The 115,343-nt window shown below is 62.7% G+C and carries 90 protein-coding genes (2 of these 90 cut by a window edge); 60 read left to right on the top strand and 30 right to left on the bottom strand.

Features of this window, described 5'->3' with window-relative positions; translation table 11 throughout:
* The 7 genes in view from ACZ445_RS03205 to ACZ445_RS03175 are tightly spaced (at most 10 nt apart) and all read left to right on the top strand, a layout consistent with a single transcriptional unit that may run on beyond the window.
* A protein-coding gene (locus ACZ445_RS03205; protein WP_464707985.1) for a type II and III secretion system protein family protein crosses the window boundary here: on the top strand, positions 1-34 show its end. 1,184 nt of this gene lie to the left of the window's left edge; the window shows 34 of its 1,218 coding nt (coding positions 1,185-1,218); its start codon lies off the left edge, out of view; the stop codon is at positions 32-34.
* The gene (locus ACZ445_RS03200; protein ID WP_058423606.1) at positions 31-1,224 is read left to right on the top strand and encodes a pilus assembly protein; all 1,194 of its coding nucleotides are present in this window, start codon (positions 31-33) and stop codon (positions 1,222-1,224) included. Before ACZ445_RS03205 ends, ACZ445_RS03200 begins: the two co-directional genes overlap by 4 nt.
* Positions 1,221-2,492 (top strand): CpaF family protein, encoded by a 1,272-nt coding sequence (locus tag ACZ445_RS03195; protein WP_058423605.1) that lies wholly within the window; start codon positions 1,221-1,223, stop codon positions 2,490-2,492. Before ACZ445_RS03200 ends, ACZ445_RS03195 begins: the two co-directional genes overlap by 4 nt.
* Before the next feature lie 10 nt (positions 2,493-2,502).
* Complete coding sequence (locus ACZ445_RS03190; protein ID WP_058423604.1) at positions 2,503-3,384, top strand: type II secretion system F family protein; 882 nt, start codon at positions 2,503-2,505, stop codon at positions 3,382-3,384.
* A gap of 1 nt (position 3,385) precedes the next feature.
* On the top strand, positions 3,386-4,273 hold the full coding sequence (locus ACZ445_RS03185) for a type II secretion system F family protein (protein WP_179029302.1): 888 nt from the start codon (positions 3,386-3,388) through the stop codon (positions 4,271-4,273).
* A gap of 10 nt (positions 4,274-4,283) precedes the next feature.
* Positions 4,284-4,994 (top strand): tetratricopeptide repeat protein, encoded by a 711-nt coding sequence (locus ACZ445_RS03180; RefSeq protein ID WP_058423602.1) that lies wholly within the window; start codon positions 4,284-4,286, stop codon positions 4,992-4,994.
* Positions 4,995-5,004: 10 nt separating this feature from the next.
* A complete protein-coding gene (locus ACZ445_RS03175) occupies positions 5,005-5,274 on the top strand; it encodes a DUF3613 domain-containing protein (RefSeq protein WP_058423601.1) in 270 nt (89 codons plus the stop codon).
* 3 nt (positions 5,275-5,277) lie between these two features.
* Here the strand turns inward: ACZ445_RS03175 and ACZ445_RS03170 are convergent, their stop codons facing one another.
* Together ACZ445_RS03170 and ACZ445_RS03165 are read right to left on the bottom strand one after the other, a co-directional pair.
* Positions 5,278-6,066: a response regulator transcription factor gene (locus ACZ445_RS03170; protein ID WP_310863279.1), complete on the bottom strand. Its 789-nt coding sequence runs from the start codon at positions 6,064-6,066 to the stop codon at positions 5,278-5,280.
* 125 nt (positions 6,067-6,191) lie between these two features.
* The gene (locus tag ACZ445_RS03165; protein WP_058423599.1) at positions 6,192-6,641 is read right to left on the bottom strand and encodes a prepilin peptidase; all 450 of its coding nucleotides are present in this window, start codon (positions 6,639-6,641) and stop codon (positions 6,192-6,194) included.
* A gap of 72 nt (positions 6,642-6,713) precedes the next feature.
* Here ACZ445_RS03165 and ACZ445_RS03160 point away from each other — a divergent pair, with 72 nt between their 5' ends.
* Together ACZ445_RS03160 and ACZ445_RS03155 are read left to right on the top strand one after the other, a co-directional pair.
* Complete coding sequence (locus ACZ445_RS03160; protein WP_310863278.1) at positions 6,714-7,157, top strand: TadE/TadG family type IV pilus assembly protein; 444 nt, start codon at positions 6,714-6,716, stop codon at positions 7,155-7,157.
* The gene (locus ACZ445_RS03155; protein WP_464704751.1) at positions 7,154-9,880 is read left to right on the top strand and encodes a PAS domain-containing sensor histidine kinase; all 2,727 of its coding nucleotides are present in this window, start codon (positions 7,154-7,156) and stop codon (positions 9,878-9,880) included. The genes ACZ445_RS03160 and ACZ445_RS03155 overlap by 4 nt, the downstream gene beginning before the upstream one ends.
* Here the strand turns inward: ACZ445_RS03155 and ACZ445_RS03150 are convergent.
* The 6 genes from ACZ445_RS03150 to pbpC form a co-directional block, all read right to left on the bottom strand.
* Positions 9,877-11,823, bottom strand: a complete 1,947-nt coding sequence (locus ACZ445_RS03150; protein WP_058423596.1) for a pilus assembly protein TadG-related protein — start codon at positions 11,821-11,823, stop codon at positions 9,877-9,879. The genes ACZ445_RS03155 and ACZ445_RS03150 overlap by 4 nt on opposite strands.
* A gap of 216 nt (positions 11,824-12,039) precedes the next feature.
* Positions 12,040-12,597, bottom strand: a complete 558-nt coding sequence (locus tag ACZ445_RS03145; protein WP_058423595.1) for a DUF4136 domain-containing protein — start codon at positions 12,595-12,597, stop codon at positions 12,040-12,042.
* A gap of 45 nt (positions 12,598-12,642) precedes the next feature.
* Positions 12,643-13,245 carry a DUF4136 domain-containing protein gene (locus ACZ445_RS03140; RefSeq protein ID WP_058423594.1) on the bottom strand — a complete coding sequence of 201 codons (603 nt, stop codon included), beginning with the start codon at positions 13,243-13,245 and terminating at the stop codon, positions 12,643-12,645.
* A 24-nt stretch (positions 13,246-13,269) separates the two neighbouring features.
* Entirely contained in the window at positions 13,270-14,019 is a 750-nt protein-coding gene (locus ACZ445_RS03135; protein WP_058423593.1) for a methyltransferase, read from the bottom strand.
* Entirely contained in the window at positions 14,012-14,320 is a 309-nt protein-coding gene (locus ACZ445_RS03130) for a MazG-like family protein (RefSeq protein ID WP_058423592.1), read from the bottom strand. Before ACZ445_RS03130 ends, ACZ445_RS03135 begins: the two co-directional genes overlap by 8 nt.
* A gap of 147 nt (positions 14,321-14,467) precedes the next feature.
* A complete protein-coding gene (gene pbpC / locus ACZ445_RS03125; RefSeq protein WP_058423591.1) occupies positions 14,468-16,798 on the bottom strand; it encodes a peptidoglycan glycosyltransferase PbpC in 2,331 nt (776 codons plus the stop codon).
* A 90-nt stretch (positions 16,799-16,888) separates the two neighbouring features.
* Between pbpC and ACZ445_RS03120 the strand changes: the two genes are divergently transcribed.
* Positions 16,889-17,182, top strand: coding sequence for a hypothetical protein (locus ACZ445_RS03120; protein WP_058423590.1), 294 nt, complete (start codon positions 16,889-16,891; stop codon positions 17,180-17,182).
* A gap of 76 nt (positions 17,183-17,258) precedes the next feature.
* Here ACZ445_RS03120 and ACZ445_RS03115 read toward each other — a convergent pair whose 3' ends face one another.
* The gene (locus tag ACZ445_RS03115; RefSeq protein WP_464707984.1) at positions 17,259-22,157 is read right to left on the bottom strand and encodes an alpha-2-macroglobulin family protein; all 4,899 of its coding nucleotides are present in this window, start codon (positions 22,155-22,157) and stop codon (positions 17,259-17,261) included.
* Positions 22,158-22,455: 298 nt separating this feature from the next.
* Here ACZ445_RS03115 and ACZ445_RS03110 point away from each other — a divergent pair, with 298 nt between their 5' ends.
* Positions 22,456-23,793, top strand: a complete 1,338-nt coding sequence (locus ACZ445_RS03110) for an MATE family efflux transporter (protein WP_058423588.1) — start codon at positions 22,456-22,458, stop codon at positions 23,791-23,793.
* Here the strand turns inward: ACZ445_RS03110 and ACZ445_RS03105 are convergent.
* From ACZ445_RS03105 to ACZ445_RS03085, 5 genes are all read right to left on the bottom strand, one after another.
* Positions 23,738-24,631 carry an alpha/beta hydrolase gene (locus tag ACZ445_RS03105; RefSeq protein WP_464707983.1) on the bottom strand — a complete coding sequence of 298 codons (894 nt, stop codon included), beginning with the start codon at positions 24,629-24,631 and terminating at the stop codon, positions 23,738-23,740. The two genes, ACZ445_RS03110 and ACZ445_RS03105, sit on opposite strands and share 56 nt — an antisense overlap.
* 135 nt (positions 24,632-24,766) lie before the next feature.
* Positions 24,767-26,680, bottom strand: coding sequence for an arginine decarboxylase (gene speA, locus ACZ445_RS03100; RefSeq protein ID WP_058423586.1), 1,914 nt, complete (start codon positions 26,678-26,680; stop codon positions 24,767-24,769).
* Positions 26,681-26,823: 143 nt separating this feature from the next.
* Positions 26,824-27,195: a translation initiation factor Sui1 gene (locus tag ACZ445_RS03095; RefSeq protein ID WP_017849660.1), complete on the bottom strand. Its 372-nt coding sequence runs from the start codon at positions 27,193-27,195 to the stop codon at positions 26,824-26,826.
* A 173-nt stretch (positions 27,196-27,368) separates the two neighbouring features.
* A complete protein-coding gene (locus ACZ445_RS03090) occupies positions 27,369-27,905 on the bottom strand; it encodes an NUDIX hydrolase (protein ID WP_464707982.1) in 537 nt (178 codons plus the stop codon).
* Positions 27,906-27,907: 2 nt separating this feature from the next.
* Positions 27,908-28,885, bottom strand: coding sequence for a DUF2333 family protein (locus tag ACZ445_RS03085; protein ID WP_371322043.1), 978 nt, complete (start codon positions 28,883-28,885; stop codon positions 27,908-27,910).
* Between the two features lie 388 nt (positions 28,886-29,273).
* Between ACZ445_RS03085 and ACZ445_RS03080 the strand changes: the two genes are divergently transcribed.
* The 13 genes from ACZ445_RS03080 (at position 29,274) to ACZ445_RS03020 (ending at position 46,281) form a co-directional block, all read left to right on the top strand.
* A complete protein-coding gene (locus ACZ445_RS03080) occupies positions 29,274-30,944 on the top strand; it encodes a response regulator (RefSeq protein ID WP_058423583.1) in 1,671 nt (556 codons plus the stop codon).
* 1,466 nt (positions 30,945-32,410) lie between these two features.
* A complete protein-coding gene (locus ACZ445_RS03075; protein WP_408003534.1) occupies positions 32,411-32,959 on the top strand; it encodes a methyl-accepting chemotaxis protein in 549 nt (182 codons plus the stop codon).
* 296 nt (positions 32,960-33,255) lie between these two features.
* The gene (gene aroQ / locus ACZ445_RS03070; RefSeq protein ID WP_017136743.1) at positions 33,256-33,711 is read left to right on the top strand and encodes a type II 3-dehydroquinate dehydratase; all 456 of its coding nucleotides are present in this window, start codon (positions 33,256-33,258) and stop codon (positions 33,709-33,711) included.
* Positions 33,712-33,735: 24 nt separating this feature from the next.
* Positions 33,736-34,194, top strand: coding sequence for an acetyl-CoA carboxylase biotin carboxyl carrier protein (gene accB, locus ACZ445_RS03065; protein WP_058423581.1), 459 nt, complete (start codon positions 33,736-33,738; stop codon positions 34,192-34,194).
* A gap of 17 nt (positions 34,195-34,211) precedes the next feature.
* Positions 34,212-35,573: an acetyl-CoA carboxylase biotin carboxylase subunit gene (accC, locus tag ACZ445_RS03060; protein WP_058423580.1), complete on the top strand. Its 1,362-nt coding sequence runs from the start codon at positions 34,212-34,214 to the stop codon at positions 35,571-35,573.
* Positions 35,574-35,840: 267 nt separating this feature from the next.
* Complete coding sequence (prmA, locus tag ACZ445_RS03055) at positions 35,841-36,719, top strand: 50S ribosomal protein L11 methyltransferase (RefSeq protein WP_058423579.1); 879 nt, start codon at positions 35,841-35,843, stop codon at positions 36,717-36,719.
* Between the two features lie 30 nt (positions 36,720-36,749).
* Positions 36,750-37,952, top strand: coding sequence for a DUF3426 domain-containing protein (locus ACZ445_RS03050; RefSeq protein WP_058423578.1), 1,203 nt, complete (start codon positions 36,750-36,752; stop codon positions 37,950-37,952).
* A 185-nt stretch (positions 37,953-38,137) separates the two neighbouring features.
* Positions 38,138-39,151, top strand: coding sequence for a tRNA dihydrouridine synthase DusB (dusB, locus tag ACZ445_RS03045; RefSeq protein WP_058423577.1), 1,014 nt, complete (start codon positions 38,138-38,140; stop codon positions 39,149-39,151).
* Positions 39,148-39,468: a DNA-binding transcriptional regulator Fis gene (fis, locus tag ACZ445_RS03040; RefSeq protein ID WP_002555375.1), complete on the top strand. Its 321-nt coding sequence runs from the start codon at positions 39,148-39,150 to the stop codon at positions 39,466-39,468. The genes dusB and fis overlap by 4 nt, the downstream gene beginning before the upstream one ends.
* Positions 39,469-39,549: 81 nt before the next feature.
* Positions 39,550-41,157 (top strand): bifunctional phosphoribosylaminoimidazolecarboxamide formyltransferase/IMP cyclohydrolase, encoded by a 1,608-nt coding sequence (gene purH / locus ACZ445_RS03035; protein ID WP_058423576.1) that lies wholly within the window; start codon positions 39,550-39,552, stop codon positions 41,155-41,157.
* Between the two features lie 226 nt (positions 41,158-41,383).
* Positions 41,384-42,676 (top strand): phosphoribosylamine--glycine ligase, encoded by a 1,293-nt coding sequence (gene purD / locus ACZ445_RS03030; RefSeq protein WP_179029842.1) that lies wholly within the window; start codon positions 41,384-41,386, stop codon positions 42,674-42,676.
* Between the two features lie 100 nt (positions 42,677-42,776).
* On the top strand, positions 42,777-45,548 hold the full coding sequence (locus ACZ445_RS03025; protein ID WP_058423574.1) for a hybrid sensor histidine kinase/response regulator: 2,772 nt from the start codon (positions 42,777-42,779) through the stop codon (positions 45,546-45,548).
* 136 nt (positions 45,549-45,684) lie between these two features.
* Complete coding sequence (locus ACZ445_RS03020) at positions 45,685-46,281, top strand: MarC family protein (protein ID WP_003171467.1); 597 nt, start codon at positions 45,685-45,687, stop codon at positions 46,279-46,281.
* Here the strand turns inward: ACZ445_RS03020 and ACZ445_RS03015 are convergent.
* The 5 genes from ACZ445_RS03015 to cobG all read right to left on the bottom strand — a co-directional run bounded on the left by ACZ445_RS03015 (position 46,278) and on the right by cobG (position 51,627).
* Positions 46,278-47,057 carry a hypothetical protein gene (locus ACZ445_RS03015; protein ID WP_058423573.1) on the bottom strand — a complete coding sequence of 260 codons (780 nt, stop codon included), beginning with the start codon at positions 47,055-47,057 and terminating at the stop codon, positions 46,278-46,280. The two genes, ACZ445_RS03020 and ACZ445_RS03015, sit on opposite strands and share 4 nt — an antisense overlap.
* A 236-nt stretch (positions 47,058-47,293) precedes the next feature.
* The gene (gene cobJ / locus ACZ445_RS03010) at positions 47,294-48,931 is read right to left on the bottom strand and encodes a precorrin-3B C(17)-methyltransferase (protein ID WP_058423572.1); all 1,638 of its coding nucleotides are present in this window, start codon (positions 48,929-48,931) and stop codon (positions 47,294-47,296) included.
* Complete coding sequence (locus ACZ445_RS03005) at positions 48,931-49,662, bottom strand: precorrin-2 C(20)-methyltransferase (RefSeq protein WP_058423571.1); 732 nt, start codon at positions 49,660-49,662, stop codon at positions 48,931-48,933. Before ACZ445_RS03005 ends, cobJ begins: the two co-directional genes overlap by 1 nt.
* Positions 49,662-50,288 (bottom strand): precorrin-8X methylmutase, encoded by a 627-nt coding sequence (locus tag ACZ445_RS03000; protein ID WP_058423570.1) that lies wholly within the window; start codon positions 50,286-50,288, stop codon positions 49,662-49,664. The genes ACZ445_RS03005 and ACZ445_RS03000 overlap by 1 nt, the downstream gene beginning before the upstream one ends.
* Positions 50,281-51,627, bottom strand: a complete 1,347-nt coding sequence (gene cobG, locus ACZ445_RS02995; RefSeq protein WP_464704744.1) for a precorrin-3B synthase — start codon at positions 51,625-51,627, stop codon at positions 50,281-50,283. Before cobG ends, ACZ445_RS03000 begins: the two co-directional genes overlap by 8 nt.
* A gap of 38 nt (positions 51,628-51,665) precedes the next feature.
* Here cobG and ACZ445_RS02990 point away from each other — a divergent pair, with 38 nt between their 5' ends.
* From ACZ445_RS02990 to ACZ445_RS02930, 13 genes are all read left to right on the top strand, one after another.
* Positions 51,666-52,871, top strand: a complete 1,206-nt coding sequence (locus ACZ445_RS02990) for a bifunctional cobalt-precorrin-7 (C(5))-methyltransferase/cobalt-precorrin-6B (C(15))-methyltransferase (RefSeq protein WP_058423568.1) — start codon at positions 51,666-51,668, stop codon at positions 52,869-52,871.
* Positions 52,868-53,593, top strand: a complete 726-nt coding sequence (locus ACZ445_RS02985; RefSeq protein WP_464707981.1) for a cobalt-precorrin-6A reductase — start codon at positions 52,868-52,870, stop codon at positions 53,591-53,593. Before ACZ445_RS02990 ends, ACZ445_RS02985 begins: the two co-directional genes overlap by 4 nt.
* Before the next feature lie 56 nt (positions 53,594-53,649).
* Positions 53,650-53,982, top strand: coding sequence for a type II toxin-antitoxin system RelE/ParE family toxin (locus tag ACZ445_RS02980; protein ID WP_058423566.1), 333 nt, complete (start codon positions 53,650-53,652; stop codon positions 53,980-53,982).
* Between the two features lie 5 nt (positions 53,983-53,987).
* The gene (locus ACZ445_RS02975; protein WP_025859536.1) at positions 53,988-54,311 is read left to right on the top strand and encodes a helix-turn-helix domain-containing transcriptional regulator; all 324 of its coding nucleotides are present in this window, start codon (positions 53,988-53,990) and stop codon (positions 54,309-54,311) included.
* Positions 54,312-54,660: 349 nt separating this feature from the next.
* Complete coding sequence (locus ACZ445_RS02970; protein ID WP_058423565.1) at positions 54,661-55,056, top strand: DUF2946 domain-containing protein; 396 nt, start codon at positions 54,661-54,663, stop codon at positions 55,054-55,056.
* Positions 55,057-55,103: 47 nt separating this feature from the next.
* Positions 55,104-55,586 carry a copper chaperone PCu(A)C gene (locus ACZ445_RS02965; RefSeq protein ID WP_058423564.1) on the top strand — a complete coding sequence of 161 codons (483 nt, stop codon included), beginning with the start codon at positions 55,104-55,106 and terminating at the stop codon, positions 55,584-55,586.
* A gap of 11 nt (positions 55,587-55,597) precedes the next feature.
* Entirely contained in the window at positions 55,598-55,999 is a 402-nt protein-coding gene (locus tag ACZ445_RS02960; protein WP_058423563.1) for a DUF2946 domain-containing protein, read from the top strand.
* A 93-nt stretch (positions 56,000-56,092) separates the two neighbouring features.
* Positions 56,093-58,162, top strand: coding sequence for a TonB-dependent copper receptor (locus ACZ445_RS02955; RefSeq protein ID WP_464707980.1), 2,070 nt, complete (start codon positions 56,093-56,095; stop codon positions 58,160-58,162).
* A 125-nt stretch (positions 58,163-58,287) separates the two neighbouring features.
* Positions 58,288-59,670, top strand: a complete 1,383-nt coding sequence (locus tag ACZ445_RS02950; RefSeq protein WP_058423561.1) for a PepSY-associated TM helix domain-containing protein — start codon at positions 58,288-58,290, stop codon at positions 59,668-59,670.
* A gap of 150 nt (positions 59,671-59,820) precedes the next feature.
* Entirely contained in the window at positions 59,821-61,929 is a 2,109-nt protein-coding gene (locus ACZ445_RS02945; RefSeq protein ID WP_464707979.1) for a TonB-dependent receptor, read from the top strand.
* 140 nt (positions 61,930-62,069) lie between these two features.
* The gene (locus tag ACZ445_RS02940) at positions 62,070-62,852 is read left to right on the top strand and encodes an ABC transporter ATP-binding protein (protein ID WP_179029839.1); all 783 of its coding nucleotides are present in this window, start codon (positions 62,070-62,072) and stop codon (positions 62,850-62,852) included.
* Positions 62,849-63,796 carry an ABC transporter substrate-binding protein gene (locus ACZ445_RS02935; protein ID WP_058423559.1) on the top strand — a complete coding sequence of 316 codons (948 nt, stop codon included), beginning with the start codon at positions 62,849-62,851 and terminating at the stop codon, positions 63,794-63,796. The genes ACZ445_RS02940 and ACZ445_RS02935 overlap by 4 nt, the downstream gene beginning before the upstream one ends.
* Positions 63,793-64,803 carry a FecCD family ABC transporter permease gene (locus ACZ445_RS02930; RefSeq protein WP_058423558.1) on the top strand — a complete coding sequence of 337 codons (1,011 nt, stop codon included), beginning with the start codon at positions 63,793-63,795 and terminating at the stop codon, positions 64,801-64,803. Before ACZ445_RS02935 ends, ACZ445_RS02930 begins: the two co-directional genes overlap by 4 nt.
* 5 nt (positions 64,804-64,808) lie before the next feature.
* Here ACZ445_RS02930 and ACZ445_RS02925 read toward each other — a convergent pair whose 3' ends face one another.
* On the bottom strand, positions 64,809-69,365 hold the full coding sequence (locus tag ACZ445_RS02925; protein ID WP_464707978.1) for a hypothetical protein: 4,557 nt from the start codon (positions 69,363-69,365) through the stop codon (positions 64,809-64,811).
* 262 nt (positions 69,366-69,627) lie between these two features.
* Between ACZ445_RS02925 and urtA the strand changes: the two genes are divergently transcribed.
* The 5 genes from urtA to urtE all read left to right on the top strand — a co-directional run bounded on the left by urtA (position 69,628) and on the right by urtE (position 75,182).
* Positions 69,628-70,893, top strand: a complete 1,266-nt coding sequence (gene urtA / locus ACZ445_RS02920) for an urea ABC transporter substrate-binding protein (protein ID WP_058423556.1) — start codon at positions 69,628-69,630, stop codon at positions 70,891-70,893.
* A gap of 145 nt (positions 70,894-71,038) precedes the next feature.
* Entirely contained in the window at positions 71,039-72,541 is a 1,503-nt protein-coding gene (gene urtB / locus ACZ445_RS02915) for an urea ABC transporter permease subunit UrtB (RefSeq protein ID WP_058423555.1), read from the top strand.
* The gene (gene urtC, locus ACZ445_RS02910) at positions 72,541-73,608 is read left to right on the top strand and encodes an urea ABC transporter permease subunit UrtC (RefSeq protein WP_058423554.1); all 1,068 of its coding nucleotides are present in this window, start codon (positions 72,541-72,543) and stop codon (positions 73,606-73,608) included. The genes urtB and urtC overlap by 1 nt, the downstream gene beginning before the upstream one ends.
* A complete protein-coding gene (gene urtD, locus ACZ445_RS02905; protein WP_179028625.1) occupies positions 73,605-74,438 on the top strand; it encodes an urea ABC transporter ATP-binding protein UrtD in 834 nt (277 codons plus the stop codon). Before urtC ends, urtD begins: the two co-directional genes overlap by 4 nt.
* A gap of 45 nt (positions 74,439-74,483) precedes the next feature.
* Positions 74,484-75,182 (top strand): urea ABC transporter ATP-binding subunit UrtE, encoded by a 699-nt coding sequence (gene urtE / locus ACZ445_RS02900; protein WP_058423552.1) that lies wholly within the window; start codon positions 74,484-74,486, stop codon positions 75,180-75,182.
* Here urtE and ACZ445_RS02895 read toward each other — a convergent pair.
* Positions 75,172-81,069: a hypothetical protein gene (locus ACZ445_RS02895; RefSeq protein ID WP_464707977.1), complete on the bottom strand. Its 5,898-nt coding sequence runs from the start codon at positions 81,067-81,069 to the stop codon at positions 75,172-75,174. The genes urtE and ACZ445_RS02895 overlap by 11 nt on opposite strands.
* 246 nt (positions 81,070-81,315) lie before the next feature.
* On the opposite strand from ACZ445_RS02895, the gene ACZ445_RS02890 reads away from it, so the two are divergent.
* The 6 genes from ACZ445_RS02890 to ureC all read left to right on the top strand — a co-directional run bounded on the left by ACZ445_RS02890 (position 81,316) and on the right by ureC (position 85,629).
* Complete coding sequence (locus tag ACZ445_RS02890; RefSeq protein WP_464707976.1) at positions 81,316-82,155, top strand: urease accessory protein UreD; 840 nt, start codon at positions 81,316-81,318, stop codon at positions 82,153-82,155.
* A 3-nt stretch (positions 82,156-82,158) separates the two neighbouring features.
* Positions 82,159-82,461, top strand: coding sequence for an urease subunit gamma (gene ureA / locus ACZ445_RS02885; protein ID WP_003171437.1), 303 nt, complete (start codon positions 82,159-82,161; stop codon positions 82,459-82,461).
* Between the two features lie 9 nt (positions 82,462-82,470).
* Positions 82,471-82,983 (top strand): GNAT family N-acetyltransferase, encoded by a 513-nt coding sequence (locus ACZ445_RS02880; RefSeq protein WP_058423549.1) that lies wholly within the window; start codon positions 82,471-82,473, stop codon positions 82,981-82,983.
* 5 nt (positions 82,984-82,988) lie between these two features.
* Positions 82,989-83,522, top strand: a complete 534-nt coding sequence (locus ACZ445_RS02875) for a GNAT family N-acetyltransferase (RefSeq protein WP_058423548.1) — start codon at positions 82,989-82,991, stop codon at positions 83,520-83,522.
* A complete protein-coding gene (locus ACZ445_RS02870) occupies positions 83,519-83,824 on the top strand; it encodes an urease subunit beta (RefSeq protein ID WP_058423547.1) in 306 nt (101 codons plus the stop codon). The genes ACZ445_RS02875 and ACZ445_RS02870 overlap by 4 nt, the downstream gene beginning before the upstream one ends.
* Before the next feature lie 104 nt (positions 83,825-83,928).
* Positions 83,929-85,629 (top strand): urease subunit alpha, encoded by a 1,701-nt coding sequence (gene ureC / locus ACZ445_RS02865; protein WP_058423546.1) that lies wholly within the window; start codon positions 83,929-83,931, stop codon positions 85,627-85,629.
* On the opposite strand, the gene ACZ445_RS02860 is transcribed toward ureC, so the two are convergent.
* Positions 85,626-90,722: a dermonecrotic toxin domain-containing protein gene (locus ACZ445_RS02860; protein ID WP_464707974.1), complete on the bottom strand. Its 5,097-nt coding sequence runs from the start codon at positions 90,720-90,722 to the stop codon at positions 85,626-85,628. The genes ureC and ACZ445_RS02860 overlap by 4 nt on opposite strands.
* 138 nt (positions 90,723-90,860) lie before the next feature.
* Between ACZ445_RS02860 and ACZ445_RS02855 the strand changes: the two genes are divergently transcribed.
* On the top strand, positions 90,861-97,802 hold the full coding sequence (locus ACZ445_RS02855; RefSeq protein ID WP_464707973.1) for an NEL-type E3 ubiquitin ligase domain-containing protein: 6,942 nt from the start codon (positions 90,861-90,863) through the stop codon (positions 97,800-97,802).
* A gap of 23 nt (positions 97,803-97,825) precedes the next feature.
* On the opposite strand, the gene ACZ445_RS02850 is transcribed toward ACZ445_RS02855, so the two are convergent.
* On the bottom strand, positions 97,826-98,764 hold the full coding sequence (locus tag ACZ445_RS02850) for a DnaJ C-terminal domain-containing protein (protein WP_058423543.1): 939 nt from the start codon (positions 98,762-98,764) through the stop codon (positions 97,826-97,828).
* 238 nt (positions 98,765-99,002) lie between these two features.
* Here ACZ445_RS02850 and ACZ445_RS02845 point away from each other — a divergent pair, with 238 nt between their 5' ends.
* Positions 99,003-100,271 carry an Hsp70 family protein gene (locus tag ACZ445_RS02845; RefSeq protein ID WP_058423542.1) on the top strand — a complete coding sequence of 423 codons (1,269 nt, stop codon included), beginning with the start codon at positions 99,003-99,005 and terminating at the stop codon, positions 100,269-100,271.
* Between the two features lie 125 nt (positions 100,272-100,396).
* Here ACZ445_RS02845 and ACZ445_RS02840 read toward each other — a convergent pair whose 3' ends face one another.
* The 3 genes from ACZ445_RS02840 to ACZ445_RS02830 all read right to left on the bottom strand — a co-directional run bounded on the left by ACZ445_RS02840 (position 100,397) and on the right by ACZ445_RS02830 (position 102,777).
* Complete coding sequence (locus ACZ445_RS02840; protein ID WP_027607720.1) at positions 100,397-101,410, bottom strand: AI-2E family transporter; 1,014 nt, start codon at positions 101,408-101,410, stop codon at positions 100,397-100,399.
* Between the two features lie 207 nt (positions 101,411-101,617).
* Positions 101,618-101,917, bottom strand: a complete 300-nt coding sequence (locus ACZ445_RS02835) for a PsiF family protein (protein ID WP_017849707.1) — start codon at positions 101,915-101,917, stop codon at positions 101,618-101,620.
* 71 nt (positions 101,918-101,988) lie between these two features.
* Positions 101,989-102,777, bottom strand: a complete 789-nt coding sequence (locus ACZ445_RS02830; protein ID WP_058423540.1) for an AraC family transcriptional regulator — start codon at positions 102,775-102,777, stop codon at positions 101,989-101,991.
* Positions 102,778-102,874: 97 nt separating this feature from the next.
* Here ACZ445_RS02830 and ACZ445_RS02825 point away from each other — a divergent pair, with 97 nt between their 5' ends.
* Positions 102,875-103,744: a DMT family transporter gene (locus ACZ445_RS02825; RefSeq protein ID WP_179040881.1), complete on the top strand. Its 870-nt coding sequence runs from the start codon at positions 102,875-102,877 to the stop codon at positions 103,742-103,744.
* Here the strand turns inward: ACZ445_RS02825 and ACZ445_RS02820 are convergent.
* Positions 103,741-104,631 (bottom strand): esterase/lipase family protein, encoded by an 891-nt coding sequence (locus tag ACZ445_RS02820; RefSeq protein WP_310863261.1) that lies wholly within the window; start codon positions 104,629-104,631, stop codon positions 103,741-103,743. The two genes, ACZ445_RS02825 and ACZ445_RS02820, sit on opposite strands and share 4 nt — an antisense overlap.
* 168 nt (positions 104,632-104,799) lie before the next feature.
* Here ACZ445_RS02820 and ACZ445_RS02815 point away from each other — a divergent pair, with 168 nt between their 5' ends.
* Positions 104,800-105,330, top strand: a complete 531-nt coding sequence (locus ACZ445_RS02815; RefSeq protein ID WP_010213553.1) for a ferritin-like domain-containing protein — start codon at positions 104,800-104,802, stop codon at positions 105,328-105,330.
* Positions 105,331-105,432: 102 nt separating this feature from the next.
* Here ACZ445_RS02815 and ACZ445_RS02810 read toward each other — a convergent pair whose 3' ends face one another.
* Positions 105,433-107,502: an AsmA family protein gene (locus tag ACZ445_RS02810; RefSeq protein ID WP_058423537.1), complete on the bottom strand. Its 2,070-nt coding sequence runs from the start codon at positions 107,500-107,502 to the stop codon at positions 105,433-105,435.
* Positions 107,503-107,862: 360 nt separating this feature from the next.
* Here ACZ445_RS02810 and ACZ445_RS02805 point away from each other — a divergent pair, with 360 nt between their 5' ends.
* Both ACZ445_RS02805 and ACZ445_RS02800 read left to right on the top strand, forming a co-directional pair.
* Positions 107,863-108,315, top strand: a complete 453-nt coding sequence (locus tag ACZ445_RS02805; RefSeq protein ID WP_058423536.1) for a hypothetical protein — start codon at positions 107,863-107,865, stop codon at positions 108,313-108,315.
* A 151-nt stretch (positions 108,316-108,466) separates the two neighbouring features.
* Positions 108,467-109,099 (top strand): TetR family transcriptional regulator, encoded by a 633-nt coding sequence (locus ACZ445_RS02800; RefSeq protein ID WP_058423535.1) that lies wholly within the window; start codon positions 108,467-108,469, stop codon positions 109,097-109,099.
* A gap of 5 nt (positions 109,100-109,104) precedes the next feature.
* Here the strand turns inward: ACZ445_RS02800 and ACZ445_RS02795 are convergent, their stop codons facing one another.
* A complete protein-coding gene (locus tag ACZ445_RS02795) occupies positions 109,105-109,602 on the bottom strand; it encodes a C40 family peptidase (protein ID WP_058423634.1) in 498 nt (165 codons plus the stop codon).
* 275 nt (positions 109,603-109,877) lie between these two features.
* Between ACZ445_RS02795 and ureE the strand changes: the two genes are divergently transcribed.
* The 5 genes from ureE (at position 109,878) to ACZ445_RS02770 (ending at position 113,529) form a co-directional block, all read left to right on the top strand.
* The gene (gene ureE, locus ACZ445_RS02790; protein ID WP_058423534.1) at positions 109,878-110,378 is read left to right on the top strand and encodes an urease accessory protein UreE; all 501 of its coding nucleotides are present in this window, start codon (positions 109,878-109,880) and stop codon (positions 110,376-110,378) included.
* On the top strand, positions 110,375-111,049 hold the full coding sequence (locus ACZ445_RS02785) for an urease accessory protein UreF (protein ID WP_058423533.1): 675 nt from the start codon (positions 110,375-110,377) through the stop codon (positions 111,047-111,049). Before ureE ends, ACZ445_RS02785 begins: the two co-directional genes overlap by 4 nt.
* A gap of 12 nt (positions 111,050-111,061) precedes the next feature.
* Positions 111,062-111,676: an urease accessory protein UreG gene (gene ureG / locus ACZ445_RS02780; RefSeq protein WP_071491647.1), complete on the top strand. Its 615-nt coding sequence runs from the start codon at positions 111,062-111,064 to the stop codon at positions 111,674-111,676.
* A gap of 22 nt (positions 111,677-111,698) precedes the next feature.
* Positions 111,699-112,271, top strand: coding sequence for a HupE/UreJ family protein (locus ACZ445_RS02775; RefSeq protein ID WP_058423531.1), 573 nt, complete (start codon positions 111,699-111,701; stop codon positions 112,269-112,271).
* 148 nt (positions 112,272-112,419) lie between these two features.
* Positions 112,420-113,529 (top strand): AGE family epimerase/isomerase, encoded by a 1,110-nt coding sequence (locus tag ACZ445_RS02770; protein ID WP_464693904.1) that lies wholly within the window; start codon positions 112,420-112,422, stop codon positions 113,527-113,529.
* A gap of 120 nt (positions 113,530-113,649) precedes the next feature.
* Here ACZ445_RS02770 and ACZ445_RS02765 read toward each other — a convergent pair whose 3' ends face one another.
* A complete protein-coding gene (locus tag ACZ445_RS02765; protein ID WP_179030499.1) occupies positions 113,650-114,555 on the bottom strand; it encodes a cation diffusion facilitator family transporter in 906 nt (301 codons plus the stop codon).
* Positions 114,556-114,823: 268 nt separating this feature from the next.
* Between ACZ445_RS02765 and ACZ445_RS02760 the strand changes: the two genes are divergently transcribed.
* Positions 114,824-115,343 carry the beginning of an integrase core domain-containing protein gene (locus tag ACZ445_RS02760; protein WP_464707972.1) on the top strand. 629 nt of this gene lie beyond the right edge of the window, so 520 of the gene's 1,149 nt are visible here — the first part of the coding sequence; the start codon lies at positions 114,824-114,826; its stop codon lies off the right edge, out of view.

The raw sequence follows: 115,343 nt of genomic DNA, 5'->3' as shown, positions 1-115,343 counted from the left end.
CAACTTCGACCGTCGCAGTGGACTTTCCCAATGAGCGATAGCCTGAGCCAGACCTTCCTCGCCATCACCCGCAACACCACCGACCTTGAGTGGCTGCAGGGAGCCCTTGCACCGCTTGGCCAAGTGGTAAGCGCCGGCACCGGCAGCCTGGACGAACTGCTGGCACTGGCCGACGTGACCTTCGCCAACCTGGTGTTCATCGGCCTGGACCGCGAAAACCTGGTGGCCCAGAGCGCACTGATCGAAGGGGCGCTGGAAGCCAAGCCGATGCTCGCCGTGGTTGCCCTCGGCGATGGCATGGACAACCAGCTTGTGCTGAATGCCATGCGTGCCGGCGCTCGGGATTTTGTCGCCTACGGCTCACGCTCCAGCGAAGTGGCCGGCCTGGTGCGGCGCCTGAGCAAGCGCCTGCCGACCGTGACATCCAACGCCCAACTGGGTGGCCTGACCGTACTGTTCGGCACCCAGAGCAACGCCGATGGAGCGATGCTGGCCACCCACCTGGCGCTGGTGGTGCAGAAGAGCGGGCAGCAGACCCTGCTGCTCGACCTGGGCCTGCCACGCAGCGACAGCCTGGCGCTGCTGGGCCTGGAGAGCACGTTCAATTTCGGCGATGCGCTGCGGCATCTGCGCCGCCTCGACACCACCATGATCAACAGCGCGTTCACCACCGCCCTGGATGGCCTGCGCATCCTGGCGTACGCCACCGGTGACGAACCGCTCAAACTCACCAGCGCCGCCGAGCTGTACATGTTGCTCAGCGCCTTGCGCCAACACTTCCAGCACATCGTCGTGAACATTACCGGTCAGCCCGACAGCGAAGCCCTGCGCACCTTTGTCGGCCATTGCGACAAACTGCTGTGGTGTACCGATCAGAACGTGCTGGACTGCCGCCGCAACCTGGCAGTGATCAACCGCTGGCGCGAGAAAGGCATGAAGCTCGATCACGCCAAGCTGGTGGTGGACCGCTATATCAAAGCCTGCGCGCCGGACACCGAAGCCCTGGAAAAGAGCTTCGGCCTCGAATGCGTCGCCGTGCTGCCGCTGAGCGCCGAATTGCGCCTGAATGTGAAAAACCAGGGTCAGACCCTGTTCGCCCTGGCGCCACGCGAACCCTTGACCCAGGCCGTACGTGCCTTGGGCGAGCGCCTGGCAAAACGCTCCGAGGGTTTGGCAAAGCCCTCGATGCGCTGGTTTGAACGCTTCCTGGGGTCCGGACGATGAGCGGCGAAAAACTGTTTGGCGGCCCCGCCCGCGCTGCCGGTGGCAACACCGATCACGATGGCCTGAAACTGGTGCTGCATCGCTACATCATCGACGCCATCGAGGAGTCGGGTAAGAACCTGCTCGAAGGCACGCGCCAGTCCCTGGCGCAATTCGTCGTCGACAAAGTCTCCGAGTACATCACGCGCATGCGCCTGGCGATCTCGCGCTATGAAACGGAGCGCCTGGCCGAAGAGATCGTCGACGAACTCACCGGTTTCGGCCCGCTGGAGGTGCTGCTGCGTGACACTTCGGTGACCGAGATCCTGGTCAACGGGCCGCATCGGGTATTCATCGAGCGTGATGGTTTGCTGCACCAGAGCGACCTGCGCTTCATCGACGACCACCACGTGGAGCGCGTGATGCAACGCATCCTCGCACCGCTGGGCCGGCGCCTGGACGAGTCTTCGCCGATGGTGGATGCGCGCCTGCCCGATGGCAGCCGGGTCAATGCGATCATCCCGCCGATCGCCCTGGACGGACCGTGCCTGTCGATTCGAAAATTCCGCAAGGACATGCTCAAGAGCAGCGATCTGGTCGCCATGCAGACCATCGACCAGAGCATTTTCGAGTTCTTCCAGGAGGCCGTGGGCAAGCGCTGCAATATCCTGATCAGCGGCGGTACCGGCACCGGCAAAACCACGCTGCTGAATATCCTCAGCCAGTTGATCAACCCCCACGAGCGCCTGGTGACCATCGAAGACGTCGCCGAATTGCAATTGGGCCACCCCCACGTGGTACGCCTGGAAACCCGGCCGCCCAACGCCGAGGGCCACGGCGAAGTCAAGTCCAGCGACCTGATCCGCAACGCCCTGCGGATGCGCCCGGACCGCATCATCCTTGGCGAGATCCGTGGTGTCGAAGTGCTCGACGTGATGACGGCGATGAACACCGGCCACGACGGTTCCATGAGCACCGTGCACGCCAACAACGCCCAGGATGCGTTGCTGCGCCTGGAAACCCTGGTGGGCCTGACCGGCCGGGCAATCGCCGAAAAAACCCTGCGCCAGATGATCTGCGCCGCACTGGACGTGATCATCCAACTGACGCGCATGCCCGATGGGCGTCGCTGCGTGAGCGAAGTGGTGGAAGTGGTCGGTGTGCGTGATGACGTGTACGTCACCAACACTCTGTTCCGCCTGGACCGGCGCACCGGCTTTGGCTTCCTGCGCGAAGCCCTCAACCCGGCCGGCGACAAACTGCGCCGAGAATCGGCGTTGCAGTCCTAGGGAGCGGGTGATGACAGGACCGGTATTGTTGCTTGTCTGCCTGCTGTTGATCGGCCTGTCGTTCTGGCAGTTTCAGCATGGCCTGCGCAAAGCCCAGACAGACCGCGTGCTGGAGCGCCTGGGTGACGGCCAGCCGCAAGCACAGGAACCGAACACCAAGTGGACCGCTCTTGAGCGCATGTTCCAGCGTGCCGGGCTGGGCAAACCCACCGACCGCCTGGGCCTGTGGCTGAGCGCCTGGGTGATCGGCGCGTTGTTCGGCTGGCTGCTGGCCGACGGGCTTGGGTTGATCGCAATGGTCGTGGCGCCGCCCCTGGTACTGCGCATGTACATCAGCTGGCGTTATCAACGGCGCGTGCAGCGCATGGTCGAGCAACTGCCGCAGTTGCTCGACCATAGCGTACGCAGCCTCAAGTCCGGCCGGACCCTGGCGGACGCGGTACTGGGCGGCGTCGAGGGCGTTGAAAACCCACTCAAGGACGCCATGGCCCGCGTGCAGCGCAACGTGCGCATGGGGGTCAGCCTGCCGGACTCGGTGAGCGACTTTGCCGAGTTCTACGAGCAGGACGAATTCCGCCTGTTCGCCCTCGGCCTGAAGGTCAACCACCGCTACGGCGGCAACGCCAGCGAACTGCTGGAAAACCTGATCAAGATGATTCGCGAGCGCGAACAAGGCGCGAGGCAACTCAAGGCCATGACCGGTGAAACGCGCATGACCGCCTATGTACTGGGCGGGCTGCCCATCCTGATCGTGGGCTACTTCATGATGGTCAACCCGCAATACTTGATGACCATGTGGAACGACGGCACCGGGCGCATCATGCTATTCGCCGCGCTGGGGATGGACCTGACGGGTACCTTCGTCATGTGGCGCATGTTGAGGAGTGTCTGAAATGGTGCTGCTGGCCTGCGCCCTGTTGTTGCTATCCGCCGCGGTACTGGTGGGAGGCCAGGTGCTTGAACATCGCCGGCGTGATCGACGGGTCGTCGAGCGCTTGCAAGGGCGGACGGCCAGCGACCACAAACTCGGTAGCTTCATGCGCCAACTGGGGGGAAGCGCCCTGGCCCAGCGCTCGGTCAGCCTGGACAACGAGACTCAGGTTCTCCTCAACCGGATCGGTTGGCGCAAGGCCAGCCAGCGCTCGCTGTTCGCCGCCTTCCAGGTCGGTACACCAATTGTGCTGCTGGGCCTCACCCTGCTCGGCCAGCAGCTATTGTTTCCGCACGCGGCCCCCGCATGGATTGCGCCGATGTTTGCCGTGGGCATCGGCTACCTGCTGCCCAAACGCGTACTCGCCGCTGCGGCCAAGTATCGCCAGCAGACCATCGCCAAGGAAATTTCAACCTTCATTCCACTGCTGCGCATCCTGTTCGAATCCGGCATGGCGATTGAACAGTCGCTGCGGGTAGTAGGCAACGAAGCGCAACGCCTGCTCCCCGCGTTGACGCATGAACTGCGCCTGATCCTGGCACGGGTCGATTCGGGGCTGGAGCTGGGCGAAGAACTGGGCAAGACCGCGCGCCTGCTTGAGGTGGATGAGTTCACCGACACCTGCATCATCCTCCAGCAATTGATCCAGCAGGGCGGCGGCGCGATGAAGTCCCTGCTGGCCCTCAAGCAACTGCTCGACGACCGACGCCTGACCCGTTTGCAGGAATACATCTCGAAGATGTCGGCAAAAATGTCGGTAGTGATGATGGTGTTTCTGTTCCCCGCTTTGTTGATCGTGCTCGGCGGCCCGGCCTTTATCGGCATCGCCCGCGCGTTGAGCCACTTTTGAGGAGACCTTGATGAAAGCACTGATTGCCGGCCTGACGCTGTTGATGCTCGGCGGCTGCGCCACCAACGGCCAATCGCCCTGGGCGGCACTGACCTCACCCGGCAGTTGCACCAAGCCGAGCGCGGACCAGGAGCTGGCGCTGAACCTGTCCGATGACCTGGCCAACGAAGGCAAGCTGCACGCCAGCCTGGCCAACCTGCAAAACCTGCCCGAGGCCCTGCCCCAGGTGCGCCAGCGCAAGGCCCGCACTTATCGCCTGCTCGGGCGCAGCGAAGCCGAGCCGTTGTACCGCAGCCTGCTCGGCACCTGCATGACGGCCGAAGGCGAGCACGGCCTCGGGCAATTGGCGGCCGCCAGGGGCGACAACGGCCTGGCCATGACCCACTTGCAACGCGCTGCGCAGCTGGCACCCACTGATGAAAAGATCCGCAATGACCTGGGTGTGGTGTACCTCAACCAACTACGGGTGGAAGACGCCCGCTTTGAATTCATGACCGCCATCGAACTCAAGCAAGGCGACCCGCTGGCGGCCGTCAACCTGGTCACGCTGTTGATCTACCAGAACGACTGGGGGCAAGCGGCCAAGGTCGTCAGCCAGTTGGGCCTGAGCCGCGAACAGTTCACCGAGGCCCAGGCCCGCGCGGAGAAACTCAAGGCCACCGGCGTGGCGACACGCAAAGTCGCGGCGGTCAGCGAGACCCTGCCGGTGACCCTCAAGTAAGGAGAGCAAGATGAAAGCACACTACTTCATCGCACTGGCGCTGCTACCACTGAGCGCACTGGCCATCGAACCTGGCCCATCGTCCCCCTACCAGGCGGAGACCGAAAACTGGATGGCCTTGCAGGTCGATGGGCGCGCAGCTTCCGCCACGCCACAACGGACCACGCCCGCAGAGCGGGAGCAGGCCTTGCAGCGTTGGCTGGACAGCAACAAGCATCCAATTCCGGAGTTCTTCGAGTCGCAATCCGGGGGGGCTTCCAAGGGCGGGAAAAGTCAGTAACCGTCAGTGCGCCGTCACCCTTTGCCGCAGCGCCGAATTACTCGGCGACAAGGCCAGTGCCAGTTGGGTGCGGTTATGCATATGGGTGAGGCGCAACACCTGGGACACGTAGAGCTTGACGGTGTTTTCGGTGATCCCCAGTTCACAGGCGATCTGGTAGTTGGTCTGGCCCTTGCCCACCAGGCGCGCAACATCGAGCTGACGCGGCGACAGCTGGTTGAAGATGGTCGGGATTTCGATCGGCCCGGTCTCTTCGGCAGCCAACTCGCCCTCATCGGCCAAGCCAGCGCCAGGGCTGCGCCGCACTTTGTCGAGGTCCTGGTACAAATCGTTGATGGATTCGGAGAGGTATTGCAGCTTCTGGTTCAGGTGCCCCAGGTGCAGCTCTTTTTGCCGCTCCTCCAGCGCCGCTTCCTGGCGTTGCAGGCCTTCGAGCAATTCATCGAGGTTGATCGGCTTCTGGTAGTAATCCGAGATCCCTGCGCGCAGGGCCTTGATCACATCCTGCTTGTCGGCACGCCCGGTGAGCATGATCGCCTCGAACGCACGCTGCTTGTCCGCCACTTTCTGCATGGCCTGCACCAGTTCGATGCCATCCATGTCCGGCATATGCAGGTCGCACAGCACCAGGCCGATCTCGGGGTCTTCGCTGAAGCGCTGCAAGGCGTGTCGGCTGGACTCACAGGGGACGCAGCGGTAACCGCTGGCTTCAAGAAATTCGCAGAGTTCTTCCACGATCAACGGCTGATCGTCGACCACGAGCACTTTTACCGCCGAGGTAAGCTTGTTCACGCGCTACTCCATGCCTGGCAAGCCAAAGGGCGACCCATCCATTTGGACAAAAAATAACTTACGGATACTTCATAAACGTAGACGCACTTTCCGACTATGTACATAGCGGCAGAGCGGTTGTTCGACTAATGGATCCAAAGCCAGTACAGCACAAATCCTGTCAAAACAAAGGGGGCAAAGGGCTGTTTGGTTGATACCTGCGCATCTGCCCTCCCTCGACGTGCCCTAAGCCTTTGACTCACAAGCACCCAGCACGCCTGAAGGAGCGCCGCACCGATCAACGACCACAGCAAATAGTCCAACGTACTGGCCAGGGCCAGGGCAGCCAGCAGCTTCACATCCCCCGCGCCAAAGCGGCCCAGCGCATAGCCGGGCAAGGTCAGCAGCAAGGCCAGAGCGAAGGCCCAGCCGCCCTCGCTGGCGGGCGCTCCGAGCCAGGTCGTGCCCGTCCATAACAAGAAGATCAGCGCCAGCAGTGCCGCCCCCAGGGTCAGGCCATTGGCAATTTGCCGCTGACGCATATCCTGCAACGCACACAGTCCCAGCCAGAGCAGAATCACCACGCCATGGATCATGTAAAAAACATCCCTTTTCGCTGAATGATTCTATGCTGATATCAAGTAGTAGCCGTCAGGGTAGACGCAGTCATGAAAACAGGCCTGCCTGGAAAGCAAAAAGGTGCGGCGGCGATTGAGTTCGCCTTGGTCTTCGCGATCTTTTTTGCCGTGTTCTACGGGTTGATCAGCTATAGCTTGCCGTTGCTGTTGATGCAGTCGTTCAACCAGGCGGCGGCGGAGGCCGTGCGCCAGGCCCTGTCGGTGGACCCGATAGCCGCCGGCACCGCTTACGGCACGCAGGTGACCGACCGCGCCAAAACCACCGTGATCGCCCAGTTGAGCTGGATCCCTTCCAGCTTCCAGTTCTCCCCCAGTTATATCAGCAGCACCTACAACGGCACCACGTTGACCGTGGCGATCAACTACCCCACTACCAACCTGTATTCCGTGTTCCCGGCACTGGTGCTGCCGGGGATTGGCACCGTCCCGAACCTGCCGGCCAACCTCTCCGCCAGTTCGAGTCTGCAGTTTTGACGTCGGGGGACAAACTCTTCGGGCGCCTGCTCGGTCGCGCCAGCGCGCCGCCCCTCGACATGCCGGGTGTGCCCCTGCCAGGGCTGCAGGTGCAATTGGATGCTCTAGGCCACGTGCTGAGCATCAGTGGCAGCCTGCGCCCACAGCTTGCGATGCACGCCATCGGCGAGCGCCGGCCACCACTGCATGAACTGCTGTGCGCCAGCAGCGCCTTGACTATCGAAGGCAGCCCCGCCGACTGGCAACACCAGAGCCTGGACCTGGACTTCCAGGCCGCAACCGGCCAGGTGCTGCATACCCGCGGCTGGATCGAACCCGACGGTGATGCCTGGAGCCTGCGCCTGCAGGACGTTGGCGATTTGCTCGCCGGCCGGCAACTGGCCCAGCACCGCGAACAGAACCATCAACTCGCCTGCCAGATGAGCGAGCAGCTGCGCGTGTGCAGCCTGGCCCGCTTGCCCGAGGTGTTCAACGAGCACCTGCGCAGCCTGGCCCAGCGCTGGCACATCCCCTGCGTTGCCCTGGCCTTGCTCGATGACGAAGACTACGGCTGGCGGATCTACAGCCAGTACGCCGCCCACGACGCCCCCGCCTTGTGGCAGGCCGGCCAACACCTGGGGATCAGCCTGGACAGCGTCAATGGCAACGCACCGTTGAGCCTGGCCCAGGAGCGCAGCGATAACCCGCGCCTGCACAGTATCTTCGGCGATGCCGACGGTTTCCTGGTGCCCTACCGCGACAGTCAGGGCCTCGCCGCCTGGTTGCTCTGTGGCCAGTACAACGGCCAGCAACACACCCGCGAACGCGACTGGCTCAACCTTACCGCCGCCCTCGCCGCGCCCCTGCTGAGCCGGCTGCGCGAGCAGCGCTATCACCAGCAGCTCGACCGTATGGAGGCGTTGCAGGGCCTGCTCGGCACCGGCTGGTGGGAGCTGCTGCCGGCCACCCAGGAAATCCAGCTGGCCCCGCAGTTGCTGCACAGCCTCAGCCTGGAAGACGGTCCTACCCGCCAACCCCTGAGCCAGTGGTTGGAACTGATCCACCCGGCCGATCGCCAGGCCCTCGACAGCCGTCTGCACGACCTGCAGGCCCTGGGCAAACCCTTGCTGACCAGCGTGCGCCTGCAACGCACCGACGCCGAGCACCACCCGCTCTGGTATCGCGTGCAGGGCCAGGTGCTGGGCGTGGGCGACAGCCGCCGCTGGATCGGTTTCATGCTCGATATCAGCGACATCAAAAACCAGCAACTGCAGGCCGCCGCCGCCCATGCGCGCCTGGACAACCTGATCGCCAGCTCACCGGCCGTGATCTATGTGCAGCGCTATGTCGACGGCGCCCTGCATCCGGCCTTTTTCAGCGACAGCCTGCTACCGCTGCTGGGCTGGACGTTGGCCGAGTGCAGCCACGACAGCCTGGCGTCCTTGATCCACCCCGAAGACCGCGAGCTGTACTTCGAGCGCAGCCGCCAATTACTACGTGACGGCAGCGTACGCAGTCGCTACCGCCTGCGCGACAAACAGGGCCACTACCACTGGTTGCTGGACGAAGCCAAGTTGCTGCGCGATGACCTCGGCCTGCCGGTGGAAGCCGTCGGCCTGTGGCTGGATGTCACCGAGGCAACCCTGGCCGCCGAGCAAATCAGGCAGAGCGAAGAACGCTACCGCATCCTGGTCGAAGACTCCCCGGCGATGATCTGCCGCTATCGCCCCGACCTGACCCTGACCTTCGGCAACACACCGCTGGCCAACTACCTGGAATGCCTGCCCGCGCAATTGCCGGGGCTGAACCTGGGGCGCTGGCTGTCGGACGAACAACGCCAGGCCTTTGTGCAACGCATCGAACAGTTAACCCCGGAATTCCCGGTCAGCACAGCCGAAATCAGCTTGGAATTGCCGGGACGCGAACATGCCTGGTGGGTCTGGTCGGACCGTGGTGTGTTCGATGAACAGGGCACGCTGGTGGAAGTGCAGGCGGTGGGCCGTGACAACACCGAAGTGCGCCGCTCCCAGCAGCAACTGACGCAAAGCGCCAAGATGGCCACCCTGGGTGAAATGGCCACCGGCCTGGCCCATGAAATCAACCAGCCGCTGAACGTGATGCGCATGGCCATCGTCAATGTGCTCAAGCGCCTGGGCAATGGCGATGCGCAGATCGACTACCTCATCGAAAAACTCCAGCGCATCGATGCCCAGGTGCAGCGCGCCACGCGGGTGGTGGACCATATGCGCGTGTTCGGCCGCCGCTCGGAAATCGAACAACTGCCCTTCGACCCGTCGCAGGCGTTGGACGGCACGCTGTCACTGCTCGGCGAGGGTCTGCGCGGCAAGGGGGTGGAGGTGCGGATCACCCCGGCGGACTTCCAGGTGCAGGTCAAAGGCTATGTCGACCAGCTTGAACAGGTGTTGATCAACCTGATGGTCAATGCCCGTGACGCGCTGTTGAGCAAGCGGGAAAAACACCCTGAATTTCGTCCCTGGATCGCGGTGCATTGCGAGCACGACAGCCGCCATGTACGGATCTGGGTGGAAGACAACGGCGGCGGGATTGACCCGCGGCTGCTGGAGCGGATTTTCGAACCATTCTTCACCACCAAGCCGATTGGCGTGGGCACCGGGCTGGGGTTGTCGGTGAGCTACGGGATTGTGGAAAACATGGGCGGACGCCTGAGCGTCGCCAATGGCGAGCACGGCGCGAAGTTTTGTGTGGAGTTGCCGATCAGCTAGATCACCAGGTAGGCGCGGCCCATGTGACAACTGAGGTTGGCGCCGACTTCGGCATTGCCGAGGTTGACACCCAGTGCTGCGAGCAGCGTGTTGACGATAGGGTCGAGGATCGGCGCCAGGACGTTCTGGACCAGGCTGACCACCGAGTTGACGATGGTCGCCAGTGCACTGGTGACTGTGCTGTTCGGCGCACCGGGCGTGCTTCCGGTAGGTGGGACATAGGTCACCTGCAAGCCGCTCAAGGTAGCGCCCAGGCTGTTAACGATATTGGCGGTGCCGGGTGGGCTTTTGTAGATCGTCGCCGCATTGATGTCATTCACCGGTGAAAACAACACCGTATTGGTTTGCGCCCCCACAGTGGACAACGCCCTCAGGTTCAAGCCACCGCCAACACCGGCGGTGCGTGTCCCGCACACCAGGGTCAGCAGGCAAAAGCGTTGGCCAAAGTCGATCAGCCGCACCGGCTGCACATTGACAGGCAAGGACGATGAAAACGCCGACACCGGGTCAACGTAGCCGACGCCCAAGGTTGCGAGTGAGGTGGTGGCCTGCACCGTCAACGACTTGGTGGCCGGGGTGGCGCAACTGAAGTCTGTCACGTGGCTCTCTGCACTGGCCGCCTCGATATAGATGGACAGGGTCGTGGTGATATCCACATCAGCCACATTGCACCCGACTATGCACACGACACCGGCCACCACATCGAGCAGGTTCAGGTTCAACAAACCGCCAACCACCTTCGACACAGGCGTCGCCAGCCCGGTCAGTATCGATGAAACCCCCGAGACCACCTTGATGATCGGCGCATCGATGGTGACCAACGTGCGTACCTGGGCCGTTCGTACAAAAATCTGATCTGTCGGGGGATTATTCAACAGCCCCGCCTTGGCCTTGGCCGGATTGCCAAACGCAGACAGTTGCGGCGGTTCGATGACTTTGGTCTGGACCGAGACGGTGCCAACCAGAGGAATATTCACCTGCGCTGCCGCACTGACCGCACTTTTGCTACTGGATAGCTGCGCCACGGTCTCCAGCAACTGAAACAACTGCACACTGGTATTCAAGGCCGCAGCCGGCGTTCCGGTGGCGACTTTCAGCAAGTCCCCCACCTTCAGAAGCTGGGTATTCGGCGCGATGGCTTTTAATGTAATCACGTCGTTGATCACCGCCGTGGCGACCGCGCCATTTTTTTGCAGGACCTTCACTGCCGCGTCGATCAACTGGCTGGCGGATACGGCGGTACTCAGCAACGCATCGTAGTCCCCCGCCTTGACGTTCAATTGGATCGCCAACTGGTCCAGGTAGCCGAGCAGGTTCACGTTCGTCGCCAACAAGCCATTCCAGCCCGCAGCGGTCAGGGACAGGCTACCGCCCAACAGATTGCCGATGACCATGTTCAATAGCGGGGAGTTGCCGGAGTTCACCGAGGCCAGGCTGCTGCGAATCGTCAGTTGCGCCACCGGCGGTGCATAGGCGGCCACGGCGGTGGCACTCAGCGTCATCTGGGTGGAGACCGGCGCGCCATTGAACATGCCCCACAGCCCACTGGCGACACTGGTCATCACGCTGCGCGTGGCAACCACGCGGACGGCATCGCTTTTGGTGGCGTCGGCAGTAAATACACGGACATTGCTGGCATTGGTGGTCAGTGTGCCGCAGGTGACGGCCAGGCCACGGCTGTTGTCGCCGGCGACCACGGTGAAGCCGTTGCGTGTGGCGTTCTGCACGGCGTAGTCATTGGCGGTGGTGGTGGGTGTGCACAGGCCGCCACGGCTGGCGGCTTCCAGCGCAGCGCTGTCGGCGACGGACTGCAGTTTGCGCTTTTCCAGGTAGAGGCGGCCGCTGTCTACCGCCAGCAGCAGGAACACCATGGCCATCGCCAGGGTAGCCGCCGCCATCAGGCCAATTGCACCATGCTGCCTGTAACCAAGTCGGGGAGACATCAGGCACTCCTTAGCGCTTACTCTCCGTAGATGGTTTTGAGTGTAGACAAGGGCTGGCCCGTTGCCATAAATCGGTTTTAGGGTTTTAGGGTTTTAGGGGGCTGCTTCGCAGCCCAACGCAGGGCAAGCCTGCTCGCCACAGCAAACCTGCTCGCCACAGCAAGCGTGCTGGCCAAAGCAAGCTTGCTCACCACGGCGAGCCTGCGCCTACAGAGGTTAGTGAGGGGGGTAGCTGGAGAGGACGCGGGTGACGGTGGTGCGGATGGCTTTGTCACGGTCCTGAGGGTTGGGCGAGGTGGCCATCATCTGTTCGTCACTGCCGCGCCAGACCAGTTTGCCATCCTTGCCATCGAGCAGGTCGATCTGGATGGTCGCGACTTTGTAGGTGATGTTGCGCGTTTCGTTGTACATCGGCGCGCCCCAATAGCCATTCCACGGGCCGCCCCAGGCGCCACCGTAGTTGGTGGTGACCTGTTGCTGGCGGTCTTCGACGATCAGGTAGGCCTGCACGTTCAGGTCAGCCCTGGTGCCCGGCGCCGCAGGGCGCAGGCCGCGTTGGTCGAGTTGTTCACCCACGGCCTGGCGGATGCGTTGCTCGGTGAGGTCGCTTTTGATGCGCGGGTCATCCGGGCGGTATTGCAGGGCCGGTTCTTTCCAGGCCCAGCTGCGGTAGGCGCCGAAATCCCGGCTGGCGTCAAAATCGTGGTTGACCTGGCTGGTCTGGCAACCGCCTAGCAGCACAACAAAAGCGAGCGTAGCGATACGACGAAACATGGTTGTTCTCCAAAGAGCGACCCGCGCCAAAGATGAGAATAGCGGTTAACTGGGAGGATACGCCGTCATTGCCTTCTGCACCGCCTGGCGCAAGGCATCTCCCCGTTGACTGAGGCTGCCCTGGCTGCCCGTCTCTGCGCTGGCACTCCACACCGGTTGGCCAGTGCGGGCATCGAACAGGTTGACGCGCACCACCACGACCTGCACTTCATAGGTGCGCACGATCGGCACCGAGTTGTACATGCCATACCCATTGCCATAGCGGTTGTAACCACCATAACCGTAGCCATAGTCATCCTGGACTTGCTTGAGACGCTTCTCCAGGCGCACATCGGCGCTGACGAAGAGGTCCGCCGGGCGATTGTCATGCAAGGGGCGCAGGCCGCGCTGGTCGAGGGCGCCGCTGACCGCTTCGGCGATCTGCGCCGAATCCGCCCAGGCCGTGCCCGCGGGAAGCTGACCGTTGCGCCAGGCCCAATTGCGGTAGGCACCGTAGTCGCGCACTGGCGCCGGGTAGGCACTGGCATCAAAGGTGCGGGCGGCCTGGGGCGGTGCCGGTGGGATCGGCGCGGACGCGGCAACATAAGGGTTGGGGCTGGAGCAGGCGCCCAACCCCAGGGACAACAGGATCAAACAGAGACGACGCATTTCGACCTCCGCAGACTGGGCCGCTTAAACCGGACGGCAGATCCAGTGCAAATAACGCCCAAGTCCGGCAAAGCTTGGGTGACGACGGTGAGCGAGTTCCATCTCTACAAGGTCCTGCAAATCGGCACGGGCCTGGAATTCCACCGGCATATAGTCGTGGAACACCCGCACGCCACTTTGGCTTTCGACCTGCCAAAGGCCTTCGAGTTGCGCCGCCAATTCTCGTGGGTCCAACGGTTGTTGCGGCGTGAGGCTCTGCTTTTCGCCGGCCATGTCATTCTTGCGCATTTTGCGGAAATGGCCTTTGAGCAGGTTGCGATAAATCAGCGCATCGCGGTTGTAGAACGCCAGGGACAACCACCCACCCGGCGCCGTGAGTTGGTGCAGCACCGGCAGGATTGCATGGGGCTCGGCCAGCCATTCCAGCACCGCATGGCACAGCACCAGGTCGTAGGGTTCGGTGAGCTGGCCGAGCAGGTCTTGCCAGGGCGCATGGATAAACGTCGCGGTCTGCCCCGCCTCGGCGAAACGTTGGCGGGCGCCTTCGAGCATCGGTTCGGCCGGTTCGGCCAGGGTCACTTGGTGGCCTTGTTCGGCCAGCCAAAGCGACATATGGCCCAGGCCCGCGCCGATATCCAGCACACGCAGCGGACGCTTTGGCAAAGCCTCGGTAAGGTCGGCCTGGAGCACTGCCAGGCGGATCGCGCCTTTGGCACCACCGTAGATTTTCTCGGCGAAGCGCGTGGCCAACTGGTCGAAATGACGGTCACTCATGGGCAAACCGCCGTTCGCTGTCGGCCAGTTTGGCGCGCACCACTTCGTTCATGTCCAGGCCCAGCTCACTGCACAGCAACAGCAGGTAAAGCACGATATCGCCGACTTCTTGCCCGGCATGGGCGAGTTTATCGGCCGGCAACTGGCGCGACTGGTCTTCGGTCAGCCATTGGAAGATTTCCACCAGTTCGGCCATTTCCACACTGGCGGCCATGGCCAGGTTTTTCGGGCTGTGGAACGGCTTCCAGTCGTTGGTATCGCGGATGCGGTGCAGGCGTTCGGTGAGGTGTTCGAGGTTCATGCGGCAGGCTCCTGAAGGTGGATAGCTTCGGGGGGAATGGCCTTGAAGGCAAGTGAACCTTCAGACCGTCTTCGGGGGCAGGCCCCCTCCCACCTTTGGCAGGTGAACACATCCGAGTGTGGGAGGGGGCTTGCCCCCGATAGCGATCTAATCAACGACGCTGAACTCGATGCGCGCCGTCTGCCCGGCTTCGTCGAGGACACTGAGTTGATAACGCCCAAGTTGTTCGAAACTGGCGTTGATAAAGTCCTGGTTGGCGCTGTCGCCCAGGGGCGCGCCGTTAAGGAACCACCAACGCCGGCCACTGCCGCCCAGGGCGGAGATTTTCAGGCGCAGCGCCTGTTGGCTGGCGGCGGGCAGGCGCAGTTGGTCGCCTTCACGCACGCCAACGATGGATAAAGGTGAGGACGCGGCCAGTGCCGGTGGCGGGCAACCAGGGTCGGCCGCGGGGATGCGTGCTTCGCGGCGTTCGGCCCTGGGCAGCCAAGGCTCCAGGGGCGCGGGCCACAGGGCGATACTCCTGGGCTCGGCGCCAGGGCAATGAGCGTCCACCCGCAAGCCCTTGGAATTGACCCACACACTTTCCATCAAGCCCACGCTCAACGGCTGGTCCAACGCCTGCAAAGTGGGTGGCACGGTGTTGTCCAGCGTCCAGGCAAAGCGCTGGCGGCGGCAGTTGGGATCGCTGCGGCTCATCGGCTGGCCCAGCGGCCAACAGATCGCGGCCACACCGACATTTGCCGGCACCGGCTTGACCGGTGCAGTGATACCGCGCTGGCTGTCGCGGTTGGTCAGCACATCGTGCACCTGTAACATCAACGGTGCGGCGGAGGCCAGGCCGTACTGGCCCGGCACCGGCGTGCCGTCCGGGCGTCCGATCCACACGCCGATCAAGTAACGCGGCCCCACACCGATCGCCCAGGCATCGCGAAAGCCATAGCTGGTGCCGGTCTTCCAGGCCAGCACCGGGCGCTGCACCAACTCGGCACGCGGGTCGCGGTCGGGTCGCGCCTGGCCGCTGAGGATGCGCCGCACAATCCAGGCGGAGCCTGGCGACAGCAACGGCCGCTCTCTGAGGGTGTCGTCCGGTTGCAATCGAAGGGTGGCGCTTTTGCCGTCTCGAGCGAAGGCACTGTAGCCGCTCACCAGGTCTTCCAGACGACTGCCCGCACCGCCCAGGATCAGCGCCAGGTTCGGCTCGGCCAACGCCGGCAAGGCCAGCGGCACGCCGCCGATGCGCATTTCGGCGGCGAAGCGCTTCGGCCCGTAGGCTTCCAGCAACTGCACCGCCGGGAGGTTGAGCGAGCTGGACAGCGCCGTACTCGCCGGCACTGCACCGGTAAAGCCCATGGAGAAGTTGCCCGGCCGGTAATCGCCATACCGCCGGGGCACATCCTGCAGCAGGGATTCGGAGTGGATCAGCCCCTCATCCAGCGCCATCCCATAAAGGAAGGGCTTCAAGGTGGAGCCCGGCGAACGCAGGGCGCTGATCATGTCCACATGGCCGAAGCGCTTGGCGTCGTTGATATCCACCGAGCCGAGGTAGGCCCGCACGGCCATGGTTTCCTCTTCCACCACCAGGATCGCGGCGGAGGTATGCTCCGGCAAACGTGCGCGCCAGCCCAACAGCAAATCCTCCAGGCGGCGTTGCAGGGTGGCGTCCAGGGTGGTGCGGATCAGCGGCGGACTGTCCGGCCGGTTCAGGCGCCGTGCGAGCAAGGGCGCCAGGCTCGGTTCCAGCCGTGGGGCAAGCAACAGCGGCTCTTCCAGGGCCTCATCGACGGCAGCTTGCGGCCACACCTGGAATTCGGCGAGGCGGCGCAGCACTTTGTCACGGGCGTCCTGGGCGCGTTGGGGGTGGCGGTCCGGACGCAAGCGGCTGGGCGCCTGGGGCAGCACGGCGAGCAAGGCCGCTTCGGCGTGGGTCAGCTGTGACGGCGACTTGCCCAGGTATGCCCAACTGGCGGCAGCTACGCCCTGCAACGTACCGCCAAACGGGGCGCGATTGAGGTAGAGGTTGAGGATTTCTTCCTTGGACAGGTGCCATTCCAGCTGTGCCGTGCGCCACAACTGGCGCAATTTGCCATGGAAGGTGCGCGAATGCGGGTCCAGCAAGCGCGCCACCTGCATCGACAAGGTGCTGCCGCCCGACACCACGCGTGCGCCGGTCAGGTTCTGCCATGTCGCCCGCACCAGTGCCAGCGGATTCACGCCGGGGTGCTGGTAGAACCAGCGGTCCTCATAGGTGAGCAGCGCATCCAGGTAATACGGCGACACCTCGCGGGTCTGCACGGGGTAGCGCCACACACCGTTGGCATCGGCAAACCGCCACAACGGCGTGCCATCCTCGGCCAGCACCACCCGCGCCAGGTCATCCTTGGGCAGGGGCAACGGCCAGATGCGGTCGGCCAGCCACAGCAGGGCGATCACCAACAAAAGGCTGGCCAGGGTCCAGCGGGCAACTAAACGCAAACTCAAACGGGCAAACCTCTATGCTGGTAGGGAACTAGCCTGTTGCAATAACAACCAAAGGCACAGATACGCCCACCTTCTCATCAGGACACACACATGCAGGTAGAAAGCTTTTTCGAATGGTTGGGCCAGGCGCTCGGTTCGATCATCCGCTTTATCGTCGACGGACTCAGCGGCCTGTTCGGTGCGCTCACCCACGCCGGTGGCAACTTCATCGATGGCCTGTCCCGCACCTTGGGCATGGACACCTCGATCATCAGCATCCTCACCCTGATTGTCGGCCTGATGCTGCTGTACTCGGCGGTGCGCGCGTTCATGCGGGCGTCGATCATCATGGGCATCATCTGGCTGCTGCTGGGCCTGTGGCTTCTGAGCTGGGTCGTCCACTGACCCAAAAACACAGCAAATCTCCTGTGGGAGGGGGCTTGCCCCCTCCCACATTGAGGTCCCCTTTCAAATTGAGCTATCAGCGCCCCTTGATCACCAGATCCGCCGGCGTCTCCCCCACCGCCTGCCAGTTCGGCCGGTACATCGACTCCACCTGCGGCGGCGGCACGCGGTAAGTGCCCGGCGTCACGGCACGCGCCAGGTACAGCAGGTGCGTGGTGCCGGAACCTTCCAGGTTGATCGCCGCCACGTAGCGGTCGTCACGGAACTCCTGGTGCTTGAGCGACGCGTTCTGCATCGACTCCCGCCACTCCTTCACCTGGCTGCTGGCGTTTTCCAGGCTGGCGGCGCTTTGTGCCAGGTTCTGGTTTTCCAGTTCCAGGCCGGCCGGCAGCAAATCCACCACCAGGGCATCCGGCACACGCTGCTTGGCGTTGACCGCCAGATGCACCAGTACCAGCTCACCGCTGTTGAGGTTGCGCAGGTTCAGCGGCTGGCCGTTCATGCCCAGGTATTCGCGGCGAATGCTCAAGTTGTCGCCGCCGGCCGCCGGTGGCACCTGTGGATAACCCGAGAGGGTCAGTTGCTGGTACACCGGCGCGTCGCCCTGATTGCTCAAGGTCAGGTCGCTGGACAGCAGCTTGCCCTCCAGTTCCAGCGTCGAGTGCTGGTTATTCAATGCCTGCACGCCGCCACTGCCGGTCAGCGACACCTGCCAGTTCGCCTCTGGCTTGGCAAACCCGAGGCGCCCGGCCAGGAACAGCGAGTTACGCTCCTGGGTCGACAGGTACGGGCTGGCCGCCAACTGATCCGACAGGGTAAACAAGCGCTCCTCACGCTTGCCCTTGGCCAGGTCGTTCTCTTCCAGCAGGGCCAGGATCATTGCCTGGTCCCGCAGCGGGCTGCCGTAGTCGGCCAGCCACTCATTGGCGTTACGCTGCGCCGCCAGCCCAGCAAGCAAGGCCTGGTCCGCACGCGGCTGGTCGCCCATGTTCTGCAGCGCGATAGCCAACTGCACCAGCGGCAAACCGGAGCGCGCATCGCTGCGTCGTTCGAAAATACTGCGCAGCGCCCCCAATGGCGCCTGCTGACTGCGCGCCAGCACCATGCCGGCGTAGGCCTGTACGGCGAAGCGCGTGTGGTCGGCGTTGTCACTGTAGTCGACGTCGATCAGGTTGCGTTCCTGCACATAACGCAGCAGGCGCTCGCTGGCCTTCTTCAAGGCTTGCGGCGGGACGGCAAAGCCCTGGTCGCGGGCACGCAGCAGGAAGTCGGTGACGTAGGCCGTCAGCCAGTATTCTTCTTCGCCATCGGCGCCCCACAGACCGAAGCTGCCGTTGTAGCGCTGCATGCCCAGCAGGCGTTCGATGCCCAGCTCGATCTTGCGTTTACGTTCGCTGTCCGACTCGCCCTTGATCGACAAGCGCTTGAGCAGCGCGTCGTCGGCATACAGCGACGGGTACAGGCCGCTCGCGGTCTGCTCCAGGCAACCATAAGGGTAGGCCTTGAGTGCACTGATCTGCGCGCCGAGGTTAAGCGGCGGCCGGCTCGACAGGCTCAACAGCGCCTGGCGCCCTGATGAGTCGAACTGATCGAGCGTGCCCGCCGGCAGGCTCCACGGCTGATCCTTGAGCACCGCGCGGTAATGCTTGAGCAGTGCCGGGTACGCCGGGCGTACGCCCAACGTCCATTCACGGGTGAACGGCGGCAGGTTTTCACCCGGCAGGTCCAGCCCGTTCACGGTGACCTTGACCTTGCCCTGCCCCAGACCGCCCCAGGCTTTCACCGGGATGCGCAGGGTGGTGCGCTGGCCTTGTTTCAACTCGACGGTTTGCGCGCCAGCGTTGACCAACTCCAGCTGCCCTTCGGCGCTCAGTTGCACATCCAGCTGCTGGGCCTTGCCCGACAGGTTGGACAGGTCCAGCGCCAACGTGGTCTGGTCACCACCGGCCAGGAAACGCGGCGTCGACAGCTCCGCAATCAAAGGTGCGGCGATCACCGTCTTGGCTTCGGCCATGCCGTAGCGGTCGTCGGTCCAGGCCTGGGCCATCAGGCGCAGTTCGCCGTTGAAGTCCGGGATATTGACGCTGACTTCGCCCTCGCCCTGCTCGTTCAGGGTCACCGGCGCACTTTGCAAGGCGACGATGGTCACGCTGGTGTCCGGGCGCTTGCCGCCCTTGGCCAGCGCGGCGTCACCGCCGAATGCCAGGCTGGCCAAGCGCCCCTGCCCGGCTTCGATCAACTGGCCGTAGATATCGAACTGGTCCACGCCATAAGCCTTGCGGCCGAACAGGCTGGAGTAAGGGTCCGGCGTCGGGTATTCGGTAATGTTCAAGATGCCCACGTCCACCGCTGCCACCAGCACGTGCACCTGTTTCGGCACGCTGCCATCGGCGTTTTTCGCAGCGACTTTCACCGTCAGCGGCTGTTTGGGACGCATTTTTTCCGGCGCGGTGAGGGTCACGCCGAGTTTGCGCTGGGTGCGATCCAACGGCAGATGCAGCAGGCCCACGGCACGCTTGGGCGTGATGTTGGCTTTGCGCTCGCCCGGGCGAATCACCAGGGCACTGACGTACAAATCATGCCGCGACCATTTTGGGTCGAGCTTCACGGCAAAGCTTTTGCCTTCGGCCGGCACATCGATTTCCTGCCACCACAGCGGCCCTTCGGCGGACTCCACCAGCAGGTAGCCTTTGCCGGCCGCGGGCGGGGTGACGGTGACGTTGGCGGTATCGCCGTCGCCATACGCGGGTTTGTCCAGCGCCAGCTTGACCTGGTCGGGGCGTACGGCGCCGCCTTCGGTGTTGTCCTGGGCCTGGTAGCCGGCCCAGAAGCGCAGGCTGCTGACCAGGCCGGTCTGCGGGTCTTCCACTTCGACGCGGTACGGGCCCCACTCCACCTGGAAGCTGACCTTGGCCGTGTCACCGGCCTTGATGTTCAGGGTCTGTTCGTCGAGGTTGAGGAATTTCTCGTTGAAGTGGTAGCTCCAGCCATCGCTCTCGGAGTAGTTCCAGTAGTAATCGCGGCGCTCGCGCACCAGGCGCACCTTGAGGTTTGGCGCGGCGAGCTTCTGCCCGTCCTGGTTGGCCAGCAGCACTTCGAATTCCGCCGGACCATCGCCATTGGTTTCCTTGCCGTCAAACAAGCCGCGCAGGCCCGGCAGTTGCTCGGCCGGCCAGATAGGCTGCACCAGGCGCCGGGTAATCGGTCGCCCGCCCGACTCGTGCAGGCTGGCCTGCACGATCAGTTGCAGCGGCGACTTGGCCTCGGCCCACTTGCTTTCCAGGGTCAGCGCTTCCTGGCCCTTGGCGTCGAGCACGCTTTCGTCCAGTTCGAAATCCTGGCTCAGCTCTTCTTCGGTGACAGAGCCGAACTGATAGCCCGGCAGCGACTTGACCGCTTCGCGCAACGGCCGCACATAAATCTGTCCGCTGACCCGGTTGCCCGATGCCGGCGCGCCATACAGGTAACGGCCGGTGACTTGAATCACCGGGTTATCCGCCGGGCTCAGTGCGGTATCGCTGCCCTTGAGTTCCAGCGCCAGGCGCTCGGGCAGGAAGTCTTCAACGAGGAACTCATACAGTTGCGGCTTGCCGTCCCCCAGGTCGAACACCAGCTGCCAGCGCCCGGTTGGCGCTTCACCGGCCAATTGCAGTTGATATTGATAGAGGCCGGAGGCGTCGGCATCCCACACGAATTTGCGGCTCACCTGTTCATCCGGGCGACGTACTTCGACGCTCACCGGCTGCGGCTTGACGGCATTGCCATCCTTGTCCCGTAGCAGGGCGTTGAGCAGCACGGTTTCACCGGGGCGGTACAGGTCACGCGGGCCGAAAACGAAGAACTGCAAGGGATGGGACGGTTGGCCGCCGATGTCGAACTCGGCCAGGTCCAATGCGGCGCTGTCCAGACGCAGCATGCTGGTCTGTTCACCCTGCTTGGCCAACAACACCTGGGCCTTTTTCGGCAACGGCAACTCGGCATGGCCGCCCTTCTCGGTCTTGCCCTGGCCGACCACACGCCCCTCGGCGTCGAGCACCTCGAGGTCGACGCCATCCAGCGCCTTGCCGCCATCCAACGCCTGGGTAAACACATCCAGGCGATTGGCGTAACGGTGCACCGACAGGCCGATATCACTCAAGGTGAACAGCGTGGCCGGTTGGGAATAGTTGTAAGTGCCGGAGGCGCGCATTACCGCCAGGTACACACCCGGCTGCTGCAACTGCTTGAGGCCGGCGATCGGCAGCAACAGGGTTTCGCGGGTGTTGCGCGCCGGGTTCAGGTCGAAGCGACCGCCGTAGACCAGGTCGGCCAGCGGCAGCAGTTCGCGGGATTCATAACTCTGCAGGCTGGTGTTGCGCCCCCACTGCGCGAGAAAAGTCGGCAGGGATTCGGGTTTGATGCGGAAGAATTCGACGTCGATTTTGTCGACGTTCAGTGCGATCACCGGCAGGCCTTCGGCCAAACGGGTGGGCAACAGGGTGCCCCGACTGGCGAAGCCGACGGTGGCTTGCAGGTCGCGGGTTTCCAGGCGGGCGCTGTACTCGGCGGCAAGCGTGTTGCCGTTGACCGCCTTCACCCCGGCATCGATGGTGAGCACCAATTTGCGCTGTGGCTCCAGGTGACGCAGGCGCAGCTCCATCAGATTGTCGGAGATTTCCCAGGCGCCATCGACCTTGCCGGACTTGCTGTCCACCAAGTGGAGTTTGTCGGCGAATTTCTGATCGGGGTCCAGCGGAATGGAAAAGCTCACGGACAGGGTGCTGGCCCCATCGAGCTGCACTTCGGACACATCCACCACGCTCAACTCACGCCCGGCGTAGCGCTGCTTCAGCGCGGCCACGTCGACCGCCGCCTTGGCCGGCTGGGGTGCAACCGTCGTCGCCGCGGGAGCGGTCGGGGCTGCCGGTTTATCGGAGGAATCGCAGGCGCTCAACAGGGCCAGCGCACAGGCCAGGAACAATCCTTTGTTAAACATGGGGCACTCGTTGTGAGAGGGGTCCGAGGGGTGAACTATATATCAGCCCGCACCGGGCCGATGTGGTGCTGGTCACATTGACCGACGGAGGGTGGTTTGGTTCTGCGGGCCTTCCAGACCCAGCCCAATCCTACACACGCTGAAGATCCAAATGTGGGAGGGGGCTTGCCCCCGATGGCAGTATGTCAGCCGATACATTTCTAGCTGACAGACCGCTATCGGGGGCAAGCCCCCTTCCACATTGGTTCTGCAGTGAGATTAAGGCCCCGTTACAATGCCGCTCCCCCAAGGAGCCCTCATGCCCACCCTACTCACCGACTGGCGCCACCGCCCTACCCACCGCCGCGTCTGGGCCCTGGCCGCGCCGATGATCCTGTCGAATATCTCGGTGCCTCTCGTGGCCCTGGTCGACAGCATGGTCATCGGCCACCTGCCCCACGCCCATCAACTGGGTGCGGTGGCAGTCGGGGCCAGTCTGTATACCTTCCTGGCCTGGGCCATGGGCTTTTTGCGCATGGGCTCCACCGGTTTTGCCGCACAGGCTGCCGGGCGCAACGATGGGGCCGCGCTGCGACAAATCCTCCTGCAAGGCCTGCTGCTGGCGCTGGGCCTGGCCATGCTGCTGGGCACCGTGGGTATTCCGCTGAGCCATCTGGCATTGGAATGGATGCAACCCTCCCCCGAACTCAATCAACTGACCCAAGACTTCTTCCACACGCGCCTGTTCGGCCTGCCTGCCGCCCTTGCCAGCTATGCGCTGGTCGGCTGGTTCCTCGGCACGCAGAACGCCCGCGCGCCGTTGGCGATCCTGCTGACCACCAATCTGGTCAACATCGCCCTGAACCTGTGGTTTGTGCTGGGTCTGGATTGGGGGGTGGTCGGTTCGGCGCGGGCGTCCGTGATTGCCGAATGGACCGGCGCCCTGCTGGGCCTGGCGATGACGCAAAAAGCCCTGCGCGCCTACCCCGGCCATATCGCCTGGGCTGCACTGAAACTATGGGAGAGCTGGCGCCCGCTGCTGGCGGTGAACCGCGACATCTTCATCCGCAGCCTGGCACTGCAATCGGTGTTTTTCATGATCACGGTGCAAGGCGCACGCCTGGGCGATGCCACCGTGGCGGCCAATGCACTGCTGCTCAACGGCCTGTTGCTGACGGCCCATGCGCTGGACGGTTTGGCTCATGCGGTGGAAGCACTTTGCGGCCACGCCATCGGTGCCCACGACCGCCAGGCCTTGCGCCGTTCATTGGTGGTCGCCTGCGGTTGGTCACTGATCGCCAGCGTCGGCTTTGCGCTGTTGTTCACCTTCGCCGGCCATTTGTTTATTGCCATGCAGACCGATATCCCCAGCGTGCGCGAGACCGCCGATATCTACCTGCCCTACCTGGCCGTGTTGCCCTTGATTGCGGTGTGGAGCTACCTGCTGGACGGGCTTTTCATCGGCGCCACCCGTGCACGGGAAATGCGCAATGGCATGTTGCTGACCGTGGTGATCCTGCTGCCATTTGCCTGGGCGTTGCAGGGGCTCGGCAACCACGGGTTGTGGATAAGCTTCCTGCTGTTCATGGCCCTGCGCAGCCTTACTTTGTGGGCAATTGCCTGGCGCTTGAACCGACAGGATCAGTGGCTTGGATAAACGCGGTGACCCGATCCAGCACCGGCGCCAACCAACGCAACGGCCTGGACAGGGAGGCCACCAGCGTCTGGTGGTTGGTCCTGCCGAAGTAGAACACCTCTACCGGCACGCCGGCCGCACGCAACTTATTAGCCAAGCCGCCAGTATTGCGCGTGGGGTTGACCAGATTGTCGTCCGTTGACGCCATTACCAGGCTCGGCGGCGCATCGGCACTGACGTGGTTGATCGGCTGAGACTCAGGCGGCGAGTCAGGGAAGAAGAACACCGGCCGTACGTCCTTATTTTCAATGGGCAGAAAATCATACGGCCCGGCCAGACCGATCCAGCCTTTGAAAATGGCAGGCGATAAGCCCACCGCATTCAACCAGCGCGCATCCAGCGCCAACATCGACGCGTTATAGGCACCGGAGCTGTGGCCCATCACATAGAGCCGCTGCGGGTCAGCGCCGTATTCGGCGATGTGCTGGTGGGTCCAGGCAACCGCTTGAGCGCCATCCTGGAGAAACGCGGGGTAACGCACTTGGGGATAAAGCCGGTAGTCGGCAATCACCACGACAATGCCACGTGACGCCAGGGCTTCGCCGACGAAACCGTAGTCGTCCCTGGAGCCGCTATTCCAGCTGCCACCGTAGAAAAACACAACGACGGGCGCGTTGGCGATTGCAGGGGCGGGGCGGTAGATATCGAGTTCCTGGCGGGGATCAGCGCCGTAGGCGATGGCCGCAGTCTTGGTGAAGGTGCTGGAAGGGGTGAGTGCGTTAAGGACTTTGATGGGGGAGCAGGCGGCCAAGAATGCAGCCATTGCCAGGGTGAACACTTGCGGCCATTTGCTCAACATTGCTCAGCCCTCAGACAATTTCAGGATCAGCACTGCGTCAAATGTGAGAGGGGGCTTGCCCCCGATGGCGGTGGGTCAGGCAACTTAAGTGTTGCTGATGTACCGCTATCGGGGGCAAGCCCCCTCCCACATTTTTTACGAGGACAGGTAGGAAGACCGGGTCAAGCCAAGACGCAACGCATCCAGGAACTGCGTACGCTCACTGGCGCTGATCTTCGCGCTCGCACACTTGTCACGGTAGTGCGTCATCAACTCCTCCGGCGACAAGTGCACGTAGCGCAGCATGTCTTCGATGGTGTCGTGGGTCTCGATACCGGCGCTGTACACCGAACCGTCTTCACGCTGGTAGATGTTCACCGAGTCGGTGTCACCGAACAGGTTGTGCATGTCGCCGAGAATTTCCTGGTAAGCGCCCACCAGGAAGATCCCCAGCAAGTAGTCTTCACCTTCGTTCAAGCCGTGCACCGGCAGGCTGGTCTCGATGCTCTGCTCATCGACGTACTGCTTGATCTTGCCGTCGGAGTCGCAGGTCAAATCCTGCAATACCGCGCGGCGCAGCGGCTCTTCGTCGAGGCGGTGCAGCGGCAGGATCGGCAATACCTGGCCGATGGCCCAGGTGTCCGGCAGGCTCTGGAACACCGAGAAGTTGCAGATGTACTTGTCGGCCAGCTTGTCGTTGAGTTCATCCAGCACTTGGCGGTGCGAGCGCTGGCGGGCCTTGAGCGAGTTGTGCAGGCGGCGGCACACGGCGAAGTAGCACTGCTCGGCCAGGGCTTTTTCGGCCAGGGTCAGCTTGCCGTCGGCGTACTGGGTGGCCACGTCGCTCATGTAGTGGGTGGCGCGCCAGTAGGTTTCGGTGACCATCTCGATGTCGGTCGGGCCGAGCAGGTCCACCAGCCACTGCACGGTTTCCGGCAGGGCTTCCTTGTTTTCGATGGTCGGGATTTCGTCGTTGTGTTTCTCGACGTCGGTAACCTGCACCACCAGCATGGCGTGGTGGGCGGTCAGGGAACGGCCGCTTTCGGAGAAGATGTTCGGGTGCGGCAGGCTCTGCGCGTCGCAGAATTCCTTGAGCATGCCCACGACCACGCCGGCGTAGTCGTCCATGTCGTAGTTGATGGAGCTGGCGTTACGCGAGTGCGTACCGTCGTAGTCCACACCCAGGCCGCCACCGACGTCGATATGATCCACTGGCAGGCCGAGGTTGCGCAGTTCGCCGTAGTAACGAATGGCTTCCTTGAAGCCGTGCTGGTAGTCGGCCAGGTTGGCGATCTGCGAGCCCATGTGGAAGTGCAGCAGGCGGATGCCCTGGTCCAGGCCAGCCGCGCGGAAGCGCTCGACCACGGACAGCAGTTGCGCCGCCGACAGACCGAACTTGGATTTCTCGCCACCGGTGTCCGCCCACTTGCTCGACGCCAGGGAAGACAAACGCACACGCAGGCCAACCTGTGGCTTGACCTTGAGGCTGGCGGCTTCTTCGATCACCAGCTCAACTTCGGATTCTTTCTCGATCACGATGAACACGTTGTGGCCGAGCTTCTGGCCCATCAGCGCGAGGCGGATGAATTCGCGGTCCTTGTAACCGTTGCAGACGATGGTGCCACCCTTCGGCGCCAGGGCCAGCACGGCCAGCAGCTCGGGCTTGGAGCCGGCTTCCAGGCCGATGGACACGTTCTGGGTGGCGATGATGTTCTCGATCACCGCCTCTTGCTGGTTCACCTTGATCGGGTACAGCGCGGTGTACTTGCTCTGGTATTCCAGGCGCTCGATGTTCGAATCGAAAGCGCCGGTCAACTGGCGTACACGGTCTTGCAGGATATCGGGGAAGCGCACCAGCAGCGGCAACGACAGGCCGCTCTTGCGCAGTTCGTCGACTTGCTCGTAGAGGTCGACGGGTGTGCTGTTCGGGCCGTTCGGACGGACTTCAACGCGACCGGCATCATTGATCGCGAAATACCCGGCCCCCCAATGGCGGATCCCGTAAACACTGCGGCTGTCCGCAACTGTCCATTGGCTGCCATCGTCTTTGCGTGTGCGTCGTACGGACATCGAAGTCCCCTATAAATGAAGGCGAAAGCGCCGCCCCTGGTTGAGGCTGGCGCAGTCTAAAGAATGAAAATGACGATTTGCCTGCGTGCAAGGTAGGACCCCACGCGCAGGACAGAGTTTAGACACAGGTCGGGAAGAGGCTTTCAGCCGCCGGACTTCTTGGCCTTGTACCCGAGCTTGATCAGCTCGGCCAACAGCAACTCGACGTGATCGCCCTGGATCTCGATGACACCGTCTTTCAACGCGCCACCGGTGCCACAGCGCTTTTTCAGCGTAGTGGCGAGCTCCTTCAGCGCGTCTTCGGCCAGCGGCACACCGGTGATGGTGGTCACCGTCTTGCCGCCACGGCCTTTGCTCTCGCGGCGCACGCGGGCAATACCATCGCCTTCGGGAATCAGGGTCTGTTTGCAGGTGCAAGCGTCCACGGGCTGACGACAGTCCGGGCAGTGTCGACCTGCGTCGGTGGAAAATACCAGGCCACCAAGGGCGGCGAAGGATGCGGCTTTTTTGGCCACCGGCAATCCTCTTGGGAGGATGAAGACTGATCGATCAGGATGACCGACCGCGAAGCCCCACTCAGGCAGGGGCAGCGCTACCGAACCGCCAAGGCGGTTCGGGTGAAAAGTCGCGCAGTGTAACCACAAAAAGCCGACTTGCTAAGAGCCAAATGGCGCCAATTTATACAACTTTAGCGACGTGAGGCCAGATAGCGGCGCAAGCCTTCCTGGGCGTCCGGGCAGTAGGGCTTTTGTTCAGCCTCCTGCAGGACGGTATCGATAGGTAAAAAGCGCGCTTCCATCACCTCTTCCGACTGCAGGCGCAGCGGCCCGTCCCACACGGCTGAGTAGGATTTGCACCAGAGCCGGCTGTCGCCGTCTTCGAAATAGAAGTGGTCATGTTCGACCAGTTTCACCCCACTGACACCCAACTCCTCTTCCAGCTCACGGGCGGCCGACAGGGCATAGGACTCACCCGCCGCGACCATCCCACCTGCCGCTGTGTCCCAGAAACCGGGATACAGGGCTTTGCTCAGGGTGCGTCGATGCACACACAGCTCACCGGCCGAATTGAACAGGAAGATAAAGGTGCAACGGCCAATCAGGCCGCGCTGGCGCAGGTCGGACCTGACCAGGTGCCCGAGCAGGTTGTCCTGCTCGTCGACCCAGCAGATCAGTTCAGCATCGGAAGCCGCGCGGTGGGCGGCCTCCTTTTGAGTAGCGTCCATCATCAACCCTGGTTGAGGAGCTGACGCAAGTCGATCACTGCAGCGTTTGCCCGGGAAATATAGTTGGCCATCACCAGCGAATGGTTCGCCAGTACACCGAAGCCACTGCCGTTAAGAATCATAGGACTCCACACCGGTTCCTGCGAGGCCTCCAGCTCACGGATGATCTGGCGCACGCTGACGGTGGCGTTTTTCTTGGCCAGTACGTCGGCAAAGTCCACTTCGATGGCGCGCAGCAGGTGGGACAAGGCCCAGGCCTGGCCACGGGCTTCGTAGAACACATTGTCGATCTGCATCCATGGGGTTTCCACCACTTCTTCATCGACCTGCGGCACTTCACCCGGCGCCAGCGCTTCGGTTTTCAGCGCGGTGTTCAACTTCACGCGGCCCACACTGGCCGACAGGCGCTGCGACAGCGAGCCCAGGCGGGTGGCGACGTCGCCCAGCCAGTTGTTCAGGTTGTCGGCGCGCGCATAGAACAGCGCGCCCTTCTGGTTCGGGTCGGACAGGCGCGCTTCATAGCGGCTCAGGGAGTTGATGCCTTCCTGGTATTCCGACTCGCTGGACGGCAGCACCCAGCTCTTGTTGTCGAAGTTGAAGCGCGGCTCGGCCTTGGCCAGATCGGCGTCTTCCGCCGATTGCGATTGGGAACGGGCGAAGTCTTTGCGCAGGGCGCGGGTCAGGTCGCGCACCTGCACCAGCACGCCGTATTCCCAGCTCGGCATGTTGTCCATCCACAGGCCAGGCGGGAAGCGGTCGTTGGAAATGTAGCCACCCGGCTTGTTCAGCAAGGTGCCGACCACCGTCTTGAGGGTTTCGACGGTGGTAAAGCCCACCACCATCTGCTTGCCGTCTTTTTCGGCGGCAATCTGCGCATTCTGCTGGACCGGGAACAGCGCCGGCTCTTCGCTCCAGTACCAGCCCAGGGCGCCCGTGACCAAGAGGTACAGGCCGAGCACACTGAGCACGGCACGGCTCATCAGCAGGGTACGAAAATAGCTGCGGTTGGCCGACTTGGGCTCAGGGGCGGGGCCTTTGGCACTGCCTGCACGGTTTTTCCAGTCCAGCATGGCGATATCCTTTCAATCACTTGAGTTCATGCACTTGAATTGATGGCGTGCGTTCAAACACTCCGACCACAACCCTACCCCATCGTGCCCGCCCGTGCGGGGCTTTTCGCCAAACTGGCGCATAGAGGGGGTTCGACTATAAAGGATGCACGCTTTTTACGCCGTGCGACCAGTGGGTCAGCAACTGAATACTCTGCACGCGCAGTTTATTGACGTATGACACTCATCCCATGGGAAAGAGGTGCTAGCATAGAGCCATCAGTCGACCTCAGCATGCACCCTCACTAGTAGTCAGGATATGACCGAGCCAGAAGACCCCAGCCGTGAGCGCCTCAAGCAGCATTTTGCCCAGCGGGTAATTCATCAGGCACGTCAAATTCTTGAGATCTGGCAGCGCCTGCAACGCAGCGAGTGGTCAGGCACCGACCTTTCCGAACTCAGCGAGGCCAATCTGCGCCTGCTGCGCTTTGCCGAGCGTTTCGAACAGCCGGAACACAGCCAGCTCGCGCAGCACATCGGCGAGTCCCTCAAGGCCGTGGGCGAAAACCGCGGGCGCCTGAGCAGCCAACTGATCACCGAACTCAACCGCCTGATGCAACGTCTGTCCCGCACCGGCCTGCGCCAGGGCGACCAGCTTGAGCAAACCTTCCTGCCGCCGATGCGCAAGCCGATCTACGTGATGCTGGCCGATCACGACCGTGCCGAGCGCCTGGCCAAGCAGCTGGAGTTCTTTGGCATGAGCGCCCAATCCCTGGACAGCGTGGCGGCGTTTCGTGCGTCGATGGCCGAGCGCCTGCCTTCGGCGATTGTGATGGACGTGGATTTCTGCGGTGCCGGCCTGGGCCTCAAGCTCGCCGCCGAAGCCCAGGAAGGCCTGGAACAGAAGCTGCCGCTGCTGTTCTTCAGCCTGCACGAAACCGACACCCCGACCCGCCTGGCCGCCGTGCGCGCCGGGGGCCAGGAATTCCTCACCGGTACGCTGGAAGCGTCCAGCCTGCTGGAAAAGATCGAAGTACTGACCTGCGTTGCCCAGTACGAACCGTATAAAGTGCTGATCATCGACGATTCGCGGGCCCAGGCACTGCACACCGAACGCCTGCTCAACAGTGCCGGCATCGTCACCCGCACCTTGATCGAGCCGATCCAGGCCATGGCCGAGCTGGCGGACTTCCAGCCCGACCTGATCATCCTCGACATGTACATGCCCGCCTGTACCGGCACCGAACTGGCCAAGGTCATCCGCCATAACGACCGTTACGTCAGCGTGCCGATCATCTACCTGTCGGCCGAAGACGACCTGGATAAGCAACTGGACGCCATGAGCGAAGGCGGTGACGACTTCCTCACCAAGCCGATCAAGCCGCGCCACCTGATCACCACCGTGCGCAACCGCGCGGCGCGGGCGCGCAACCTCAAGGCGCGGATGGTGCGCGATAGCCTGACCGGCCTGTACAACCACACCCATATATTGCAATTGCTCGAAGACTGCAGCTTCCGCGCACGCCGCGAGAACAAGCCGCTGAGCTTTGCCATGCTCGACATTGACCACTTCAAGCGGGTCAACGACAGCCACGGCCACCCCATGGGCGACCGCGTGATCAAGAGCCTGGCGCTGTTTCTCAAGCAGCGCCTGCGCAAGACCGACTACATCGGGCGCTATGGTGGTGAGGAATTCGCCATCGTGATGCCCGACACCGATCTGGAATCGGCCTGCAGAGTGCTGGATGAAATCCGTGGACGCTTTGCCGAGATCCATTACCCGGCCCAACCCCAGGATTTGTGGTGCACCTTCAGCGCCGGGCTGGTGGAGCTGTGCGACGGTTCCGATAGCCTGATGATGGCCGCCCAGGCCGACGAGGCGCTGTACCGTGCCAAGGACGCTGGGCGCAATCGTGTGCAAGCCGCACGCACATCAAAGCAAAGTGCCATCTTTTCACCGGAATCCACTGATTCGGTCATAACTTTGTAATGGAAACGCAATAACTTCAGGCACTTATCTTTTGCTGTCGGTTGAAACCACGCATGCGCCTGAAGCTGCTGACCAATCTCAATACCCTTCTTCTGGTGGCCGTGTGCCTGGCGCTGGGGGCGACGTTGTGGTGGTCGCAACGGGCGCTGGAGCGGCCCTATTTGCTGATGGAGCGCTACCTGGGCCTGTCGCAGAGTTTCCAGAACGAAGCCGCGCGCAATATCGACGACTACCTGGCCAGCGGCGACGCCCTGCGTTTGAGCAGCGCGGGCCAGAGCCTGGAAAGCCTGGTACAGCATCTGGATGAACTGCCGGCGGACTTGGCGCAGAACCTGCGCCCGAGCCTGGTGGACCTGGATGCGTTCAGCAAGACCGACCTGCTGGCGGCCGGCAAGCTGGCAGGCGACCCACAAGCCTTGCTGTTGCAGGCCGAACGAGAATTGGGCGCCAACCTGGAGCAACTGAGCCAGTACGCCACCGGCGTGAATGCTCCCGAAGCCGCCCGCTATCTGCCGCCGTTGCTGGCCGCCTCCCAGCACCTGGGCAAGTTGTCGCTGGCCCGTGACAAACTAGTGAGCAGCGGGCGTGCGGAACTGGCCGACGATGTGGAACGCGAAGTCGGCAACATTCGCAGCCAGGCCGACCTGCTGGAGCAACTGCCGTTGCTGGGCGTGAAGGCCAGCGCCGAGTCCAGCGCCGATGACTTCTCCGCGCTGATGGGCCTGGAAAACACCGAAAAAACCGAAGCCCAGGACACCGGTGTCGACCTCAAGCGTGAACTCAACAGCCTGCTGACCCGCTACCCCGCCGAACTCAAGCGCACCCGCGATCAGATCCAGCAACGCACCGACCTGGCCGCCAAAACCCACCAGAAAATCAACACCGTGCAACAAGCCATCGCCGGCCTGGAGCCGGTGGTGCGTGCGCAACACGCCAAGATCCAGGGCGAAGTGCGCCTGATGCAAGGGCTGATGATTGGCCTGATCCTGTTGATCGCGCTATTGATCGACACCCTGCAACGCAAGCTGGCGCGGGTGCTGACCAACCTGGCGCCAGCCCTGTCGACTTGGGCCGAAGGCGACTTCAGCCAGCCGATTACCCTGGGCAAGACCAACCGCGAACTGCACGATATCGAAGCGTCTCTGAACCGCCTGCGCGCCTACCTGGTGGACTTGGTCGGCACCATTCGCGGCAACGCCGAGGAAGTCGCCGGCAGCAGCCGTACCCTTGCCGAACTGAGCAGCGGCCTGCACGACGGCGCCGAGCGCCAGGCCGGGGATACCGCGCAGATCCGTGATTCGCTGGGCGAACTGGAGGCGACGATCCAGCAAGTCGCCGGTGATGCCAGCCAGGCTGCCGGTGCCAGTCGCAGCGCCGGCCAGGCCGTAGAGCAAGGCCAGCGCGTGATCGGCCTGAGCCTGACCGGGCTGCATGCCCTGGTGGGCGAAGTGCAGCAAAACGCGCAGATGATCGAAAAACTGGCCGAAGAGTCCGCCACCATCGGCGGTGTTCTCACGGTGATCCGCTCGATTGCCGACCAGACCAACCTGCTGGCCCTCAACGCCGCAATCGAGGCCGCCCGTGCCGGTGAAGCCGGACGCGGTTTTGCCGTGGTGGCCGATGAGGTGCGCTCGCTGGCCCAACGCACCGCGGGCGCCACCGCCGAAATCCAGACCTTGATCGCCGGGCTGCAAAGCGCCGCCCACCAATCGGTGCAAGGCATGCGCGCCCAGGTCGAACACGCCGAAGCCACCGCCCAGCAGGCCCAGGCGGCAGATGGGGCGCTGGATGAGATCGTCGGCGCAATCCAGACCATCTCCGACACCGCCGTGCGCATCGCCGACGTGACCGCGCAGCAGAGTGGTGCCGTCAGCGAGATTCGCGACAACAGTGAGCGGATTCATCAGTTGGGTGAGGATAACTTGCTGCGAATCGGACAGGGTCGCCGGCAGGGTGAGCAGTTGCTGGTGCTGGGTGGGCAGCTCAACACTGCCGTTCAAGCCTTCCGCGTCTGACACGATCTTCAACCTTATAGAGATCAAATGTGGGAGGGGGCTTGCCCCCGATTGCAGTGTGTCAGCCTCAGTGTCTGTAACTGACCCTCCGCTATCGGGGGCAAGCCCCCTCCCACATTTGATCTCCACAGGATTCGAGACGGTGTTGCCAATGACCGGATCCAGCCTCACAGTCACAAATTTCGCGCTATCCTCGGTAATCGTGCTGCCTACTGCATAGAACTGGACAGTCACAAAGGCTTTGCGGCATAGTCGCTGGGTTCTGCCGTACCCACATCAATAACAAGGAACAGCCGATGGCGACCTTACTGGTTCTTCACGGACCCAACCTGAACCTGCTCGGCACCCGTGAACCGGGCGTCTACGGGGCAGTCACCCTGGAGCAGATCAACCTCGATCTCGAACGCAGGGCGCGTGAAGCCGGCCACCATCTGCTGTATCTGCAAAGCAATGCCGAGTACGAATTGATTGATCGCATCCATGCCGCGCGCGGCGAAGGCGTGGACTTTATCCTGATCAATCCCGCCGCTTTTACGCATACAAGTGTTGCATTACGTGACGCGCTGCTGGCGGTGAGCATCCCATTCATCGAAGTGCATTTGTCGAACGTGCACAAACGCGAAGCTTTCCGCCATCACTCCTACTTCTCCGATGTAGCGGTAGGTGTGATCTGCGGCCTTGGCGCCAGCGGTTACCGACTGGCCCTGGAGGCCGCCCTGGAACAACTTGAACAACCGGCCAAGCGCCCCTGACCGACCCTTGGGAGTTGATGATTCATGGATATCCGTAAAGTTAAGAAACTGATCGAACTGCTGGAAGAATCCGGTATCGACGAGCTGGAAATCAAGGAAGGCGAAGAATCCGTACGGATCAGCCGCCACAGCAAGACCCCGGCCCAGCAGTTCTACGCGCCACAGATGCAAGCGCCGGCTCCGGCCGCTGCTGCACCTGCCGCTGCAGCTGCCGCTGCTCCAGCTGCCCCGGCCGCGCCTGCGCTGAACGGCTTCGTGGTCAAGTCGCCAATGGTCGGTACGTTCTACCGCACCCCGGCACCGACTTCGCCAGCTTTCGTTGAAGTCGGCGCTACCGTGAAAGTGGGCGACACCATCTGCATCGTTGAAGCGATGAAGATGATGAACCACATCACCGCTGAAAAAGCCGGCGTCATCGAATCCATCCTGGTAGAAAACGGTCAGCCGGTTGAGTACGACCAGCCGCTGTTCACCATCGTTTGAACCGCGGAGTGCCTTCGATGTTGAAACCTGCGAAGAAACTGGAAAAAGTCCTGATCGCCAACCGTGGTGAGATCGCCCTGCGAATCCTGCGCGCCTGTAAGGAACAAGGCATCAAGACCGTCGCTGTTTACTCGACGGCCGATACTGAATTGATGCACGTGAAACTGGCGGACGAAAGCATCTGCATCGGCCCACCAGTGGCTACAAGCTCGTACCTGAAAGTCTCAAGCATCATCGCTGCAGCAGAAGTGACGGGCGCTACCGCCATCCACCCAGGCTACGGTTTCCTCGCGGAAAACGCCGACTTTGTCGACCAGGTGGAAAAATCCGGTTTTACCTTCATCGGCCCGAAAGCCGAGACCATTCGCCTGATGGGCGACAAGGTCTCCGCCAAGGAAGCCATGATCGCCGCCGGCGTGCCAACCGTTCCAGGCTCCGACGGCCCGCTGCCTGAAGACGAGGAAACCGCTCTGCGCATTGGTCGCGAAGTCGGCTACCCGGTGATCATCAAGGCCGCCGGTGGCGGTGGTGGTCGCGGCATGCGCGTGGTGCACAAGGAAGAAGACCTGATCGAAGCTGCCAAGCAGACCCGCTCCGAAGCAGGCGCCTGGTTCAACAACCCGATGGTCTACCTGGAAAAGTACCTGACCAACCCACGTCACGTGGAAGTCCAGGTACTGTCCGACGGCCAGGGCCACGCCATTCACCTGGGTGACCGCGATTGCTCGCTGCAGCGCCGTCACCAGAAGGTACTGGAAGAAGCCCCGGCACCGGGCCTCGACGAAAAAGCCCGTCAGGAAGTACTGGCTCGCTGCGTCAAGGCGTGCATCGATATCAACTACCGTGGCGCGGGTACTTTCGAGTTCCTGTACGAAAACGGTCGTTTCTACTTCATCGAGATGAACACTCGAGTGCAGGTAGAGCACCCGGTCTCGGAGATGGTCACCGGTATTGATATCGTCAAGGAGATGCTGAGCATCGCCGCCGGTAACGTGCTGTCCTTTACCCAGGACGACGTGAAGATCCACGGCCACTCCCTGGAGTGCCGGATCAACGCCGAAGACCCGAAAACCTTTATCCCGAGCCCAGGCCTGGTCAAGCATTTCCATGCTCCAGGTGGCAACGGCGTACGTGTGGATTCGCACCTGTACAGCGGCTACAAGGTTCCTTCCAACTACGACTCGCTGATCGGCAAGCTGATCACCTGGGGCGCCACCCGCGACGAGGCCATGGCCCGTATGCGCAACGCCCTGGACGAAATCGTGGTGGATGGCATCAAGACCAATGTCCCGCTGCATCGGGAACTGGTGCGTGATGAAGGCTTCTGCGAAGGTGGTGTGAACATTCACTACCTGGAACATAAGCTGGCTAACCAGTAAATGTTCCAAACAACACAGCCGCCTCCGGGCGGCTTTGTTGTCTCTGGGCCCTGGAATTTCTGGATGTACACAATCCAATGTGGGAGGGGGCTTGCCCCCGATGAGAGAGTGTCAGTTGATGCATCTGTGTCTGATCCAGCGCCATCGGGGGCAAGCCCCCTCCCACATTTGATCGGTGTATGTCGTCTTCTTCTGTGCGCTCGCGTAAACTTGCGCCCTTTCGCAGCCCCACCCCGCTGCACACTCATTTTTTCAAAGGTGCCCGCCATGCCTTGGCTGCAAGTCCGTCTCGCCATCAGCCCAGAACAAGCCGAAACCTATGAAGACGCTTTCCTCGAAGTAGGCGCTGTCTCCGTAACGTTCATGGACGCCGAAGACCAACCGATCTTCGAACCGGAACTCAACACCACGCCACTGTGGTCCCACACCCATTTGCTGGCCCTCTTCGAAGACGGCACCGACGCCAACGCCGTGCTGGCCCATATGGAGCTGCTCACCGGCGGCCCGCTGCCAGAGCACCACAGCGAAGTGATTGAAGACCAGGACTGGGAACGCAGCTGGATGGACAACTTCCAGCCGATGCGTTTCGGCCAGCGCCTGTGGATTGTACCGAGCTGGCATGCCGCGCCCGAGCCCGACGCAGTCAACCTGCTGCTGGATCCGGGCCTGGCGTTCGGCACCGGCACCCACCCGACCACCGCGTTGTGCCTGGAATGGCTGGACGGCCAGGACCTGACCGACAGCCACGTGCTGGACTTCGGCTGCGGCTCGGGGATCCTGGCGATTGCCGCCCTGTTGCTGGGTGCCAAGGAAGCCGTGGGCACCGACATCGACGTGCAAGCCCTGGAAGCCTCCCGCGACAACGCCGGGCGCAACAACATTCCTGAAGGTAAATTCCCACTCTACCTGCCGGAGCAACTGCCCCAGGTACAGGCCGACGTGCTGGTGGCCAACATCCTCGCCGGACCGCTGGTGTCGCTGGCGCCGCAACTGTCGAGCCTGGTCAAGCCGGGCGGCCGCCTGGCGCTGTCGGGCATCCTGGCCGAGCAAGGCGAAGATGTCGCCGCCGCCTACGCCAAGGATTTCGAGCTGGATCCGATCGCCAACCGCGATGGCTGGGTACGCATCAGCGGTCGTCGGCGCTAGAATGAGCGCTTGCCTGAATCGGATGGCCGCATGACCGACAGTTTCGTCACCCAGTGCCCGCATTGCCAAGCACGCTTTCGCGTCAACCACGCTCAATTGAGCGTGGCCCGTGGCGTGGTGCGCTGCGGTTCGTGCCTGCAAGTGTTCAATGCGGCCCGCCAGCTGTTGGAGCAACGCGGCCAGGCGCCGGCGCCGCAGCCCGAGACCACTCCCGAGGCGCCGCGCGCCATCAGCCAGAAGCAGTGGAGCGCCGAAGAGCTGGACCTGGACAACCTGGACCTGGACGAAGAACTGGCCAAGCTGGAACGCCGCGAGATTCAGCACACGCAGCCTGTTGGCGCAGATCGTCGCCAGCCCGGCACCGACCGCCGCCAAAAGGAAGAGTCCTTCAGCGCCAGCCGCGACACGGTCAAGGCCGAAGAAGAAAAATGGGCGGCAAGCCTGTTCAGCGAGCCGCCTGAAGAGCGCCTCCACGTCGACGAAGACGAACCAGAACCTGCGACCAGGCAGCGCACCGAACCGTCCATGTCATTTCACACCGACGATCTCGACGATGAGCCGCCACTGCGTTCAACGCCAGACGATGACGACATCGACCCACCGTTCACGCCGCTGACAAAAGCGGCCGAACCCGAAGATCGCCTACCACCCCGCCGCAAGCGCCCACGCGCTGAAACCGGCGCCCATGACGATCTACTGCAGGACCTGGAAGACGATCCGCTGCACCTCTACGCACACAAACGCCCGACGGGCCTGGGCCGTCGCCTGGTCTGGCTGCTGCTGGTCCTGATCGCCGCCGCCGGCCTCGCAGGCCAGTACATCGCCTACCAGTTCGACGACCTGGCCCGCCAGGACGCCTATCGCCCGTGGTTCCAGCAACTGTGCCCCACCCTGGGTTGCACAGTGCCATCGCGGGTCGATATCGCCCATATCAAAAGCAGTAACCTGGTGGTGCGCAGCCACCCCGATTTCGCCGGGGCGCTGGTGGTGGATGCGATCATCTATAACCGTGCAACCTTCTCCCAGCCCTTCCCGCTGCTGGAGCTGCGTTTTGCCGACCTGAACGGCAACCTGATTGCCAGCCGTCGCTTCAAACCCGCCGAATACCTCAGCGGTGAGTTGGCCGGCGTTAGCGAAATGCCATCGCAAACCCCGATCCATATCTCCCTGGATATCCTCGATCCGGGCAACAAAGCCGTGAATTACAGCCTGAGCTTCCACTCGCCCGAGTGAATCGGTTCATGCATTGAGGTTTGACGGCAGGTTATTGACTTTCCCCTGCTCAACCAAACCGCTGGCGATAAAGAAATAACTGTTCAGATTTTATCCAATTCAGCCTTTATCCAGTCATCGAGAGCGGGTATCATGCCAACCCTTTTTCGAACTCTAATGATCCGGCCCCACAACAGGGAAGTCCTATGTCGGCGGTACGCATCGGCCCATACACATTGCAGAACGGCTTGATCCTCGCCCCGATGGCGGGCGTCACCGACCAGCCCTTTCGTCAGCTGTGCAAGCGTTTGGGCGCGGGTCTAGTAGTCTCGGAAATGGTCACCAGCGACATGAGCTTGTGGAACACCCGCAAATCGCGGATGCGCATGATCCACGAAGGTGATCCCGAGCCGCGCTCGGTACAGATCGCCGGTGGAGATGCACAGATGCTGGCGGATGCGGCCCGGGCCAACGTGGAGTTGGGGGCGCAGATCATCGACATCAACATGGGCTGCCCGGCCAAGAAGGTCTGCAACAAGGCCGCCGGTTCCGCCCTGTTGAAAGATGAGCAGTTGGTCGCCGAGATCCTGCAGGCCGTTGTCGCCGCAGTGGATGTGCCGGTTACCCTGAAGATCCGTACCGGTTGGGACCGGGACAACAAGAACGGCCTGACAGTGGCGAAGATCGCTGAACAGGCAGGCATTACAGCGCTGGCGGTGCATGGCCGCACCCGCGCCGACCTTTACACCGGTGAAGCCGAGTACGACACCATTGCCGCGATCAAACAGGCCGTGTCGATGCCGGTATTTGCCAATGGCGACATCGACTCCGCCGAGAAGGCCCGGCGCGTGCTGCACGCCACCGGTGCCGATGGCTTGTTGATTGGCCGGGCCGCCCAGGGGCGTCCGTGGATTTTTCGTGAGATCGAGCATTTTCTGCGTACCGGTGAAGTGTTGCCGGCACCGGAGCTGACCGAGGTGGAACGTATTCTGCTAGAGCATCTGGCCGCCCTGCACGCCTTCTATGGAGACGTGATGGGAGTACGCATTGCTCGCAAGCATGTCGGCTGGTATCTCGCAACCCTGCCGGGCGCCAGGGAGTTTCGCGCCCACTTCAATCGTTTGGATGATACGCAAGCACAGGTCGCCACCGTTCGAGAGTACTTCAGCGAGCGTGAAAAGAGCCTGGGGACAGGGGACGGAGAGGGGGTGGCCGCATGACGATGATGACCGAGACTTTAGTGAGTGGAACAACACCCGTGAGCGACAACGTCAATTTGAAACAGCACCTCAACACGCCGAGTGAAGAAGGCCAGACCCTTCGCGGGAGTGTCGAGAAGGCGCTGCACAATTATTTCGCCCACCTTGAGGGCGCTTCCGTCACGGACGTGTACAACCTGGTGCTCTCCGAAGTCGAGGCGCCCTTGCTCGAAAGCGTGATGAACTACGTCAAGGGCAACCAGACCAAAGCCAGTGAGCTGCTGGGCCTCAACCGTGGCACCTTGCGCAAAAAGCTCAAGCAATACGATTTGCTGTAAGCATTCAATCAAACCAGAAAGGCGCCCGCGTAAAACCGGTCGCCTTTTTTGCTGACTCCTTTGCTTTTGATGGAAATTGAAATGACCGACCAGACTACCCGCCTGCCGATCCGCCGCGCCTTGATCAGTGTCTCCGACAAGACCGGGATCCTCGAATTTGCCCGGAGCTTGCAGCTCCTTGGCGTGGAAATCCTCTCCACGGGCGGGACCTTCAAACTGCTGCAGGACAACGGCGTGGCCGCAGTGGAAGTGGCGGACTACACCGGTTTCGCAGAAATGATGGACGGTCGGGTCAAGACCCTGCACCCGAAAATCCACGGCGGTATCCTTGGCCGTCGCGGCACCGACGACGCCATCATGGCCGAGCACGGTATCAAGCCGATCGACCTGGTGGCCGTTAACCTCTATCCGTTCGAAGCCACCATCAACAAGCCAGGCTGCGACCTGCCGACCGCCATCGAAAACATCGATATCGGCGGCCCGACCATGGTGCGTTCGGCGGCCAAGAACCACAAAGACGTGGCCATCGTGGTCAACGCCAGTGATTACGCCAACGTATTGGAAAGCCTGAAAGCCGGTGGCCTGACCTACGCCCAGCGTTTCGACCTGATGCTCAAGGCGTTCGAACACACGGCCGCCTACGACGGCATGATCGCCAACTACATGGGCACCGTGAACCAGGCCGCTGAAACCCTCAGTACAGAAGGCCGCAGCCAGTTCCCGCGCACCTTCAACAGCCAGTTCATCAAGGCCCAGGAAATGCGCTACGGCGAGAACCCGCACCAGAGCGCGGCGTTCTACGTGGAAGCCAAGCCTGCCGAAGTGGGCATCGCCACCGCGACCCAATTGCAAGGCAAAGAGCTGTCCTACAACAACGTGGCCGACACCGACGCCGCGCTGGAATGTGTGAAGAGCTTCGTCAAGCCAGCCTGTGTGATCGTCAAGCACGCCAACCCGTGCGGCGTGGCCGTGAGCCCGGACGCTGAAGGCGGCATCCGCCAGGCGTACGAACTGGCCTACGCCACCGATACCGAGTCGGCCTTTGGCGGCATCATTGCCTTCAACCGCGAACTGGATGCCGAGACCGCCAAGGCGATCGTCGAGCGTCAGTTCGTTGAAGTGATCATCGCCCCAAGCGTCAGCGAAGAAGCCCGCGCCATCGTGGCGGCCAAAGCCAACGTGCGCCTGCTGGCCTGCGGCGAGTGGTCGGCTGACCGTGCGGCGGCCTGGGACTACAAGCGCGTCAACGGCGGCTTGCTGGTACAGAGCCGTGACATCGGCATGATCGGCAGCGAAGACCTGAAAGTGGTCACCAAGCGCGCCCCGACCGAGCAAGAGATCAACGACCTGATCTTCGCCTGGAAAGTGGCCAAGTACGTTAAATCCAACGCCATCGTCTACGCCAAGAACCGCCAGACCATCGGTGTCGGCGCCGGCCAGATGAGCCGGGTGAACTCGGCGCGTATCGCCGCGATCAAGGCTGAGCACGCTGGTTTGCAGGTGGTGGGTTCGGTAATGGCTTCCGATGCGTTCTTCCCGTTCCGTGACGGCCTGGACAACGCCGCGAAAGCCGGTGTGACCGCCGTGATCCAACCGGGTGGTTCGATGCGCGATGCCGAAGTGATCGCCGCCGCGGATGAAGCGGGCATCGCCATGGTCTTCACCGGCATGCGCCACTTCCGTCACTGATTCAACTCGATCGAAATGTGGGAGCGGGCTTGTGTGGCGAGCGGGCTTGCCCCGCGTTGGGCTGCGCAGCAGCCCCAATCAAGAAGAACGCGGTAGATCGGGTAATCTGCGGCGTTTGGTTTTGGGGCCGCTTCGCAGCCCAACGCGGGGCAAGCCCGCTCGCCACATGAGTTCGGCTCCACATTGAAGCGCACCCTGAGCGCCTACAGAATTTGAGGTTTTTGACATGAATGTTTTGATCATTGGCAGCGGTGGCCGTGAACACGCCCTGGCCTGGAAAGTTGCCCAGGACCCGCGTGTCCAGAAAGTCTTCGTCGCTCCCGGTAACGCTGGCACCGCCATTGAAGCCAAGTGCGAAAACGTTGCTATCGACGTCCTCGCCCTTGAGCAACTGGCAGACTTTGCCGAAAAGAATGTGTCCCTGACCATCGTCGGTCCGGAAGTGCCGCTGGTGGCCGGCGTCGTGGACCTGTTCCGCAGCCGTGGCCTGGACTGCTTCGGCCCTACCGCCGGTGCGGCCCAGTTGGAAGGTTCCAAGGCGTTCACCAAGGATTTCCTGGCCCGCCACAAGATCCCGACTGCCGACTACCAGAACTTCACCGAGATCGAGCCGGCCCTGGCTTACCTGCGTGAAAAAGGTGCGCCAATCGTGATCAAGGCCGATGGCCTCGCTGCTGGTAAAGGCGTGATCGTGGCAATGACCCTGCAGGAAGCCGAAGACGCGGTGCGCGATATGCTCGCCGGCAACGCGTTCGGTGACGCCGGTTCCCGCGTGGTCATCGAGGAGTTCCTCGACGGCGAAGAAGCCAGCTTCATCGTGATGGTCGACGGCAAGAACGTCTTGCCGATGGCCACCAGCCAGGACCACAAGCGCGTCGGCGACGGCGATACCGGCCCGAACACCGGTGGCATGGGGGCCTACTCCCCTGCCCCGGTGGTCACGCCCGACGTACACCAGCGCGTCATGGACCTGGTGATCTGGCCGACCGTGCGCGGCATGGCCGACGAGGGCAATGTGTACACCGGTTTCCTGTATGCCGGCCTGATGATCGACAAAGCCGGTAACCCGAAAGTCATCGAGTTCAACTGCCGCTTCGGCGACCCGGAAACCCAACCGGTGATGCTGCGCCTGCAATCGAGCCTGGTGCTGTTGGTGGAAGCCGCATTGGCCCAGGCCCTGGACAAGGTTGAAGCGCAGTGGGACCCACGTCCGAGCGTCGGCATTGTGCTGGCGGCCGGTGGTTACCCTGCTGACTACGCCAAGGGCGATGTGATTGAAGGCCTGGACGCGGCTGCTACGCTGGAAGGCAAGGTGTTCCATGCGGGCACCGCGCTCAAGGATGGCCAGGTCGTGACGGCCGGTGGCCGTGTGCTATGCGCCACCGCCATGGGCGCCAGCGTCGACGCCGCGCAGCAACAGGCTTACAAGCTGGCCGCGAAGATCGACTGGAAAGGCTGCTTCTACCGCAAGGACATCGGCTATCGCGCCATTGCGCGGGAGCGTGGCGAGACCCAGTAAGCAGCTATCCGTTCGGCTAGGCAGGGGCTTCTGGCCCTTGCCGTATGCAGGCCTACCCGCGCATAGTTAACCGTGCATCAACCTACGAAGGGATTTCGCCGTGCGCTGGCTCAGGATCGCCATAGGTTTCACTGTCAGTCTGCTGACACTGCTCTGTTTGTTCCCGGCCCAGGCCGCCGCGCAAGGCAGTGGCTGGGCAGTATTGCTTGATGAACAGGCCGACCTGCAACTGAGCGACATCCGTTCCTCGCGCTACACCAACCAATTCAGCCCCATCGAACTGGACCGCATTACCGCCGCGGAACCGGACGGTGCGTTGTGGGTACGTTTCAAGCTGCAACCCGGCAAGCACGAACAAGTGCTGCGGGTATTCGCCCCGGACCTGTCGCACCTGAGCCTCTACGTGCTGGACGGCGACACCCTGGTGGAACAACAGAGCACCGGCACACGCCAGCCCCAGGCTGAACGGCCGTTGCCCAGCAGTGACTTCATGCTGCCGATGCCCCAGAGCCAGAAGCCCCTCGAGGTTTACCTGCGCCTGGTCTCGGAACACGAACTGCGCCCCTACATCACCCTGGAACCGGCCGTACTCGCCGCCGCCGACCAGACCCAGACGCTGATCTACGGCCTGCTGTTTGGCTGCCTGTTGATGCTGATCCTGCACAACCTCACGCGCTTCGCCTACCACCGCTCGCGCAGCAGCCTGTGGCTGGCGGCCTGCGAAGTGCTGCTGATGCTCAGCCTGGCGCTGCTGCTCAACCTGGTAGGGCCATGGCTGCCAAACTGGCATGCGATCCAGACACCCGGCGCCTACCTGGCGCTATTGCTCACCGCACCCTGCGGCTTGATGTTTGCCTACCGGTTCTTCATGCCCCTGGGCCCGCACCCGCTGAACAAGCTTTTGATGGCGGACATCCTGTTCATCGTGCTGTGCGGCCTGCTGTTGTTGTTCGTCAACACCCTGCCGCTGAACATCATCACCTACGCCCTGGTGGCCCTGGCCGGCTTGAGCATGCTGTTTGTCTCGGCCTATCACTGGCAGAAAGGCTACCGCCCGGCACGCCTGTTCGTGGCGGCGATGGTGGTGTTCAACATCGGTACGCTGATCATCCTGCCGGCGTTGCTGGGCCTGACGATGGTCTCGCCCCAGGGCCTGATCGTCACGCTGCTGGCGTTCATCTGCTTGAGCGGTCTGCTGATGAGCCTGGCGTTGGGCGAACGCCAGCGTGCGATTGTCGAGGCGCGTTTCAGCCTCAGCCGCGACCTGGCGGCGAGCAATGCCGAAATCGCGGCCAAGGCCGAGTTCCTGGCCAAGATCAGCCACGAGATACGCACCCCCATGAACGGCGTGCTGGGCATGACCGAACTGCTGCTGGGCACACCGCTGTCGGTGAAGCAGCGCGACTATGTGCAGACCATCCACAGCGCCGGCAACGAACTGCTCACGCTGATCAATGAAATCCTCGATATCTCCAAGCTCGAATCCGGCCAGATCGAACTGGACGATGTGCAATTTGACCTCAACGCACTGATCGAAGACTGCCTGAGTATCTTCCGCGCCAAGGCCGAGCAGCAGAACGTCGAACTGATCAGCTTTATCCAGCCCCAGGTGCCCCGCGTGATCAGCGGCGACCCGACGCGCCTGCGCCAGGCCATGTTGAGCCTGCTGGAAAATGCCCTGCAAAAGACCGACGAAGGCGAAGTGCTGATCGTGGTGGCTCTGGACGACCGCAGCACCAAACCACGCCTGCGCATTGCCGTGCAGGACAGCGGCCTGCCGATGGAAGCCTCCGAGCGCGACGCCCTGCTGCACAGCGAACTGCACAGCAAGAATTTCTTCTCGGCCACCCGCCTCAATGGCCACCTCGGCCTGGTTATCGCCCGCCAGTTGATCCTGTTGATGAACGGCGAATTCGGCATCAAGAGCGGCAGCCATCAGGGCAGCACCCTGTGGCTGACCCTGCCGCTGGACCCGGAGCGCCTGGAACACCCGACCTCCGACCTCGACGGCCCGCTCAAAGGCGCGCGCGTACTGGTGGTGGACGACAACGACACCTGCCGCAAAGTGCTGGTGCAACAATGTTCCGCCTGGGGCCTCAACGTCAGTGCCGTGCCCTCGGGCAAGGAAGCCCTGGCGTTGCTGCGCACCAAGGCGCACCTGCGCGATTACTTCGATGTGGTGCTGCTGGACCAGAACATGCCCGGCATGACCGGCATGCAACTGGCGGCGAAGATCAAGGAAGACCCGAGCCTGAACCACGACATCCTGCTGATCATGCTCACCGGCATCAGCAATGCGCCGAGCAAGATCATCGCGCGCAACTGCGGGATCAAGCGCATCCTCGCCAAACCAGTGGCCGGCTACACGCTCAAGACCACCCTGGCCGATGAACTGACCCAACGCAGCAAAGGCAGCGTGGCGCCACGTCCGGTCCTCAGCGCTCCGGCCGCCATCACCGTGCCAACGGATTTCCGCATCCTGGTGGCCGAGGACAACAGCATCTCCACCAAGGTGATCCGCGGCATGCTCGGCAAGCTCAACCTCAACCCGGACACGGCCAGCAACGGCGAGGAAGCGCTGGAGGCGATGAAGGCCCAGCGCTATGACCTGGTGTTGATGGACTGTGAAATGCCGATCCTCGATGGTTTCTCGGCGACCCAGCAACTGCGCGCATGGGAAGTCAGCCACCAGCGCATCCGCACGCCGGTAGTGGCGTTGACCGCGCACATTCTGTCGGAACACAAGGAACGGGCGCGCCAGGCCGGGATGGATGGGCATATGGCCAAGCCAGTGGAGTTGTCGCAGTTGCGTGAGTTGGTGGAATTCTGGGTGGCGCAGCGTCAACAACGACCCGAGCACGCCCCGTCTTAACTTGAAACGCTGCCCTCCTGTAGGAACTGGTTTTTGTGGTGAGCGGGCTTGCCCGCTCACCACAAAAGCCCCCTCCCACATTTGATCTCTGGCGCCTGATAGACTCGACAAACTTCTCCCATCGCGAGCCACTCACATGCTCCACGTGTTATTCAGCGTCTACCTGAAAATGCTGGTGCTCTACAGCCCGTTCTTCGTGCTGTCCTGCTTTATCAGCCTGACCCGTGGCTATTCCAGCAAAGAGCGGCGGCGCCTGGCGTGGAAAGTGGCGTTGGCGACCCTGGTCTCCAGCGTGTTGCTGTACCTGTTCGGTCGGGTGATTTTCAGTGTGTTCGGCATCACCGTCGACGCCTTCCGCATCGGTGCCGGCAGTGTGCTGTTCATTTCCGCCCTGGGCATGGCCCAGGGCAAGTCGGCGGTGCAGACCGACAACGTGCAGCAGGATGTGACCATCGTGCCGCTGACCATCCCGCTCACCGTCGGCCCCGGCACCATCGGTGCGCTGCTGGTGATGGGCGTGAGCCAACCGCACTGGGATGACAAGCTCACCGCCATCCTCAGCATCGCCCTGGCCAGCCTCACGGTGGGCGTGGTGCTGTACCTGTCCAACCGTATCGAACGCATCCTCGGTGACCAGGGCTTGCAGATTGTCAGCCGGTTGATGGGCCTGTTCGTCTGCGCCCTGGCCGCGCAGATCATCTTCACCGGGGTACGCGGCTACCTGGTGCCTTAGATCCGGTATTTGGCAATCGCCAGTTGTACTTTGTCTCCCGCGCTCTCGCGCATCAGTTGGATCGTCTTTTCGTTGACCACCGAGGTATTCAGCACCAGGCACGTCTGCCCGCTGAAGGCCTCGCACGAGGAACTGTCCCACTCCAGGAAGGGCAGCCCTACCTGTTTGCTCACGCCGTGAGTGCTGTAGGTCACCAGCACCATCGTCAATTCGCCATCGGTTTCGGCACAGGATGCCAGGCCGAAATCACCGCCCTGGTGCACCGAGCTGTTGCGCTTGAACAATTCAAAAGACGCCGGCGCCTGCTTCAACGCCTCCAATGCATCGGCCGCCAGTTTCGGCAGCACAGCAAGCAGCGGCGCGGACAAGGACGTGGAAGCCAACAGCGTGGCAATAAAGTTCAACGCCGCCAACTGCACGGTCAGCCCCTTGCCCGAACGTGAGACCCGTTCGAAGCTGCTACGCACCGGGAGCCACCCCAGGCTGACCATCACCTTGATGAATTCGTCGTACCAGTCCTCGGTACCGCGGTGCACATTCAACACATCGCTGACGTAGCTGCTGGCCAGCAGATAACTTTTACGCACGTACTCTCGGTTCAGACCCGACAGGCCTTCGGCAAACGAAATCACACTGTTATTGACCACCGCTGCATTAAAGTCATCTTCGGTGTCCAGCGGTACAGACGCGTGCTTGCCTGACGCGCCCGGTAATTTGTAGGCGGCAATCAACTTGCGCCTTTTTGTACTGTTGATCCGTCTGTGATGTCGCTCCATTTTGATTCTCCACAAGCACCCCAACGTGGGGCTTGTGTCCACCCTAGTTCACTGGCCGATGGGCTTTCCAGACGATAAAAATCCCTTGGCGCAACCCGTTGAACCACAACGTCCAGCAATAACGCGGCATCACGGGTGAGTTTCCATATTTCGTCGCAAAAAAAAGAAAAAGCGCCGAACAACGCCAGGAAAATCCCTGGGCTATTCGGCGCTTTCAGGCAGACGACAGGCCGTTTTCAGGAGGCGGGTTTTTCACCGTACCAGCGCGGTGTGTAGACCCATTCACCCCCACCGGCACGGGGGAATGTGCAGGTGGTGGACGAGCCGATCAGCACCATGGTGCGCATGTCCACCTGCTCCGGCGTCAGTTGCCCCAACGTAGTGACACGCAGGGTCTGCCCCGGGCGACCGATATCACGGCCCAGCACCACCGGCGTTTGCGGCGTGCGATGCAGGGCGACGATTTCCAGGGCGCGCCCCAGTTGCCACGGCCGCGAACGCGAGATCGGGTTGTAGAACGCCAGGGCCAGGTCGGCCTGGGACGCCAGCTCCAGGCGCTTTTCGATGATCGACCAGGGCTTGAGGTTGTCCGACAGCGACATCACGCAGAAGTCATGGCCCAACGGTGCGCCGGCCTGGGCGGCGGTGGCAAGCGAAGCCGAGACGCCCGGCAGGATCTCCAGATCGACCTGATGCCAGGTCGGGTCGCTGGATTCGTGCAACGCCTCAATCACGGCGGCAGCCATGGCAAACACACCCGGGTCGCCGGATGACACCACCACCACCGAGCGCCCTTGGGCCGCCAGCTCGAAGGCGTGGCGGGCACGCTGCATTTCTTCGCGGTTATCGGTGCAGTGCTGCACTTGATCATCGCGGAACGGGCCGGCCATGCGCACGTAGGTTTCGTAGCCGAGCACGTCGGTGCAACGCGCCAGTTCAGCTTTCACCGCAGGCACCATCAACTCGGCGGCACCGGGGCCAAGGCCGATCACGGCAAGGCGACCACGAACACGACCGATCTGCGACAAGTCCAGCGGCTGTTCAGCCACGCTGACCACGATATCGGCGTCCTGGGAAACGCCGGTAAAACGCAGCGGCACCCCCAGTTCCAACGCCGCGTCATGCAACGACGCTTCGGCCATCTGTGTGTCGCTGGCTAGCAGGCACGCCAGGGACTGGATGGCGATGCCCGCTTCATGCAATGCCGTGCGCACACGCTCGGCCAATTGCGCGCCGGGCTTGCAGGTCACGCTGACGTTCTTCGGGTAGATCAGCAATTCATTGGCGGTGGGTTGGCGCTCGGCACTGCCGACATGAATCGCCAGGCGCGCTTGCGGGTCCTGCGGCAAGTTGGCCTGATCCAGCCACGGCGCTGCGCCCTCGATGCGCACGTGTTCACCGGCCAACAGGTCGGAAACGAACCGCTTGCCCAACTCGAGGTCGGCCAGCTCATAGCCCTGCGGCGGGTTGAGCAGGCAGGTGCCAAACCGCAGTTCGCCACTGGTGGTGATCGCCGCCGCCACGTTCAACGCGGCAGCAATCTCGCGCGCCATGACGTTCACACCGCCAAGGCCACCGAGCAGCGGCACCACGGCGCTGCCGTCTTCCGCCACGGCCAGCACGGCTGGCTCTTCGCCTTTTTCCAGCAGCAGCGGCGCCAGGGTGCGGATCACGATACCGGCGGCGCACAGCGCAATCAGCGGCGTGCCTTGTTGATAGAGCTGACGCAGGGTCGCGCCGAACTCACTGTAAGCCCGGTCCGCACCTTCAACACGTCCGGCCAGACCATGAATCAGCGCCTCGGGATAAACCTGCTGGATCCTGCGCGCGGTGGCCAGGCTGCCCTGGCCCAGAATGACAATCGCCGGGTTCATCAACCTTGCCACCTTTCACCCGGCACGATGATCAGCGAGAAGTACGGCGAAGACGCCGGATCCACCTGATCCAACGGCACAATCTTCTGGTTGGCCATGGTCGCCCGCTCCACGTACAACGCACGCTCGGCCAGGCCGAGTTCTTCAAGCACCTGGCGCACTTTCGGGAAGTTGCGGCCCAGCTTCATGATCACCGCCGCGTCGGCGTCTGCCAGGCGGCGCTTCAGATCTTCATGGGGCAACACGCCCGAGAGCACCGACAGGCTCTGGTTGCGGTACACCAACGGCGCACCCAGCACCGAGGCGCCGCCGAGCATCGAGCACACGCCGGGGATGACTTGCGCTTCGTAGCGTTCGGCGAGGCGGTCATGCAGGTACATGTAGGAGCCGTAGAAGAACGGGTCGCCTTCACAGATCACCGCCACATCACGACCGGCATCCAGGTGCGCGGCGACGTCGACGCTGGCAGCGTCGTAGAAATCGCTGATCACCTGCTCATAGGACATCGGCGCCGGCAGCACCTCGGTGGTCACCGGGTACACCAGCGGCATCAGGGTCTGTTGGGGCACCAGGTGATCTTCGATGATGCCGAAGGCATTGCCCTTCTTGCCCTTGGCCACGAAGTACGCCACCACCGGCGATTCGCGCAGCAGGCGCAGGGCCTTGAGGGTGATCAGTTCCGGATCGCCAGGGCCTACGCCCAGGCCGATCAAACGTCCGCGTGCCGGCATTATTCGACCTCCGTGGCCAGGGCATTCACTGCCGCGGCGGCCATCGCACTGCCGCCCAGGCGACCCTGCATGATCACGAACGGCACGCCACGGCTGTCCGCCGCCAGCATCGCTTTGGATTCGGCAGCACCGACAAACCCGACCGGGAAACCAAGGATCAAGGCAGGTTTAGGCGCACCGGCATCGAGCATTTCCAGCAGGTAGAACAACGCGGTCGGCGCATTGCCGATCACCACCACGCTGCCTTCCAGGTGCGGGCGCCACAGTTCCAGCGCGGCGGCGGAACGGGTGTTGCCCAGTTCACGCGCCAGCTGCGGCACGCTGTCGTCGCGCAGGGTACAGATCACTGGGTTATTGGCCGGCAAGCGCGCACGGGTCACGCCCTCGGAGACCATCCGCGCATCACACAGGATCGGCGCGCCGGCGGCCAACGCATCCCGCCCGGCCTTGCCAGCGCCTTCGGAAAACTGCAGCCCGTCAATGGCGTCGACCATGCCGCACGCATGAATCACCCGCACCGCGAGTTTTTCCAGGTCGGCCGGAATGCGCTCCAACTTGGCTTCCGCGCGAATAATGGCGAAGGAGTTGCGATAGATCTCCTGACCGTCGCGGATGTAATCAATCATCGGTGTTGCTCCGTGGACAAGCGCGCAACAGGGCGCCCGCCGCTTCAATGGAAAGGGTGCGCGCGTGCAGCCGGCCGAAACCGGGTTGGGCTGCGTCGCGGAAATAGAGGTCGTAGTGGCCGGGGCTCACCGCCAGCAAAGTGACCGGCGCGACGTGCGCAGCCGCGCAGGAACGGGGGCAGCCGGACAGGTGCACGTCATGGCCGGGGTTCAGCGCAGCCAGTTGCACGGCGTCGGCCTTGGTGTCGGCCAGGGCCTTGCCGCACCCGGTGGAGCCAGTGCAGGCGGTCATGCGCGCCAGCGGTTGGTCGATGGAGCAAAGGAAGCCCAGTTGCGCCAGGCGCTCGGTCACCGCGTGCGGTTTTTCGATATTGGGCAACAGCACGCCTTGCCAAGGGGTGAAGCGCAGGGTGCCGTCGCCGTACTCGCTGGCCAGGTGTGCGGCGCCTTTGAGCATCGTCGCATTCAGGCGGCCCAAGGGTGCGATGGCGGCAACGTAGAACTGATTCTTTTGATCCTGTGGATAAGTGCCGAGGTGCAGCAAAGCCCCGCTGGACGGACGCTTGAAGCTTTCAGCCGACAGCAATGGCAGGCTCAGATGGCTCAACACGTTATCCACAGCCAAATGCCGCATGCGGGTTTGCGCAGGGGTCGCCAGGTCGAGGAACGCTTCCAGCACGGCCACCACCAGCGCATGCCCCTGCTCCAGCGGTACGGCGGCCAGCGGTGCATCCAGCCCCGGGCAACCGGCCAGGCCGAACGCGAGGAGCGTCTGGCCATTGCGGATGAAGGCCGACAGCCACAGGTCGTGGTGATGCTCAAGCATCGCCAGGGCTTCGCCGCCATCCAGCTGTATGGCGAACTTGGCTGACAGTTCATGGAAACGTGGGTGGTTTTGCAGGGTGGCGAGGATCTCATCGGCCAGCGGGCGGGCGTCGAACAGCATCTGCGGGTCGATCCCGGCGCTGGGGCTGAGCATCAGGTTGCGGACATCGTCGCCGGCGGCATTGCTGGGACCCAGGCCTGCGGCCAGTAGCAGGGCGATCAATGCCTGCTCTTGGGCACCAATCCCGCGAATCTGCAGGTTGGCGCGGTTGGTCGCCTCGATCACCCCGCCCGCATAGGCCTGGGCCGCATCTGCCACCACTTGGGCTTGCTTGCTGGTGATCGAACCACCGGCCAATTTGATCCGGCAAATACCGCCGTCCAACGCCTGGACAATGCGCAGCAACCCCGGACAGGCCGAGGGGCGCAAGGTATTCACAGAAGGCGTTGGGTTCACGGGGCTACCGGTTGGTGGGTAAAGGCGCGGTATTATGCCTGCTTTGTCCGGCGGCATGAAAAGCCTGCCCGTCGGATGTCGTTCAAGGAATTCATATGTCGCCCTGGCTGACGGTTGTAGGCATCGGAGAAGACGGCTTCAAGGGGCTGGGCAGGAGCGCCCGGCATGCCCTGTTGCACGCCACGCGGATTATAGGTGCTCAGCGCCAGTTGGACCTGTTGCCGGTGTGTATCCGTGGCGAGCGCCAGGTGTGGCCGAGCCCGTTTTCGCTTGAGCCGGTGCTGGCGCAGCGCGGCGAACCTGTGTGCGTGCTGGCCAGCGGCGATCCGATGTTCTATGGCGTGGGGGCCAGTCTGGCCCGGCAGGTGCCCGCTGAAGAGTTGCTGATTTTACCGGCGCCCTCGTCGGTGTCCCTGGCGGCGGCGCGGTTGGGCTGGCCGTTGCAGGACGTGGTGACATTGTCCGTGGTGGCCCGACCGTTGGCAGCGATCAATGCGCACCTGGCCAGTGGCGTGCGCTTGTTGGTGCTGAGCAATGACGGTCACAGTCCTGCCTTGATTGCCTCGCTGCTGGCTGAGTCCGGGTTTGGGCCGAGCCGGTTGAGTGTGTTCGAGCACTTGGGCGGCGCAGATGAGCGGCGTATCGACGGTTTGGCGAGGGATTGGCAACAGACTTCGGTCGCCGATTTGAATCTGGTCGCCATCGACTGCGTGGCCTCTGGCGCAACACCGTACCTGTCGCGTCTGGCGGGCCTGCCGGATTCAGCCTTCAAGCACGACGGCCAACTGACCAAACGCGATGTGCGCGCCATGACCCTCGCCCGCCTCGCGCCGATGCCCGGGGAATTGCTGTGGGATGTGGGCGCGGGCAGCGGCTCCATCGGTATCGAATGGATGCGCACGCACCCGAGCTGCCGTGCGTTGGCGATTGAAGCCGATGAAGGCCGCCAAGGCCTGATCGAACACAACCGCGACGCCCTTGGCGTGCCCGGGCTGCAACTGGTTCGCGGCAAGGCGCCCGAGGCGTTGAGCGGCCTGGAAGCACCAAACGCCATCTTCATCGGCGGCGGCGTCACCCGTGACGGCGTGCTCGATACCTGCTGGCAGCACCTGCGGCCGGGCGGACGCTTGGTCGCCAATGCCGTGACGCTGCAAAGTGAAATGACCTTGATGAACTGGCGTGCGCAACATGGCGGCGAGCTGACCCGCGTCCACGTGGCGCAGGCGCAGCCGTTGGGGGAATTCGATACCTGGCGCCAGGCGCTGCCGATTACCTTGCTGGAAGTGGTCAAGCCGCTATGAAACGCATCCTGCTGTTGGGCGGTGTGACCGAAGCGCTGGCCATTGCTCGTACATTGGGCCCGGAACATATCTACAGCCTGGCCGGGGTTGGGCGCGTACCCACCGACCTGACCTGCCAGGTGCGGGTCGGCGGTTATGGTGGGGCTGAGGGGTTGGCGCAGTTTGTACGGTATGAGGGGATTAGTCTGATTCTCGACGCGACCCATCCGTATGCGGCGCAGATCAGCCGCAATGCCGCCGAGGCTGCGCGCGCGTGCGGCGTGCCCTGCTGGGCATTGCGCCGACCGGCGTGGCAGCCGCAAGCGGGGGATGATTGGCGTGAGGTCAGTGACTGGGCGTCGTTGATTGAAGCGCTTAAACCCTTCAAGCGCCCGCTGTTCACCTTGGGCCGCGAGCCGTTGAAGCATCTTGATGAGATCCCGCCGGAGCAGTTCTGGACGCTGCGCGCGCTGGATGTGTATCCGGGGAATGCGCGGTGTGAAGTGATTGGCGCGCGCGGGCCGTTTTTGATCGAGGATGAGCGTGCGTTGTTCGAGCGGCGCGGCATTGATGTGCTGATCAGCAAGAACAGCGGGAGCACGGCAACGGAGCCGAAGCTGGAGGTGGCACGGGAGCGTGGGGTGCCGGTGTTGGTGTTGAAGCGGCCGGTGTTGGCGCAAGTAGATCGGGAACTCTTGTCGCCTGAAGAAACACTCATCGCGTTGGCAAATTTCATTCGATAAGTCAGGATCGCTCGCTTGCTTGATTAGTAACCTATTTGTTACCTTCAGGACGGCTAATGATTGAGATTGAAGAATACCGACGCGATAACCAGTCCAGCCCGTTCGATGAGTGGTTTTCATCTTTGAGTGTGCCGGCAGCCACCCGAGTTTCCACCGCTTTGGTTCGACTTGAAATGGGCAACACCAGCAACATCAAGTGGTTCGATGGGCTGGGCGAGTACCGCATCGACTGGGGACCGGGCCTGCGAATTTATCTGATACAAGAAGCCCACCGACTCATCATTCTGTTCGGTGGTGGCGACAAATCCAGTCAAAAGCGCGATATCAAAGTCGTGAAGTCGCTGATCAATGAACATCAGCGTGACAAGAAATTGAAACAACAGAGGTAACCAGCATGGCGCTTACCCGCAGCTACAAACACACCATTGCCGAACGCGCTCAGCGCGACCCTGAATTTGCCCAGGCTCTCCTAGATGAGGCTGCCACGTTGTTTCTCAATGGTGAGCCAGAAGTTTCACGTGTCATTCTGCGTGATCTGGTCAACGCCACAGTAGGCTTTGAGGGCCTTGCTAAAGAAACGTCAAAACCGAGTAAGAGCTTGCACCGGATGCTGTCAGCCAGTGGTAACCCAAGCATGGATAATCTAGCGGCGATTTTTGCGGTGATTAGAAAAGCCCTGGGTGTTGATATGCAGGTCCACGGAGTTCCCACGGCATAACAAACGCAAGAGCGCCGCTCCTTGAAAGGAAACGATGACGCTTCTGCGTGTGGAGAGATCCGGGCCGCGACGCCCGGCCGCTGCGTTTGCAGCGGTGTACGGAGACTAAAAATCGAGCTTCCTAGGGACAGCCTCCAATCCTTGTCGGAAATTTCTGTTTACCCCATTCATTGCCGAACACCGGCCAAATGTGGGAGGGGCGGTGCAGCGTTGAAGATCGGCATCCAGTCAAATCCCGTCTATCCTCAAACCCGTCACTGCGACACCAAACCACACCGCCCCTTTTTACTTATCCCCTACGATCAGGCTAAATACCCGCCTGATCGTTTAACCCTACGGATTGTCCGCCATGGCCCGTCAACGCTTTGCAATTGCCTGGATCGCCTGCCTTGCAGTGCTGTTCAACGCCTTTGCCATGCCGATGGCCAGCGCGATGCAGCAGTCCAGCGACCCGGCCCAGCAATTGCTGTGGGGCAGTTTCTGTTCCTCCAATGGCGCGAGCCTCAAGACCATCGCCCTGGGCAAGCTGGAGATTCCGGCGCCGCAGCAGGACGATCATTCCACCATGCAGCATTGCTGGTGTTGCTCGGGCTCGGCACCGTGGGTGGCGTTGCCAGGGCATGTACCGCAGTTGTATTTCGCGCATTTCAACACCTCACAGAGCTTGCCGCCGCCCCAACTGCGAAGCCCCACCCCGCGCCAGCAATGGCCAAGCCTCAACCCCCGCGCCTCTCCAACGGTCTGATCTTCTTCGCAAGTGAACTGCGTTTAGAACCGTTCTGGAGAACTGTCATGCTCAAATCTTCCCTGCTTCTGGCCGCGTTGTTGCTGCCGGTGTTCAGTGCTGCCAATGCCGATGACTACAAGGCCGGCGACCTGCTGGTCAGCGATCCCTGGTCCCAGGAGTTGCCGCCGAATGCGCCAACCGTCGCGGCGTACTTTGTGATTCACAACACCGGAGAAAGCCCGGACCGCCTGCTCAGCGTCGACACGCCTGTGGCGGACAAGGCCGAGCTGCACGAGCATGTGATGCAGGGCGACCTGATGAAGATGCAGCAGGTGCCCAGCGTCGCCGTACCGGCCAAGGGCGAGCTGACCTTCGCACCGATGGCGTATCACGTGATGCTGCTGGGCCTCAAGGACCGCAGCCTGTTGGCCGACGGCAAGCAATTCCCGCTGACGCTCACCTTCGAAAAGGCCGGCAAGGTCGAGGTGGAAGTGTCGGTGCAGAAAGTGCCGCCGATGGCCGCCCACGAACACAAGCACGCGCAATAGGCTGACACGCGATGGGCGCCCCTCGCGCCAGGTTGTCTCCACACTCGCGTGTGAAACGCGGCAGTTGGATCAGCCTGTTCGCCATGCTGATGATTTTTATCGGTCCGCTGATTTCCCAAGCGATGCCGATGGATCATCACGCCGGTATGTCGATGAACATGTCCATGGACATGCCGATGGATCATGGCGCCTCCCATCACCCCAAAGCCCCTGACGACCACCACGCCCTCTGGTCCAAGTGCGGCTACTGCGACCTGCTCTATAGCTGCCCAGCCCTGCCCGGCGGTGTTTCAACCTTCACCCTGAGCAGCCCGCCGCCGGCCAACGCCCTCACCCCCGCTACACGCCTGGGCCATGCCCGGCAGAGCATTTTCCCCGGCGCCCGCAGCCGTGCGCCGCCCATCGCTTCGTAAGCACTTAACACCGTTACTTCACCCCGGCCGACTTTAGACAGACAGCCGCAGGCTGCTGGCCGTGTTGTTTACGACTGATAGATGGAATGTGTCATGTCCAGGTTTCCTGCTGACTCCCGTATGGGATATACCCCCGTGCTCGCCGCCCTGTGCGGTGCGCTCCTGGCACCTCACGCTCAGGCCGATGACCACGCCGAGCATGAGCTGACGCCCACCGTGATCACGGCGATTGCCCCCAGCTCACCGCTGACCGTTATCACCAACCCGAAAGACCCACGCCAACCGGTGCCCGCCAGCGACGGCGGCGACTACCTCAAGACCATTCCCGGCTTCGCCCTGGTGCGCAACGGCGGCACCAATGGCGACCCGGTGCTGCGCGGCATGTTCGGCTCGCGCCTGAACATCCTCACCAATGGCAGCATGATGCTCGGCGCCTGCCCCGGCCGCATGGACGCCCCCACCTCGTACATCTCGCCGGAGACCTACGACAAGCTCACTGTGATCAAAGGCCCGCAAACCGTGCTCTGGGGCCCGGGCGCGTCGGCCGGCACCATCCTGTTCGAGCGTGAACCGGAACACTTCGGTGAATTGGGCACCCGCCTCAACGCCAGTGTGCTGGCCGGCTCCAACGGGCGCTTCGACAAGGTCATCGATGCCGCCGCCGGCGGGCCGCTGGGCTACGTACGGGTAATCGGCAACCAGGCCCACGCCGATGACTACAAGGACGGCAACAACGACACCGTCGCCTCGCGCTATGACAAATGGAACGGTGATGTGGCGGTCGGCTTCACCCCCGACGCCGACACCCTGCTGGAACTCACCGCCGGCCGTGGCGATGGCGAAGCGCGTTACGCCGGGCGCGGTATGGACGGTTCGCAGTTCCTGCGTGAAAGCCTCGGGCTGCGCTTTGAAAAGTCCAACATCGGCGAGGTGCTGGACAAGGTCGAGGCCCAGGTCTACTACAACTACGCCGACCATGTGATGGACAACTACAGCCTGCGCACACCGTCCGGCACCGGGATGATGGCTGGGCCGATGGCCTCCAACGTCGACCGGCGCACCCTCGGTGCACGCATCAAGGCCACCTGGCGCTGGGCCGATGTGCAACTGATCAGCGGCCTGGACGCGCAGACCAACGAACACCGCCAACGCAGCAGCATGGGCATCGACACCTACAAGGATTTGCCACGGGTCAAGGACGCCAACTTCCACAACTACGGCGTGTTCGGCGAACTGACCTGGTACGCCGCCGACCGCGACCGCCTGATCACCGGTGCGCGCGTGGACCGCGCCTCGGCCAAGGATTTCCGCCAAACCAGTGGCTCGGGGATGATGACCCGCCCCAACCCGACCGCCGACGACACCCGCGCCGACACCCTGCCCTCGGGCTTCGTGCGGTATGAACACGACCTGGCCGACAGCCCCACTACCGTCTATGCGGGCCTGGGCCACTCGGAACGCTTCCCGGATTACTGGGAGCTGTTTTCGCCCAACACCGGCGCGGTCGGTTCGGTGAATGCCTTCGACGGCGTGAAGCCGGAGAAAACCACCCAGCTCGACTTCGGCGCGCAATACAAAGCCGACGACCTGGAGGCCTGGGCCTCGGGTTACATCGGCCGGGTGCAGGACTTCATCCTGTTCGACTACAGGCCCGGGATGATGGGCACCACCTCCCAGGCGCGTAACGTCGACGCCCGCATCATGGGCGGCGAATTGGGCGCGGCGTACAAGCTGACGCGCAACTGGAAAGCCGACGCGACCCTCGCCTACGCCTGGGGCAAGAACAGCAGTGACGGCAAGGCGCTGCCGCAGATGCCACCGCTGGATGCACGCCTGGGCCTCACCTACAGCGAAGACGACTGGAGCGCCGGCGCGTTGTGGCGCGTGGTCGCGGCGCAACACCGCATCGACCCCAACAAGGGCAACGTGGTCGGTAAGGACTACGACAAGAGCGGCGGTTTTGGCGTGTTCTCGCTGAACGCGGCGTACCGCATCAACAAGCACTTCAAGGTCAGCACCGGCGTCGACAACCTGTTCGGCAAGGCCTACGCCGAGCACCTGAACCTGGCCGGCAACGCCGGGTTCGGCTACCCGGCCACCGACCCGCAAGCCATCAAGGAGCCAGGGCGAACGCTCTGGACCAAAGTCGACATGAGCTTCTAAGAGCATCGGGGGCAAGCCCCCTCCCACACTTTTGATTCTGTGAACACCATCAAATGTGGGAGGGGGCTTGCCCCCGATGACGGCCAACCAGACACAAAAAATTCAAAGCCTTGCGGAGCCCAATGATGAGCACTCAAAAAATATCCTTCTACAACCTGGCCTGGCGCTGGCACTTCTACGCCGGCCTCTTCGTCGCCCCTTTCATGGTGCTGCTGGCCCTGACCGGCATCATCTACCTGTTCAAACCCCAGCTCGATCCGCTGATGTACGGCGACCTGCTCAAGGTGCAAAGCGCCGAGCACGCCCTGAACGCCGACGAACAACTGCAACGCGCCCAGGCGGCCTACCCCAAGGGCGCGATCAGCAAATACCTGCCCCCCGCCGACGCCACCAGCAGCGCGCAGTTCGTGATGCATAACGATGGCCGCGAAGTGACGGTCTTTGTCGACCCGTATCGCGGCACGGTCCTCGGCGAACAGGATGCCCAATACAACCTGCAAGCCATCGCCCGCGCCCTGCACGGTGAGCTGATGATCGGCACGGTCGGCGACCGCCTGGTGGAGCTCGCCGCCGGTTGGGGCGTGATGCTGGTGGTGTCGGGCCTGTACCTGTGGTGGCCGCGTGGCAAGTCATCGGCCGGCGTGTTGTGGCCGCGCTTCACTGCCCGTGGCCGGGTGCTCTGGCGCGATCTGCATGCGGTCACCGGTTTCTGGGGCGCCTCGCTGTTGCTGGTGATGCTGCTCAGCGGCATGACCTGGACCGGCTTCTGGGGCAAGCAATACGCCGAGCTGTGGAATCGCTTCCCAGCGGCGATGTGGAACAACGTGCCGCAGTCCGACCAACAGGCGCGCAGCCTCAATACCGCCAGCCAACAGACCGTGCCGTGGGCCATGGAGAACACGCCGATGCCGATGTCCGGCGACCACGCCGAGCACATGAACCACGGCGCCCTGCACGCCGGCCCCGCTGCACCCACGGTGCGCCTGCAACAGGTGGTCGACCTGGCCAACGCGCGCCATGTCGAGCCCGGCTACAGCATCACCTTTCCCACCACCGCCGAAGGTGTGTTCACCATCGCCGTGTTCGCCAACGACCCACGCAACGACGCTACCTTGCATGTGGACCAGTACACCGGCAAGGTCCTCGCCGATGTGCGCTGGGAGCATTACAACCTGGTGGCGCGCGCCACCGAGACCGGCGTGATGCTGCACGAAGGCAAGATGTTCGGCTGGGTCAACCAGCTGATCGTGCTGCTGATCTGCCTGATGATCCTGCTCAGCGCAGTCAGCGGCGTGGTGATCTGGTGGAAGCGCCGACCGGCAGGTGGATTGGGGGTGCCGCCGCTGCGCCACGACCTGCCGAAATGGAAAACCGCAATGGTGATCATGCTCGGGCTGGCGATCATTTTCCCGCTGGTGGGCGCGTCGCTGATCGTGGTGTGGGTGTTGGATCGCCTGGTGCTGTCGCGGCTGTTCGCACAACGTGAATCTGTCTCAGGTTCGACATGAAATAGGCGAGATGCCCCACATAGAGGCGTTATGTAGTCTTACGCGGGCTTTCGCCCTCGACGTAGGAAGTGTTAACTTATAACACTTAATGCATGCCTCAGCTCGCCGCGCCCAGCGGCGAGCACTGCCGCCAAGAAGATTTTCCACACGATGAACAAGTACCTCGCGTCCGGCCTGTGCCTGCTCGCCCTGCATACCAGCGCCCAGGCCCTGACCTTGCCCGCCAGCCCTGTCACCGCACCTGCAGTGGACGATGACCGCGTCGACCTCAAGACCCCGACCACCGCCGGTTCGCGCTTGAAGCTCACCGCCCTGCAAACCCCCGGCAGCGTCGAGAGCCAGACCGGCACGCAGATCCGCGAACGCGGCGACGCCAGTGTGCAGGACGCAATCTCCCGCGCCACCGGCATCAGCCGCACCGGCACGCCGGGCGACGGCGGCACCTCGCTGTCGGCCCGGGGTTTTACCGGGCAGGGCTCGGTGATGCAGCTGTATGACGGCACCCGCATGTACATGGGCATGGGCACCTCGACCTTCCCGGTGGACACCTGGTCGGTGGAGCGCGTTGACGTGCTGCGCGGCCCAGCCTCGGTGCTGTACGGCGAAGGCGCCACCGGTGCGGTGATCAACACCGTGCCGAAAAAACCGTTCGACGGCGAGATCGAAAACCACATCCGTCTCGGCTACGGTTCCTACGACCGCCAGCAACAAGCCCTGGACAGCGGCGGCTCGCTGACCGACACCCTGAGCTATCGCCTGAACCTCAATCGCCTGCGCAGCAACGGCTTCATCGACCACGGCGACTCCAGCAGCGACTTCGTCAGCGGTGCCCTGCGCTGGCAGGCGGCAGACAACCTGTGCTTCACCTTCGCCAGCGACTACGGCGACCAGCGCCCGCAGAACTACTTCGGCACACCGCTGATCAACGGCCAGTTGCACAAAGGCCTGCGCGACAAGAACTACAACATCAGCAACGACACCCAGCACTACAACGACCAGTGGACGCGCCTGACCAGCGAGTGGCAGATCAACGACAACGTCAGCGCCACAAACGAGCTGTATTACCTGAAAAACCAGCGTCGCTGGCAGAACGCGGAGAACTACAACTTCACCGACGGCCAGCTCACCCGCAGCGGCAACTACGGCATCAAGCACAACCAGGAACAGGTGGGCGACCGCCAGACCTTCACCTTCAAGCACAGCCTGTTCGGCCTCGACAGCCAGACCGTGACCGGCGTGGAATACAACCGTATCCGCTTCCGCCTGGCCAGCAACTCGCCGTTTACCGACACCTTTGCCAGCGGCCAACCCATCGACGTTAACCACCCCGCACCGGGCCAGTTCGCCAGCAACGACCCGTTCAAGCCGCTGTTCGCCACCACCACCAAAACCGTTGCCGGCTTTGCGGAAAACCGCCTGCAACTCACCGACCAACTGTCGCTGATCACCGGCCTGCGCCGCGACTACGCGCACATCGACCGCGAAGAACTGCGCACCGGCAGTCAGTCCGACAAAACCCTTACCGGCAATAACTGGAAGGCCGGCCTGGTCTACGCGATCACGCCGGACACCTCGGTCTACGGCCAGTATGCCACCAGCACCGACGGCGTCGGCGGCCTGATTTCCCTGAGCCAGGGTCAACAGCAATTCGACCTGTCCACCGCCAAGCAGACTGAAATCGGCATCAAGCAAGCCTTCTGGGACCAGCGCGGCGAATGGACGTTGGCGGCGTATCACATCGTCAAAAAGAAACTGCTCACCGACGTGCCGGGCAACCCGAGCCTGCAGCAGCAAGTCGGCCAGCAATCCTCCCGTGGCCTGGAAGCCAGCCTCGACCTGCAACTGCCACACGCCTGGCAGTTGCAAGCCAACGCGGCCATCGTGCATGCGCAGTACGACGACTTCAAACAGGACGTCAATGGCGTGCAAGTCTCCCGTGACGGCAACCGCCCGGTGGACGTACCGCGCCGCACCGCCAACCTGTGGCTGAGCAAGGCGGTGACCGACGATATCCGCGCCGGTGCCGGTGTGCGTTATGTGGATGCACGCTATGCCGACATGGCCAACCAGAACGAGCTGCCGAGCTATACCGTGGTCGATGCCACCGTGTCGTGGAAAGCCCTGCGCAACACCACCCTGGGCCTGCAGTTGAACAACCTGTTCGACCGCACCTACACCGTCAGCCAATACAACGACGGCCAGCAGTGGATCCTCGGCGAACCGCGGTCCTTCTTCGTGACGGCGGACTACACCTTTTAACTGATACAACACCGGCCAAAAGTGTGGGAGCGGGCTTGCTCGCGAATGCAGTGTGTCAGCCAATGCATCTGTCACTGACCCACCGCATTCGCGAGCAAGCCCGCTCCCACATTTGGACCTGGTTTGACCTGAGAGTATTGATGACTTCGCTAACCCTCACCGACCTCAACTGGTCCCCAACCAGCCACTGCCATCACCAGTTCCAACTGCGTGACGCCAGCCTGCAGGTCGGTGCGGGGGAGTTCGTCGGTCTGATCGGACCTAACGGCAGCGGCAAGACCAGCCTGTTGCGCTGCGCCTACCGGTTCAGCAAACCGGCGCAGGGCGATGTGTTACTCGAGCATCAGAACGTGTGGAAGCAGAGTTCGAAGTGGTGCGCGCAACGCATCGCCGTGGTGTTGCAGGAGTTTCCGGATGCCTTCGGCCTGCGCGTCGATGAAGTGGTCGCCATGGGCCGTACGCCGCACAAGGGCCTGTTCGACGGCGACACGCTGCACGACCGGCAGTTGATCCAGCAAGTGCTGGCATCCGTCGGTATGCAAGGCTTCGAGGACCACGCTTTCGCCACCCTCTCCGGCGGCGAAAAGCAACGCGTGATCCTGGCCCGCGCCCTGGCCCAGCAGCCGCAGTTGCTGATCCTCGACGAACCGACCAATCACCTCGACCCGCGCTACCAGCTGGAGCTGTTGCGGCTGGTCAAGCGCCTGCACATCGGTACCCTGGCGAGCATTCACGACCTCAACCTGGCCGCCGCCTTCTGCGATCGCCTGTACGTGATCAACCACGGGCGCATCGTCGCCAACGGCACGCCCCATGAGGTGCTGACCCGCGAACTGCTGCGCGATGTGTTTGGCGTCGAGGCGTTGATCGATACCCACCCGCTGTCCGGCTACCCCCGAATCACCTGGATAACCCAACCATGATCCTGCGTTCGCTGCTTGCCGTTACCTTGCTGTTCAATGCCGCCGGGGCACTCGCCGAAGCGACCCACTACCCGGTTACCATCAAGAGTTGCAACCGCGACGTGACCTTCCAGGAAGCGCCGAAACACGCGGTGAGCCACGACATCAACATGACCCAGATGATGCTCGCCCTCGGCCTCAAGCCGCGCATGGCCGGTTACAGCGGCGTCACCGGCTGGAAGTCGGTCACGCCGGAAATGGCCGGGTTGCTCGACGGCTTGCCAGAGCTGGCGAGCAAATACCCTTCGGTGGAAACCCTGCTCAACGCCAACGTGGATTTCTTCTTCGCCGGCTGGGATTACGGCATGCGTGTGGGCGGCGATCTCACGCCGAGCACGCTGCAACCCTTGGGCATCAACGTGTATGAGCTGACTGAATCCTGCGCCTTCGTGATGAAGCGCCCGGCCGCGACGTTGGACGATACCTATAACGACCTGCGCAACCTGGGCAAGATCTTCGATGTGCAGGACCGCGCCAATGCCTTGATCGCGCAGATGCAGGCGCAGGTCGCCGCGGTGCGAGAAGACCTGCCCGCCGACAAGCCCCGGGTGTTCCTCTACGACAGCGGTGAAGACCGCGCCATGACCTCCGGCCGCCTGGGCACGCCCCAGGCGCTGATCGACGCGGCGGGCGGGCGCAACATTCTCGATGACATCGAGGCCAGTTGGACTCGCGTCAACTGGGAGACCGTGGTGGAGCGCAACCCGCAGGTGATCGTGATCGTCGACTACAGCGAAGTCACGGCCGAACAGAAAGAGCAATTCCTGCTCAACAACCCGGCGCTGCAAGCGGTGGATGCGATCCGCAACCAGCGCTTTATCGTGATCCCTTACGTGCAGGCCACGCCGGGTATCGACAACGTGCTGGCGGTGGAAACCCTGGCCAAGGGGTTCCACGGCGAATGATCACCCGTCGCTATGGGTTGCTGCTCGCCGCGCTTGGCGCGGTGCTGCTGGTCTCCTGCGTGCTCTCGCTGGGCTTCGGCCCGGCACGGGTGCCGGTGGACGTCGTGTGGCGAATCCTGCTGTACAAGGCGCTCGGTGTCGGCGAGGTCAATTGGCCGGCCGGGCAGGAACATATCGTGTGGCTGATCCGCGTGCCACGCATGTTGCTCGGCGCGCTGGTGGGCGCCGGGCTGGCGTTGATCGGCGCGGTGTTGCAGGCGGTCACGCGCAACCCATTGGCCGATCCGCACTTGCTCGGCGTCACGTCCGGTGCCACCCTGGGCGCGGTGATCGTGGTGCTGCATGTGGGCGAAGTCATCGGGCTGCTGACCTTGCCCATCGCCGCGTTCATCGGGGCATTGGCGAGCATGCTGGTGGTGTTGGCCGTGGCCAGTCGCAACGGCCGGCTGGAGAGTGATCGCCTGTTGCTGTGCGGTGTGGCGGTGTCGTTTGTGATGATGGCGGCGGCCAATCTGCTGCTGTTCATGGGCGACCACCGCGCTGCGTCAGCGGTGATGTTCTGGATGCTCGGCGGCCTTGGCCTGGCCCGCTGGGAGCTGCTGGCGATTCCGGCGCTGACGGTACTGCTGGGGTTGCTGGTGCTGCTGGGCATGGCTCGCCCGTTGAACGCGCTGATGGCTGGCGAACAGACCGCCGTAACCCTCGGCCTGAACGCCCGTACCGTGCGGCTGAAGGTGTTCCTGGTGGCCTCATTGATGACCGGTGTGCTGGTGTCCATCAGCGGCTCCATCGGTTTTGTCGGGCTGATGGTGCCGCACATCGCCCGGCGTCTTGTCGGTGCCGAGCATCGCCGCCTGCTGCCGGTGTGCGCGCTGCTGGGCAGCCTGTTCCTGGTCTGGGTCGACGTGGCCGCTCGCACCCTTATCGCCCCCGAGGACCTGCCCATCGGCGTGGCCACCGCGGCGATTGGCGGGCTGTTCTTCATCGGCCTGATGCGCCGGCGCTGACCGCCTCAGAGTTCGTCCCTGGACGGTCGCCCGCCGGGGCTGCCGGGCAGTTTCAGGTCCACGCGCAGCACGCCGCGCAGGGTCCAGAACTCACCAGTGTGCAGAACCCGCAACCGGCCGGTGCGCGCCAGTTCGGCCAACACGTGTGAGGGGTCCGGTGCGAACATCGTGTAACCGCTTTCGCCGCTCCATTTGCCGGTGGTTGCCAGCAGGTTGTACTCGGCCTGGTCGAAGCGCGGCTCATAACCGAGCAAGGCACCGTCCCGGGCGGTGAGGTAAAACCCGTTGATCGCCAAGCCCTGCTGTTTGAGCGAATGAATGTAGTACGCCAGTTCACGAAAGCTCACGAAGTGCTCGCCATACAAGCGCTCGACGCCCATCTGCGGCTGATCCAGCCCGGCATGGAACAGCAGATGCGCCGCCCGCACTTGCAAGCCTGCAGGCCACGGCCCCGTCACAAATAACCGCGCAGCCGTCGCCGAAGGGAAACCATTGTCCGGCAGCGCCAGCACCGGTACATGCTTGCCCATCACCCCGCCGCCCTCCAGCAACGCACTGATCGCCTGTTGCCCCGTGAAACGCCCGGCGCGAGCGTGGACGAACCCCGCCGCGTCATCTTGATGCGCATGGACCGGTCCCAATGCGCGGCAGTTGTCGCCCGCCGGTTCGACCCCACGGGAGCGTCCCGGCTGCCAGTCTGCGCCGACGATACCGGTCCCCGGCCAATGCTCGCTGGGCACCAGGATCCGCAGCTCGCCGGCCGCCGCCATGCGCCGGATGAAGTCGCGTGGGGTGAGCAGCCGCAGGCGCAGCTTCACATCATCGCCATACCCGATAAACCGTGGGTCGCGCACCACGAACCGCAGCAGTGCCCCATCCGCGCACGACAGGTAAAGAGGCAAGGCTGGGCGCTCCTGTGTGCTCGTTACCTGGTACATCGCCTCAATCAACCGTGACGGCAAAAACAGCCCTTGATAGACGCCGTCGCCTGCCTGTGCGGGCGCGCTCGGCACCACCTCGGACACCTGCGGTGCACACAGGTACAGGCCGCCCAAGGCATAGCGATGAGGGTAACCGGCATCGCTGAATACCCGTCGATGCGCCAGGTTGGCCCCGGCGTCAGTGATCGGCAGCGTGGCGATGAAACGCCCGGTGCTGGTCGACTCCAGCACGTAGCCAAACTGCAGTTCGCTCCTCGTGCCAGCAAGTTCATGGGCGTAGCGCACAGCGTCATCGGCCTGCACATGCACCGGGCTGCACACCGGATCGTGGTAGGCCTGCACATAAGCATCGTGGGTCGGCAGCACAGGCATAAAGGGTTGCCAGGCGCGTACCGGGCCTGGGCTGCCCCACAGCGCGCTGCCTTTGACCACGTGCAAGGCGAAGGCCTGGGCAACGCGGTTGACGTACTCGGTGGGCGTCAACTCGCCCTCGCGCAGCATGCGTTCGAGCCGGCCGTTGAGCCAGTCATGATGATTGCGTGGGCGTGTCACCAGGTCGACGCTGGTCACAAGCGGCGCTTTTTCCTCGGGACGCGCGTTCAAACGAAGCAACGCGCCATCGGCGGGCAGCCAGTAATGAGACATACGCGTCCGCTCGGTCAAGAACACCTGCGCCAGCGCACGGGTGGAAAACAGGTTGCCGTACACCTGCGACTGCGCGGGCGACAGAATGAACGGCCACTGCTGCGCCGGCCTCGCGTAGTAACTGGCAACCGGCACCGTGCGCGGCGGATGCTCGCCCCGTGTGGCCAATTCGTCGGGGAAGATCCATTTCAGGTCGAAGCTGTCATCGGGGACCCGCAAAGGTTCGGTGGCAAAAAACCAACCGTCTTCGCGCCGCAGGACCAGCCCGCCGTAGGGGTATTCGATGTTCGTCGGCACACGACGACGCACGTACAGCGCGGCATCGTCCATCGACACAAACGCCGGGCTCAGCCGGCGCCGCAGCAGGTGCGCGTAGGGCATCCACAGCCCCGTGACCGTGCCTTCGCGGTCCCAGCAGGGGCTGGTCTGGACGACCTCCAGGCGACCGGAAATCGCCACATTGCGCACAAACTGCAACGGCGTCAGGGTGCCAATATTGAGCTTCGCGCGCACCGTCGCCGCGCTGTCCCCGATGCTGTTGGTTTCGAACAGGCCTTGGGTGGACGGTGACTGATAACGCAGCAGCGCACCGTCCGGCACCGCGATGTACAGCGGCTTGCCGAGGGGCGACAACAGCGCATTGACGCGTGCCTGAAACAGCGCCTCGCTCAAGTCTTCCGGCTCGATGAAAAACCGTTGCAGCCAGCCGCGGGTGCCGTTGCCGACCCAGGGTTTGCTGTAGTACAGGCTGTGGCAGTCAAAGCCCTCGGGCAAGGCATTGCCATACAGCCGGGACAGGGCCAGCAACGCCGACTGCCGCGTCACCGGGACCAGCTCACTGGCGACGTACTCTTCGCGCTGGCGATGCTTGAGGACGAACGCAAAATAACGGCTGACATGATCGTCACCGTAGTAATGGGCTGCGTGTCGGTGCCGTTCGCGCGCGGCCGCATCGGCGCTTTCGAAGATCGGCCCGTGGCTGACGGTCGCGGGGCGCTGGAACGTCAGCGCCCGCACCCAAGGGCCCCAGTCCACCTCGACGAAACCGGCCGGCCCCCACAACGCATTGCCGAGCACGATACGCAGCGTGCCCGCTTCGGCCAGGGTACGCACAACATCGGCGGGCTTGACCTTGCCCTCTTCCAGGCGCTGATTGATTGCACTGCGCATGCCCGCCGTCTCGCGGGACCATTGCTTGCGCCACGCCAGGGTGGTGGTCGAAGGGGCGAGGGCCAGCAGGCAGTCCTCGGTGCCCGACAGGTAGCCGACTTGCCCGGTTGCCAACAGATCGGCAACGTCGTCTGCGAGGAACATCTGCGCATTCAGTTCGGTGTCCTGGCGGGTCCATTTGCGCTCGACCGCCTGGGCCGGGTCGGTCAGCGACAGCGCCGTGCGCGAAGCGTAGCGCCCATGCAAATGGTGGTCGGGATGCAGAATGATCGGCTGTTTCTGCCGGTCCACCGGGTACCCACCGGCGAAGGCAAATGGGCGTGGCCCGGCCGGCAGCGGCTCGGTCACCACGAAGCGACCATCGCCGCGCTTGAGGATCAGCCCGCCGAGCCCCTGCTCGCGGCGCCTGCCGATACGCCGGTGGGCATGGAGCGCCGCATCGTCGGCGGTGAGAAATGCCGCGCTCAATGCCGGCAAGGCAACCTGCGAATAAGGCGTCCACGTGTCGTCCACTAAACCGCTGCGGTCCCACAACGCGCTGGTTTTCTCCACCGTCAACTCACCGGCCCTGGCCACTTGCCGGACAAAATCGCGCGTCAGCAACACGCCCGAGTGCAGTTTGGACTGGAGCTCATCGGCCTCTACCGTGCCGTCGGCGGCCTGGGTGAACAACCGGGATTCGGCGGCTGAGCCGGAGAAGCGATAACGCAGGATCGCTTCATCGCGCACACGGATATACAGCGATGCGCCGAGGGTGGACTGCACACCACGGCTGTACTGGCGAAATTGCGCGATGCGCTGTGCCAACTCCAAGGGGCTGACGAAATGCTTGAACAGCCAGGCTTCTTGATCAGGGTACAGGCCCGGCAAGGGTCGGGAGTGAAAGTAGATGCCGTGCAGGTGGCAACCTGCGGGCAGTAAAGGCAGTTGCCCGCCGACAGAGGCCTCCCGTTCTGGCTCCCCAGCCAGGTAATGCTCGTGGCCATCACGCTGCAGGATCAATACGTGCTGCCTGGCGGTTGGCCTGCGCTGGATGCGCGACCACGCATGGGAGAGCGCTTGCTGCTTGTCCATGAAGACCGGGCTGCAAGGCAACGCCAGCGCTGGAGCCTTGAAGGGTTTGCGTGGTTGCCAATCAGCGGGCACCGCGCCCACCGAATCGCCCCAGGCGGGAATAGACGCCAGGAAGGTCAAGCGCCCGAGCGACGCCAGCTTCTGGTAATACCCCGCGAGGGTGCCGCTGTGGGCATGGGGCGAATCAAAGCCGCCGCGGTTGCGTAGCCAACGCGCGTAGTCCGCGCCGGCGGTGGAATCATCGGGCTCGAACTTAAGCAGCGTGCCATCGGGGCCGGACAGGTAGACGACCTTGAATTGATGGCGGTCCTGGAAAATGATGATGATGTCCGGCTCGGAATAAAACCCCTGGAACGCGGTGACTTCGTCCGCCGTCCACGAGGGGTTTTCTCGCTTGACCCAATCGGTCATGTTCGTGTGTGCATGCCAGCCACCGACAATTCGAAAACCTTCAGGGTCCATAAAGTCCTGGCTGACCGGATCGACATCCAGCAACAGGTTCCAGTTGAACACCGTGGGCCGGTCGGGAATCGGTTCATTGGCCAGATACAGGCCGTCGGACAAGCGTTGCAGCAGCACGCTGGCATGTTCCAGCTGCAACCGTGGGGCCATGCGTTCATGAAGGTAGCGCACCAGATCGTCGGTGCTGATGAACGCCGGGGTCAGCTTGCCCAGCTTGGCGTGGCCTCGTGCAAGTGCAGCGCGTTGCGGGCGCGTGGGTTGGTCGTCCATGTGAACAGCTCCTGGCAGAATCGAAGTGCCCACCATCCTCCCGCGCCCCATTCGCCGGGCGCTAAATAGTTCAGCGGCGCCGCGCACCAAAACAATGCCCGCCCCGCACCACCCAGCTGCTGCGGCGCCGTTTCAGTGCGCCCTGCGTGGCGCGCCCGCCCCGATACAGCCCTGGACAGCACTCCCGGCAAAGCGGGCACAGCCTTTGCAATCGCCCTTGCATCTGTCCAACAACAACACTTGGGTACACGGAGATCGCACCATGAAGCGTCGCAGCTTGATCAAGGCTTTCACACTGTCGGCATCCATTGCCGCCATGGGCATGAGCTGGACCCTCCAGGCCGCCGAGACCATCAAGGTCGGCATCCTGCACTCGCTGTCCGGGACCATGGCCATTTCCGAAACGTCCCTCAAGGACATGGCGCTGATGACCATCGACGAGATCAACGCCAAGGGCGGCGTGAACGGCAAGATGCTCGAGCCGGTGGTGGTCGACCCGGCGTCCAACTGGCCGCTGTTCGCCGAGAAAGGCCGCCAGTTGCTGACCCAGGACAAGGTCGCCGTGGTGTTCGGCTGCTGGACCTCGGTGTCGCGCAAATCGGTGTTGCCGGTGTTCGAGGAACTCAATGGCCTGCTGTTCTACCCAGTGCAATATGAAGGCGAAGAAATGTCGCCGAACGTGTTCTACACCGGTGCGGCACCCAACCAGCAGGCGATCCCGGCGGTGGAGTACCTGATGAGCGAAGAAGGCGGCGCGGCCAAGCGCTTCTTCCTGCTGGGCACCGACTACGTGTACCCGCGCACCACCAACAAGATCCTGCGCTCGTTCCTGCATTCCAAGGGCGTCGCGGATAAAGACATCGAAGAGGTCTACACCCCGTTCGGGCACAGCGACTACCAGACCATCGTTGCCAACATCAAGAAGTTCTCCGCCGGCGGCAAGACCGCGGTGATCTCCACCGTGAACGGCGACTCCAACGTGCCGTTCTACAAAGAGCTGGCCAACCAGGGCTTGAAGGCTACTGATGTACCGGTGGTGGCGTTCTCCGTGGGTGAAGAAGAATTGCGCGGCATCGACACCAAGCCACTGGTGGGCAACCTGGCGGCCTGGAACTACTTCCAGTCGGTGGAGAACCCGGTCAACCAGAAATTCGTCGCCGACTGGAAAGCCTACGCCAAGAAACACAACCTGCCGGGCGCGGACAAAGCCGTGACCAACGACCCGATGGAAGCCACCTACGTGGGCATCCACATGTGGGCACAGGCCGCCGAGAAAGCCAAGTCCACCGATGTCGACAAAGTACGCGAAGCCCTGGCCGGCCAGACCTTCGCCGCGCCGTCGGGCTTCACTTTGACCATGGACAAGACCAACCACCACCTGCACAAGCCGGTGATGATCGGCGAGATCCAGGCCGATGGGCAGTTCTCGGTGGTGTGGCAGACCCAGGAGCCGATCCGCGCACAACCGTGGAGCCCGTACATTCCTGGCAATGACAAGAAGCCGGATTACGCCGTGAAAAGTAACTAAGCCCCAAGCGCAGATAAAAATGTGGGAGGGGGCTTGCCCCCGATAGCTGAGTGTCAGGCTCTGCATGTGCTGACTGACCCACCGCCATCGGGGGCAAGCCCCCTCCCACATCAAGCTTGTCCGCGCGTGATCAGGACATTTGTTTATGCCCACTGCCCTCTACCGCTGCTTACTGGCTTTGCTGCTGTTGCTGCCTTTGGCCGCACACGCCAGCGACGCCGAAGACTTCCTGTCCGCCAACCCCACCCAACAAGCCAAACTGCTCCAGGACTGGGCTGCCCAGCCCGACCCGGCGCGCATCGAGCTGGTGGACGCCCTGCAACAAGGTCAACTCACCGTCAACGGTGAGACCAAAACCGTACGCCTGAACAACCGCCTGCGCGGCCTGATCGATAACGTGCAGGCCAGCCAGCAACTGCTCGCCGCCGACCCCAAGGTGCGTCTGGCAGCCGCGAAGACCTTGCAGAAAAGCGCACAACCCGCGCAGTTGAAATTCCTCGACCAGCAGGTCGCCACGGAAACCAATGAGGAGGTCCACACCGCCCTCAGCCTGGCCCTGGCCAACCTGCAACTGGTCGACACCGATCCAGCCATTCGCCTGAATGCGGTGCGCTTGTTGGGCAATACCGGCGACCCGCTGGCCCGTACGCGCCTGGAAGCCCTGCTTGCGCCGGGTGTCGAAAGCGATGCCGCCGTGCACACCGCCGCCGAAACCAGCCTGGCCCAGGTCAAGCGCAAATTGATGATCGGCGAGCTGCTCGGGCAAGCCTTCAGCGGCATGTCCCTGGGTTCGATCCTGCTGCTCGCGGCCCTGGGCCTGGCGATCACCTTCGGCCTGCTTGGCGTGATCAACATGGCCCACGGCGAGATGCTGATGCTCGGTGCCTACTCCACCTATGTGGTGCAACTGCTGATGCAACGCTACGTACCGGCGGCCATCGAGTTCTACCCGCTGGTCGCGCTGCCGGTGGCGTTTTTCGTCACCGCCGCCATCGGCATGGCTCTGGAGCGCACAGTAATCCGTCACCTCTACGGCCGCCCCCTGGAAACCCTGCTCGCTACCTGGGGCATCAGCCTGATGCTGATCCAACTGGTACGCCTGGTGTTCGGCGCGCAGAACGTCGAGGTGTCCAACCCGGCATGGCTGTCCGGCGGGATCCAGGTGCTGCCCAACCTGGTCCTGCCGTACAACCGCATCGTGATCATCGCCTTTGCGCTGTGCGTGGTGCTGCTGACCTGGCTGCTGCTGAACAAGACCCGCCTGGGCCTCAACGTGCGCGCCGTGACCCAGAACCGCAACATGGCCGCCTGCTGCGGCGTACCCACCGGGCGTGTGGATATGCTCGCGTTTGGCCTGGGTTCGGGTATCGCAGGTTTGGGCGGGGTCGCCTTGAGCCAGATCGGCAACGTCGGCCCTGACCTGGGCCAGAGCTACATCATCGACTCGTTCCTGGTGGTGGTGCTCGGCGGTGTCGGCCAGTTGGCCGGCAGCGTCACGGCGGCGTTCGGCCTGGGCATCGCCAACAAGATTCTCGAACCGCAGATCGGTGCCGTGCTCGGCAAGATCCTGATCCTCGCGCTGATCATTCTGTTTATCCAGAAACGCCCGCAGGGACTCTTCGCACTGAAAGGACGGGTGATCGACTGATGAACCAGCCATTGATGCTCACGGCCACGCAAAAGGCCGGCCCCAAACTGACGATTGCCGTCGGCGTGGTGATCCTTGCGGTACTGCTCGCACTGCCGTTGCTGTCGCTGTTGCCGCCGGACAATCTGTTTCATGTCTCGGCCTACACCTTGACCCTGGTGGGCAAGATCCTCTGCTACGCCATCGTCGCCCTCGCCCTCGACCTGGTATGGGGCTACGCGGGCATGCTGTCCCTCGGCCATGGCCTGTTCTTTGCGCTGGGCGGTTATGCCATGGGCATGTACCTGATGCGCCAGGCCTCGGGCGATGAGTTACCGGCGTTCATGACCTTCCTGTCGTGGACCGAACTGCCGTGGTACTGGGTGGGCACCGAGCACTTCCTCTGGGCCTTGTGCCTGGTGGTGCTCGCGCCGGGGCTGCTGGCGCTGGTGTTCGGCTTCTTCGCCTTCCGTTCGCGGATCAAGGGCGTGTACTTCTCGATCATGACCCAGGCCCTGACCTTTGCCGGCATGCTGCTGTTTTTCCGCAACGAGACCGGCTTTGGCGGCAACAACGGCTTCACCAACTTCCGCAGCATCCTCGGGTTTGGCATTACCGAGCCGGGCACGCGGGCGGTGCTGTTTGTCGCCACCGTCGCCTTGCTGGTGGCAAGCCTGTATATCGGCTGGCGCCTGGCGCAGAGCAAGTTCGGCCGGGTACTGACCGCGCTGCGCGATGCCGAGAACCGCCTGATGTTCTGCGGCTACGACCCGCGTGGTTTCAAGCTGTTCGTGTGGGTGTTGAGCGCGGTGTTGTGTGGTTTGGCCGGGGCGCTGTATGTGCCGCAGGTGGGCATTATCAACCCCAGCGAAATGTCCCCGACCAACTCCATCGAAGCCGCCGTGTGGGTGGCCCTGGGCGGGCGCGGCACGCTGATCGGCCCGTTGCTCGGCGCCGGCGTAGTCAACGGCATGAAGAGCTGGTTCACCGTGGCCTTCCCGGAATACTGGCTGTTCTTTCTCGGGGCGTTGTTCATCCTCGTCACCCTGTACCTGCCCAAGGGCGTTATCGGCCTGTTGAAGAAATGAGGAACGTCATGCTGGAACCCATTTTCGATGCGGGCAGCGGCCGCGATGCCATCGGCCTTGGCCAGGCGGCCGGCAAGGGCCTGAACACCCGCCACGGCACCATCCTGACCCTGGAAGACATCAGCGTGAGCTTTGATGGCTTCAAGGCCCTCAACGACTTGAACCTGTACATCGGCGTCGGCGAACTGCGCTGCATCATCGGCCCCAACGGCGCGGGCAAGACCACGCTGATGGACGTGATCACCGGCAAGACCCGCCCCAGCCACGGCACCGCCTGGTTTGGCGAAAATCTGGACCTGACCGGCATGAGCGAAGTGCAGATCGCCCAGGCTGGCATCGGCCGCAAGTTCCAGAAGCCCACGGTGTTCGAGGCCCTGAGCGTGTTCGAGAACCTGGAGCTGGCGCAGAAGACCGACAAATCGGTGTGGGCCAGCCTGCGCGCACGCCTGAGTGGCGAACAGAAAGACCGCATCGATGAAGTGCTCGACACCATCCGCCTGACTGCCTCGGCACAGCGCCAGGCCGGGTTGCTGTCCCACGGCCAGAAGCAGTTCCTGGAAATCGGCATGCTGCTGATGCAGGACCCGCAACTGTTGCTGCTGGACGAACCGGTGGCGGGCATGACCGACGCCGAGACCGAGTTCACCGCCGAACTGTTCAAGCGCCTGGCGGGCAAACATTCGCTGATGGTGGTGGAGCACGACATGGGGTTTGTCGGCTCGATTGCCGACCACGTGACCGTGCTGCACCAGGGCAGCGTGCTGGCCGAAGGGTCGCTGGAGCAGGTGCAGGAAAACGAGCGGGTGATCGAGGTTTACCTCGGTCGCTGACCAGGACACTGGCTTGCTTTATGTGGGCTCTAAGGAGGTTTGAGAATGCTGCAAGTCGACAAGCTGCACCAATACTACGGCGGTAGCCACATCCTGCGCGGGCTGTCCTTTGACGTGAAGATCGGCGAAGTCACCTGCCTGCTCGGGCGCAATGGCGTGGGCAAGACCACCCTGCTCAAGTGCCTGATGGGCCTGTTGCCGGCCAAGGAAGGTGCGGTGACCTGGGAAGGCCAGGCCATCACCGCGTTCAAGCCGCACCAGCGGGTGCATGCCGGCATCGCGTACGTACCCCAGGGCCGGGAAATCTTCGGTCGGCTGACCGTGGAAGAAAACCTGCTGATGGGGCTCTCGCGCTTTGGCGCGAAGGAGGCCAAGGAGGTCCCGGCCTTTATCTACGAATTGTTCCCGGTGTTACTGCAGATGAAACACCGACGCGGCGGCGACCTGTCCGGCGGCCAGCAGCAACAGCTCGCCATCGGCCGGGCCCTGGCCAGCCGCCCGCGCTTGCTGATCCTGGACGAGCCCACCGAAGGCATCCAGCCTTCGGTGATCAAGGAAATCGGCGCGGTGATCCAGAAGCTCGCCGCTCGCGGCGACATGGCGATCCTGCTGGTGGAGCAGTTCTACGATTTCGCCGCCGAACTGGCCGACCAGTACTTGGTGATGTCCCGGGGCGAGATCGTGCAGCAGGGCCGTGGCGAGCACATGGAAAGCGAGGGTGTGCGTGGCCTCGTCACGATCTGAGTGGAGCCAGCTGCGCTTTGCGCAACGCCATCAGAAAACGCGAGGCGACATGCCCCTTGGGTTGCCAGAACCGGTCGGGCTCCAACACATGCAACCGACCGGAATTGAACAGGACCGTGAGGGCTTCGCTGGTCTTGAGCCGGGGCTTGTCCGATTCGGGGTCGATCCAGCCAAACAGCAACAGGTCGTGCTCGGCGCGCTCGAAACTGGGCGCGTAGACCAACAGGGCGCCCTGCCTGGGGGTGAAGTAGTAACGGGCACCGGTCACCTTGTCCTGCCGCAACAGGTCGACCACAAACCGGAATTCCTTCTGCGAGATAAAGTTTTCGGTGATGGCCTGTTCATGTCGGTCAGTCAGCCGCTCCAGGCTGGCGTCCCACTTGTGCAGTTGCTGCACGCCCATGACGTGATAGCCCGCAGGGTATTTGGGACGCGGTTGAGTGCGTTCATCCAGGTTCATCACCCCGCCAAACAGGCGTCGATAAGCACTTGTATTCATGCGTAGCCCCACGTGGACACTCGGACCGCTGTCGTCTACCGGTTCACTGACGAGATAACTGTTGCCCGCTGCATTTGTCAGCACAGCCCCCATCGCGGCCTTGCCTGGCACCGCCGTCGAGCGGCGCCACATGTAACGCGCGGCATCATCCGGATGAGAGAACAATGGCCCGAGGGCGCCCCGTGCATCCGGGTCTTCAGCCGCGCTGGCACCTTCACTCCAGGTGTGTGACACCCGCCCTTTTCCGGTCCAGATCTCTCCCGTGACCAGCACCTCGAGCGGCCCCGAAAGGGCGACCTGGCGTATGTAGTCGCGAGGGTTGATGTTTCCATTCAACAGGCGGATATAGGCCTGCATCTGCGCTTCGCCGTCCCAGTCACTGTCCAGGCGTGAGGCACGGTAGTTGAGCAAGGCGCCGTCGGCACACGACAGATACAACGGCAGATAAGGCGCAGCCCCGGCATTTGTTTTCGTACGCACCACCGCCAACGCAGCACGCAACAGGCTCGGCGGGATGAAGGCGTGGTAGACCGCTGATGCGCGCAATTCTTCAGGCTGGCGGGCCGGGGCGCACAGGTAGAGTGCCGCTATCGTGCAGCCCACCGGCAAACGCCCGCCCAGCACCACCCTGTCGTAGGGGAAGCGTCGGTCTTCACCGTCCACCGGCAGGCTGGCCATCCAGTGACCGTTGGCCAACTTGAAGATAAAACCATAGGTCAGCCGGTCTCGCTCCCCGGCGCGTTCATGGGCGTCGCGCGCGGCGTCATCGATATGACTGAACACCGGCCCCAAGGCGCGATCGGCCGTGGCATGGATGAACCGGTCAGGTGCGGTAAAACCACGCGCAGGCAGCCATCCGCTGCCCAGCACCTGAGCATTGCCCCATAGCGCACTGCCTTGCACCACGGTCATCGAGGCGACCTTGAGCAGCCGATTGACGAACGCCACAGGCGTGAGGCTACCGTCGCGCATCTGTTTCTCGAGCGCGTTGCTCAGCGGGTCATGAGGCGTTCGCTCAGCCGGTGCCAGCGCTTGGCGGAGCGCTTCAAGGTCGTTGGAAAGCGGGCCTTGCTGGGCCGCATCCATTGCGCTCCTGCAACTGAAACCGATCACCGAGCCATCCAGCCCGAACAGGTACTCATGGCTCCACAGGTGCTGGCACGTGAGCGCCGTGCCCAGCACATCGGTGGACAACATCGCTCGATAGACCGCCTCGCCGTCCTCGTCCAGCACAAAGGCAGGCAGTACGTCCCGCCGCGAACGATAGCGCGCCACCAGTGTCATGCCCGGGGCCAACCAGTCCGCACGCACGTCTTCATCCGGCAGGATCCATTTGGGATCGAAGTTCTCTGTCGCGACAGGCAGCGGCTCGGTGGCGACAAATAAACCGTCGACGCGCTTGAGCAGCAAGCCGCCGTAAATGCGGTCGCGACGATTGCCCAGGCGCTGGTGGGCGTAGCGCAGCGCATCCGCCTGGTGAAAGAACGCCGGGCTCAACGCCCTGCGACTGAAATCGGCATAAGGCAGCCAATCGGCGCCCAGCCTGCTGCTCTCCTCGTCCCAGCATTCGCTGGGCACCAGCACACCGAGCCAGCTCATGCCGATGACTTTTCTAACGAATGCCTGGGGTGATAACTGCCCCCCGCTCAGTTGGGTATGCACGTCTTCAAAGGTGCCGGACGGCTGCTTTACCGGGTCGAACAACGGCGTCGAGACATCCGCCTGATACTCGAGCACGGCGTCGTCCAGGGTTGAAATAAACACGGGCAAGGTGACGCCGCTGCCCGTCTCACGCCAACGCCGGGCGAACAGGAAGGCGCTGTACAGGTCGGCCGAAGACAGGAAATGCCGAGCCAGCCAACGCTGCGGATTCTGCAGGTTGTCGGGCATCCACAGGCGCGCGTAATACAACCCGTGCAGCTCAAATGCCGGCGGAAAAATGAACGCACCGTCATCACGGTTACCAAACAGACTCGCCAGGTTGAACAACGGATTGGCGCCATCCGCAGGGACAAGCTGGCTCAGCACGTACTGGTCCTTTTGCGCGTGCTTGAGCAAAAAAGCAAAACCCGTCTGGGCCGCGTGATAACCCCGTCGCAATCGCTTGTGAGCGTCTGCGACCGCTTCCCTGGCAGTGGAAAACACTGCGCCAAACGCCACCTGCTGCGGTTTTTCAAAGGTCGCCGCCGGCGCATAGGCACGCCAGGTTGGCGAGACACTGCCAGGCAATCCCCACAACGGACTGCCGAGCACAATGCGCAAGCCGCTGGCCGACAAGTGCCGCACCCGGGCCTGCGGTTCGCGGGGCGCCGAGGAGGTGTCCGGGTTCAATTCATCCAATTGATCCTTGGCGCCCGTAAGGTCAAAGGCAATCAGGGCGTGCTCGTCGCAGGAGAGGTAGCCTGTCGAGACCCAATGCCGATTACCGATAAGGTTGCGCAGATCGGCATCGTTGAACAGTTGCCAATCAACGCTGGCCTCCTCCCGCGACCAGCCGTTGTGCTGCATGCGGGCCTTGTCCAGCCGGGCAACCGACCGACATGACGCGTATTGCCCGTAGAGCACGTAGGGCTCGTGGACCAGCAACACACCGCTGTGGTCCGCCGGAAACACCGTGCCGATGGCAAACCGCTGCGCCTCCAGGCAGGCCACCGGCAGTGTGGCGACAAAACGCTGGTCGGGGGTCTTGAGGATGCAACCGCAGTATTCAGCGTAACGATCGGCACCCACCTGTTCATGGGCAAACCGTGCGGCATCATCGGCCTGCAGAAACGGCGCACTGAACTCAGGCATGCGGTAGCGCGCGAAGGGCCGCCAGGTTTGTTCCACGCGGCCTTGGACGTCCCACAGCCTGCCGGCCACCAACACCGACAGCTCGCCCGCCGCCGCCACCCGCAGTACATACTCCGTAGGCGTCACGGCCCCGGAGCGCAAGCTCGCCTGATGGCCATTATCGTTGACCTCCCCGGTGGGCGTGACGCCATACAGCTGGCTCTCCAGCCCCGTCCCGCTGAAGCGGTATTGCAGTTGCGCGCCGTCACGCGTACTCACGTAAAGCGCACGCAGCGTACGGTTCGAACGGGCCTGTGCGATGACAGCCGCCAGGTCCCGGGGCGCGACAAAGCTTTCGTACAACCAGTGTTGAAGGGTTTTCATCCCGATTTCAGGCAGCGACTGATAGCAAATCCCGTGGACCTCATAGCCTTCGGGTATCACTGGATCACCGTTGGCGTCCTGGGTAAAAACCGTCGACGGTGAAAACAGACGGCTGCCGACGGGCGCAGGCTGTGTCGAGAAGTACGCATCGGCTCCGGTAGCTTTCAAAATAAACGCGACTTGTCGCTGGTCCGGCGTGAGGCCGAACTGCCCGTGCGCCACTTCAGCGGCCAGTTCCGGGACAGTCACTATCCAGTTGTACGGCGGTTCGACGGGAGGCACGGAGGCAAAAGGCTCAAAGGCAGTCCATGCCACAGGCAGCCGGCCACGGGAGTTGCCGAAGACCGCGTTCGTCTCGATGACATGGAATTCGCCCAGGCTTGCCATTTTGCTGACGACTTGCAACGGCGTACCACGGAACCCATCCACGCGGGGCTTGAAGGTACCGGTGTCGATAATCGCTGTCAGCGCCGTATGAAACTCGCGCTCTTGTGGACTGCCGCTGCGCACGTATTTGACCAGCGAACCCGTGGTGCCTGAATAGTAGAGGCAAGGAATGGGCTGCCCATCCGCGGTCAGGCTGGCGACGTAGTTTCGATAGGGAATCGTCAGCGTCAGCAGCAAACGCTCATCCAGCGAGCGCCTGCCCTCAACGTCCGGCTGGGTGGCGAGCATCCGCTTCAGCTCTTCTGGGTTGCTGCCCACGGCAACGAAAAAACCGTAATAGCGATAATCTGCCGGCAAGCTCAGGACGTCGAGAACACGACCTTTTGTCAGCCCCATACTCACCATTCGGTTGATGTCGGTGATCAGCCCGGTAGCCACAAACCTGCCGTCGTTGCGCTGCAGGATGTAGCCAAAATGGGAGATATCACGCCGCGACACTTGCTCACTGAGGTATCGGGCAGCGTCATCGGGCCTGAGAAAATCCGGGCTGAAATGGGGCTGTAGCTCTTCAAACCACGGATGTATTTTTCCAGGGCGTTGCCAAATCACCCCCGCCTTCAGGACTGACATCTCGCCCATGCTCGCCAAACGGTCAAAGTAACGGAACACCGTGAGCGCGCCGGTCTCGATCTGCCGCTGTGCGACCGCCCCTCTCTTGCCCAGCAACAACGACTCGGCATCCGTGCCCGAGAGCCTGTAACTGTTCAGGCCTCCATCGGGGAGCCGCTGCAACAGGGTCGGCGGGCGCAGAGGGGCAAATAGATTCGGCGCGTAGGCCAACAACTCGACCAGACTTGCCAGGTGCGAGGGTAAAAAGGGGGGCTTGGTTTTATCGACCAGACGCATCAAGACGCCTTCGATCAGAAAGCCTGGCGGCAGTTGCGTCTGACCGTCGGCGCCAGGCGGGAATAGTGTGTGCGGCGGGCCCCATTCATCCACGGTGCCCGCGCCAGGCACATAGACGTATTCATCGCGGTCTGCCGCCTTGAGCAGATACCCCCAGAACGGCTGGTCAAATGCCTGGTCCGTGAAAGCAATCAGCGCTGACAGTTGTGAGAACGCAAAGACAGCGGAAGAGAACGGTTGCATCCGCTCGCCGCCCTTCAAGGGTGTGTTCTTCACCCATTCCTTGAGCACCCAGTCTTTGCTGACCCGCCCGCGCACACCACCCCAGGCAGCGTTGGCCACCAGCACCCACAAGGCACCGGCCTCGGCCACCTGCGGCACATAGTCCGTGAAAAAGTCGATCTCGGGGTGGCTGGTGGGGTCCAGCCGGGTCAGAAACGCCTGCAGTTTTGCCGAGGTGCGCACGACGAATTTCAACAAAGTACCATCTGGACCAGACAGGTAATGCGCCGGAACGTGGCCGCTCAAGCGGAAAATGACCTGCATGTCGGGGTATGAAAACAAGCCGCGCAGCATTGAACGCTGCCTGGCCGGGAACATCCTTGAGGGAAAATCATCATCGGTATCAGGGTGGGAGTGGTAAAACCCGGAGCAGGTGTAATCCGCCGGCAGAACCGGCTTGCCATCGCTGATCGGGAGCACACTGTCGAGCGCTATCTGCTTGGTGGCGCCGGGCTTGGGCACTGTCGCGAAGTACCGGCCTGCGTGCTTGAGAATCGCACCGCCGTACTCGCGATCGCGCTTGCTGCCTATTTGGGTATGGGCCCAATACGCCGCATCATCGGCGCTGATAAAGGGTGGGCTGAGGGCGGGCAGGTGCCCACCTGAGACGGGGTTTTGCCGAACACCGTCGGGTTGTGGCGTGTCATGAATGTCCATCGTGCAGCACCTTCGGGAAGGGTCGAGGAAGAAACGCCCATCTAACGCTCCCGCCCTTCCCGAAGGGGCCTAACTATATCTGGCCGGACGCACCACAACAGCGCATTGAATAAATCGCTCAAGACGGTACGGCACCACAACAGTGCACACCTCCACCAGGACCGACCTCTAATCCGCGTTCCACCCCGGCACGTCCTTTGCTACACCTGAGGAAAAGCTGTTCAAAAAAGACCTCAAGCACTCACCATGAACCTGCCCGTCTCCACCGCCCTGTTCACCCCCAGCTGGCATGCCGAGCTGGAACTCGGCTATGCGCGTTTCGGTGACACCACGCGCCCGGTGATGCGCCGTCATATGGGCCCGCTGCGGGTGCAAAAGCACCTGTACGCCGAAGGCCCCGAGGTGTGCCAGCACATCATCGTGCACCCGCCCGGCGGAATTGCCGGTGGCGATCGCCTGGACATCCGCGCCCATGTCGCCGAAGGCGCCTGGGCCCAACTGACCAGCCCCGGCGCCGCCAAGTGGTATCGCGCCAAGGGCCCAGCGTTCCAGCAACTCGAATTGAAGGTTGAGGCCGGTGCCACGCTGGAGTGGCTGCCCCAGGAAACCATCGTGTTCAGCGCAGCCCAGGCCGAACTCACCACGCGCATCGACCTGCGGGGCGATGCCCGCCTGTTTTACTGGGACGTGGTTGCCCTGGGTCGACCGGCCAGTGGTGAACGCTTCGATCTGGGGCATTTTCAAGCACAGCTGGATATTCGCCGCGACGGCCAGTTGCTCTGGCATGAACGCCAGCGCATTGTGGGCGCCGACGGCTTGCTGGAGTCGCCCATCGGGCTGGATGGCCAGCCGGTGTTCGCGACGCTGCTGCTCACCGGCGATATCGAACCCGAACTGCTGGAAACCTGCCGCGCCCTGCCCCACGCCGTGCGCGGCGACCTGACCCAATTGCCGGGCTTGCTGGTCGCCCGCTGCCTGGCCAGTGAAGCGCTGCTGGCGCGGGCATGGCTGATCGATTTATGGCGCCTGTTGCGCCCGGCGGTGCTGGGCCGGGAAGCCGTTTCACCACGAATCTGGAGCACCTGAACCATGGACCTGACCCCACGGGAAAAAGACAAACTGCTGATCTTCACCGCAGGCCTGGTGGCCGAACGCCGGCTGGCGCGCGGAGTGAAGCTCAACTACCCGGAAACCATCGCCTACATCTCCGCCGCGCTGATGGAAGGCGCCCGTGACGGCCGCACCGTGGCCGACCTGATGCACTACGGCACCACCCTGCTCAGCCGCGAACAGGTGATGGAAGGCATCCCGGAAATGATCCCGGATATCCAGGTGGAAGCCACCTTTCCCGACGGCACCAAACTGGTCACCGTTCACCAACCCATCGCGTGAGGCCTGCTCATGATTCGTGATGCAACCCAAAACGACCTGCCAGCGATCCGCGATATCTACAACGATGCGGTGCTGAACACCACGGCGATCTGGAACGAACAGCCGGTGGACCTGGGCAACCGCCAGGCCTGGTTAAGCGCGCGGCATGCCCAGGGTTATCCGATCCTGGTCTCGGTGGAAAACGATGAGGTCACCGGCTACGCCTCGTTCGGCGACTGGCGTCCCTTCGAAGGCTTCCGCTACAGCGTCGAGCACTCGGTGTACGTGCGTAACGACCAGCGCGGCAAAGGCCTCGGCCCACGGCTGATGCAAGCGTTGATCGAACGTGCGCGTGAGTGCGGCAAACATGTGATGGTCGCCGCCATCGAAAGCGGCAACCAGGCCTCGGTCCACCTGCATGAGCGCCTGGGCTTCGTCACCACCGGGCAAATGCCGCAGGTGGGCATCAAGTTCGGCCGCTGGCTGGACCTGACCTTCATGCAACTGGCCTTGAACCCGGGCGCCGAACCGCCCAAGGAGTGAGATCGATGAACGCCGCGCAGTTGCGTCGAGTCAATGCTGAAAGTTTTGCCCACTACCGCCTGGGCTTGATCGAGCTGTTGCTGGACGCGGTCAAGCATGGCGCTTCGGTCGGCTTCATGGCGGACTTCGATGAGGCCCAGGCGCGGGCTTATCTCGGCACCGTGCAGGCGAGCATCGAAGACGCGAGCCTGCTGCTGTGGGTAGTGGTGCGCGACGAACAGGTGATCGCCAGTGTGCAGTTAGCGCTGTGCCAGAAAGCCAACGGCCTCAACCGCGCCGAAGTGCAAAAGCTGCTGGTGCACAGCAGCGCGCGGCGCCATGGCCTGGGCCAGCAACTGATGCACACCCTGGAGCTCGCCGCACGCCAGCACAAGCGCGGCCTGCTGTACCTGGACACCGAAGCCGGCTCCCCGGCCGAAGCCTTCTACCAGTCATTGCGCTACACCAAGATCGGCGAACTGCCCGACTACTGCCAAAGCCCGGACGGGCGCTACAGCCCGACCGCCATCTACTTCAAGACCCTGGGGCAACCTGCATGATTCCTGGCGAATACCGGATCCAGCCTGGCGACATCGAACTCAACGTCGGCCGGCGCACCGTCACCCTCAGCGTGGCCAACAGTGGCGACCGACCGATCCAGGTGGGCTCGCACTACCATTTTTTCGAGACCAATGACGCGCTGACGTTTGACCGTGCTGCGAGCCGTGGCATGCGCCTGAATATTCCGGCGGGCACGGCAGTGCGCTTTGAGCCGGGGCAGAGCCGCGAGGTCGAGTTGGTGGATCTGAGTGGTGGCAGGCGGGTATTCGGGTTTGCAGGTCGGATCATGGGTGATCTTTAGGGCCTTATCGGGGGCAAGCCCCCTCCCACACTTTGACCGTAGGTGGGCGGGGGCTTGCCCCCGATAGCGATCTCACATTCAACACATATCTTCAGGGCAACCACATGAAAATCAGCCGCCAAGCCTACGCCGACATGTACGGCCCCACCGTCGGTGACAAGGTCCGCCTGGCCGACACCGAGCTGTTCATCGAAGTCGAGCAGGACTTCACCGTCTACGGCGAAGAAGTGAAATTTGGTGGCGGCAAAGTCATCCGCGACGGCCAGGGCCAGAGCCAGTTGCTCGCCCATGAAGTGGTCGACACGCTGATCACCAACGCCCTGATCATCGACCACTGGGGCATCGTCAAGGCCGACGTCGGCTTGAAGAATGGCCGCATCCACGCCATCGGCAAGGCTGGCAACCCGGATATCCAGCCCGGCGTGACCATGGCCATCGGCGCCAGCACCGAAGTGATCGCCGGTGAAGGCATGATCCTCACCGCCGGCGGCATCGACACGCACATTCACTTCATTTGCCCGCAACAAATCGAAGAGGCGCTGGACAGCGGCATCACCAGCATGATCGGCGGCGGCACGGGACCGGCCACCGGCACCAACGCCACCACCTGCACCTCAGGCCCGTGGCACCTGGCGCGCATGCTGCAAGCCAGCGATTCGTTCCCGATGAACATCGGCTTTACCGGCAAGGGCAACGCCAGCCTGCCGGAACCCTTGATCGAGCAGGTCAAGGCCGGTGCCATCGGCTTGAAGCTGCACGAAGACTGGGGCACCACCCCCGCCAGTATCGACAACTGCCTGAGCGTGGCCGACGAGTACGACGTGCAGGTGGCGATCCACAGCGACACCCTCAACGAATCCGGCTTCGTCGAGGCCACACTCGCCGCGTTCAAAGGCCGCACCATTCACACCTACCACACCGAAGGCGCCGGGGGCGGCCATGCGCCGGACATCATCAAGGCCTGCGGCTTTGCGAATGTGCTGCCCAGCTCCACCAACCCGACGCGGCCGTTCACCCGCAACACCATCGACGAACACCTGGACATGTTGATGGTCTGCCATCACCTGGACCCGAGCATCGCCGAAGACGTGGCGTTCGCCGAAAGCCGCATCCGCCGCGAAACCATTGCCGCCGAAGACATCCTGCATGACCTGGGTGCGTTCTCCATGATCAGTTCCGACAGCCAGGCCATGGGCCGTGTCGGCGAAGTGATCACGCGCACCTGGCAGACCGCCGACAAGATGAAAAAACAACGCGGCGCCCTACCGGGCGACGGTGCGGGCAACGATAACTTCCGCGTCAAACGCTACATCGCCAAGTACACCATCAACCCGGCGATCACCCACGGCGTCAGCCATATCGTCGGCTCCATCGAGGTCGGCAAATGGGCCGACCTGGTGCTGTGGCGCCCGGCGTTCTTCGGCGTCAAGCCGACGCTGATCCTCAAGGGCGGGGCAATTGCCGCCAGCCTGATGGGCGACGCCAATGCGTCGATCCCAACACCGCAACCGGTGCACTACCGCCCCATGTTCGCCAGCTTCGGCAGCAGCCTGCACGCCACCAGCCTGACCTTTATCAGCCAGGCCGCGCAGGACGCCGGCTTACCCGAAGCCCTGGGTTTGAAAAAGCAGATCGCCGTGGTCAAGGGCTGTCGCGACGTGCAGAAAACCGACCTGATCCACAACGACTACCTGCCCCACATCGAAGTCGACCCACAGACCTACCAGGTCAAGGCCGACGGCGTACTGCTGTGGTGCGAACCGGCGGATGTGCTGCCGATGGCGCAGCGCTATTTCCTGTTCTAGGCCACGAACGGCGCGCCGATGAGCGGCAACCGCGCACGGTCCAGGGCCTGGCCGGTCAGCTTGGCGACCAGGGCCTTGTCTTGTGTCGCCAGGTTCGCCATTTCAGCCTCGAACCGCGCCGGGTCCGAGGTGGCGTACCGATCGAACGCCGCCTCGGCCTCGGCCTGCATCGCCTGGAACGGCCCAGGATTGGACTGCTTGAGAAAGCCCAGCCAAAACGGCTGCTCACCAATCGACTTGCGCAACAGGTCGCCCTCTTCCAGGGCAAGTACTCGCACGCGTGCCTGCTCGATCATGGCAGGGGTCACATCCGGCTCCTTGAACATCATGCGCGCCGATTGCCAAGGCAAGTCCAGTTTGTCCTCGGAAGCCAACTCGGTGGCGTAAATCAGGTAGATCTCTACCTCGTCGATGTCCCGCATCACGTTGCCTTCGGCATCACGATGCGTGACGCGGTGGCCGTCGGCATCGTACTCGGGGAATGTGCGCCCCTGAGCCACCAGTTCACTGACCCTGCCGTGGGCGATCCGGCCCAGTTCGTCCAAGCGCGACTTGCCGCGCGCCAGCTCGAGCAATTGGCGCTCCACCAGGTCCTCGGCCACCAACTCGTAGGCTTGGGCGACCAATACTTCCACACCCATGGCGTTGAACAGTTGAGCGCCGGCATCCACACAGGTGGTGGGTGCCGCGGCCATGATGAACAGCTTTTCACGCAAGGCACGGTGCGCAGCTGCAGCCTCGATCATGGTCCACACTTTGCGCGTCAGGTCGGCTTTGGCGGCGCCCTCCTCAAGGGTATCTGCGGACTCGGACAGTTTGCGCAACTCGTTAAAAAAAGGCTCGGAGCCGTGCTCGTGTTCGAGGCTGTCCCACACGGGCTGTTTGGCGAGCCACTGCTCGTCACTCAAGCCCGTGCGCCAATGGATGCTGTCGAGCACGCCCCTGGGTGGATAGGGTCGATCAGGCTCCAGCCCTACCGATTGCCGATAGCCCCTGATCACATCCAGGTTCTGCGCGGAAATGTACTGCGGTTCCGAGCTGATACGGGTGCGCGCCACGATGTTCGCCTGGCTTGAACCTGCGTCGACCTGCGGCACGCTGTCCAACCGATTGGCACTCAGGTCCAGTACGAAAGAGCGCGCACGGGGTTGATCAAACAGGCCTGGTGGCCAGGTATGGAGCCCGGTATCGCCGAGCAGCAGCATGCTCAAGTCCGGCATGCGGCCGATATCCGGTGCCAGCAGAAGCGGATTGCTCTCCAGTCCCAGGTAGTTCAGTTGCGTCAGCCCTTTAAGGTGATCGACGGCGTGCGCGTCCAGGACGATCTGGTTTTCGGACAAGTCCAACGCAGTCAAACGCAACATCTGCCCGATTGCCTCGGGCAGCACCGTCAGCTCGTTGCTCTCCAGGCCGAGACGGCGCAGGCGCTTGAAGTGGCGCAGGAACGGGGTGGGATCGGTCTCGATGCCGGCGCCCGAGAGTTCAAGGGCCGAGACGTGATCGAAGTTGACCGTCAGCAGGGGCAGTTCTTCCAATTGGTCGAACAGGTCCTCTCCAGACAGGTCAATGACCTGGCCATGGGAATACCCGCTGATATCCAGGTCCTCGCTTCCGGTGCGACGCCATGCTTCGCGCAAGGCCCTGACGATCCTCAAGCGCGCACGCCGCTGGTGCAGGAACGCGCCAGAGCGGCGAGCCTCTGCGGACACTTGCCGGACGTGCTCGCGCAGCCAGTTCTGCAACGCGTTGTCGAAGGTTTTATATTCCAGTTCCAGGGTCTTGAGCTTCGCGTGCTGCTCCACGCCTAACCCATCGACAAACGCGCTCACCTGTTCGCTGGTCAACGTGGGGTAGAGGCTGCGCACGCGCTCCTCGACGATGCGCCCCCAGGCAGTGTCCTGGCCATGATTGCTCCATCGATACCCCAGCCGCCCGCCGGGCAGGCGCATCGAGGGGCGGTCGGCAAAGCGGTAGCGGCGTTGCTGCATCTTGAGCAATGGCCGCAGTTGATCCCGTGGCAGCGCGCCTTCAACGATCTTTGCCTTCAGTTGTGGACCTTGTTTGATGCTCGGCAAGCCGATGGCCCGACGGTGCGCATCGGTCAGGGCATGTTGCAGGGCCGCATACAGGTCTTCGGTTTCGTGCAGGGTTTCATCGCGTATATTGCGCGCCTGATAACGGCCCTCGCCGACCCGCACCAGCACCTTGCGCTCGGAGGCGTCTTCGGCGCCGAAGCTGGCCCGCAACTCCCCTTCCAGCTCGCCGTCGCGCACTTCCAGGCGCAGGTCGTCCTTCCACCCCGGCAGGGACTGAAGTGTGTTGAGCGCCAGGACCTCGGTATCCTTGTCCGCCAGCGCTTCCAGGTATAGCCCTTCATAGGCGTGGGCCAGGCGCATTTGCTGCTGCGCCTGGCGTGCGGCCTCGGCAATGCGCAACGGCACGCGCTGGTCAGTGTTGAGGGTGCGCAATTCCTGCCGCGTAGCGCCGACCAATAGCTCCTCGGCCATCAGCGCCGGCACGCGTGGAAACTGGCGTGTAATCAATTGGGTGGCGGGCTGCGCAGTGGGTTGCTGCTCGGCGTACAGGCTGCGCATCAACCGGGCGCGCTGGCTCACCGCGAAGTCCTGCAGGCGTTTGCGCAAGGCGCCAATGCGTAGTTCCGGGGTCCTTGGGGTGTAGCCGGGCAGTAACGCGTGGGTTTGTGCTTCACTCAAAAAGCCGATGACAGCCGCGGGCAACTCCCCTCTCATCAACGCCATGCGGCTGATGCGCAGTGTGTCCCGCGCAATGGCCTTTGAGTAACCGTACTTGGCCGACACGCTGCGCGGTTCGGCGTCCGAGTAGGCTTCGAGCGCCAAGTGCTCCGGCCATCCGCTCAGCTCAGTGACCAGCGAGGCCGGGAAGCTGCACAGGGCACTGGAGAGCCTGCCCTGGCCGATCCCTTCGGCCACCGCCACCGCATCGTGATAGGCCCGGAACTGGCGCACGGTGTCCAGCAGGATCGCCGGCACGGGCTCGCCTTCGGCATGCACACGACGCAGCCGGTCTGCCTCAACCCCGCTGACCCGACGGATCTGCTCCAGTTCGACGTCGCTGAAGCCTTCCATCACGGGCCCCAGGCGTCGCATCAGGGTTGCCCCGCGCCATCGCAACGGCTGTTCCAGTTCATGGTTCCAGGCACCGCTGCCGTTGGCGGTCAGCCGGGGCTGGTAGACGTCACTGCGCGTTGGATGCACCACGTGGTAGCCCTCGGTCTCGGCGTCCTGCTGCACGGCATAGCGCCTGCCTTCCAGTTCCAGCACCTGTTTGCCACCGACCCGGTGGAGCCCGCGCACATCCGCGACCGAGCCTTGGGGCAACGGCGACGGGTGTTCGTAGGCCGACAGGTCCGGCTTCCACAGCCGGGTCTTGCCGCCGGGTAATTGCACCGCTTTGAGCTGTTCGATAAAGGGTGAAAGTGTGAGATGGCTGACGGTCGCACCGATCGCCAGCAGCGCCAGGTTTTCAATGACATCGGTGATATGCGCCCAGCCGGCTTCACGGTCGCCCTGCGCCCAATCGATAGCACCGTCCAGCACTTCGTACAACAACTGCCCGGCCGTCACCAATGACATCACCACACCCAACGGTGGGATTACCATGCCCAGCAGGTTCACGCCAAACAAACCGATATTCAGATAGTGCTCCAGGCGCCGAGACCGTTCAGCTTTGTCGGCATCCGCCGTGCTCACGGCCTGGGCGCGTGCATCAGCGTACAGCCGGGTACGCAGGTTTTCGTAGCGATGGGGCCACAGGTCCACTTCCTCCCAGAGGCCCTTGATCGAAGCTGCATTGACATCGAATTCAGGGGCGGTGATCGGTACGTGCACCTGGGGTTCGGGGTCGCCGAAGATCGAGGCGATCCCTGTGATGGCCGGTGGGCTGAAGAGCTCGGTGATGTACTGGCCCCACTCCGAGCGTATCCATTGCAAAGCGAAGGGCTGCGGCGGCGCATCCAGCACCAGCTCGGTGAGCCGGCGAAAGTAGTAGGGCCGGTGCTGGTAGGCGACGAACTGGCTGATGAAGCGCTGGTAGTCCGTGGCCGGTGCGACTTGAGAGCGATCGGCACCGCTCCCCGGTCCGGCCTTGAGACGGTCGGTCATGGCGTTGCTGAAGGCATCGTAAGAGGCGTAGCGCTTGATCGGGTGGTCAGGGTCGTCCGGGATATAAACGATCACCCATGTGGAGTAGCGGTATTTGACGCAGGGGTCGATCACCAGGCAATCCTGCAGGCGCAGGTTCATCAGGCACGGCACGCGGTACCACACCTGCTTGTCGCCCAGCATGATCTGCGGCTCGCCGGCCAGCACGCGCATCAACAGGGCATGGTCGCTGTCATCGATATCGCCCTTGAGCAGGGCCAGGCAGGCTGCCGCTTCGAACGCTGCCTTCTGATGCTTCAGGTAGCGCTCGCGCAGCACGCCTTCGGCGACCGCATCCTGTGGCTGCAGGAAAGACTTGAGGTGTGCCTGGTACTTCGCGCCCAGGTCCAGGCCACGGCAAAGCCGGGCAAACGTCTCGATCTTCAGTGTCGTGGGGTGCCGCTCGAAGTGCCCGCGGGCATCGGGCGTGGTGATGAACCCGGAAAATGCATTGAAAAATCCGACCTCGGCCTCCCGCGCCTCGAAGTTGTTCAAGGCTGCCTGCAACAACGAAAAGGTCTTGGTCTTGAACCCGCCGGTCGCCACACCAAAAGCATCTTCGACCGGGCTGTATAGCCGCAGCCAGGTTTGATTGACGTCCAGTTCGAAACCGGCCTGCTTGAGCGCCGCTTCCAGCAACGGCTGTGCGAAGGCTGTCACCGACTGCAGCTTCGCCAGGGACTTTTCCAACTCATTGAGCGACGAGCAACGCGCGTCCAGCAACGCCTTGATTTGGTCTTTACGCGGCTGGGCGGCGGCGGCGTACCAATCGGGAATCTGTGCCGGGGTTTGCTTGAGCGCCAGGCGACGCGAGGGCGAGGCCTGGCTCAGGCACGGCGCAATCGCCTGTTTGATCAGAGCGTAATGTTGGCCTTGTTCAATGGGTGCAGGTGGAGAGGTTGGCGCGGACATAAGGTGACTACCGTGTGATCTGACAATCGCGCAATCCTAGGTCGCCCCTGCCGGCCGTCGGCCCTACCTATCTACCGCTGCCCGCGCCTGAACGCGTGATGTGCTGTCGGCTCCCCCATTCATTGCAGGAGCGACACCATGCCTGAGTCTCCATCCGTCACTGACAGCCACCACCATGACTTGCTCAAAGACGCCATACCGGCCTGGCTGACAGACGTGCCTCCGTCCTACCGCAGCGCACTCAAACACTCGGATGCCGTGCTGCCCGCCTGGTATCAACAGGCCTCGGCGGCGCAACGCAAGACGCTGGAAGACAGCGTCGTCGCCAGCTTCACCGCGCAAGGTAAGCTGGACAAGGCGATGTCGACGCTGCAAGACATCGACACCTTCGCCAGGCCCCTGCTGGTCAAGGCGCTGAGCGATCAGTTCAAGGTGCAGCTGGATGTCGATAAAACCTTTCTGAGGCTCAGAAAATCCATCACCGTCGGCATCTTCTCGATCACCGCCGGCTGGTTCGAAGCCTTGAAGCTGCCGCTGTTGCAAGCCGCCCTGCACAACTTCGAAGAGGCTGAATGTGAGGCGGACGCCTTTCATCCGTCGTCGGGGTTCGTGATCAAGGCCGGGGACGATTTTGAGCCGATCACCACGACGCTGACCGTGGCGCAGTTCACCGGTTTGTGCCGCTCGCTGGATATCGGCGCGAAATACCAGGCTTACCTCAAGGACTATCTGGAGCCCAAAGACGCAGTCACACAGGCCGTATTACGCGACAAATTCATCGCCGCCCACAAGGCCGCCCTGCGCGTTGCAGCTGAACAGGCATTGCTGAAAAAAGACATCACCGACGCTGACTACCGCATGGTGCTCTCGGTGGTCGGCGGCGAAACCGAACCGATGCTGAACGGCGAGCGCATCTGGTTTCGTGACTTGAGTTTGATGAAGCACCGCCTGACCGGCGTGGTGGTGTTCCTGGTCAGTGGAGAACTGCACAGCGCAAGCCAGTTACTGCTGTACATCCCTGACGATCCGCAATCGCCGCTCAAGCGCTACACCGTGGCGCAACTCAAGCCCATGTTCAAACAACGCCTCACCGCCCGCGACACGCCACCAGCCTCGGCCGGCAGCCCCACCGCCTACCAGCGCTTTTTCAGCCAGTTCGTCGACTACGCCGACCGCGCGGACTACTTCAGCCAGTTCACCCAGGACACCTCGGAAACCACTGTTGCCCAGGACCTGGCCCCCTATGCGCCCCTGCTGAACCAGATACGCCAAGGACTCGACCCGTATTCCCTGTTCAGCCGGGTCAACACCCTGCCACCGCCCAACCCGATCCAGCAGGTGGCCAACGACGATCCCTACCTGAACCCTGTCGTTATCGCGCCCGTGCACAGTGGCATCTTCTGGGTCGATAACTTTGACCTGTGGACCTACCTCTACGAGCAACACCGCGCCAAAGTCTACGCCGACGCCCGCAGCCACGCCGTGCCCACCGCGCAGGTGGATGCCACCGTGCGTTCGCGCAAACTGGCGGCGCTGCTCAATATCGGCATGTTGCTGTTGACCGGGGTGTCGATATTCGTGCCAGGGCTGGGCGAAGTCATGATTGCGGTGATGGCCGGTCAACTGCTGTACGAAACCTTCGAAGGGGTGAAAGAGTGGACCGAAGGTGATCGCAAGGCTGCCAAGGCCCACCTGATCGATGTGGCGGAAAACCTGGTGCTGCTCGCCGCTCAAGTCGGCGTGGGAAGCGGCTTGGCCAAACTGACAGCGGTCCCGGCCGAGCCAGTGGTCGAGGGGTTGCAGCCGGTTACCCTGCCCAGTGGGAAAACCCGCCTGTGGAAGCCCGACCTGAAAGCCTATGAAAGTGACGTGGCCCTGGCAGCCGATGCCAGCCCCGATCCCCAGGGACGCTATGCGGTCAACGGCAAAACCTATATCCGCCAGGACGGTAAACACTACGAAATCAGCCAAGGTACAAAACCTGGCGAATGGCGCATCCAGCACCCCAGCGATCCCGATGCGTATCAGCCGCTGCTACGGCACAACGGCCAAGGCGCCTGGCGCCACACCCTGGAACGCCCACTGGCCTGGGACCGGCTGACCCTGCTACGCCGGCTGGGCCACGCGACCGAGCAATACTCCGACGAGCAACTGTTGAAGATCGCTGAAGTCAGCGGCGTCAGCGATAACACCCTGCGCAAGGCACACCTGGACAACCAGCCGCCGCCGCCCGAGTTGACGGATGCCATGCGCCTGTTTGAGGCCGACAGGGGCGTCGAAGACGTGATCAGCCAGGTGCAGAGCGGCACGGCGGTGGATGAACGTTATCTGTATATCCTGCCGCTGGTCACTGAGTTGCCCCGCTGGCCGACGGGTCGGGTGCTGGAGGTCTTTGACGGTCCGGGCCTGACGGGAAAATCCGTGCAGTACGGCGTTGAGCGCTTGTATGCCGGTGTGCGCGCCAAGGCGCCCATCCGCATGAGCCGCGCGGAGGTGCTGGGCAGCGGGTTGCCGGCACGTATCCTGGCGGCGCTGGACGAGGATGAGATCACCGACCTGCTCGGCGCCGAGGCGGCACGGGTGCGGGAGGCCTGGCCGGTGGAGTTCAGAAAACAGATCACCGACTTTGCGCAGACCCGTCGCCCGGCGATTTTCGAGAGCCTCTATGAAGGCCCCAAGCCTACTGACCTGCGTATCACACAATTGCGCAAGGCCTGCCCGGGGCTGAGCCAACCCGCAGCGCAAGACATCCTGGCCCACGCCAGCACCGAAGCCCTCGTGCGCCTGGAAAGCGCCGGCAAAGTGCCGCTGGCCTTGCTCGAAGAAGGCCGCTGGTATGCGCGACAGGGGCGCCAGGCTCGCGCCTATGCCGGGCTGCACACGGATCACATCGCAACCACCGACAGCAAGCGCCTGGCCCTGCATGCATTGCAGAAACTGCCTGGCTGGTCGGACGCGGTGCGCCTGGAAATCCGCGATGAACACGTGGGGGGCCGGCTGATCGACGCCATCGGCAACCAGGACGCGATGCAGCGCAAATTCCTGGTCAAAAAAGGTCCGGTCTACCAGGCATTCGACGAACGTGGTGAGGCCCTCAACAGCCTGCCCAGGTATGGCGACAACTTCTACGCGTCGGTGCTGCATGCCCTGCCCGACGAAGCGCGCCAGGCGTTGGGCGTGCCCCATGTGGGCCAACAGGCCGAGTTGCAGCGCAGCATCATTCGCAGCGCGGTCGAGCACAGTCATCTGGCGCCGCAGTGGCTGGGCCAGCCACGTGGTGAGTCGATGCGGTTCAAGCCACCGGCGCGCATCGGCGTGAATCAGGCCGGCTACTATGCCAGCGGCCGTGGCGCCGGCATGGACCCGTCCCTGGTGACACGCGTGCAGGACCTGTACCCCGACTTGAGCGACGAGCAGGCCAACGGCTTTATCCTCCAGCAACGCCGCGCCGGGCAAACCGACGCGCAGATCTACGGGCTGTTGCAGGCACGCGGGCGTGAATGGGAAACCCTGGAAGCCACGCTGACGCAATGGGTTGAAACGCAGCCGCCCACCTCGCCTGAAGCCATGCAGCGCAGCGCCACCGCCGAAAACCTCAGGGCCAGTTGGCGAAATGCGCCCCTCGCCAATGACGTGCAGACAGCCGCTCGACTTGAACTCACCACCGACGCCCCATTGCCGCCGTTGACTGCGGACTTTTCCCATGTGCGCGCGTTGGTCACGCACGGCCAACCGCTGGAACAACTTTCAGGCCTGTTCCCCCGCGTGGAAAGCCTGCATATCTTCGTCACCGGCCCTCGGAGCATCAACCAGTTCGAGACGTTGACGCGGTGGCCAAGGCTGACGAGGCTACAGCTCTTCTCGCCCCTCTCGGCCGAAAACATCAACACCCTGGGCAGCCTCAGCCAGCTGGAAGAATTAAGCATTGCCAACAACAACGTGTTCCCACCGATGAGCCAGCCCCTGCTGGACGTCAGCCGCCTGACGCGGCTGCGCCAGCTGGAAATATTTGGCTCCCAGGTAACTGACTGGCCGGTTGGCGTGCTGGAACTGCCCCACCTTGAGCGCCTGAATCTGCGCGGCACCAGCATCGACAGCATTCCGGCCGAACTGCTGGAGGGCCACGAACGCTTGCTGGCCGGTCTTTCGCTAAGCTGGTCGAGACTGTCGCGCGACAGCTTCAGGGCGCTCTATACACGGCTGAACGACCGACCAGTTCACTTGATCGACCTTGAGGAAATGGTCCGGGAATACTGTGCCGGGGAACTGTCGCGCCTGACGGAACCGGCGCGGGACTCGCAGGTGTTGATCAACACCTTTGCCGAACGCTGGGTCGGTCACCATGCCCGCTTTGTAGCGATTGAGGCGCTGAGCGAGCAGTACAGCGGAATCGACCGCAGGTTGAATGAGTGGTTGCGCCCTCCCCACGAGGTTGAACATGCGAACCAACGCTGGATGGGCGGTTACTTGCGGGTGCAATGGAGTCGCGGGCTGCTCAACCACTACGCGGCGGCTGACCCGCTGCGCGTGCGGCCGAGTTCATTTCTGGAGGTGGATCTACGTGGCTTCAGCCCCTCGAGCCTGCCCGACTTGCCAGCCAACAGTTTCCCCCACACCACTGCATTGCGCCTGATGAACCTGCGCGTGCCCATGGAGCAGGTAAGCCGTTTCATACGGGCCTTCACTCAGGCACGCACCCTCGAACTGAACTACTGCGACCTGGCCGCCGCACCCGCCGAGCTCCAGGAATTCCCCGTGCTGGAACACCTCTCGCTGCAAGGCAACCCCTTGACGAGGCTGGAAGTCGCTCACTTGCACCGGCTCAGGACCCTGAACCTGCGAGAAACAAACTTGCTGCAAGTGCCGACCGGTCTCGAGGACTTGCCGCAACTGGCCTCGCTGAACCTGCGCAATACCCGCATCACCGCGTTGCCCGAGGCAATCCTGACCAGAGACGAGCTGCTGCTCAGTACCAACGTGGTCGGTACGCCGTTGAGCCAGGTTTCCGAAGGCGCGCTGGCTGTGGCCCGACAGCGGGTTGAAACCGCCCGGGGCCTGCCCGCCGGAGCCCTGGAGCGTTTTGCCTATGAGGAACCGCCCACCAACGTATTCCCCGAGACCGAAAGCGGAGCCTCATTGACCCGCCACCTGCTCGACCTGCCCAGCGCCGAACCCGGCCTGCCCCTGCCGCAACGCCTGCAGCGCTTGCAGCCCGCCATGGACGAGCAGGCGCTGCAGCAATGGCTGGCACGTCTGCGCGCGGGAGGTGCCAGCGAAGCGCATTTGAACGCACTGATCGACGTCTGGAATGAGGCCCTGCACGCGCTGACACGCCAGCTCAATGGCTGGCTGTACACGCGGGGCTCACAAGCCACAGACTGGACCGTGGCAAGCCGTCGCAACCAGGCCGCGCAACGCATCATCACGTGCTGGCGCCAGGGACTGGCGGCAGATACGGCGGGCCAGACCCTGAGTTTCAACGGCTTGCAACTGGACAATCTGCCCATGCTGGCGGCGGACTTCACCCACGTGCAACACCTGGACCTGAGCGGCATCCAGTTCGCCGAGCAAGGCTCCAACGGTTTCCTCGCAGGGCTTTCCGGTGTGCGCTCATTGCGATTGACGGGTAACGAGCTGCAGGGCCTGCCCGCAGCGCTCACAGAAATGCCTGAGTTGCGGGAGCTGGATCTGTCCTCCAACCGATTCGACGATGAATTGGCCATCGGCCTGGATGAATGGCCACACCTGCAACAGCTGAACCTGAGCGACAACCTGATGGAGTTCTTCAGTATTGAGCCTGGCTCGCCCCTCGAGGTGCTGAACCTGAGCGGTAACCGCCTCACGGATTGGCCGGCCGGCACATTGGAAGCCGGTCATCTGCGCACACTCAACCTGAGCGCCAATGACATCAGCTCAATCCCTTCCGAGGCACTGAATGGCAGCCATGATGCCTTGATGGAGGGTACCGACATCTCCGAAAACCCATTGTCCCACGACAGCCTGACAGCGCTTATCGAGTATCTGGACCGCACGGGACGCGACTCGGCGCTGGGCCTGTCACGACGGGAAATCCAGACAATGATGGGCGACGCGCTGCCATCATCGCCTGAACCCGACGAGCTCTTTCCTGAACAACCTGACGAAGACCTCCCCGGGCAACCCGCCCCGGTTGAACAACCCGTGCCCTGGATAGACGACCTGCCTCTCACCGAGCAAGGCAGGCTACGGGAGATCTGGGCACAACTGCAGGCCGAACCGGATCACCAGGCGTTTTTTCACTTGCTCGAACGCTTGCAGGACACCATGGAGTTCGGTGCTGGTCGCGCCGATCTTTCGCAACGCGTGCGCAACGTGCTGGAAGCGGCCGCCGACAATACTGAGTTGCGCCAGACGCTGTTCGCCATGTCACATACCCACGGCACTTGCGTCGATGGGCGCATCCTCACCTTCAGCGGGCTGGAAGTCCGGGTCTACGAGCACAATGCGTTGCTCAACGTCGATACGGCGCGGCTGGATCTGAGAGGTGCGGCCCTGTTGAACTTGTCCCGGCAGTTGTTCCGGCTGGGCAGAGCCGAAGTCGAGGCCGACAGAGCGCTGGTTCCACTCTCGGACGTGGCGGAAGTGCGCTTGTCATACCGCATCGGCCTGGCCAGGGGTTGGCCGGACCAGTTGGAGTTGCCCGGGCAACCACGGTACATGCGCTTCAGTCGGCCCATCAGTGGCACTGAACTGGCTGAAGCCCGCCGCAATATTCTCGACGCGGAACGCAGTGAGATGTTTTACGAGGACCTGATCAGCCGAGACTACTGGGTCGACTACCTCAAGCAGCGGTACGCCGATGAGTTCGCCACCCTCAAAAGCAATGCCGATGCGCGGCAGAACGCTCTGGAAGATGCGCACGAAGCCTTTGATGACGCCTACCTCGAAGCCTTGAGCCGGCTGGAAATCGAGCAGGCCACCGAACGTAACCTCAAGCTGCTGGAGCTGTCACGCCGGGAGGTGGCCGAGCTGACACCGCCCAGCGGTGATCAACAGCAACCCGGCCCTTCCCGGGACGTGACGGGGCGCCGTTCGCATTAACCGGCGCCCAGGCGTTCACGCCCTCAGAAGTTTTCGCGGGGATTGAACGCCGCCTTTTGCGCCAGCTCCTGCCACAAGGCCTTGACCTCATCGCTGCTGTCTTTGGGCATTACCGCCTTGAGCTGCACGAACAGGAAGCCGCGCTGCCCGGCCTTGTTCAGCAGGCCATGGCCCTTGGCGCGCATGCGCTGGCCGTTCTGGCTGCCAGCAGGCACCTTGAGGTTGATCTTACCGGTCAGCGTCGGCACCTGTACTTCAGCACCCAGCGCCAGTTCCCACGGCGCCAGGGGCAGGTTGATGATCAGGTTTTCGCCATCCACTTCGAATTTTGGATGCGGCGCGAACTTGATGATCAGGTACAGATCGCCATTCGCACCACCGCCAATGCCCGGCGCGCCCTGGGCCTTGAGGCGAATGCGCTCGCCGTCGGTGACGCCGGCGGGGATCTTGACGTTCAGGCTCTTGGTGGTGTTGCTCACATGCCGGCCCGACGCGTCGTACTGCGGCACCTGGAAGGTGACCTGCTTGGACTCGGTGGACAGCGTCTCTTCAAGGAACACCGACAGCTGCATCTCCACGTCCTGGCCTTTGCGCCCGGCAGGCCGACGCTGGCCGCCACCAAAGGCGTCGCCACGGGAGCCGAAGATCGAACTGAAGAAGTCCGAGAAGTCCTCGCCACCGCCGCCACCGCCAAAGCCGCCACGGCTCTGCCAGCCCGGTGGTCCCTGGAACGGTTGGCCATGCTGGCCATATTTGCGCAGTTCGTCGTATTCGGCGCGCTTGTCGGCGCTTTTGAGCGCCTCATAGGCTTCGGACGCGTCCTTGAACTTGGCTTCGGCGTCTTTTTCCTTGCTCACGTCGGGGTGATATTTGCGCGCGAGCTTGCGATAGGCCGCCTTGATTTCCTTGTCATCGGCGGTCGGCTCGACACCCAATATCTTGTAGTAGTCTTTGAAATCCATCGGCGGTTCACCATCCTTAATCGAGATCGCACAGCCCGGGGCACAACGTGCGCTGCATTGCACTTGTTGAGTGATGTGGCCTGGGGGTGCGTCAAAGTGTTATCGGCACTTGCCGTATGCAAGAGATGTGGGGGCAAATACCCAACTTTCAAGCGCGATTTAGCGGATAGTCGGCCTACGCATCCGCCTTCGACTGGCATACACTGCGCGGCCGTTTTTCAACCGGAACCCGATAGACATGAAAAACCCATCCCCAGCCCGTGCCTGCGGCATCGACTTTGGCACGTCCAACTCCACCGTCGGCTGGATCCGCCCCGGCGAGGAGACGCTCATCGCGCTGGAGGACGACAAGATCACGTTGCCGTCGGTGGTGTTCTTCAACTTCGAGGAGCGCCGCCCGGTGTACGGTCGCCTGGCCCTGCACGAATACCTGGAAAACTACGAAGGCCGGCTGATGCGCTCGCTCAAGAGCCTGCTGGGTTCCAAGCTGATCAAGCACGACACCAGCGTGCTCGGCACCGCGATGCCGTTCACCGACCTGCTGGCGCTGTTTATCGGCCAACTCAAGAGCCGCGCCGAAGCCAACGCCGGGCGAGAGTTCGAAGAAGTGGTACTGGGCCGCCCGGTGTTCTTCGTCGATGACGACCCGATGGCCGACCAGGAAGCCGAGAACACCCTGGTCGACGTGGCGCGCAAGATCGGCTTCAAGGACATCTCGTTCCAGTACGAGCCGATTGCGGCGGCGTTCGACTACGAGTCCACCATCGAGCAAGAAGAGCTGGTGCTGATCGTCGACATCGGCGGTGGTACGTCCGACTTTTCGCTGGTGCGCCTGTCGCCGGACCGTCGCCACAACGACAACCGCCAGAGCGACATCCTCGCCACCGGCGGCGTGCACATCGGCGGTACCGACTTCGACAAACAGCTCTCGCTGAACGGCATGATGCCGTTGTTCGGCTACGGCAGCCGCATGAAAAGCGGTGCCTACATGCCCACCAGCCACCACATGAACCTGGCGACCTGGCACACCATCAACTCGGTGTACTCGCAAAAGTCCCAGCTGGCGTTGGGCAGCATGCGCTACGACATCGAAGACACCGGCGGCATCGACCGCCTGTTCAAGCTGATCGAACAGCGCGCCGGACACTGGCTGGCGATGGAAGTGGAAGAAACCAAGATCCAACTGACCCACGAAGACAGCCGCCATGTGCTGCTGGATCGGGTTGAGCCAGGGTTGAGCGTGGAGCTGAGCCGGACGCTATTTGAATCGGCCATCGACGGTTTGCTGGAGCGCGTGCGCAACAGCGTCACGCAGTTGCTCAACGATGCCTCGGTGAGCGTGGCCCAGGTGGACACGGTGTTCTTTACCGGCGGTTCCAGCGGGATTCCGGCACTGCGCCACAGCATCTCGGCGATGCTGCCGAATGCGCGGCATGTGGAAGGCAATATCTTTGGCAGTATCGGCAGCGGCTTGGCGATTGAGGCCAGCAAGCGCTACGGCAGCTGAGTTTTATCTGAAGGACCGCGTCGTGCCCATCGGGGGCAAGCCCCCTCCCACTTTTGAATGTGTTCACAGATCAAAATGTGGGAGGGGGCTTGCCCCCGATGAGGCCAGACCGGCCGATACCAGGCTTAAACCATCCCGCCGAGCTTCAGCTCACTCTTCAGGTACGCGTAGTAAATCGGCCCTGCCACCACGCCGGGCAAGCCAAACGCGGCCTCAAACACCAGCATCGCCAACAGCAACTCCCACGACTTGGCACTGATCTGTCCGCCCACGATCCGCGCGTTGAGGAAGTACTCGACCTTGTGGATCACGATCAGGTAACCCAACGCCGCCACCGCCACCCAGATCGACAGCGACAGCGCGACGATGGTGATCAGGGTGTTGGACATCAGGTTGCCGATCACCGGCAGCAGGCCGAGCAGGAAGGTCAGGACGATCAGGGTCTTGGTCAGCGGCAGGTGGATCCCGCACAGCGGTAGCACCACGGCGAGAAACACGGCGGTGAAGGCGGTGTTGAGCGCGGCGATCTTGATTTGGGCGAAGACGATGTTGCGAAACGCCTGGACCAGCAGGTGCAGGCGATCGAACAGCGCGGCGGCCAGGGGTTTGCGTTTGGTCAGGTCGGGCACGCGCTGCAGGGCGATGATCGCGCCGAGCACCATGCCGATCAGCAAGGTGACGAACATGTGGGCAGCATCTTTGCCCACCAGTTGCAGCTCGCTGAGGTGCTTGCTCAGCCAGTCGCCGATGGCCACGCGGAACTCGGCGGCGCTTGCGGGCAGGTAGGCGTCGAGGAACGGCGGCAACTGTCCGCGCGCGCGGTCGACCACGCCCATGAATTTGTCGAGGGACGCCCCGGGGTTTTCCGCTTCGTGGAGCAGGAAGCTGATGGCGCCGGCAAAGATCAGCGCCAGCACGCTGACGATCAACGTGCCGAGCAAGGCTACCGCCAGCCAGCGCGCGCGCCGGCCTTCGATCAGCCGTTGCAGTTGGGGGGTGAGCATGTTGACCAGTTCATAGACCAACAGGCCGGCCAGCAGGCTGGGCAGCAGTTTGAGCGGCAGCACCAGCAGCAACCCGCCAAAAATGATGATGTAGCTGGCCAGCAATAGCACGTGACGCTGAGAAAACGTTGGCATACAGCCTCAAAACGAACGGCGTTAAAGGATGGGCAGTCTGCCAGCCTTGAGGGAATCAAGCGAGTGGGTCGGTTGTGAATGCGATCAAGTGTGGGAGCCGGGCTTGGCCGCGATGGCCTCGCCGCGGTGTACCAGACAGAGCAAGGCGCCTGTATCGCGGGCAAGCCCGGCTCCCACTGTTGATCTGCGGCGCTCGCTAAAGAGTGATCAGCCTTTGAGGCAGGTGCTCATAAAGGTTTTACGCGCATCGCCGGTCAGCGCCTTGGTTTTCGCCGACGCATTGCAATCCTTCATCTTCTGTTGCTGCGGTGTCAGGGTCTTGGCGTCATTGGCCGCCGGGGCTGACAGGCAGGTCTTCATGAACGCCTTGCGCTCGTCGCCCTTGAGCGTCTTGGTGGTGGCTTCGGCGTTGCAGGTGGTCATTTTGTTTTGCTGGGCGGTGGCGGCGAAGCCTTGGGAACACAGCAGCAAGCCCATCATCAACAGCGGAATTCGCAGCATCTTCATGGAGTTTTCTCCCTGTTACCGCACCGAAGGGCACGGCCTACCCAGCAGTGTAGTCAAAGCCTGTTACATCTTCACCGACTACGAATATGCGCCCGCCGATACTGCTCGGGGGTACATCCCGCCTGGCGCTGGAACATGGCGATAAACGCCGAAGCAGTGCTGTAGCCCAGGTCAAACGCCACATGTTGCACGCTGCGCTCGCTGTCGAGGGCCTCGATGGCGGCCAGGTAACGCAGGCGTTGGCGCCATTCGCCGAAGCTCATGCCCAGTTCCCGCACGAACTGACGCGCCAGGGTGCGCTCGCTCACGTGCACCTGCTCGGCCCAGTGCGCCAGCGGCCGGTTATCGCCAGGGTCGGCCTGCATGCCTTCCAGCACGCCGAGCAGGCCGGGGTGACGGGCGTAGGGCAAGAAACACTCGTGGATCGGCGCCTGCTTGAGTTGGTCCACCAGCACCTGGGCCAGGCGGATGTCGGACTCAGTCTGCGGCATGTTCACATCGCGCTGGGCGAAGTCACTGAGGATGGCCTTGAGGATATCGCTGATGGCCAGGGTGCACGGCTGCCGGGGCAATTGCTCGCAGAGTTCCGGGGCCAGCCCCACCGAGTGGTAGACAATTGCCTCGGCATTGTAGGAGCTGTGTTCGGTATGCGGCGGCACCCACACGGCGTACTGCGGCGGTGACATGAAGCGGCTGCCGGCCACCTCCATGCGCATCACGCCACTGGCCGAGTAATCCAGCGAACCCCAGAAATGCTGGTGCGGCGTGCACTCGGTGTCAGGGGCGAAATCCGAATAGCGGAAATACACCGGGCTCGGCAGTTGGGGGAAATCCTGGAGGCGTACGTTGTGCTTGGCCATGTTGTCTGGATACAGCGGCGGGTTGTCTGGATCGCAGTATAGGCTTCGATCCAGACAATGGATAATCCTGCCTCATCTACACACCGGGTTCCTTTCGATGCAATACGCTTATCCCTTGCTGGCCATTTTTATCTGGGCCGGCAATACCGTCGTCAACAAACTGGCCGTGGGCGCGCTCTTCCCGGCGGAGATCGGCTTTTACCGCTGGCTGCTGGCGGCACTGCTGTTTACGCCATTCATGCTCAAGCCGGTGATTGCCCACTGGGCGCAGATCCGCCCGAACCTGGGCAAAGTGTTCATCCTCGGCGTGCTGGGCATGGCGGTGTACCAGAGCCTGGCGTACTACGCCGCGTCGCTGACCACGGCGACCAACATGGGCATCATCCTGTCACTGATGCCATTGATGGCGCTGGCGGCGGCGATTATCAGCCTCGGCCAACGCCTGACCTACGGCGCGCTGACCGGGGCGGTGCTGTCATTCGCCGGCGTGGTGGTGGTGGTGTCCGCCGGCAGCCTCGGCGCGCTGTTGCAACACGGGGTCAACCTGGGTGACGGCATGATGCTGGTCGCGACCCTGGCCTATGCGGTCTACAGCACCCTGCTGAAAAAATGGCAACTGCGCCTGCCGCCGCTGGTGCTGCTGTATCTGCAGGTGCTGGTGGCGGTGGTGGTGCTGTTTCCGCTGTTCCTGTTCTCGGCGAAGGCCGGCCTGGGCTGGGCCAATATTCCGCTGGTGTTGTATGCGTGCCTGTTGGCGTCGATGCTGGCACCGCTGGCCTGGATGCATTCGGTGAAGACCTTGGGGCCGAGCCGCACCACGCTGTTTTTCAACCTGCTGCCGTTGATCACTGCGTTGATTGCTGCCGTGGTGCTGAAGGAAGAGCTGGCGCTGTATCACTTGGTGGGTGGCCTGCTGACCTTGGGCGGGGTGATCTTGTCGGAGCGCTGGACCACGCCGGTGCGCTAAACACCGGCCGCCTTCAAGCGCCGTGCGTGCTCGACAAACAGCCGGATCGGTTCCGCGCCCTTGCCCACCAGGCCCATGGACTGGTTGACGATGTCGAAATGGTCCAGTGCGTAGTCATCGCCGATCACCAACCCCAGGTGTGAGCTGTAGCGCCCGACCATGCCGTCGCACTGGCCCTTCTCCCGCACGAAGCTGCGGGCGAACAAGCGGCAACTGCGGTTCGTGCCGTCGAACAGGTTGCGGCCACGGTCGGTGATGCCCGGCTGCAAGGTGCCGGACCACGAGTAATAACGCACGCCGTTGACCTCTTCGGCACCCTGCCCGCCCCAGGTCTGCGGCAACCCCTGTGGGTATCGCTGGTTGAACAACGCCACGCCGGCACTGGTCAGGGAGTGATGGGACGCCTGCAAGTCCGCCTTGAAGCGCGGCCCGCGACAACCGGTTTCCAGCACGCCCATCAGCCAGGCGGCCAGGTGAAACAGCGCGCTCATGATCCGGCCCTTCACACCGTCAGCGGGGTAATGCAGGTGGATATGGTCCGCCAGCTCCGAACCATGATTGGGGCCAGCCACGGAGGTCACCGAGGCGACCCACTCGGGGCGCTTGGCTGCGGCATACCGCGCGGTGAGCGAGCCCTGGCTGTGGCCGATCAGGTTGACCTTGTCGGCACCGGTTTCACGGCGAATGCGCTCGATCTGCACCAGCAGTTGCTCGCCACGCACCTCGCTGGAATCCAGCGGCGCCACCTGCACGGGAAACACCTGCGCGCCACCCGCCCGCAATGCCGGGACGATGCCGTACCAATACGGGAACCAGCCCAGGCGCACGAAGCCGAGCATGCCGGGTACCAGCACCAGGGGGTAACGCGTGGCTAATGACTGCGGCATGGGCCGAACGTCCTTGATCAGGAATGGATGCCAACAGGCTAGCCCAGCCCCACGACGAGGTTGTGACATAAATCCAATAAAACTTTTTGCTTCACCCGGGACTCACAACTTGGAGCGATCACGCCAACAGAGCGTGGCGCAAACCCGGATTAGCCCCAGGAGATTGAAATGACTGAAGCAAACTTGACTGACGTTGCGACCCTGCGCAGCCGCGCCCGCCAGAACGTCGAAAACGGTGCCGTGACCGAGGGCTATGACGCCGACCGCGAAGAAATCATCCGCCTGCTCAACGCATCGCTGGCCACCGAGCTGGTCTGCGTGTTGCGCTACAAGCGTCACTACTTCATGGCCAGCGGCATCAAGGCCGCCGTCGCCGCGCAGGAGTTCCTCGAACACGCCACCCAGGAAGCCGAACACGCCGACAAACTCGCCGAACGCATCGTGCAGTTGGGCGGCGAGCCGGAGTTCAACCCGGACCTGCTGTCGAAGAACTCCCACGCGCAATACGTGGCCGGCAAGGACCTCAAGGAAATGGTCTACGAAGACCTGGTCGCCGAGCGGATTGCCGTGGACAGCTACCGCGAAATCATCCAGTACATCGGTGATAAAGACCCGACCACGCGCCGCCTGTTCGAAGAGATCCTGGCGCAGGAAGAAGAGCATGCCGACGACATGGCGGATATTCTCGAAAGCCTGTAACCCCATGTGGGAGGGGGCTTGCCCCCGATAGCGGTGGATCAGTCAATTGAGATATCGACTGGTCTACCGCCATCGGGGGCAAGCCCCCTCCCACATTTGCAGTTAACCTTTCACGGTTTTCGGCGCCTTGCCTTCCTTCATCTGCTGCAGCAACGGCGCGCACTCATTCGGTTCACCGCCACTCGGCGCGACCAATGCCAGCAACCCTGCCGCCGGCCCGGCAATCACTCCCAGCGCCACCATGCCGGCACCACGCAATGCCAACGGAATGGCCTTCACACCCGCATTCGGCTTGATGAACGGCCCGTTGACGTACAGCGGTGAACGCAGGGAGAACAGGCGGAAACCTTTCGATTCCGGGGTAATGGTCAGGTCCAGTTGCTCGGTGGCCATGTTCGCCGTGCCATCGATATAGATGATCGCGTTCTCGGTATCGAACACAAACAGGCGAGTGGTCGCCAGGCCGGTCTTGATACCGAAGTTCGCCGCCGCACAGTTGATCTTCACTTCCTTATCGCCGAACAGGCGACCCACCACGTAGTTGCCCACGTTGAGCCCGGCAATTTCCATCAGGCCACGGCTGATCGCGCCGTCGTTGATCAGCATCTTCAGGTCACCGTTGGAGGTGCCCAGCAAGGCCGCCACCGAGTTGCCACGCCCGGAAATATCGGCGTCGCCATTGAGCTCACCGAAACTGGTCTTCATCGGTTCGAAAGTCGGGAACAGCTGCTTGAGCTTGAAATTCCGCGCGGTAAGTTTGGCGCGGCCCTCCATCGGCGTGGTACGGCCATTCAGGCGAATCTGCGCATCCAGCTTGCCGCCGGCCACGCCGAAACGCAGGGGCTCGAGACTCAGTTCGCCGTCGTTGAGCACTAGGTGGGTGTAGAGGTCGGTGAACGGCAGATCGGCACTGTGCACGATGCGTTTGCCAGTGAATTCCACATCGGCATCCATCACGCGCCAGCGCTCGGTGCGGAACTCCTCCACCGGCAGCACCTTGGTCGCTGGCTGCTTGCTGTCGCCGCCACGGGCTTTTTGCTTGGCGTTGGAGTCGGCGCCGATCAGGGGCGCGAGGTCGGTCATCAGCAGTTGGTTGGACACCAGCGTACCGCTGAGCTTGGGCCGTGGCTGGCTGGCGACGTAGGCGAGGCTGCCGTGGATGTCGCTGTTGCCGATCTTGCCGTTGAAGTTTTCATAGCTGAACGAGGCACCGGCTGGCTCGTGCAGCTTGGCGATCAGGTGGCCATCGGTGGAATAAGCCGGCGAATCCGGCAGGGTCACGCCGGTCAGCGGATACAGGTTGCCCAGGCTGGAACCGGCGAGTTTCAGGCGCAGGTCGAGGGCGCCCAGATTCAGTGGGTCCGTGAGGGTGCCGGCCAGGGCGATGCTGGTGTCGGCAATCTTGACCTGGGCTTGCAGCGGGAACGGCTTGGCCGCGTCCTGCAGGGCCAGCAGGCCGCCGATCTTGCCGCTGCCGTCGAGTTTCTGGCCGTGGTACTGGCCTTTGACCTTGAGGCCGAATGCATAATCCTGTGGCGCGGAGCCTTTTTCCAGCGCCTTCTTGGCATCGGCGTCGCCGACGATTTCGCCGAAGGGAATGGGTTTGCCCAGCGGATCGATGATCACATCCAGTTGGGTCTTGAGGGTCTGGTCGTCGAGGGTCACGTGGCCTTTGTCGAAACCGATGGCGCCGATGTCCACCACCCAATTGGAGGGCTCGGCGTTGGGATCCTTGGGGTCGAACGTGAAGGTCCAGTTGGCGCGACCGTCGGCCAGGCGCTGCAATTGCGCGCTGGGCTCGGTGAGGTCGATGCGCGGGATCACCACGCGTTGCACCAGCAGCGCCAGCGGCGAAATGCGCAGTTCCACCTTCTTGAGAGTGACCATCTGCGGGTTTTTCGACCAGTCGGGATTGCCCAGGGTCAGGTCTTCGGCAATCACGTGCGGCCACGGCACCCAGGCGCGCCAACCACCTTCATCGGGCTCGCGCGCCCACACCACCGCCAGGTTGCCATTGATGGCAAAGGGTCGATGCAGTTCTTCGGAGACCTTGGCATTGAGGGGCGGCTTGATGCGGTTCCAGTCAAAGAACACCAGGACCACTACCACGATGGCGATTAACAGAGCGAAGCTGGCGCAGCTCCAAGTGGCGATTTTTCGCGTGCGCGTCATTGCACAGGACTCCTGAATACGACTGGCTGGGTGACAGCCTTTAAGGACAGCTTATAGGACTACGACTGGTAAACCGCATGGGGGTTTAACCCAATCCCGGATTTGCCTGGAAAAACCTCACTTCCTGACCACTTCGACAGATTTCCCGCCGTGACACCGCACCATTGTTACCCACTTGCGTGTCGAAAATACCCACACCGGTGCAAAACCGCGTGCTTGAGAGGCCCGTTCTAGAGCCTCCGGCCAGAACAATCAATTCTGTTGATTATTACCATTGTGTTTATGAACTTTTATATCGACTTATCGAGAGTAGCATTAACCCTGTACCCACTTTATCGCCCTCCCAAGGAGCAACCCATCATGAAACGCCAAGTACTCGCTACCGTCCTGTTATCCATTCTGGCTTCCAGTGCCTTTGCCCTGCCAGCTGCCGAACAGGCCACTCCACAAGTCAAAGCCGACGCTGCACATTTCAGCCAGACCGTCGCTCGCAGCGGTTCGCAAGAAGAAGAGAACCGTGACTACGCCAAAGGCGCTGTGGCTGAAAATGGCTCGGAACAGGCCAACAAACGCGCTTACACCGAAGGCCTGACCGAAAACGGTCGCAACCGCCTGGAACAGAAAGGTCTGGTTGAAGGTGGCGCTGATCGCCTGCTGGAACGCAATGCTGTTGCCGAAGGTGGCCGTGATCGCCTTGAACAGAAAGGCCTGGTTGAAGGTGGCGCTGAACAAGCCAACGATCGTGCCTACACCCAAGGTATTGCCGAAGGCGGCGCTGACCGTCTGCAAGAACTGCATCAAGCACAGAGCTAACCCCGTGGTGGCCGAGAAAAAAGCCCGATCTGTCGATCGGGCTTTTGCTTTCCTGTAGATCGCATCACGCCCCTCCCCTGCCAAGTTCGACGCCAACAGAACTGTTTTGCTAGAGTGCGTCGCTGTACTTGCCGACAAAGCCCGCCCGCCCATGCTGCCCCGCGCCGAACAGAAGCAACAGACCCGCCTCGCCCTGATGGACGCAGCCCGCCATCTGATGGAGTGTGGCCGTGGGTTTGGCAGCCTGAGCCTGCGCGAAGTGGCGAAGACGGCCGGCATCGTGCCCACCGGTTTCTACCGCCATTTTGCCGATATGGACCAGCTTGGGCTCGTCCTGGTCAGCGAAGTGGGCCAGACCTTCCGCGCCACGATCCGCCTGGTGCGCCACAACGAGTTCGTGATGGGCGGCATTATCGATGCCTCCGTGCGGATCTTTCTGGATGTGGTCTCGGCCAACCGTTCGCAATTCCTGTTCCTGGCCCGTGAACAATACGGTGGGTGCCTGGCCGTGCGCCAAGCGATCGGCGCCTTGCGCGAAGACATCACCCGCGACCTGGCAGCCGACCTGACCCTGATGCCCAAGCTGCAGCACCTGGATGCCGAAGGTTTGCACGTGATGGCTGACCTGATCGTTAAAAGTGTGTTCGCCACCCTGCCCGACATCATCGACCCGCCGGCCCAGGCCCTGCCTGACCACCTCACGCCCCAGGCGAAAATCACCCAGCAACTGCGCTTCATCTTTATCGGTTTGAAGCACTGGCAAGGCCTGGGCAGCACCGAGTAACGCCATCATCCCGCCGAGTGGAAGCGCTTGGCCGTGGTGTAGTTCCTGTTCCAGTAGCTGTTGCTCAACGAATCGATGCGGATGCTCTTGCCGGTACGCGGCGAATGAATAAATTTGCCCTCGCCGATGTAAAGGCCCACATGGCTGACCTGGCCGCGCCCATTCCCCTTGAAAAACACCGCATCGCCGGGCTTGAGCGCGTTGCGTTTGATGGTCGGGGCCGTGGAGCGGTGCATCGCGACCGTCGTGCGGGGTATCTGGATATTGGCTTGGGTCTTGAACAGATACACCAGGAAACTGCTGCAATCGAAGCCCTGATCCGCCGAGGTGCCACCCCATTTGTAGGGCGTTCCCAGCAGTTCGTGGGCGCGGTCGATCACATCATCGATGGACGCCTCTTTCAGTGCAGTGGAGAAAGAAGCGTGGTGTTGCAGGTTGGCGGAGGCCGGAGAAAGCACAAACGTCAGGCTGACAATAAACAGATAACAAATTGACTTGAACATGATGAACATCGCTGTGGATAAAACACGGCGCACAGACTAAAGATCTCGCAGGTAACCTGATGAACGCCGATTCCTTAGACCCTGTAGGGAAAATCCGAAAACACCCATCACAGTGCAACAAGCAATACCTCGCACCACTTTGGCGCATCGACGCCATGTCCTTACGCCCTATTTAGTGGCGCTACCCACACACCTACAGGCATTTCCTACGCCCAGGTGAGGTTGGCAAGCCCCTTGCTCTAGCTGTTTCATCGCTCATAGCTGGAAGCTTCCTGATGCTGGTGATCCACCGCCGAATCGCCCCCCAAGCCCTCTGGGCCGCCGAGTTGCTACTGAACTTCGAAGCCCGCAGCAAAAGCCGCCTGCGCTGTTTCAGTGCCGACGGTGAAGACGTCGGCCTTTTCCTGGAGCGCGGCCAGCCACCGCTGCACGATGGTGAATGCCTGCAGGCTGAAGACGGACGCGTCGTACGCGTGTGCGCCCGGCCTGAACAACTCTTACACGTGACCTGCAGCAGTGCATTCGAACTGACCCGTGCGGCTTATCACCTGGGCAATCGCCACGTGGCGTTGCAGGTCGGTGACGGCTGGTTGCGCCTGCTCGACGACTACGTGCTCAAGGCCATGCTCGAACAGTTGGGCGCACAGACGGAAACCATCGAAGCACCGTTTCAACCGGAGCATGGTGCCTACGGCGGCGGCCATCATCATTCGCGCCATGGTGATGAAGACTTCAACTACCCACCCAAGCTGCACCAGTTCGGCGTGCGTCTATGAACCCAGCCTGGGCGCTGCTGCGTCTGGCCAGTCCGCAATTGCCGATTGGCGGCTACAGCTATTCACAAGGCCTGGAAATGGCCGTCGAGAACGGCCGCGTCAACGATGCGGCCACTGCGCGCCGCTGGATCAGCGACCAGTTGCTGCTCAACCTCGCACGTTTCGAGGCGCCGTTGCTGCTCGCCCATTGTCAGGCCGCCCAGGCGGCGGATTGGTCGCGCCTGGCGCAGTTGTGTGAAGAACACCGCGCCAGCCGTGAGACCCGCGAGCTGTATCAGGAAAGCCGGCAGATGGGCTACTCCCTGCAACAACTGCTCAATGGCCTGCCGGAACTGGATGACGCTGCCCGCAACTTTCTCGAACAGCGTGCCGAACCGCATCTGGCGCTGGGCTGGGCCCTGGCCGCCCGCGCCTGGAATATCAGCCCCGCCGACGCCCTCGCCGCGTGGCTGTGGAGCTGGCTGGAGAACCAATTGGCGGTGCTGATGAAAACCCTGCCCCTGGGCCAGCAAGCCGCCCAACGCCTGACCAGCGAACTGCTGCCGCTGTTGCAACAAGCCCAGCAGGACGCCAGCCGCATCGACCCTGATCAACTCGGCAGCGCCGCCTTTGGCCTGTCCCTGGCGTGCATGGCCCACGAGCGCCAATACAGCCGCCTGTTCCGTTCCTAGGAGACAACACACATGAACGCACAACCTCTACGCGTCGGCATCGGCGGCCCGGTGGGCTCCGGCAAGACCGCCCTGACCCTGGCCCTGTGCCTGGCGCTGCGCGATCGCTACAACCTGGCGGTGGTCACCAACGACATCTATACCCGCGAAGACGCCGATTTCCTGGTGCGCAACCAGGCCCTGGCGCCGGAACGCATCATCGGCGTGGAAACCGGCGGCTGCCCGCACACGGCAATCCGCGAAGACGCCTCGATCAACCTGGAGGCCGTGGACCAACTCAACCGCCGCTTCCCCGGCCTGGACCTGATCCTGGTGGAGTCAGGCGGCGACAACCTGTCGGCAACTTTCAGCCCGGAACTGTCGGACCTGACCATCTACGTGATCGACGTGTCCGCTGGCGACAAGCTGCCGCGCAAGGGCGGGCCGGGCATCTGCAAATCCGACCTGCTGGTGATCAACAAGATCGACCTGGCCCCGCTGGTCGGCGCCTCGCTGGAGCTGATGAACAGCGACACCACCCGCATGCGCAACGGTAAACCCTTTGTGTTCAGCAACCAGAAAACCGGCGTCGGCCTGGATGACATCGTCGCCTTCATCGAACGCCAAGGCCTGCTGACCGCCGCCTGATCAACCCATAAGGAACCTGTCCATGAACCTCAAGAAACTGCTGACCGCCGCCGCACTGCTGCTGGCCCCTGCCCTGGCCTTTGCTCACCCGGGCCACGGCGACAACGGCCTGGTGGCCGGCATCAGCCACCCCCTGAGCGGCATCGATCACTTGTTGGCCATGGTCGCCGTCGGCTTGTGGGCCGCCCAACAAAAAGGCGCCGCGCGATGGGCACTGCCGTGCACCTTCGTGGGCACCATGCTGATCGGCGGCGTGCTGGGTTTTGAAGGCCTGGATTTGCCGGCGCTGGAAAGCGGGATTGCCGCGTCGGTGCTGGCCCTGGGCCTGGCAGTCGCGCTGGCGGTGCGTCCGCCGCTGTTCGTGGCGGTCGGCGCGACAGCCTTGTTCGCGCTGTTCCACGGCGTGGCGCATGGCTTGGAGCTGCCGGACATGTCCAGCCCTTGGGCGTATTCGGCCGGGTTTGTGGCTGCAACCGCTGTGCTGCACGCTGCCGGTTACGCGGTGGTGCGCTTCCTGCCGGCTGCGGCGGCGCCGTTGGTGCGGGTTGCGGGGGCGGCTTCGGCGGCGACCGGGGTCTGGTTGTTGGCAGGCTGATTTGCGGCGTGTTTGACGGCCTCATCGGGGGCAAGCCCCCTCCCACCTTGTGGGAGGGGGCTTGCCCCCGATAGCGCTAGACCAGACAACACAGAACCCAAGCCTGCTACCATGCGCGCCTACACCCCTGCCGTGACGACGCCAGCCAATGCCCAGCGCTTCCCAACCCTCCTTGAACACCGTGCTCACGCACTTCCACAGCCTGATCGTGCCGCTCTGGCAAGGCCCTGGCTGGAATGCCGACCTGGCATTGCCCTACGAGGCGCTGGACGCCGACCACCGGCCATTACCCCCGCAACGCTACCGCGCCATGGCCTGCGCCCGGCAGTTGTACCTGTTCGCCAGCCTGATCGGCGAGCCCGGCGCGGCCTTTGCCGAAGAGCGTGCGGCGGCGTTGTTTCGCTCGCTGCAACGGCACTTCCACGACGCCGAACATGGCGGCTGGTTCTACAGCATCGACCCCGCCGGCCGGCCGCTGGACAAGCGCAAAGACCTGTACACCCACGCGTTCATCATCTTCGCCTGCGCCCATTACTGGGCCAAGGTGCGCGAGCCGCTGGTGGAATCGGTGCTCAATGCCGCCCTGGCCGTGGTCGCCGAACGGTTTTCCACAGGCGACGGCCTGTACGAAGCGGTGCTGGAGCGCAATTGGTCGTCCCTCAAATCCGGCCCCTTGCAAAACCCACTGATGCACCTCGCCGAAGGCTTCCTCGCCACGCTGGCCGTGCGCGAAGACGCGATCACGCAGGACGCCCTGCTGGACCTGGCCCACGCCCTGCAGCAACGCTTCATCGACCGACAGCACGGCGTGATGATGGAAAAACCGCTGGGTGCTGTGGATAACTGGTTCGAGCCGGGGCACCAGTTCGAATGGTTCTTCTTGCTGGAGTCGTCCGAGGTACTGCGCGGTACGCCGTTGCATGCCTCCCTGACACGGGCCTTCGCCTACGCCGAACTCAAGGGTGTGGATAACGAGAGTGGCGCCGTCAGCGGCATGTTGGCGCTGGATGGCACAGTGCGCGACGGCACCCAACGTATCTGGGCCCAGGCCGAGTACCTGCGGGCACTGACCTTGCGGCCCAACAGCGAAGCGCGGTTGCAGCGCCAGTTGCTGGCGCTGCAACAACATTTTCTGCATGCAAAAGGCTGGAATGAATGCCTGGATGCCCAAGGTGTGGTGAGTCGGTGGGATATGCCTTCGACTACCCCATATCATTTGGCGACTTGCTACCAGGGTCTGATCCAGCATCTTGGGTGAATGCCAGGGCCTCCTCGCGAGCAAGCCCGCTCCCACAGTTTGACCGAGTACATCCTTGAAACACGGTCGAAATGTGGGAGCGGGCTTGCTCGCGAAGGCGTCAACTCGGTCTCACTGACCTCACGCAATCCACTTACGATCTCCGGTAAAGCTGATCGTCAACCAGCGTGCCGCATCCGGCGTGCCGAGCCCTGTGGATATCTCTTCGCGCAACCCATCCAGGGTCGCGACGTTGTCCACCGGGTAATCCGCCGGCAACACCACATGAATCTCGATAAACCGTGCGCGCCCGTGCTTCTGCACGTAGGACACGTAGTCGTCGAAACCATGTTTGGCCTGTGCCGCGTCCATGACCTCGCGCACCTTGTCGTCCAGGTGGTCCGGCGCAATCCCCAGCACCTCGCGCAACGCCGGGCGCAAAATCTTGAACGCCGGCGCCAGCATGCTCAAGGCCAGCAGGATCAGGATCAACGGGTCAACATACACCGCCCACTCGCCATAGCCCTGGGACTTGAGCAGCAGCGCCGCCAGAAAGCTGATCAGCAGGCCCACCGAGAGCATCGCGTCCACCAGCCAACTGATGTTGTCGAACTGAATCAGCGATGACTTCAGGGTGCGATTGCGGTAGCGCACGTAGAAGAAATAGGCGAACTCGACGACGGTAAACACCGCCGCATAAATGATCACCAGCCCCAGCTCGATCTCACGCCCGCCATTGATAATGCCGAACACACCGTTGAGGAACGCGTAGATGGCGATCAACAACAGGAAACTGCCTTCGATCAGCAGCACCATGGGCTCCAGGTGCCAATAGCCGAACTGGAAACGCTCGTTGCTTTTCTTGGCGATCAGCTTGGCCGTGATCAGCATCAGCACCTTGATGGCGGTGGCGATCAGCGAGAAAAAGCCGTCGAACAGAATGGATTGGGCGCCGGATACCACACCCGTGACAATCCCGGCGATCGCTACGGCGAACATCAGGATGGTCGATTGTTTGAGCAGTGCCTGCTCACCTCGGTTACTCACATTTCCTCCCGTCAAAACCTTTAAACCGCAGAGTGCGGAGGGGTTTCAGGCGTGGAGTGTACCTTATGGCCTGTTTTGGCCGATCTGACGCTATCGGGGGCAAGTCGAATCGTCGCACCGCCCCTCCCACACTTGACCGAGTTTCAGCATGTGAATGCGGTCGAAGGTGGGAGGGGGCTTGCCCCGGTACAAACCGGGGACATCGTTTACATTTCTAACCGGGGACATGGTTTACAGGTTAATACGCATGATCAGGAGGTAACTGATCATGCCCTGGAACCAAGAGTCCCCCATGAACCAACGAATCAAGCTGGTTGCTGACTGGCTTTCGGGTAACTTCACGAAAAGCCAACTGGCCCGCCGCTTCGGTGTCAGTCGACCTACCGTAGACAAATGGATTGCTCGGCATAACGGCGATTTGAAGTCGTTAGCCGAGGTTTCTCGTCGACCCCACAACAGCCCCAACAAGACCGACGATAAGATCCTCGCTCGCGTAGTGGCCATGAAGGAAGCCCACGATAAATGGGGGCCAAAGAAGCTCATTGAGCTATTGCGAATTGAAGATCCCTCTATCGATTGGCCGTCTCCCAGTACAGCCGGCCAATGGCTTGACCGACTTGGGCTGGTCAGCAAACGGCGGTTCAAGCGTCGGCACGGTACCTCGCATATTGAAATGCGAGAGGCCAATGACCCCAACAAAACCTGGTGCGTGGACTACAAAGGGCAATTCAAGATGCTCAACGCCCAGATGTGCTTCCCGCTGACGGTTACAGACCATGCATCCCGTT

It is taken from the genome of Pseudomonas allii (assembly GCF_055380095.1).
This window is presented reverse-complemented; position numbering and strand designations above follow the sequence as displayed.

Excerpts from the sequence above, each read along its gene's own strand:
- purD (WP_179029842.1), top strand. The coding sequence starts at position 41,384 with ATGAATGTTTTGATCATTGGCAGCGGTGGCCGTGAACACGCCCTGGCC.
- ACZ445_RS03195 (WP_058423605.1), top strand. The coding sequence starts at position 1,221 with ATGAGCGGCGAAAAACTGTTTGGCGGCCCCGCCCGCGCTGCCGGTGGC.
- ACZ445_RS03145 (WP_058423595.1), bottom strand. The coding sequence starts at position 12,597 with ATGTTTCGTCGTATCGCTACGCTCGCTTTTGTTGTGCTGCTAGGCGGT.
- ACZ445_RS02990 (WP_058423568.1), top strand. The coding sequence starts at position 51,666 with ATGTCGCCCTGGCTGACGGTTGTAGGCATCGGAGAAGACGGCTTCAAG.
- ACZ445_RS02970 (WP_058423565.1), top strand. The coding sequence starts at position 54,661 with ATGGCCCGTCAACGCTTTGCAATTGCCTGGATCGCCTGCCTTGCAGTG.
- ACZ445_RS03110 (WP_058423588.1), top strand. The coding sequence starts at position 22,456 with ATGCCCACCCTACTCACCGACTGGCGCCACCGCCCTACCCACCGCCGC.
- ACZ445_RS02940 (WP_179029839.1), top strand. The coding sequence starts at position 62,070 with ATGACTTCGCTAACCCTCACCGACCTCAACTGGTCCCCAACCAGCCAC.
- speA (WP_058423586.1), bottom strand. The coding sequence starts at position 26,680 with ATGTCCGTACGACGCACACGCAAAGACGATGGCAGCCAATGGACAGTT.
- ACZ445_RS02930 (WP_058423558.1), top strand. The coding sequence starts at position 63,793 with ATGATCACCCGTCGCTATGGGTTGCTGCTCGCCGCGCTTGGCGCGGTG.
- aroQ (WP_017136743.1), top strand. The coding sequence starts at position 33,256 with ATGGCGACCTTACTGGTTCTTCACGGACCCAACCTGAACCTGCTCGGC.
- ACZ445_RS03120 (WP_058423590.1), top strand. The coding sequence starts at position 16,889 with ATGCAGGTAGAAAGCTTTTTCGAATGGTTGGGCCAGGCGCTCGGTTCG.
- ACZ445_RS03175 (WP_058423601.1), top strand. The coding sequence starts at position 5,005 with ATGAAAGCACACTACTTCATCGCACTGGCGCTGCTACCACTGAGCGCA.
- ACZ445_RS02945 (WP_464707979.1), top strand. The coding sequence starts at position 59,821 with ATGAACAAGTACCTCGCGTCCGGCCTGTGCCTGCTCGCCCTGCATACC.
- purH (WP_058423576.1), top strand. The coding sequence starts at position 39,550 with ATGACCGACCAGACTACCCGCCTGCCGATCCGCCGCGCCTTGATCAGT.
- ACZ445_RS03185 (WP_179029302.1), top strand. The coding sequence starts at position 3,386 with ATGGTGCTGCTGGCCTGCGCCCTGTTGTTGCTATCCGCCGCGGTACTG.
- ACZ445_RS02955 (WP_464707980.1), top strand. The coding sequence starts at position 56,093 with ATGTCCAGGTTTCCTGCTGACTCCCGTATGGGATATACCCCCGTGCTC.
- ureG (WP_071491647.1), top strand. The coding sequence starts at position 111,062 with ATGAACGCACAACCTCTACGCGTCGGCATCGGCGGCCCGGTGGGCTCC.
- ACZ445_RS02795 (WP_058423634.1), bottom strand. The coding sequence starts at position 109,602 with ATGTTCAAGTCAATTTGTTATCTGTTTATTGTCAGCCTGACGTTTGTG.
- ACZ445_RS03165 (WP_058423599.1), bottom strand. The coding sequence starts at position 6,641 with ATGATCCATGGCGTGGTGATTCTGCTCTGGCTGGGACTGTGTGCGTTG.
- ACZ445_RS02975 (WP_025859536.1), top strand. The coding sequence starts at position 53,988 with ATGGCGCTTACCCGCAGCTACAAACACACCATTGCCGAACGCGCTCAG.
- ACZ445_RS02935 (WP_058423559.1), top strand. The coding sequence starts at position 62,849 with ATGATCCTGCGTTCGCTGCTTGCCGTTACCTTGCTGTTCAATGCCGCC.
- ACZ445_RS02965 (WP_058423564.1), top strand. The coding sequence starts at position 55,104 with ATGCTCAAATCTTCCCTGCTTCTGGCCGCGTTGTTGCTGCCGGTGTTC.
- ACZ445_RS03050 (WP_058423578.1), top strand. The coding sequence starts at position 36,750 with ATGACCGACAGTTTCGTCACCCAGTGCCCGCATTGCCAAGCACGCTTT.
- ACZ445_RS03085 (WP_371322043.1), bottom strand. The coding sequence starts at position 28,885 with ATGAGCCGTGCCGTGCTCAGTGTGCTCGGCCTGTACCTCTTGGTCACG.
- prmA (WP_058423579.1), top strand. The coding sequence starts at position 35,841 with ATGCCTTGGCTGCAAGTCCGTCTCGCCATCAGCCCAGAACAAGCCGAA.
- ACZ445_RS03090 (WP_464707982.1), bottom strand. The coding sequence starts at position 27,905 with ATGGACGCTACTCAAAAGGAGGCCGCCCACCGCGCGGCTTCCGATGCT.
- fis (WP_002555375.1), top strand. The coding sequence starts at position 39,148 with ATGACGATGATGACCGAGACTTTAGTGAGTGGAACAACACCCGTGAGC.
- urtE (WP_058423552.1), top strand. The coding sequence starts at position 74,484 with ATGCTGCAAGTCGACAAGCTGCACCAATACTACGGCGGTAGCCACATC.
- cobJ (WP_058423572.1), bottom strand. The coding sequence starts at position 48,931 with ATGAACCCGGCGATTGTCATTCTGGGCCAGGGCAGCCTGGCCACCGCG.
- ACZ445_RS02855 (WP_464707973.1), top strand. The coding sequence starts at position 90,861 with ATGCCTGAGTCTCCATCCGTCACTGACAGCCACCACCATGACTTGCTC.
- ACZ445_RS02895 (WP_464707977.1), bottom strand. The coding sequence starts at position 81,069 with ATGGACATTCATGACACGCCACAACCCGACGGTGTTCGGCAAAACCCC.
- ACZ445_RS03180 (WP_058423602.1), top strand. The coding sequence starts at position 4,284 with ATGAAAGCACTGATTGCCGGCCTGACGCTGTTGATGCTCGGCGGCTGC.
- ureA (WP_003171437.1), top strand. The coding sequence starts at position 82,159 with ATGGACCTGACCCCACGGGAAAAAGACAAACTGCTGATCTTCACCGCA.
- ACZ445_RS02835 (WP_017849707.1), bottom strand. The coding sequence starts at position 101,917 with ATGAAGATGCTGCGAATTCCGCTGTTGATGATGGGCTTGCTGCTGTGT.
- ACZ445_RS03150 (WP_058423596.1), bottom strand. The coding sequence starts at position 11,823 with ATGTCTCCCCGACTTGGTTACAGGCAGCATGGTGCAATTGGCCTGATG.
- accC (WP_058423580.1), top strand. The coding sequence starts at position 34,212 with ATGTTGAAACCTGCGAAGAAACTGGAAAAAGTCCTGATCGCCAACCGT.
- ACZ445_RS02950 (WP_058423561.1), top strand. The coding sequence starts at position 58,288 with ATGAGCACTCAAAAAATATCCTTCTACAACCTGGCCTGGCGCTGGCAC.
- ACZ445_RS02880 (WP_058423549.1), top strand. The coding sequence starts at position 82,471 with ATGATTCGTGATGCAACCCAAAACGACCTGCCAGCGATCCGCGATATC.
- urtB (WP_058423555.1), top strand. The coding sequence starts at position 71,039 with ATGCCCACTGCCCTCTACCGCTGCTTACTGGCTTTGCTGCTGTTGCTG.
- ACZ445_RS03115 (WP_464707984.1), bottom strand. The coding sequence starts at position 22,157 with ATGTTTAACAAAGGATTGTTCCTGGCCTGTGCGCTGGCCCTGTTGAGC.
- ACZ445_RS03160 (WP_310863278.1), top strand. The coding sequence starts at position 6,714 with ATGAAAACAGGCCTGCCTGGAAAGCAAAAAGGTGCGGCGGCGATTGAG.
- ACZ445_RS02840 (WP_027607720.1), bottom strand. The coding sequence starts at position 101,410 with ATGCCAACGTTTTCTCAGCGTCACGTGCTATTGCTGGCCAGCTACATC.
- ACZ445_RS03105 (WP_464707983.1), bottom strand. The coding sequence starts at position 24,631 with ATGTTGAGCAAATGGCCGCAAGTGTTCACCCTGGCAATGGCTGCATTC.
- ureE (WP_058423534.1), top strand. The coding sequence starts at position 109,878 with ATGCTGGTGATCCACCGCCGAATCGCCCCCCAAGCCCTCTGGGCCGCC.
- ureC (WP_058423546.1), top strand. The coding sequence starts at position 83,929 with ATGAAAATCAGCCGCCAAGCCTACGCCGACATGTACGGCCCCACCGTC.
- ACZ445_RS03200 (WP_058423606.1), top strand. The coding sequence starts at position 31 with ATGAGCGATAGCCTGAGCCAGACCTTCCTCGCCATCACCCGCAACACC.
- urtA (WP_058423556.1), top strand. The coding sequence starts at position 69,628 with ATGAAGCGTCGCAGCTTGATCAAGGCTTTCACACTGTCGGCATCCATT.
- accB (WP_058423581.1), top strand. The coding sequence starts at position 33,736 with ATGGATATCCGTAAAGTTAAGAAACTGATCGAACTGCTGGAAGAATCC.
- ACZ445_RS02775 (WP_058423531.1), top strand. The coding sequence starts at position 111,699 with ATGAACCTCAAGAAACTGCTGACCGCCGCCGCACTGCTGCTGGCCCCT.
- ACZ445_RS02890 (WP_464707976.1), top strand. The coding sequence starts at position 81,316 with ATGAACCTGCCCGTCTCCACCGCCCTGTTCACCCCCAGCTGGCATGCC.
- ACZ445_RS03130 (WP_058423592.1), bottom strand. The coding sequence starts at position 14,320 with ATGAACCTCGAACACCTCACCGAACGCCTGCACCGCATCCGCGATACC.
- ACZ445_RS02875 (WP_058423548.1), top strand. The coding sequence starts at position 82,989 with ATGAACGCCGCGCAGTTGCGTCGAGTCAATGCTGAAAGTTTTGCCCAC.
- ACZ445_RS03080 (WP_058423583.1), top strand. The coding sequence starts at position 29,274 with ATGACCGAGCCAGAAGACCCCAGCCGTGAGCGCCTCAAGCAGCATTTT.
- ACZ445_RS02830 (WP_058423540.1), bottom strand. The coding sequence starts at position 102,777 with ATGGCCAAGCACAACGTACGCCTCCAGGATTTCCCCCAACTGCCGAGC.
- ACZ445_RS02925 (WP_464707978.1), bottom strand. The coding sequence starts at position 69,365 with ATGGACGACCAACCCACGCGCCCGCAACGCGCTGCACTTGCACGAGGC.
- ACZ445_RS02825 (WP_179040881.1), top strand. The coding sequence starts at position 102,875 with ATGCAATACGCTTATCCCTTGCTGGCCATTTTTATCTGGGCCGGCAAT.
- ACZ445_RS03140 (WP_058423594.1), bottom strand. The coding sequence starts at position 13,245 with ATGCGTCGTCTCTGTTTGATCCTGTTGTCCCTGGGGTTGGGCGCCTGC.
- ACZ445_RS02870 (WP_058423547.1), top strand. The coding sequence starts at position 83,519 with ATGATTCCTGGCGAATACCGGATCCAGCCTGGCGACATCGAACTCAAC.
- ACZ445_RS02850 (WP_058423543.1), bottom strand. The coding sequence starts at position 98,764 with ATGGATTTCAAAGACTACTACAAGATATTGGGTGTCGAGCCGACCGCC.
- ACZ445_RS02785 (WP_058423533.1), top strand. The coding sequence starts at position 110,375 with ATGAACCCAGCCTGGGCGCTGCTGCGTCTGGCCAGTCCGCAATTGCCG.
- ACZ445_RS03000 (WP_058423570.1), bottom strand. The coding sequence starts at position 50,288 with ATGATTGATTACATCCGCGACGGTCAGGAGATCTATCGCAACTCCTTC.
- ACZ445_RS02960 (WP_058423563.1), top strand. The coding sequence starts at position 55,598 with ATGGGCGCCCCTCGCGCCAGGTTGTCTCCACACTCGCGTGTGAAACGC.
- ACZ445_RS03075 (WP_408003534.1), top strand. The coding sequence starts at position 32,411 with ATGATCGAAAAACTGGCCGAAGAGTCCGCCACCATCGGCGGTGTTCTC.
- ACZ445_RS02805 (WP_058423536.1), top strand. The coding sequence starts at position 107,863 with ATGAAACGCCAAGTACTCGCTACCGTCCTGTTATCCATTCTGGCTTCC.
- urtD (WP_179028625.1), top strand. The coding sequence starts at position 73,605 with ATGAGGAACGTCATGCTGGAACCCATTTTCGATGCGGGCAGCGGCCGC.
- ACZ445_RS02860 (WP_464707974.1), bottom strand. The coding sequence starts at position 90,722 with ATGTCCGCGCCAACCTCTCCACCTGCACCCATTGAACAAGGCCAACAT.
- ACZ445_RS03190 (WP_058423604.1), top strand. The coding sequence starts at position 2,503 with ATGACAGGACCGGTATTGTTGCTTGTCTGCCTGCTGTTGATCGGCCTG.
- ACZ445_RS03005 (WP_058423571.1), bottom strand. The coding sequence starts at position 49,662 with ATGCCGGCACGCGGACGTTTGATCGGCCTGGGCGTAGGCCCTGGCGAT.
- ACZ445_RS02820 (WP_310863261.1), bottom strand. The coding sequence starts at position 104,631 with ATGCCGCAGTCATTAGCCACGCGTTACCCCCTGGTGCTGGTACCCGGC.
- ACZ445_RS02845 (WP_058423542.1), top strand. The coding sequence starts at position 99,003 with ATGAAAAACCCATCCCCAGCCCGTGCCTGCGGCATCGACTTTGGCACG.
- ACZ445_RS03020 (WP_003171467.1), top strand. The coding sequence starts at position 45,685 with ATGCTCCACGTGTTATTCAGCGTCTACCTGAAAATGCTGGTGCTCTAC.
- dusB (WP_058423577.1), top strand. The coding sequence starts at position 38,138 with ATGTCGGCGGTACGCATCGGCCCATACACATTGCAGAACGGCTTGATC.
- urtC (WP_058423554.1), top strand. The coding sequence starts at position 72,541 with ATGAACCAGCCATTGATGCTCACGGCCACGCAAAAGGCCGGCCCCAAA.
- cobG (WP_464704744.1), bottom strand. The coding sequence starts at position 51,627 with ATGCCGCCGGACAAAGCAGGCATAATACCGCGCCTTTACCCACCAACC.
- ACZ445_RS02980 (WP_058423566.1), top strand. The coding sequence starts at position 53,650 with ATGATTGAGATTGAAGAATACCGACGCGATAACCAGTCCAGCCCGTTC.
- ACZ445_RS02810 (WP_058423537.1), bottom strand. The coding sequence starts at position 107,502 with ATGACGCGCACGCGAAAAATCGCCACTTGGAGCTGCGCCAGCTTCGCT.
- ACZ445_RS02770 (WP_464693904.1), top strand. The coding sequence starts at position 112,420 with ATGCCCAGCGCTTCCCAACCCTCCTTGAACACCGTGCTCACGCACTTC.
- ACZ445_RS03135 (WP_058423593.1), bottom strand. The coding sequence starts at position 14,019 with ATGAGTGACCGTCATTTCGACCAGTTGGCCACGCGCTTCGCCGAGAAA.
- ACZ445_RS02815 (WP_010213553.1), top strand. The coding sequence starts at position 104,800 with ATGACTGAAGCAAACTTGACTGACGTTGCGACCCTGCGCAGCCGCGCC.
- ACZ445_RS02985 (WP_464707981.1), top strand. The coding sequence starts at position 52,868 with ATGAAACGCATCCTGCTGTTGGGCGGTGTGACCGAAGCGCTGGCCATT.
- ACZ445_RS02800 (WP_058423535.1), top strand. The coding sequence starts at position 108,467 with ATGCTGCCCCGCGCCGAACAGAAGCAACAGACCCGCCTCGCCCTGATG.
- ACZ445_RS03015 (WP_058423573.1), bottom strand. The coding sequence starts at position 47,057 with ATGGAGCGACATCACAGACGGATCAACAGTACAAAAAGGCGCAAGTTG.